The organism is Microbacterium sp. LMI1-1-1.1, assembly GCF_040815675.1.
Classification (GTDB): Bacteria; Actinomycetota; Actinomycetes; order Actinomycetales; family Microbacteriaceae; genus Microbacterium.
Window position 1 is genome coordinate 620,145 of sequence record NZ_JBFPNN010000001.1, and the last position, 113,192, is coordinate 733,336.

102 protein-coding genes and 5 tRNA genes (2 of these 107 cut by a window edge) are annotated in these 113,192 nt (G+C 72.2%); 68 read left to right on the forward strand and 39 right to left on the reverse strand.

The genetic code is table 11. The annotated features are described in order from the left end of the window. On the forward strand, positions 1-734 hold the 3' portion of the coding sequence (locus MRBLMI1_RS02910; protein ID WP_414685803.1) for a tetratricopeptide repeat protein. It extends 172 nt beyond the left edge of the window; only the last 734 of its 906 coding nucleotides appear in the window; its start codon lies beyond the left edge, outside the window; its stop codon occupies positions 732-734. Between the two features lie 56 nt (positions 735-790). Here the strand turns inward: MRBLMI1_RS02910 and glgB are convergent, their stop codons facing one another. The 3 genes from glgB to glgX form a co-directional block, all read right to left on the reverse strand. Beyond that, complete coding sequence (gene glgB, locus MRBLMI1_RS02915; RefSeq protein ID WP_367726648.1) at positions 791-2,932, reverse strand: 1,4-alpha-glucan branching protein GlgB; 2,142 nt, start codon at positions 2,930-2,932, stop codon at positions 791-793. Continuing rightward, positions 2,929-4,896 carry an alpha-1,4-glucan--maltose-1-phosphate maltosyltransferase gene (locus tag MRBLMI1_RS02920; RefSeq protein WP_367727555.1) on the reverse strand — a complete coding sequence of 656 codons (1,968 nt, stop codon included), beginning with the start codon at positions 4,894-4,896 and terminating at the stop codon, positions 2,929-2,931. Before MRBLMI1_RS02920 ends, glgB begins: the two co-directional genes overlap by 4 nt. Positions 4,897-5,155: 259 nt before the next feature. Then, the gene (gene glgX / locus MRBLMI1_RS02925) at positions 5,156-7,237 is read right to left on the reverse strand and encodes a glycogen debranching protein GlgX (RefSeq protein ID WP_367726649.1); all 2,082 of its coding nucleotides are present in this window, start codon (positions 7,235-7,237) and stop codon (positions 5,156-5,158) included. A gap of 49 nt (positions 7,238-7,286) precedes the next feature. On the opposite strand from glgX, the gene MRBLMI1_RS02930 reads away from it, so the two are divergent. The 3 genes from MRBLMI1_RS02930 (at position 7,287) to ligA (ending at position 12,253) form a co-directional block, all read left to right on the forward strand. Then, positions 7,287-8,459: a cysteine desulfurase family protein gene (locus tag MRBLMI1_RS02930; RefSeq protein ID WP_367727558.1), complete on the forward strand. Its 1,173-nt coding sequence runs from the start codon at positions 7,287-7,289 to the stop codon at positions 8,457-8,459. Between the two features lie 164 nt (positions 8,460-8,623). Next, positions 8,624-9,721 carry a tRNA 2-thiouridine(34) synthase MnmA gene (mnmA, locus tag MRBLMI1_RS02935; RefSeq protein WP_367726650.1) on the forward strand — a complete coding sequence of 366 codons (1,098 nt, stop codon included), beginning with the start codon at positions 8,624-8,626 and terminating at the stop codon, positions 9,719-9,721. Between the two features lie 96 nt (positions 9,722-9,817). After that, positions 9,818-12,253: an NAD-dependent DNA ligase LigA gene (gene ligA / locus MRBLMI1_RS02940; RefSeq protein ID WP_367726651.1), complete on the forward strand. Its 2,436-nt coding sequence runs from the start codon at positions 9,818-9,820 to the stop codon at positions 12,251-12,253. 50 nt (positions 12,254-12,303) lie between these two features. On the opposite strand, the gene MRBLMI1_RS02945 is transcribed toward ligA, so the two are convergent. Both MRBLMI1_RS02945 and MRBLMI1_RS02950 read right to left on the reverse strand, forming a co-directional pair. Continuing rightward, a complete protein-coding gene (locus MRBLMI1_RS02945) occupies positions 12,304-12,801 on the reverse strand; it encodes a hypothetical protein (protein ID WP_367726652.1) in 498 nt (165 codons plus the stop codon). An 87-nt stretch (positions 12,802-12,888) separates the two neighbouring features. After that, positions 12,889-14,577, reverse strand: coding sequence for a long-chain-fatty-acid--CoA ligase (locus MRBLMI1_RS02950; RefSeq protein ID WP_367726653.1), 1,689 nt, complete (start codon positions 14,575-14,577; stop codon positions 12,889-12,891). A 167-nt stretch (positions 14,578-14,744) separates the two neighbouring features. Here MRBLMI1_RS02950 and gatC point away from each other — a divergent pair, with 167 nt between their 5' ends. The 6 genes from gatC (at position 14,745) to MRBLMI1_RS02980 (ending at position 20,477) form a co-directional block, all read left to right on the forward strand. Then, complete coding sequence (gatC, locus tag MRBLMI1_RS02955; protein ID WP_367726654.1) at positions 14,745-15,044, forward strand: Asp-tRNA(Asn)/Glu-tRNA(Gln) amidotransferase subunit GatC; 300 nt, start codon at positions 14,745-14,747, stop codon at positions 15,042-15,044. After that, positions 15,041-16,561, forward strand: coding sequence for an Asp-tRNA(Asn)/Glu-tRNA(Gln) amidotransferase subunit GatA (gene gatA, locus MRBLMI1_RS02960; protein ID WP_367726655.1), 1,521 nt, complete (start codon positions 15,041-15,043; stop codon positions 16,559-16,561). The genes gatC and gatA overlap by 4 nt, the downstream gene beginning before the upstream one ends. Then, positions 16,561-18,078 (forward strand): Asp-tRNA(Asn)/Glu-tRNA(Gln) amidotransferase subunit GatB, encoded by a 1,518-nt coding sequence (gene gatB, locus MRBLMI1_RS02965; RefSeq protein WP_367726656.1) that lies wholly within the window; start codon positions 16,561-16,563, stop codon positions 18,076-18,078. The genes gatA and gatB overlap by 1 nt, the downstream gene beginning before the upstream one ends. 130 nt (positions 18,079-18,208) lie before the next feature. Further along, complete coding sequence (locus MRBLMI1_RS02970) at positions 18,209-19,465, forward strand: DNA polymerase IV (RefSeq protein WP_367726657.1); 1,257 nt, start codon at positions 18,209-18,211, stop codon at positions 19,463-19,465. A gap of 120 nt (positions 19,466-19,585) precedes the next feature. Further along, the gene (locus MRBLMI1_RS02975) at positions 19,586-19,906 is read left to right on the forward strand and encodes a hypothetical protein (protein WP_367726658.1); all 321 of its coding nucleotides are present in this window, start codon (positions 19,586-19,588) and stop codon (positions 19,904-19,906) included. Further along, positions 19,881-20,477 (forward strand): hypothetical protein, encoded by a 597-nt coding sequence (locus tag MRBLMI1_RS02980; RefSeq protein WP_367726659.1) that lies wholly within the window; start codon positions 19,881-19,883, stop codon positions 20,475-20,477. The genes MRBLMI1_RS02975 and MRBLMI1_RS02980 overlap by 26 nt, the downstream gene beginning before the upstream one ends. Before the next feature lie 405 nt (positions 20,478-20,882). Here MRBLMI1_RS02980 and MRBLMI1_RS02985 read toward each other — a convergent pair whose 3' ends face one another. The 6 genes from MRBLMI1_RS02985 to MRBLMI1_RS03010 all read right to left on the reverse strand — a co-directional run bounded on the left by MRBLMI1_RS02985 (position 20,883) and on the right by MRBLMI1_RS03010 (position 23,038). After that, positions 20,883-21,365, reverse strand: coding sequence for a DUF2017 family protein (locus MRBLMI1_RS02985; RefSeq protein ID WP_367726660.1), 483 nt, complete (start codon positions 21,363-21,365; stop codon positions 20,883-20,885). Then, a complete protein-coding gene (gene clpS, locus MRBLMI1_RS02990) occupies positions 21,362-21,661 on the reverse strand; it encodes an ATP-dependent Clp protease adapter ClpS (RefSeq protein ID WP_414685758.1) in 300 nt (99 codons plus the stop codon). The genes MRBLMI1_RS02985 and clpS overlap by 4 nt, the downstream gene beginning before the upstream one ends. After that, a complete protein-coding gene (locus MRBLMI1_RS02995; protein ID WP_367727564.1) occupies positions 21,661-22,038 on the reverse strand; it encodes a metallopeptidase family protein in 378 nt (125 codons plus the stop codon). Before MRBLMI1_RS02995 ends, clpS begins: the two co-directional genes overlap by 1 nt. A gap of 150 nt (positions 22,039-22,188) precedes the next feature. Next, positions 22,189-22,264, reverse strand: a tRNA-His gene (locus MRBLMI1_RS03000). Between the two features lie 36 nt (positions 22,265-22,300). Beyond that, positions 22,301-22,927: an oligoribonuclease gene (gene orn / locus MRBLMI1_RS03005; protein ID WP_367726662.1), complete on the reverse strand. Its 627-nt coding sequence runs from the start codon at positions 22,925-22,927 to the stop codon at positions 22,301-22,303. Between the two features lie 38 nt (positions 22,928-22,965). Further along, positions 22,966-23,038 (reverse strand) — tRNA-Arg (locus MRBLMI1_RS03010). A gap of 103 nt (positions 23,039-23,141) precedes the next feature. Between MRBLMI1_RS03010 and MRBLMI1_RS03015 the strand changes: the two genes are divergently transcribed. Continuing rightward, positions 23,142-23,351, forward strand: coding sequence for a methyltransferase (locus MRBLMI1_RS03015; RefSeq protein ID WP_367726663.1), 210 nt, complete (start codon positions 23,142-23,144; stop codon positions 23,349-23,351). A gap of 8 nt (positions 23,352-23,359) precedes the next feature. Here the strand turns inward: MRBLMI1_RS03015 and MRBLMI1_RS03020 are convergent, their stop codons facing one another. Then, positions 23,360-23,968 carry a YczE/YyaS/YitT family protein gene (locus tag MRBLMI1_RS03020; RefSeq protein ID WP_367726664.1) on the reverse strand — a complete coding sequence of 203 codons (609 nt, stop codon included), beginning with the start codon at positions 23,966-23,968 and terminating at the stop codon, positions 23,360-23,362. A 61-nt stretch (positions 23,969-24,029) separates the two neighbouring features. On the opposite strand from MRBLMI1_RS03020, the gene MRBLMI1_RS03025 reads away from it, so the two are divergent. Continuing rightward, entirely contained in the window at positions 24,030-25,454 is a 1,425-nt protein-coding gene (locus MRBLMI1_RS03025; RefSeq protein ID WP_367726665.1) for a PLP-dependent aminotransferase family protein, read from the forward strand. Between the two features lie 123 nt (positions 25,455-25,577). On the opposite strand, the gene MRBLMI1_RS03030 is transcribed toward MRBLMI1_RS03025, so the two are convergent. Beyond that, positions 25,578-25,835, reverse strand: a complete 258-nt coding sequence (locus MRBLMI1_RS03030; protein WP_367726666.1) for a hypothetical protein — start codon at positions 25,833-25,835, stop codon at positions 25,578-25,580. 204 nt (positions 25,836-26,039) lie between these two features. Here MRBLMI1_RS03030 and MRBLMI1_RS03035 point away from each other — a divergent pair, with 204 nt between their 5' ends. The 4 genes from MRBLMI1_RS03035 (at position 26,040) to MRBLMI1_RS03050 (ending at position 29,407) form a co-directional block, all read left to right on the forward strand. Beyond that, positions 26,040-26,603, forward strand: a complete 564-nt coding sequence (locus tag MRBLMI1_RS03035) for a single-stranded DNA-binding protein (RefSeq protein WP_367726667.1) — start codon at positions 26,040-26,042, stop codon at positions 26,601-26,603. 32 nt (positions 26,604-26,635) lie between these two features. Then, positions 26,636-27,121, forward strand: a complete 486-nt coding sequence (locus MRBLMI1_RS03040) for a DUF6993 domain-containing protein (protein WP_367726668.1) — start codon at positions 26,636-26,638, stop codon at positions 27,119-27,121. A 52-nt stretch (positions 27,122-27,173) separates the two neighbouring features. After that, a complete protein-coding gene (ettA, locus tag MRBLMI1_RS03045) occupies positions 27,174-28,853 on the forward strand; it encodes an energy-dependent translational throttle protein EttA (RefSeq protein WP_367726669.1) in 1,680 nt (559 codons plus the stop codon). Between the two features lie 92 nt (positions 28,854-28,945). Then, complete coding sequence (locus MRBLMI1_RS03050) at positions 28,946-29,407, forward strand: acyl-CoA thioesterase (protein ID WP_367727567.1); 462 nt, start codon at positions 28,946-28,948, stop codon at positions 29,405-29,407. Between the two features lie 49 nt (positions 29,408-29,456). On the opposite strand, the gene MRBLMI1_RS03055 is transcribed toward MRBLMI1_RS03050, so the two are convergent. After that, positions 29,457-30,296: an acyl-CoA thioesterase gene (locus MRBLMI1_RS03055; protein WP_367727574.1), complete on the reverse strand. Its 840-nt coding sequence runs from the start codon at positions 30,294-30,296 to the stop codon at positions 29,457-29,459. Between the two features lie 83 nt (positions 30,297-30,379). Between MRBLMI1_RS03055 and MRBLMI1_RS03060 the strand changes: the two genes are divergently transcribed. Beyond that, complete coding sequence (locus MRBLMI1_RS03060) at positions 30,380-31,051, forward strand: hypothetical protein (RefSeq protein ID WP_367726670.1); 672 nt, start codon at positions 30,380-30,382, stop codon at positions 31,049-31,051. A 183-nt stretch (positions 31,052-31,234) separates the two neighbouring features. Continuing rightward, complete coding sequence (locus tag MRBLMI1_RS03065) at positions 31,235-32,092, forward strand: cation-transporting ATPase (protein WP_367726671.1); 858 nt, start codon at positions 31,235-31,237, stop codon at positions 32,090-32,092. Between the two features lie 92 nt (positions 32,093-32,184). Here MRBLMI1_RS03065 and MRBLMI1_RS03070 read toward each other — a convergent pair whose 3' ends face one another. The 3 genes from MRBLMI1_RS03070 to pepN all read right to left on the reverse strand — a co-directional run bounded on the left by MRBLMI1_RS03070 (position 32,185) and on the right by pepN (position 36,515). Then, positions 32,185-32,634 carry a globin gene (locus MRBLMI1_RS03070; protein ID WP_387054099.1) on the reverse strand — a complete coding sequence of 150 codons (450 nt, stop codon included), beginning with the start codon at positions 32,632-32,634 and terminating at the stop codon, positions 32,185-32,187. Then, on the reverse strand, positions 32,631-33,866 hold the full coding sequence (locus MRBLMI1_RS03075; protein ID WP_367726672.1) for a mechanosensitive ion channel family protein: 1,236 nt from the start codon (positions 33,864-33,866) through the stop codon (positions 32,631-32,633). The genes MRBLMI1_RS03070 and MRBLMI1_RS03075 overlap by 4 nt, the downstream gene beginning before the upstream one ends. Positions 33,867-33,968: 102 nt before the next feature. Next, positions 33,969-36,515 (reverse strand): aminopeptidase N, encoded by a 2,547-nt coding sequence (gene pepN, locus MRBLMI1_RS03080; protein ID WP_367726673.1) that lies wholly within the window; start codon positions 36,513-36,515, stop codon positions 33,969-33,971. Positions 36,516-36,642: 127 nt separating this feature from the next. Between pepN and MRBLMI1_RS03085 the strand changes: the two genes are divergently transcribed. The 4 genes from MRBLMI1_RS03085 (at position 36,643) to MRBLMI1_RS03100 (ending at position 41,013) form a co-directional block, all read left to right on the forward strand. Further along, positions 36,643-37,830 carry a ferrochelatase gene (locus MRBLMI1_RS03085; RefSeq protein ID WP_367726674.1) on the forward strand — a complete coding sequence of 396 codons (1,188 nt, stop codon included), beginning with the start codon at positions 36,643-36,645 and terminating at the stop codon, positions 37,828-37,830. 152 nt (positions 37,831-37,982) lie between these two features. Next, positions 37,983-38,531: a ribose-5-phosphate isomerase gene (locus tag MRBLMI1_RS03090; protein ID WP_367726675.1), complete on the forward strand. Its 549-nt coding sequence runs from the start codon at positions 37,983-37,985 to the stop codon at positions 38,529-38,531. Beyond that, positions 38,531-39,520 (forward strand): Fpg/Nei family DNA glycosylase, encoded by a 990-nt coding sequence (locus MRBLMI1_RS03095; protein WP_367726676.1) that lies wholly within the window; start codon positions 38,531-38,533, stop codon positions 39,518-39,520. Before MRBLMI1_RS03090 ends, MRBLMI1_RS03095 begins: the two co-directional genes overlap by 1 nt. Beyond that, positions 39,508-41,013: an amidohydrolase gene (locus tag MRBLMI1_RS03100; protein ID WP_414685804.1), complete on the forward strand. Its 1,506-nt coding sequence runs from the start codon at positions 39,508-39,510 to the stop codon at positions 41,011-41,013. The genes MRBLMI1_RS03095 and MRBLMI1_RS03100 overlap by 13 nt, the downstream gene beginning before the upstream one ends. Positions 41,014-41,095: 82 nt before the next feature. On the opposite strand, the gene MRBLMI1_RS03105 is transcribed toward MRBLMI1_RS03100, so the two are convergent. The 5 genes from MRBLMI1_RS03105 to MRBLMI1_RS03125 form a co-directional block, all read right to left on the reverse strand. After that, positions 41,096-41,581 (reverse strand): Dps family protein, encoded by a 486-nt coding sequence (locus MRBLMI1_RS03105; protein WP_367726677.1) that lies wholly within the window; start codon positions 41,579-41,581, stop codon positions 41,096-41,098. Between the two features lie 110 nt (positions 41,582-41,691). Further along, complete coding sequence (locus tag MRBLMI1_RS03110) at positions 41,692-43,023, reverse strand: signal peptidase I (protein WP_367726678.1); 1,332 nt, start codon at positions 43,021-43,023, stop codon at positions 41,692-41,694. Continuing rightward, positions 43,020-43,511 carry a hypothetical protein gene (locus MRBLMI1_RS03115; protein ID WP_367726679.1) on the reverse strand — a complete coding sequence of 164 codons (492 nt, stop codon included), beginning with the start codon at positions 43,509-43,511 and terminating at the stop codon, positions 43,020-43,022. The genes MRBLMI1_RS03110 and MRBLMI1_RS03115 overlap by 4 nt, the downstream gene beginning before the upstream one ends. Further along, positions 43,508-44,038 (reverse strand): hypothetical protein, encoded by a 531-nt coding sequence (locus MRBLMI1_RS03120; protein ID WP_367726680.1) that lies wholly within the window; start codon positions 44,036-44,038, stop codon positions 43,508-43,510. The genes MRBLMI1_RS03115 and MRBLMI1_RS03120 overlap by 4 nt, the downstream gene beginning before the upstream one ends. Positions 44,039-44,050: 12 nt before the next feature. After that, a complete protein-coding gene (locus MRBLMI1_RS03125) occupies positions 44,051-44,671 on the reverse strand; it encodes an alternate-type signal peptide domain-containing protein (RefSeq protein ID WP_367726681.1) in 621 nt (206 codons plus the stop codon). Positions 44,672-44,850: 179 nt separating this feature from the next. Here MRBLMI1_RS03125 and MRBLMI1_RS03130 point away from each other — a divergent pair, with 179 nt between their 5' ends. From MRBLMI1_RS03130 to MRBLMI1_RS03145, 4 genes are all read left to right on the forward strand, one after another. Next, positions 44,851-45,420, forward strand: a complete 570-nt coding sequence (locus MRBLMI1_RS03130; RefSeq protein WP_367726682.1) for a gamma carbonic anhydrase family protein — start codon at positions 44,851-44,853, stop codon at positions 45,418-45,420. 58 nt (positions 45,421-45,478) lie between these two features. After that, positions 45,479-45,844 (forward strand): A1S_2505 family phage non-structural protein, encoded by a 366-nt coding sequence (locus tag MRBLMI1_RS03135; protein WP_367726683.1) that lies wholly within the window; start codon positions 45,479-45,481, stop codon positions 45,842-45,844. A gap of 42 nt (positions 45,845-45,886) precedes the next feature. Then, the gene (locus MRBLMI1_RS03140; RefSeq protein ID WP_367726684.1) at positions 45,887-46,519 is read left to right on the forward strand and encodes a hypothetical protein; all 633 of its coding nucleotides are present in this window, start codon (positions 45,887-45,889) and stop codon (positions 46,517-46,519) included. Between the two features lie 746 nt (positions 46,520-47,265). Next, positions 47,266-47,904, forward strand: coding sequence for a TIR domain-containing protein (locus MRBLMI1_RS03145; RefSeq protein WP_367726685.1), 639 nt, complete (start codon positions 47,266-47,268; stop codon positions 47,902-47,904). A 316-nt stretch (positions 47,905-48,220) separates the two neighbouring features. On the opposite strand, the gene MRBLMI1_RS03150 is transcribed toward MRBLMI1_RS03145, so the two are convergent. Then, a tRNA-Gly gene (locus MRBLMI1_RS03150) sits at positions 48,221-48,294 on the reverse strand. Between the two features lie 100 nt (positions 48,295-48,394). Then, the gene (locus MRBLMI1_RS03155; protein WP_367726686.1) at positions 48,395-49,858 is read right to left on the reverse strand and encodes an HNH endonuclease signature motif containing protein; all 1,464 of its coding nucleotides are present in this window, start codon (positions 49,856-49,858) and stop codon (positions 48,395-48,397) included. A 196-nt stretch (positions 49,859-50,054) separates the two neighbouring features. Here MRBLMI1_RS03155 and MRBLMI1_RS03160 point away from each other — a divergent pair, with 196 nt between their 5' ends. The 7 genes from MRBLMI1_RS03160 (at position 50,055) to clpX (ending at position 56,655) form a co-directional block, all read left to right on the forward strand. Then, positions 50,055-51,317 (forward strand): MFS transporter, encoded by a 1,263-nt coding sequence (locus MRBLMI1_RS03160; RefSeq protein WP_367726687.1) that lies wholly within the window; start codon positions 50,055-50,057, stop codon positions 51,315-51,317. Positions 51,318-51,535: 218 nt separating this feature from the next. Beyond that, positions 51,536-51,609, forward strand: a tRNA-Pro gene (locus MRBLMI1_RS03165). A gap of 73 nt (positions 51,610-51,682) precedes the next feature. Continuing rightward, positions 51,683-53,155, forward strand: a complete 1,473-nt coding sequence (gene tig / locus MRBLMI1_RS03170) for a trigger factor (RefSeq protein ID WP_367726688.1) — start codon at positions 51,683-51,685, stop codon at positions 53,153-53,155. A gap of 107 nt (positions 53,156-53,262) precedes the next feature. Further along, a complete protein-coding gene (locus MRBLMI1_RS03175) occupies positions 53,263-53,751 on the forward strand; it encodes a tetratricopeptide repeat protein (RefSeq protein ID WP_367726689.1) in 489 nt (162 codons plus the stop codon). 78 nt (positions 53,752-53,829) lie between these two features. Next, positions 53,830-54,417: an ATP-dependent Clp protease proteolytic subunit gene (locus tag MRBLMI1_RS03180; protein ID WP_367726690.1), complete on the forward strand. Its 588-nt coding sequence runs from the start codon at positions 53,830-53,832 to the stop codon at positions 54,415-54,417. A 23-nt stretch (positions 54,418-54,440) separates the two neighbouring features. Then, a complete protein-coding gene (locus tag MRBLMI1_RS03185) occupies positions 54,441-55,103 on the forward strand; it encodes an ATP-dependent Clp protease proteolytic subunit (protein WP_367726691.1) in 663 nt (220 codons plus the stop codon). A gap of 283 nt (positions 55,104-55,386) precedes the next feature. Next, positions 55,387-56,655 (forward strand): ATP-dependent Clp protease ATP-binding subunit ClpX, encoded by a 1,269-nt coding sequence (gene clpX / locus MRBLMI1_RS03190; protein ID WP_367726692.1) that lies wholly within the window; start codon positions 55,387-55,389, stop codon positions 56,653-56,655. 129 nt (positions 56,656-56,784) lie between these two features. On the opposite strand, the gene MRBLMI1_RS03195 is transcribed toward clpX, so the two are convergent. From MRBLMI1_RS03195 to valS, 3 genes are all read right to left on the reverse strand, one after another. Next, entirely contained in the window at positions 56,785-58,842 is a 2,058-nt protein-coding gene (locus MRBLMI1_RS03195; RefSeq protein WP_367726693.1) for a M3 family metallopeptidase, read from the reverse strand. A 126-nt stretch (positions 58,843-58,968) separates the two neighbouring features. Then, positions 58,969-59,217, reverse strand: coding sequence for a hypothetical protein (locus tag MRBLMI1_RS03200; protein WP_367726694.1), 249 nt, complete (start codon positions 59,215-59,217; stop codon positions 58,969-58,971). Further along, entirely contained in the window at positions 59,217-61,808 is a 2,592-nt protein-coding gene (valS, locus tag MRBLMI1_RS03205) for a valine--tRNA ligase (protein ID WP_367726695.1), read from the reverse strand. The genes MRBLMI1_RS03200 and valS overlap by 1 nt, the downstream gene beginning before the upstream one ends. Positions 61,809-61,966: 158 nt before the next feature. Here valS and MRBLMI1_RS03210 point away from each other — a divergent pair, with 158 nt between their 5' ends. From MRBLMI1_RS03210 to ndk, 8 genes are all read left to right on the forward strand, one after another. Beyond that, the gene (locus tag MRBLMI1_RS03210) at positions 61,967-63,580 is read left to right on the forward strand and encodes an ABC transporter substrate-binding protein (protein WP_367726696.1); all 1,614 of its coding nucleotides are present in this window, start codon (positions 61,967-61,969) and stop codon (positions 63,578-63,580) included. A gap of 13 nt (positions 63,581-63,593) precedes the next feature. Continuing rightward, positions 63,594-64,577 (forward strand): ABC transporter permease, encoded by a 984-nt coding sequence (locus MRBLMI1_RS03215; protein WP_367726697.1) that lies wholly within the window; start codon positions 63,594-63,596, stop codon positions 64,575-64,577. Between the two features lie 35 nt (positions 64,578-64,612). Then, a complete protein-coding gene (locus tag MRBLMI1_RS03220) occupies positions 64,613-65,443 on the forward strand; it encodes an ABC transporter permease (RefSeq protein WP_367726698.1) in 831 nt (276 codons plus the stop codon). Further along, complete coding sequence (locus MRBLMI1_RS03225; protein WP_367726699.1) at positions 65,440-67,077, forward strand: dipeptide ABC transporter ATP-binding protein; 1,638 nt, start codon at positions 65,440-65,442, stop codon at positions 67,075-67,077. The genes MRBLMI1_RS03220 and MRBLMI1_RS03225 overlap by 4 nt, the downstream gene beginning before the upstream one ends. A gap of 198 nt (positions 67,078-67,275) precedes the next feature. Next, positions 67,276-70,659 (forward strand): isoleucine--tRNA ligase, encoded by a 3,384-nt coding sequence (gene ileS / locus MRBLMI1_RS03230; protein ID WP_367726700.1) that lies wholly within the window; start codon positions 67,276-67,278, stop codon positions 70,657-70,659. Continuing rightward, a complete protein-coding gene (locus tag MRBLMI1_RS03235; protein WP_367726701.1) occupies positions 70,656-72,008 on the forward strand; it encodes a bifunctional folylpolyglutamate synthase/dihydrofolate synthase in 1,353 nt (450 codons plus the stop codon). The genes ileS and MRBLMI1_RS03235 overlap by 4 nt, the downstream gene beginning before the upstream one ends. Further along, the gene (locus MRBLMI1_RS03240) at positions 72,005-72,418 is read left to right on the forward strand and encodes a DUF4233 domain-containing protein (RefSeq protein WP_367726702.1); all 414 of its coding nucleotides are present in this window, start codon (positions 72,005-72,007) and stop codon (positions 72,416-72,418) included. The genes MRBLMI1_RS03235 and MRBLMI1_RS03240 overlap by 4 nt, the downstream gene beginning before the upstream one ends. 3 nt (positions 72,419-72,421) lie before the next feature. After that, positions 72,422-72,838 carry a nucleoside-diphosphate kinase gene (ndk, locus tag MRBLMI1_RS03245; protein ID WP_367726703.1) on the forward strand — a complete coding sequence of 139 codons (417 nt, stop codon included), beginning with the start codon at positions 72,422-72,424 and terminating at the stop codon, positions 72,836-72,838. A 96-nt stretch (positions 72,839-72,934) separates the two neighbouring features. On the opposite strand, the gene MRBLMI1_RS03250 is transcribed toward ndk, so the two are convergent. Next, on the reverse strand, positions 72,935-73,534 hold the full coding sequence (locus MRBLMI1_RS03250; RefSeq protein ID WP_367726704.1) for a vitamin K epoxide reductase family protein: 600 nt from the start codon (positions 73,532-73,534) through the stop codon (positions 72,935-72,937). Between the two features lie 291 nt (positions 73,535-73,825). Between MRBLMI1_RS03250 and MRBLMI1_RS03255 the strand changes: the two genes are divergently transcribed. Then, positions 73,826-76,399: an Rne/Rng family ribonuclease gene (locus MRBLMI1_RS03255; protein ID WP_367726705.1), complete on the forward strand. Its 2,574-nt coding sequence runs from the start codon at positions 73,826-73,828 to the stop codon at positions 76,397-76,399. Positions 76,400-76,451: 52 nt separating this feature from the next. Here MRBLMI1_RS03255 and MRBLMI1_RS03260 read toward each other — a convergent pair whose 3' ends face one another. Further along, the gene (locus MRBLMI1_RS03260) at positions 76,452-76,727 is read right to left on the reverse strand and encodes a DUF4031 domain-containing protein (protein WP_367726706.1); all 276 of its coding nucleotides are present in this window, start codon (positions 76,725-76,727) and stop codon (positions 76,452-76,454) included. 216 nt (positions 76,728-76,943) lie between these two features. Here MRBLMI1_RS03260 and rplU point away from each other — a divergent pair, with 216 nt between their 5' ends. The 9 genes from rplU (at position 76,944) to rsfS (ending at position 83,756) form a co-directional block, all read left to right on the forward strand. After that, positions 76,944-77,252 (forward strand): 50S ribosomal protein L21, encoded by a 309-nt coding sequence (gene rplU / locus MRBLMI1_RS03265; RefSeq protein ID WP_138172328.1) that lies wholly within the window; start codon positions 76,944-76,946, stop codon positions 77,250-77,252. A gap of 18 nt (positions 77,253-77,270) precedes the next feature. Continuing rightward, positions 77,271-77,531, forward strand: coding sequence for a 50S ribosomal protein L27 (rpmA, locus tag MRBLMI1_RS03270; protein WP_367726707.1), 261 nt, complete (start codon positions 77,271-77,273; stop codon positions 77,529-77,531). Positions 77,532-77,625: 94 nt separating this feature from the next. Continuing rightward, on the forward strand, positions 77,626-79,170 hold the full coding sequence (gene obgE / locus MRBLMI1_RS03275) for a GTPase ObgE (protein WP_367726708.1): 1,545 nt from the start codon (positions 77,626-77,628) through the stop codon (positions 79,168-79,170). After that, positions 79,167-80,003 carry a glutamate 5-kinase gene (proB, locus tag MRBLMI1_RS03280; protein WP_367726709.1) on the forward strand — a complete coding sequence of 279 codons (837 nt, stop codon included), beginning with the start codon at positions 79,167-79,169 and terminating at the stop codon, positions 80,001-80,003. The genes obgE and proB overlap by 4 nt, the downstream gene beginning before the upstream one ends. A gap of 4 nt (positions 80,004-80,007) precedes the next feature. Next, positions 80,008-81,267 (forward strand): glutamate-5-semialdehyde dehydrogenase, encoded by a 1,260-nt coding sequence (locus MRBLMI1_RS03285; RefSeq protein ID WP_367726710.1) that lies wholly within the window; start codon positions 80,008-80,010, stop codon positions 81,265-81,267. Positions 81,268-81,318: 51 nt separating this feature from the next. Further along, positions 81,319-81,543 (forward strand): hypothetical protein, encoded by a 225-nt coding sequence (locus tag MRBLMI1_RS03290; protein ID WP_367726711.1) that lies wholly within the window; start codon positions 81,319-81,321, stop codon positions 81,541-81,543. Positions 81,544-81,553: 10 nt separating this feature from the next. After that, positions 81,554-82,150, forward strand: coding sequence for a nicotinate-nucleotide adenylyltransferase (gene nadD / locus MRBLMI1_RS03295; RefSeq protein ID WP_367726712.1), 597 nt, complete (start codon positions 81,554-81,556; stop codon positions 82,148-82,150). Beyond that, positions 82,147-83,379: a hypothetical protein gene (locus MRBLMI1_RS03300; protein WP_367726713.1), complete on the forward strand. Its 1,233-nt coding sequence runs from the start codon at positions 82,147-82,149 to the stop codon at positions 83,377-83,379. The genes nadD and MRBLMI1_RS03300 overlap by 4 nt, the downstream gene beginning before the upstream one ends. Next, entirely contained in the window at positions 83,379-83,756 is a 378-nt protein-coding gene (rsfS, locus tag MRBLMI1_RS03305; RefSeq protein ID WP_367726714.1) for a ribosome silencing factor, read from the forward strand. Before MRBLMI1_RS03300 ends, rsfS begins: the two co-directional genes overlap by 1 nt. Positions 83,757-84,080: 324 nt before the next feature. Here the strand turns inward: rsfS and MRBLMI1_RS03310 are convergent, their stop codons facing one another. Genes MRBLMI1_RS03310 through MRBLMI1_RS03320 form a run of 3 tightly spaced genes read right to left on the reverse strand, consistent with a single transcriptional unit; the run spans position 84,081 to position 87,045 of the window. Next, complete coding sequence (locus tag MRBLMI1_RS03310) at positions 84,081-85,025, reverse strand: TAXI family TRAP transporter solute-binding subunit (protein WP_367726715.1); 945 nt, start codon at positions 85,023-85,025, stop codon at positions 84,081-84,083. Then, a complete protein-coding gene (locus tag MRBLMI1_RS03315; protein WP_367726716.1) occupies positions 85,022-86,392 on the reverse strand; it encodes a sensor histidine kinase in 1,371 nt (456 codons plus the stop codon). Before MRBLMI1_RS03315 ends, MRBLMI1_RS03310 begins: the two co-directional genes overlap by 4 nt. Further along, positions 86,389-87,045: a response regulator transcription factor gene (locus MRBLMI1_RS03320; protein ID WP_367726717.1), complete on the reverse strand. Its 657-nt coding sequence runs from the start codon at positions 87,043-87,045 to the stop codon at positions 86,389-86,391. Before MRBLMI1_RS03320 ends, MRBLMI1_RS03315 begins: the two co-directional genes overlap by 4 nt. Positions 87,046-87,392: 347 nt before the next feature. On the opposite strand from MRBLMI1_RS03320, the gene MRBLMI1_RS03325 reads away from it, so the two are divergent. After that, positions 87,393-88,751: an MFS transporter gene (locus MRBLMI1_RS03325; RefSeq protein ID WP_367726718.1), complete on the forward strand. Its 1,359-nt coding sequence runs from the start codon at positions 87,393-87,395 to the stop codon at positions 88,749-88,751. Between the two features lie 143 nt (positions 88,752-88,894). On the opposite strand, the gene MRBLMI1_RS03330 is transcribed toward MRBLMI1_RS03325, so the two are convergent. Further along, positions 88,895-88,967, reverse strand: a tRNA-Ala gene (locus tag MRBLMI1_RS03330). A 139-nt stretch (positions 88,968-89,106) separates the two neighbouring features. On the opposite strand from MRBLMI1_RS03330, the gene MRBLMI1_RS03335 reads away from it, so the two are divergent. Then, on the forward strand, positions 89,107-90,306 hold the full coding sequence (locus tag MRBLMI1_RS03335) for a glycoside hydrolase family 3 N-terminal domain-containing protein (RefSeq protein ID WP_367726719.1): 1,200 nt from the start codon (positions 89,107-89,109) through the stop codon (positions 90,304-90,306). Positions 90,307-90,362: 56 nt separating this feature from the next. Here the strand turns inward: MRBLMI1_RS03335 and MRBLMI1_RS03340 are convergent, their stop codons facing one another. From MRBLMI1_RS03340 to MRBLMI1_RS03355, 4 genes are all read right to left on the reverse strand, one after another. Next, complete coding sequence (locus tag MRBLMI1_RS03340; RefSeq protein ID WP_414685763.1) at positions 90,363-91,232, reverse strand: 3-methyladenine DNA glycosylase; 870 nt, start codon at positions 91,230-91,232, stop codon at positions 90,363-90,365. A gap of 14 nt (positions 91,233-91,246) precedes the next feature. Further along, positions 91,247-91,960, reverse strand: a complete 714-nt coding sequence (locus tag MRBLMI1_RS03345) for an SOS response-associated peptidase (RefSeq protein ID WP_367726720.1) — start codon at positions 91,958-91,960, stop codon at positions 91,247-91,249. A gap of 101 nt (positions 91,961-92,061) precedes the next feature. Further along, positions 92,062-93,093 (reverse strand): App1 family protein, encoded by a 1,032-nt coding sequence (locus MRBLMI1_RS03350; protein ID WP_367726721.1) that lies wholly within the window; start codon positions 93,091-93,093, stop codon positions 92,062-92,064. Between the two features lie 5 nt (positions 93,094-93,098). Beyond that, positions 93,099-93,779, reverse strand: a complete 681-nt coding sequence (locus tag MRBLMI1_RS03355; protein WP_367726722.1) for a DedA family protein — start codon at positions 93,777-93,779, stop codon at positions 93,099-93,101. Between the two features lie 42 nt (positions 93,780-93,821). Here MRBLMI1_RS03355 and pabB point away from each other — a divergent pair, with 42 nt between their 5' ends. The 5 genes from pabB (at position 93,822) to holA (ending at position 102,015) form a co-directional block, all read left to right on the forward strand. Beyond that, on the forward strand, positions 93,822-95,084 hold the full coding sequence (gene pabB, locus MRBLMI1_RS03360) for an aminodeoxychorismate synthase component I (protein WP_367726723.1): 1,263 nt from the start codon (positions 93,822-93,824) through the stop codon (positions 95,082-95,084). Positions 95,085-95,150: 66 nt separating this feature from the next. Beyond that, on the forward strand, positions 95,151-97,727 hold the full coding sequence (gene leuS / locus MRBLMI1_RS03365; RefSeq protein ID WP_367726724.1) for a leucine--tRNA ligase: 2,577 nt from the start codon (positions 95,151-95,153) through the stop codon (positions 97,725-97,727). A 162-nt stretch (positions 97,728-97,889) separates the two neighbouring features. Next, complete coding sequence (locus MRBLMI1_RS03370) at positions 97,890-98,534, forward strand: ComEA family DNA-binding protein (RefSeq protein WP_367726725.1); 645 nt, start codon at positions 97,890-97,892, stop codon at positions 98,532-98,534. Then, positions 98,531-100,981 (forward strand): ComEC/Rec2 family competence protein, encoded by a 2,451-nt coding sequence (locus tag MRBLMI1_RS03375; RefSeq protein ID WP_367726726.1) that lies wholly within the window; start codon positions 98,531-98,533, stop codon positions 100,979-100,981. Before MRBLMI1_RS03370 ends, MRBLMI1_RS03375 begins: the two co-directional genes overlap by 4 nt. After that, positions 100,978-102,015: a DNA polymerase III subunit delta gene (gene holA / locus MRBLMI1_RS03380; RefSeq protein ID WP_367726727.1), complete on the forward strand. Its 1,038-nt coding sequence runs from the start codon at positions 100,978-100,980 to the stop codon at positions 102,013-102,015. Before MRBLMI1_RS03375 ends, holA begins: the two co-directional genes overlap by 4 nt. A 198-nt stretch (positions 102,016-102,213) precedes the next feature. On the opposite strand, the gene rpsT is transcribed toward holA, so the two are convergent. Together rpsT and MRBLMI1_RS03390 are read right to left on the reverse strand one after the other, a co-directional pair. Next, a complete protein-coding gene (rpsT, locus tag MRBLMI1_RS03385; protein ID WP_367726728.1) occupies positions 102,214-102,474 on the reverse strand; it encodes a 30S ribosomal protein S20 in 261 nt (86 codons plus the stop codon). A gap of 115 nt (positions 102,475-102,589) precedes the next feature. Continuing rightward, positions 102,590-103,318, reverse strand: coding sequence for an alpha/beta fold hydrolase (locus MRBLMI1_RS03390; protein ID WP_367726729.1), 729 nt, complete (start codon positions 103,316-103,318; stop codon positions 102,590-102,592). A 214-nt stretch (positions 103,319-103,532) separates the two neighbouring features. On the opposite strand from MRBLMI1_RS03390, the gene lepA reads away from it, so the two are divergent. The 10 genes from lepA to MRBLMI1_RS03440 all read left to right on the forward strand — a co-directional run. After that, positions 103,533-105,377 carry a translation elongation factor 4 gene (gene lepA / locus MRBLMI1_RS03395; RefSeq protein WP_367726730.1) on the forward strand — a complete coding sequence of 615 codons (1,845 nt, stop codon included), beginning with the start codon at positions 103,533-103,535 and terminating at the stop codon, positions 105,375-105,377. A 53-nt stretch (positions 105,378-105,430) separates the two neighbouring features. Next, positions 105,431-106,075 (forward strand): DUF1990 family protein, encoded by a 645-nt coding sequence (locus MRBLMI1_RS03400; protein WP_367726731.1) that lies wholly within the window; start codon positions 105,431-105,433, stop codon positions 106,073-106,075. Next, positions 106,075-107,292, forward strand: a complete 1,218-nt coding sequence (gene hemW, locus MRBLMI1_RS03405; RefSeq protein ID WP_367726732.1) for a radical SAM family heme chaperone HemW — start codon at positions 106,075-106,077, stop codon at positions 107,290-107,292. The genes MRBLMI1_RS03400 and hemW overlap by 1 nt, the downstream gene beginning before the upstream one ends. Before the next feature lie 135 nt (positions 107,293-107,427). Next, a complete protein-coding gene (gene hrcA / locus MRBLMI1_RS03410) occupies positions 107,428-108,468 on the forward strand; it encodes a heat-inducible transcriptional repressor HrcA (protein ID WP_367726733.1) in 1,041 nt (346 codons plus the stop codon). A gap of 51 nt (positions 108,469-108,519) precedes the next feature. Next, positions 108,520-109,641 carry a molecular chaperone DnaJ gene (gene dnaJ / locus MRBLMI1_RS03415; RefSeq protein WP_367726734.1) on the forward strand — a complete coding sequence of 374 codons (1,122 nt, stop codon included), beginning with the start codon at positions 108,520-108,522 and terminating at the stop codon, positions 109,639-109,641. A gap of 2 nt (positions 109,642-109,643) precedes the next feature. Beyond that, positions 109,644-110,378, forward strand: coding sequence for a 16S rRNA (uracil(1498)-N(3))-methyltransferase (locus tag MRBLMI1_RS03420; RefSeq protein ID WP_367726735.1), 735 nt, complete (start codon positions 109,644-109,646; stop codon positions 110,376-110,378). Between the two features lie 69 nt (positions 110,379-110,447). Then, on the forward strand, positions 110,448-110,795 hold the full coding sequence (locus tag MRBLMI1_RS03425) for an HIT domain-containing protein (protein ID WP_367726736.1): 348 nt from the start codon (positions 110,448-110,450) through the stop codon (positions 110,793-110,795). A 49-nt stretch (positions 110,796-110,844) separates the two neighbouring features. After that, positions 110,845-111,870, forward strand: a complete 1,026-nt coding sequence (locus MRBLMI1_RS03430; protein WP_367727587.1) for a PhoH family protein — start codon at positions 110,845-110,847, stop codon at positions 111,868-111,870. Next, entirely contained in the window at positions 111,867-112,334 is a 468-nt protein-coding gene (gene ybeY, locus MRBLMI1_RS03435) for an rRNA maturation RNase YbeY (protein ID WP_367726737.1), read from the forward strand. The genes MRBLMI1_RS03430 and ybeY overlap by 4 nt, the downstream gene beginning before the upstream one ends. Next, a protein-coding gene (locus MRBLMI1_RS03440) for a hemolysin family protein (RefSeq protein WP_367726738.1) crosses the window boundary here: on the forward strand, positions 112,331-113,192 show its 5' portion. The gene runs 443 nt beyond the window's last position; 862 of the gene's 1,305 nt are visible here — the first part of the coding sequence; its start codon is at positions 112,331-112,333; the stop codon falls past the right edge of the window. The genes ybeY and MRBLMI1_RS03440 overlap by 4 nt, the downstream gene beginning before the upstream one ends.

The following is a 113,192-nucleotide window of genomic DNA, read 5'->3' on the forward strand; positions in this document are numbered from 1 at the left end:
GGGCCGAATGGTGCGAGCCCTGCAAGCAGCTGAGCCCCGTGCTCGAGAAGGTCGTCGTCGAGCTCGGCGGGCGCCTCGTCCTCGCCAAGGTGGACGTGGATGCCAATCCGCAGCTCGCCCAGGGCTTCCGCGCGCAGTCGATCCCCATGGTCGTCGCGCTCGTGGGCGGTCAGCCGGTGCCGCTGTTCACCGGCGTCGTCCCGGAGCAGCAGGTGCGCGACGTCTTCGCCCAGCTGCTCCAGGTCGCCGCGCAGAACGGCGTCACGGGCGTCGTCCCGGTCGAGGGTGCGCCCGTCGACGAGGACGCCGCCGAGGCTCCGCTGCCGCCGCTGCACGCCGAGGCGTTCGCGGCCATCGAGGAGGGCGACTACGCCCGCGCGGCCGACGCCTACGAGCGCGCCCTCGCGGAGAACCCCCGTGACGCCGATGCCCTAGCCGGCCTCGGACAGGTCCGGCTGCTCGCGCGCGTCCAGGGCGCGGACCTCACTGCCGCACGGGCGGCCGCGGCCGCCGCCCCCCTCGACCCGGAGGCGCAGTTCCTCGTCGCGGACCTCGACCTCAGCGGCGGCCACGTCGACGACGCCTTCGGCCGTCTGCTGGAGCTGTTCGCCGCCCTGCCCGCCGACGAGCGCGCGCCGGTGCGCGAGCGCCTGCTGGAGCTGTTCGGCCTCGTCGGAGACGAGGACGCCCGCGTCATCCGCGCCCGGTCGCGACTGGCCTCGCTGCTGTTCTGAGAACGCAGGACGAAGGCCCCGACCGGATGGTCGGGGCCTTCGTCATGCTCGGCGCGTCAGGCGCCGGCGCCGTGCTGCAGCCAGAGCACGCCCAGCGGCGGCAGGGTGAGGACCGCGCTGCCGCGGGCGTCGGTGGTGATGGACCCCAGGTTGCCCTGGCCCGAGCCGCCGAAGGCCTCGGCGTCGCTGTTGAGGACCTCGGTCCACGTCCCCGCCTCGGGCAGGTCGAGCGGGAAGTCGTTCAGCGGCGTGCCGGAGAAGTTGCAGACGGCCGCGACGGTGTTGCCGTGGTGGTCGCGTCGGGCGAAGGCCAGGACGTTGGGGTTCCAGGCCGGCGCGCCCAGTCGCGAGAACGCGGCGCCGTCGTGGTCGCGCGACCACAGCGGGGCCTGGGCCCGGTAGACGCGGTTGAGCTCGGCGACGAACGCCTGCAGCTGCGCGTGCGAGGGCTGCTCCAGCATCCACCAGTCGAGGCCGCGAGCCTCGGACCACTCGGACATCTGGCCGAACTCCTGGCCCATGAACAGCAGCTGCTTGCCCGGGTGCGCCCACATGTAGGCCAGGAACGCGCGCATGTTCGCGAGCTTCTGCCAGTGATCGCCCGGCATGCGGCCGAACAGGGAGCCCTTGCCGTGCACGACCTCGTCGTGACTGATCGGCAGGATGAAGTTCTCGCTGAACGCGTAGACGAACGAGAACGCCAGCTCGCCCTCGTGGTGCGAGCGGTACATCGGGTCCCGCCCGATGTACTGCAGCGAGTCGTTCATCCAGCCCATGTTCCACTTGAACCCGAAGCCGAGGCCGGCGTGCGAGGTGGGCGCGGTGACGCCGGGGAAACTCGTGGACTCCTCGGCGATCATCGCGATGCCGGGGTAGCGCTTGTAAGCGGTCGCGTTGACCTCCTGCAGGAACCGGATCGCCTCCAGGTTCTCCCGTCCGCCGAACTGGTTCGGCGCCCACTCCCCGTCGTTGCGGGAGTAATCGAGATAGAGCATGGATGCCACGGCATCCACTCTCAGTCCGTCGACGTGGAACTCCTCGAACCAGTAGAGCGCGTTCGCGACGAGGAAGTTGCGCACCTCGTTGCGGCCGTAGTCGAAGATGAGCGTGCCCCAGTCCTTGTGCTCGCCGCGCCGCGGGTCCGGGTGCTCGTACAGCGCCTCGCCGTCGAAACGGGCGAGGGCGAACTCGTCCTTGGGGAAGTGGCCGGGGACCCAGTCCATGATCACGCCGATGTCGGCCTGGTGCAGACGGTCGATGAGGTAGCGCAGCTCGTCGGGGGAGCCGAAGCGGCTGGTGGGCGCGTAGTAGCCGGAGACCTGGTAGCCCCAGGAGCCGCCGAACGGGTGCTCCGCGAGCGGCAGGAACTCGACGTGCGTGAAGCCCTGCGCGCCGACGTACTCGATGATCTCGTCCGCCGCGTCGCGGTAGGAGAGCCCCGGGCGCCACGAGCCCAGGTGCAGCTCGTAGATGGACATCGGGCGGTCCAGCGGCGCGGTCTGCGAGCGTCGCTGCACCCAGGCGTCGTCATCCCAGCGGTAGTCGGACGCGGTGACCACGGACGCGGTCGCCGGCGGCACCTCGGCCAGGCGCGCCATCGGGTCGGCCTTCTGGATCCAGGCACCTGCGCGGGTGAGGATCTCGAACTTGTACCGCGTTCCGACGCCGATGTCCGGGACGAACACCTCCCAGACGCCGCTGCCTCCCATGGAGCGCATCGCGGTGCCGGTGCCGTCCCAGCCGTTGAAGTCGCCGATCACGCGGACGGCGCGCGCGTTGGGCGCCCAGACCGTGAACGCGGTGCCGGTCGACCCGTCGAGCTCGCGCACGTGCGCGCCGAGGACGCGCCAAAGCTCCTCGTGGCGTCCCTCGACGATGAGGTGGAGGTCCAGCTCCCCGAGCGAGGGCGTGTGGCGGTAGGCGTCGTCGGCGGTGTGCTCCGCGCCGTCGTCGTACGCGGCGCGGACGACGTAGGCACCGGGAGCCTCGGCGGAGCGTCCCTCCCAGATCCCGGCACGAACGTGCTCCAGGGCGAGCGTCTCGCCGGATGCCGTCTCGACGACGACCGTGCGGGCGAGCGGACGGCGGGTGCGCACGACCCAGCCGTTCGCGGTCGGGTGGGCGCCCAGGACGCTGTGGGGGTCGTGGTGGGACCCGTGGGCGACGGCGTCGAGCAGGTCGGGGGAGAGGGTGGTCATCGGGCCTCCTTCACGTGCAGGATGTGCACGGGCTCGCTGTACGCGTCGAGGCGCACGAAGTTGTGGTCCGCCCAGGTCCAGACCTGTCCGGTGACGAGGTCCTCGACGTCGTACGGGGTGCCGGGTTCGACGCCCCACACCGTGGTGTCCAGGTGGACGGTCGTCTGCCGCGCGGAGTGCGGGTCGACGTTGACGACCACCAGGATGGTGTCGCTCTCACCGGTCGGCGAGAGGGCGGCATCCAGGTGCTTGGAGAAGACGAGGACCGCGTCGTCGTCGCTCCAGTGCACCGACAGGTTGCGCAGCTGACGCAGCGCCGGGTGATCGCGGCGAATGCGGTTGAGCAGGCGGAGGTACGGGGCGAGGGAGTCGCCGGCGGCCTCGGCGCCCTCCCAGTCGCGGAACTTGTACTCGTACTTCTCGTTGTCGATGTTCTCCTCGGACCCCGGCCGCGCGACGTTCTCGTACAGCTCGTAACCGGCGTAGACGCCGTAGGTAGGGGCCGCCGTCGCCGCGAGGGCCGCGCGGATCTTGTAGGCCGGGCGACCGCCGAACTGCAGGTACTCCGTGAGGATGTCCGGGGTGTTGACGAAGAGGTTCGGACGCAGGAAGTCGGCGGTGTCGTGGGCCAGGCCGGAGAGGAACTCCTCGAGCTCCTCCTTGGTGTTCCGCCACGTGAAGTACGTGTAGCTCTGCTGGAAGCCGGCCATCGCGAGCCCCTGCAGCGGCGCGGGGCGCGTGAACGCCTCGGCGAGGAACACGACGTCGGGGTCCTCGGCGCTGACGGTCGCGATCAGCCACTCCCAGAACTGCAGCGGCTTGGTGTGCGGGTTGTCGACGCGGAAGATGCGCACGCCCTGGGCGATCCAGTGGCGCACGATGCGCAGCACCTCGGCACGGATGCCCTCGGGGTCGTTGTCGAAGTTGACCGGGTAGATGTCCTGGTACTTCTTCGGCGGGTTCTCGGCGTAGGCGATGGAACCGTCGGGCAGGGTCGTGAACCACTCGGGGTGCTCCGTGACCCAGGGGTGGTCGGGGGAGGCCTGCAGCGCCAGGTCGAGGGCGACCTCGATGTCGTTGTCCCGCGCCGCCGCCACGAACGCGCGGAAGTCCTCGAGCGTCCCGAGATCCGGGTGGACGGTGTCGTGGCCGCCGGCCGGACCGCCGATCGCCCACGGGGAGCCGGGGTCGCCGGGCTCGACGACCAGCGTGTTGTTGGGGCCCTTGCGGTTGCTCTCGCCGATGGGGTGGATCGGCGGGAGGTACAGCACGTCGAAGCCCATGTCGGCGACGGCGGGCAGGCGGTCCACGGCCGTGCGGAACGACCCGCTCACCACGGAGCCGTCCTCGGCGCGGGTCGCGCCCTCGGAGCGCGGGAAGAACTCGTACCAGGCCCCGACGCCGGCGCGCTCGCGCTCGACCAGCATCTCGGCGTCGCGTCCGACCGTGACGAGCGTCGCGACCGGCCGCGCGGCGAAGAGGGCGGCGATCGCGTCGTCCTCGACGATGTGCAGAGCCTCGTCGTCGTGCACCTCCGGGTCCCGCAGGCGGCGTGCCGCGGCCTCGAGGATCTGCTTGTCCTCCGCCGGCCGGCGCCGGTCGGCGCGGGCGCGGTCGAAGAGCTGGGCGCCCATCTCGCGCATGAGCGGCGCGTCGACGCCCGCCGCGATCTTGACCTCGGCGGCGTGCTGCCAGGTGGCGAAGTCGTCGGCGAACGCCTCGAAGCGGAAGCGCCACACGCCCTGCTCGAGCGGGGCCACGAGGACCGACCAGCGGTCGAACCCGTCGTTCAGGGGCGACAGGCGGTGCAGCGACTCGTCGCCGGAGGGCGAGAAGAGCCGGACGTGCACGCCGATGCGGTCGTGTCCCTCCCGGAACGCGGTGACGGTGAACGGCACCGCCTCCCCGACGAACGCCGACGGCCGGAAGCGACCGCCGGGGACGCTCGGGTGCGGCTCCGCGATGGGGATCCGCGGTGTCGCGACGCCCTTCGCTGTCGGCGTCGCCCGCGCCGGACGGACGGGGATCGCGGCGGCGCTGCGCCAGGGACGGTCGGGCGTGGGTGTCGTCGTCGTGAGGGCCACGGTCCGAACCTACCGGCGCGGCCGGGGCCGGGAACGGACCTTGACACACGACGCGCGGAGACCGAAGCGACCGGCCGCGACGGACGGAGTCGCGAACGATCGACCCCGGCCGGCGCACCGGGGCGCGCCGCCGTCCCGCCTACTCGACGCGGAACAACCGCATGGAGGTGCCGGGCACCGCGACGACGTCGCCGGGCGCGAACCGCGGCGTGCGATCGTCCGGGCGCTCGTCGGCGCTGGACCACAGGGACACGTACGCGGTGGCATCCGGGATCCCGGGGAGGGTGACCTCCGTGGGGTTCTCGTCGCCGTGGACGATGAGAAGGATGCGGTTGGCCTCCTCGACCTCCGGCGTGGAGCTCGCCACCCACTGCACGGTGCGGTGGGAGGGGTCGGTCCAGCCGTCGCTCGACATAGTCGCGCCGTTCTCGTCGAACCACTCCATGACGGTGGCCGACGGGATGCGCTCGCCCTGCCGCGCGAAGCGCACGGGACGCAGGGCCGGGTTCTCGCGGCGCAGCCGCAGGAGCCGCTGCGTGTGCGCGAAGAGGTCCTGCTGCCACGGGGCGTGCTCCCACGACAGCCAGGTGAGCGCCGAGTCGTGGCAGTAGGCGTTGTTGTTGCCGCGCTGGGTCCGTCCGGACTCGTCGCCCGCGGTGATCATCGGCACGCCCGCGGACAGCAGCAGGGTCCCCATCAGGTTGCGCATCGCCTTGCGACGGGCGGCGAGGACGCGCTCGTCGTCCGTCGCGCCCTCCGCGCCGTGGTTGAAGGACCGGTTCGTGTCGGCGCCGTCGCGGTTCTGCTCGCCGTTGCCGAGGTTGTGCTTGACGTCGTAGGACACGAGGTCGCGGAGGGTGAACCCGTCGTGCGCGGTGACGAAGTTGACGCTGGCGAGCGGGCCGCGCTCGTCGGAGAAGGTGTTCGACGAGCCCGCCAGCCTCGTGGCGAAGCCGCCGACGCCGACGGGGGCGTGCTCGGCGCGGCGGGCGTAGTCGATGTCGCTCAGCCAGAAGTTGCGCACCCGGTCGCGGTAGCGGTCGTTCCACTCCAGCCAGCCGTCGCCGAAGTTCCCGGTCTGCCACCCGCCCATGCCGACGTCCCAGGGCTCGGCGATCTTCTTGACCCCGGCCAGCGCGGGATCCTCGCGGATCGCGGTCAGCAGCGGGTGATCGGGCTGGAACGAGTGCCGCTCGTCCCGGCCGAGCGTGACGGCCAGGTCGAAGCGGAAGCCGTCGATCTGCACCTCCTCGGACCAGTAGCGCAGGGAGTCGAGCACAAGACGGGCGGCGGCGTCCGTCGAGGTGTTCACCGCGTTGCCGCAGCCGGTCTCGTCGATGTAGGCGCCCTCGGCGGTCTGCCGGTAGTAGGACCGGTTGTCGATGCCCCGCAGGCTCGTGCGCGGACCGCCGATGCCCTCCTCCGCCGTGTGGTTGTACACGACGTCGAGGATCACCTCGAGTCCGGCCTCGTGCAGCAGCTTCACCATGCCCTTGAACTCCCGCAGCACGGCCTCGGGTCCCTCGGCGCGGCTCGCAGCCGTGGCGTACGGCGCGTGCGGCGTGAAGAAGTTCAGCGAGTTGTAGCCCCAGTAGTTGCTCAGGCCCAGGTGCAGCAGCCGCGGCTCGGTGGCGAAGGCGTGCACGGGCAGGAGCTCGATGCTGGTGACCCCGAGCGAGAGGAAGTGCTCGATCATCGCGGGGTGCGCGAGACCGGCGTAGGTGCCGTGGAGCGCCGGCGGCACGTGCGGGTGACGCTTCGTCATCCCCTTGACGTGCCCCTCGTAGAGGACGGTGCGGTCCAGCGGCACGGCCGGCTTCGTCGAGCCGCCCCAGTCGAACCCGCCGTCGACGACGACGGAGCGCCAGTCGCCGAACCCGCCCACGACGAGCCCGCGCGAGTAGGGCTCGATGAGCAGGGACTGCGGGTTGAAGGTGTTGCCCGGCCCGTGCGGCCCGGCGACGCGGACGGCGTAGCGCGCGCCGGGACGGAGGAGGGGACTGGATGCCGCGAACACCCCGCCGCCGACCGCGTCCATCGGCACGGTCTCGATCGCCCAGTCGAGGTCGACGTCGTCGAAGATCAGCAGCTGCATCGCCTCCGCGTGCGCCGACCAGACGCGCAGCGTGCCGCCGTCGGGACCGGGCCGGACGCCGAGGTCGTCGAACGCGGCGGAGAGCAGGCCGGAGCGCGGCGGGGACAGGAGCTCGGGGCGGACCATGCGCCTAGGGTAGTGAAGGCAGATGAGCGCGACGCACGGGAGGCCGGAGATGCGGGTCTACCTCGATCACGCCGCGACGACGCCTCTGCGGCCCGAGGCGCGGGACGCCTGGCTCGCCGCTCACGACGTGATCGGCAACCCGTCCTCCATCCACGGCGCCGGTCAGGAGGCGCGTCGCCTCCTCGAGGACGCCCGGGAACAGCTCGCCGGCGTGCTCGGCTGCCAGCCCATCGAGGTGGTGCTGACCTCCGGAGGCACGGAGGCGGCGAATCTGGGCCTGAAGGGGCTGTGGTGGGCGAGGGATGCCGCCGACGACGCGATCGTCCTCCCCGACGGCGAGCATCACGCGACGCTGGACGTCGTGTCGTGGCTCGCGGCGACGCAGGGCGCGCGGGTCCGCGACGTCCCCCTCGACGCCCGCGGGCGCATCGATGCCGCCGCGTTCGGCGCGGCGCTGCCCGGCGCGGCGATGGCGACGGCGCTGGTGGCGAACAACGAGGTCGGGACGCTGCAGGACGCCCCCGCCCTCTCGGCTGCGGCCGCCGCGGCCGGCGTGCCGCTCCACCTCGACGCGGTGTCGGCGCTCGGGCAGGTCCCCGTCGACTTCTCCGCCTGGCGCGGCCCGGGGTCGGATGCCGGTGGGCTCGCGGTGATGTCGGTGTCCGCCCACAAGGTCGGCGGCCCGGTCGGCGTGGGCGCGGCCGTCGTCTCCCGCCACGCGCGGATCACGGCGCTCGTGCACGGCGGCGGTCAGCAGCGCGCGCTGCGCGCCGGCACCCAGGACGTCGCCGGGGCGGCCGCCTTCGCCGCCGCCGCCGTCGCGACGGAACGCGAACGCGACACCGAGACGCAGCGGGTGCGGGCACTGCGGGACCGCCTGGTGAGCGGCATCCATTCGTCCGTTCCGGCCGCCCGTCTGCTCGGCGACCCGGACGACCGGCTGCCCGGAAACGCGCATCTGCTGTTCCCGGATGCCGCCGGCGAGACGCTGCTGTTCCTGCTCGACATGGAGCGCATCGCGGTGTCCACCGGCTCGGCCTGCCAGGCGGGCGTGGCGGAGCCCTCGCACGTCGTGCTCGCGCTCGGCCTGGACGAGCGCGCCGCGCGGTCCGTGCTGCGGTTCAGCCTCGGACGGACCACGACCGCGGCGGACGTCGACCGGCTCCTGGAGCGGCTGCCGTCGGCGTACGCGCGCGCGGTCGCCTCCGGCGCCCGGGCCTGACCCGCCGGGGCCCGGGCTGTTCCGGTGCGGGGCCCGACCCGCCGGGGACCGTGCCGTCCCGGTGCCGGGCCCGACCCGGCGGGGCCCGTGCCGTCCCGGTGCCCGGCCCGACCCGGCGCGCCGGTCCCGGCGCCCGGTCAGGGGAGGGTTCGTAGACTGGGACGATGCGAGTTCTGGCGGCGATGAGCGGAGGCGTGGACTCCGCGGTGGCGGCGGCGCGCGCGGTCGAGGCCGGGCACGACGTCGTCGGCGTGCACCTGGCTTTGTCGCGCGCGGGCGGGACGCTGCGTGCCGGCAGTCGCGGGTGCTGCACGATCGAGGACGCGATGGACGCCCGCCGGGCCGCCGACCGCCTCGGCATCCCCTTCTACGTGTGGGACTTCTCGGAGCGGTTCCGCGACGACGTCATCGAGGACTTCGTCGCCGAGTACCGTGCCGGACGCACCCCGAACCCCTGCATGCGGTGCAACGAGAAGATCAAGTTCGCCGCGCTGCTGGAGCGGGCGATCGAGCTCGGCTTCGACGCCGTGTGCACCGGCCACTACGCCACCCTCGTGGACGGTCCGGACGGGCGCGAGCTGCATCGCGCGTCCGACAACGCGAAGGACCAGTCCTACGTCCTCGGCGTGCTGACCGCCGACCAGCTGGCGCACACCTACTTCCCCCTGGGCATCACCCCGTCGAAGGCGCTGGTTCGCCAGGAGGCCGCCGCACGCGGTCTCACCGTCGCGCAGAAGCCCGACAGTCACGACATCTGCTTCATCCCGGACGGCGACACCCGCGGCTGGCTCGCCGACAAGGTGGGCGCGGAGCGCGGCGAGATCCTCGACCGCACCGGCGCCGTGATCGGCAGTCACGAGGGCGCGCACGCCTTCACGGTCGGTCAGCGGCGCGGACTGCAGCTGGGCGTCCCGGCCGCGGACGGGAAGCCGCGCTTCGTCCTGGAGGTGCGACCGGTGAGCAACACCGTGGTCGTCGGCCCGAAGGAGGCGCTCGCGTGCGCCGAGATCGCGGGGGAGCGGTTCACCTGGGCGGGGCGGGGGCCCGAAGCCGCGCGGTTCGCGTGCGACGTGCAGATCCGTGCGCACGCCGACCCCGTGCCGGCCGTCGCCGAGATCGCCGACGGCATCCTGACCGTCCGGCCGGAGACGCCGTTCGACGGCGTCGCCCCGGGACAGACCGCGGTGCTCTACGCGGGCACGCGCGTGCTCGGGCAGTTCACGATCGACCGGACCGTCTCGGCCGTGCCGGTCGACGCCTGAGACGGCGTTCCGCCTCGCGCCCCGCACGCCCCCGCGCGACAGCGGACGTCCGGCAACCCCCGCGGGCATGTCGGGACCCCTCCCTAAGCTTGACCCGTGAGTGAGCACGACCAGCTTCCCGACCTGAGCCTCGACCAGGCGCGCGACGAGGCGCGAGACCTGACCCGGCGGATCACCGACGCCCGCGAGGCGTACTACGGGCGCGACGCCGAGGTCGTCGACGACGCGACGTACGACGGCTGGATGCACCGGCTCGAGGCCATCGAGCGTCTCTACCCGGAGCTGCAGGGCCAGGACAGCCCGACCCAGTCCGTGGGCGCCGCCGAGACCACGGACCTCGCGACCATCGAGCACGCCGAGCGCATGCTCAGCCTCGACAACGTGTTCTCGCCCGACGAGCTGAGGGACTGGGCGGTCAAGGCGCAGAACGCGGCGGGCCGCCCGGTGTCATGGCTGAGCGAGCTGAAGATCGACGGACTGGCCATCAGCCTGCGCTACGAGGACGGCGTGCTCACGTCGGCGGCGACCCGCGGCGACGGGCGCGTGGGCGAGATCGTGACCGAGAACGCGCTGCGCGTGGCCGGGATCCCGCGCGAGCTCGCCGGAGAGGGGCACCCCGCCCTGGTGGAGGTGCGCGGCGAGGTGTTCATCCCCGTCGCGGCGTTCGAGAACCTCAACCGCCTGCAGGGCGAGTATCGCGAGCGCGCGGTCGCGGAGGCGCGGGAGCGCGCGTCCGGGCGTCGCGGCGGCCGGGGGTTCGACGAGGAGAAGGCGGAGCAGGCGGCGGCGCGGCGCTTCCCCGCGTTCGCCAACCCGCGCAACGCGGCCAGCGGCGGGCTGCGGCAGCAGATCGAGAAGAAGTCGGGGCTCGAGCTCGAGGCCGGCCGCGCGCGCATCGCCGCCCTCGCGCTGTACGTGCACGGCATCGGCGCCTGGCCCGACCCGCCGGTCGCCGCACAGAGCGAGGTGTACGAGCTGCTGGCATCCTGGGGGCTGCCCACCTCGCCCTACTACAAGGTCGAGCCGTCCGTCGACGGCGTGCTCGCCTACGTCGCCCACTACGGCGAGCACCGCCACGACGTCGAGCACGAGATCGACGGGGTGGTCGTCAAGATCGACGAGCTCGCGCTCCACGACGAGCTCGGCGCGACCAGCCGGGCGCCCCGCTGGGCCATCGCCTACAAGTACCCGCCCGAGCAGGTCAACACGCGGCTGCTCGACATCGTCGTGTCGGTCGGCCGGACCGGCCGCGCCACCCCGTTCGCCGTGATGGAGCCCGCCCGCGTGGCCGGCAGCGTCGTGCGTCAGGCGACCCTGCACAACCAGGACGTCGTGAAGGTCAAGGGTGTCCTCATCGGCGACACGGTCGTGCTCCGCAAGGCCGGCGACGTCATCCCCGAGGTACTGGGGCCCGTGGTGGAGCTGCGCGACGGCACCGAGCGGGCGTTCGTCATGCCCGCGGACTGCCCCGAGTGCGGCACCCCCCTCCGGCCCGCGAAGGAGGGCGACATCGACCTGCGCTGCCCGAACGCGCGGTCCTGCCCCGCGCAGGTGCGAGGCCGCGTCGAGCACATCGGCTCGCGCGGAGCGCTCGACGTCGAGGCCCTCGGCGAGGTCACCGCGGCCGCCCTCACGCAGCCCGAGGTCCCGGAGCGCCCGCCGCTGGACACCGAGGCGGGCCTGTTCGACCTCACCGTCGAGCAGCTCGTCCCGATCGAGGTCGTCGTCCGCGACGCCGAGACGGGGGAGCGCAAGGTCGACCCCGACACCGGTGAGCTCGTGCGTCGCACCCCCTTCCAGAAGCTCGGCCCGGCGACGTACCCGCCCGGCGCCGAGGACCTCGACGCGGCGGAGCGCCGTCGCCGCGGCATCCGCAAGGACTTCCGCGAGGTGCGGCCGTCCGAGCAGGCGACCAAGCTCGTCGCCGAGCTCGAGAAGGCGAAGACGAAGGACCTCTGGCGTCTGCTGGTGTCCCTGAACATCCGCCACGTCGGCCCCGTCGCCGCCCGCGCGCTGGCGCAGTGGTTCGGATCCCTGGATGCCATCCGGGCGGCCTCGCGCGACGAGCTCGCGTCCGTCGAGGGTGTGGGCGGGATCATCGCCGACGCGGTCATCGACTGGTTCGAGGTCGACTGGCACCGCGAGATCGTGGACCGGTGGCAGTCGGCGGGAGTGCGCTTCGCCATCCCGGGCCACCCCGGTCCCGGGGCGGCGGCCGCAGCGGGCGGCGTGCTCGCGGGTCTGACGGTCGTGGCGACCGGGTCGCTCGACGGGTACACCCGTGAGGGCGCGCAGGAGGCCATCATCGCCGCCGGCGGCAAGGCGGCCTCGAGCGTGTCCAAGAAGACGGACTTCGTCGCGGCCGGTCCCGGCGCCGGGTCGAAGCTCGCGAAGGCCGAGGAGCTGGGCCTGCGGATCCTGGATGCCGCCCAGTTCCGCGTCCTCGTCGAGAAGGGCCCCGCGGCGCTCGACGACGGCGCGGACGCGGACGCGTCCGAGGCGATCACGCCCGCGGACGACAGCGATAGCTGAGCGCACGAGAAAGGGCGGGGCATCGCCCCGCCCTTTCGTGGTCGTCCGGCTCAGCCCTCGCAGGCGGTCCCGGCCTGGGTGAAGCTGTCCTGCAGTGCGGTGATCTGGTCGCCCAGGCCGCTCGCGGTGTTCGGGTCGGCGAGGACGCCGTCGAGGAAGGTCACGTACTCCTGGAGCTGGGTGCTGGCCTCCTGGGCCAGCGGTGCGACCTCGGCGTTGGTGATCTGCGCGAAGTCGGTCTCGACCTTGTCGGCGAGCGTCTTGAACGTCGCGATCGCCGTCTCCGGGTCCGACGTGGCGATGTCGCTGCTGGCCTGCGAGACGTCGGTGAACGACGTGATGATGATCTGGCAGGCGTCGTCCTTGGACTGCCCGCCTTCCGGCGCGGTCGTCTCCGCGCTCTCGGTCTCGGCGACCGCGGTGGGCGTCGAGGAGGGTGCGTCGCTCGTCTCCGAGGCGGTCGACGGCGACCCGCCGCCGGTGCACCCGGTGAGCAGGAGCAGGGCCGAGGCGGCGATGAGAGCGAGCGGCGTGCGCATGGTGGTCATGTGAGTCCCCACTGGTGATGGCCGGGTCCCGAGGCGGCCCGGTGCCTCCACCGTAGCGAGGATGCGCCCGCCGGCCGTGCACCGCGCTCAGCTGCGCGCGAGGCTCTCCCGCACCTGGCGGCGCTGCACCTTGCCGATGAGCGACCGCGGCAGCTCGTCGACGAGCACGATGCGCCGCGGCACCTTGTACGGGGTCAGGATGCCGCGCGCGAACGTCCGCACCGCCTCGACGTCCAGCTCGCCGGGGGTCGAGGGCACGACCGCCGCGACGACCTCCTCGCCGGAGTGCTCGCTCGGGAGTCCGACGACCGCGACGTCCGCGACGCCGGGGTGCTGCCGCAGGACGTTCTCGACCTCGGTCGGGGCGACGTTGAAACCGCCCGTGATGATCAGCTCCTTGATGCGGTCGACGACGCGGACGAACCCGCCGTCGTCGATCGTCACGATGTCACCGGTCCGGAACCATCCGTCGACGAAGACGGCCTCGGTCTCGTCGGGCTTGCCGTAGTAACCCGAGAACACCTGCGGCCCGCGCACGAGCAGCTCGCCGCGGGCGCCGGGCTCGACGTCGATGCGCGGGTCCTCCGGGTCCACGACGCGGCATTCGGTGCCCGGCAGAGGCAGACCGACCGTGCCCGGGACGCGGTTGTCGGCGACGGGATTGGCCATGAGGACGGGCGAGCACTCGCTCAGGCCGTACCCCTCGACCAGGTACCCGCCGGTCGCGGCCTCGAACGGCACGACGACCTCGTGGGGCAGGGCCATGGCTCCCGAGATCGCCACCTGCGTGCCCTCGAGCGAGACGCCCTTCTCGCGCGCGGCGGCCAGGAGGCGTTCGGCGATGGGCGGGACCAGCGGCAGGAGGGTGGCCGGATGCCGCTTGGTCACGGCCAGCACGAGGTCCGGGTCGAACTTGGGGAAGAGCACGAGGCGCGCGCCCATCGACATCGCGAAGGTGAGGCACAGCGTCAGTCCGTACGCGTGGAACATCGGCAGCACGGCGTACACGACGCATCCCTGGCCGCGCACGATCGACGGCGTCCACGCGCGCGCCTGCGCGGCGTTCGCCAGCAGGTTCGCGTGCGTCAGCATCGCCCCCTTCGGCGCGCCCGTCGTCCCGCTCGTGTACTGGATGATCGCGAGGTCGGACGCGACGGGACGGGGGTGCGTCGCCGGGAGAGGATCGTGGCCCACCAGGTCCTCCCAGGCGACGGCTCCCGACGTCGGCTCCGTGAGTGCGGCGCGGGCCTCGCGCGCCTTCGCGACGGGCAGGCGGAGCGCAAGCCGCGTGCGCAGCGGCATGGCCCGGGTCACGTCGACGGAGACGAGCGTGCGCAGCCGGAGGTCGGCGGGGAAGTCCTGCACCGTCGCGACGACCTTGCTCCACACGACGGCGTGCTTCGCGCCGTGGTCCTCGAACTGCTTCCGCAGCTCGCGCGCGGTGTAGAGCGGGTTGTGCTCGACGACGACGGCGCCCAGGCGCAGGATCGCGTAGAAGGCGACGATGTGCTGCGGGCAGTTCGGCAGGACGAGGGCCACCGGGTCGCCGGCGCGGACGCCGTGCGCCGCGAGAGCCGCCGCGGCGCGCGCGATCTGCTCCGACAGGGCGGTGTAGCTGGTCTCCCGGCCGAAGAACTCCAGCGCGGGAGCGTCCGGGTAGTCCCGGGCGGAGGCGTCGACGATGTCGAGGAGCGAACCGGTCTGCTCGTCGAGGTCGACGGGGACGCCGTCGGCGTAGCTGTTGGTCCAGGGGCGCGGCGGATCGAAGCTCGTCACTCCGTCAGCCTAGGGCGGACCCTCCGCGGCCCGGCCGGGCCCCGCGCGTGTCGTCCCCACCTGTTCGCCGTCCGTTCGCCCGACCGCACGCCGACGGCCGGCGGCGTGCGCCGTCGCGTCCCGGGGCGCGTCCCGGCGCGCTGCCGCGCGCGAACTAGACTTGCCGGGTGTCTGAAATCACCCCTGATCTCGTGCGCCATCTCGGTGTGCTCGCCCGGATCCAGTTGAGCGACGAGGAGGTCCAGAGCCTCACCGGCCAGCTGGATGCCATCGTCGACAACATCGCCAAGGTGTCGGAGGTGGCCACCCCCGACGTCGTCGCGACGAGCCACCCGATCCCGCTCGAGAACGTCTTCCGCCCCGATGTCGTGGGCGACACGCTCACGCGCGAGCAGGCGCTGCAGAACGCGCCGGATCAGGCCGACGGCCGGTTCCGCGTGACCGCGATCCTGGGAGAAGAGCAGTGACCGACCTCACCCGCCTCACCGCCGCCGAGCTCGCGGCCGCCCTGACCGCGTCCGACGTGTCGAGCGTGGAGGCCACGCAGGCCCACCTCGACCGCATCGCCGCGGTCGACGGCGACGTCCACGCGTTCCTGCACGTCAGCGACCACGCCCTCGAGGTCGCCGCCGACATCGACCGTCGCCGTGCGGCGGGGGAGCAGCTCGGCGAACTCGCCGGCGTGCCCCTCGCGGTCAAGGACGTGCTCGTCACCACCGACATGCCCTCGACCAGCGGATCCAAGATCCTCGAGGGTTACATGTCGCCGTACGACGCGACCGTGGTGGCGCGCTCCCGCGCCGCCGGTCTCGTCCCGCTCGGCAAGACCAACATGGACGAGTTCGCCATGGGATCGTCGACCGAGTTCTCGGCGTACGGTCCCACCCGCAACCCGTGGGACCTCGACCGCATCCCGGGCGGCTCCGGCGGAGGCTCGGCCGCCGCCGTCGCCGCGTTCGAGGCGCCGCTGGCGCTCGGCTCGGACACGGGCGGGTCGATCCGTCAGCCGGCCCATGTCACCGGCACGGTCGGCGTCAAGCCCACCTACGGCGGCGTGAGCCGATACGGGGCGATCGCCCTGGCATCCAGCCTCGATCAGGTCGGACCGGTCACGCGCACCGTCCTCGACGCCGGGCTCCTCCACGACGTCATCGGCGGGCACGACCCGCACGACTCCACGTCGCTGTCGGACTCTTGGCCGTCGTTCGCCGCCGCCGCGCGCGAGGGCGCGACCGGCGCGGTGCTGAAGGGGCTGAAGGTCGGCGTCATCCGCGAGCTCGATGACCGCGGCTTCCAGAAGGGCGTCTCCGACTCGTTCCGCGCGTCGCTCGCGGCCATGGAGGCGCAGGGCGCGGAGATCGTCGACATCAGCGCTCCGCACTTCGAGTACGGCGTCGCCGCCTACTACCTGATCCTGCCGGCCGAGGCCTCGAGCAACCTGGCGAAGTTCGACTCCGTCCGCTTCGGCCTCCGTGTGACGCCGCAGGGCGCCCCGACGGTCGAGAACGTCATGGCCGCCACGCGCGACGCCGGATTCGGTCCCGAGGTCAAGCGCCGCATCATCCTCGGCACCTATGCGCTGTCGGCCGGGTACTACGACGCCTACTACGGCAGCGCGCAGAAGGTCCGGACGCTCATCCAGCAGGACTTCGACGCGGCCTTCGCGGAGGTCGACGTCATCGCGACGCCCTCCGCGCCGACCACGGCGTTCCGTCTCGGCGAGAAGATCGACGATCCGCTGCAGATGTACCTCAACGACGTCACCACCATCCCGGCGAACCTCGCCGGGGTGCCGGGCATCTCCATCCCCAGCGGCCTCGCCGAGGAGGACGGCCTGCCCGTCGGCATCCAGTTCCTCGCTCCCGCCCGGGAGGACGCGCGTCTCTACCGGGTCGGCGCGGCGCTCGAGGCCCTGCTGGTGGACCAGTGGGGCGGGCCCCTGCTGGACAAGGCCCCCTCTCTCACGAACGGAGCGACGCGCTGATGGCGAAAGACGCCCTGATGGACTTCGACGAGGCGCTCGAGATGTTCGAGCCCGTCCTCGGCTTCGAGGTGCACGTCGAGCTGAACACCGCGACCAAGATGTTCTCGGCCGCGCCCAACCCCGCGAACGAGGCGCACCACGGCGCCGAGCCGAACACCCTCGTCGCGCCGGTCGACATGGGACTCCCGGGCGCCCTGCCGGTCGTGAACCAGGAGGCGATCCGCTCCTCGATCAGCCTGGGCCTCGCGCTCGGCTGCTCGATCGCGCCGTCGAGCCGGTTCGCGCGGAAGAACTACTTCTACCCCGACCTCGGCAAGAACTACCAGATCTCGCAGTACGACGAGCCGATCGCCTTCGAGGGCTCCGTCGAGGTCGAGCTCGAGGACGGCACCATCGTCACCGTGCCGATCGAGCGCGCTCACATGGAGGAGGACGCCGGCAAGCTCACCCACATGGGGGGTTCGACGGGTCGCATCCAGGGCGCGGAGTACTCGCTCGTCGACTACAACCGCGCGGGCGTCCCGCTGGTCGAGATCGTCACCAAGCCGATCTTCGGCGCGGAGCACTCCGCACCGGCGCTGGCGAAGGCGTACGTCGCGACGATCCGCGACATCGTGCGCGCCCTCGGCATCTCGGAGGCCCGCCTGGAGCGCGGCAACCTGCGCTGCGACGCCAATGTCTCGCTCCGCCCCCGCGGCCAGGAGAAGCTGGGCACGCGCACCGAGACGAAGAACGTCAACTCGATGCGGTCGGTCGAGCGGGCGGTCCGGTACGAGATCCAGCGTCAGGCCGCCATCCTCGCCAAGGGCGGCACCATCACGCAGGAGACGCGCCACTGGCACGAGGACACCGGTCGCACCTCCCCGGGCCGCCCGAAGTCGGATGCCGACGACTACCGCTACTTCCCCGAGCCCGACCTGCTGCCGGTCGTCCCGGCGCCTTCGCTGATCGAGGAGCTGCGCGCCGCGCTCCCCGAGCCGCCGGCCGCGCGTCGTCGCCGTCTGAAGGGCGAGTGGGGCTTCACCGACCTGGAGTTCCAGGACGTCGCCAACGGCGGCCTGCTCGACGCGGTCGCCGACACCATCGCAGCCGGGGCCGCCCCCGCCGCCGCCCGGAAGTGGTGGACCGGCGAGATCACCCGCGTCGCGAACGCGCAGGAACGGGATGCCGCCGGCCTCGTCTCGCCCGAGAACGTCGCCGCGCTGCAGAAGCTCGTCGACGCGGGCACGCTGACCGACAAGCTCGCGCGCCAGGTGCTCGAGGGCGTCATCGCCGGCGAGGGCACCCCGCAGGAGGTCGTCGACGCGCGCGGTCTCGCCGTCGTGTCGGACGACGGGGCGCTCATCGCGGCCATCGACGAGGCCCTCGCGGCCCAGCCGGACGTCCTCGCGAAGATCCGGGACGGCAAGGTGCAGGCCGCCGGTGCCGTCATCGGCGCGGTCATGAAGGCCATGAAGGGCCAGGCCGACGCCGCGCGCGTACGCGAGCTCGTGCTGGAGCGCGCCGCCGCCCAGTAGCCGACCCCGGATGCCACGACCCCCGCCGTTACGCGGCCAGGGGCCGTGGCATCCGTCGTTCCCGCCCCTGTCGCCGGTGTCGGGGCCGGCGTCGGGGCCGATGTCGGAGGCCCGGGGGAGAATGGATGCCATGGGTCGGGGTGACGGGACAGGGCGGCTCGTGTCGCCGCCCGGCGCCGACGACACCGGCACCGGCATCCTGCACGTCGACATGGACGCCTTCTTCGCGTCCGTGGCCGTGCTGGACGATCCCTCCCTCGCGGGCAAGCCGCTCATCATCGGCGGGTCCGAGGGGCGCGGCGTCGTGTCGAGCGCGTCGTACGAGGCGCGGCGGTACGGGGTGAAGTCGGCGATGCCGGTGGCGATCGCGCTGCGGCTCTGCCCCACGGCGATCGTCGTGAACCCGCCGTACTCCCGCTACACGGAGATGTCGCGGCAGGTGATGGCGATCTTCGAGTCGGTGACCCCCCTGGTCGAGCCGCTCTCGATCGACGAGGCGTTCCTGGACGTGCGCGGCGCCCGTCGTCTCTGGGGCAGCCCGGGGACCATCGCGCGCGGCCTCCGCGCGCGCGTCCAGGCCGAGACCGGGCTGACGTGCAGCATCGGCGTGGCCGCGACCAAGCACGTCGCCAAGATGGCCTCCACCATCTCCAAGCCCGACGGTCTGCTCATCGTCTCGGCGGCGAACACCGACCGGTTCCTCCGCCCCCGCTCCGTACGCGCTCTCTGGGGCGTCGGGCCGAAGGCGGCCGAGGCGCTGGAGTCCCGCGGCATCCGGCTCATCTCCGACGTCATCGACACTCCGCGGCATGCGCTCGATCAGGTGCTGGGATCGGCGATGGGAGAGCGCATCTGGCACCTGGCGCGGGGGATCGACGCCCGCGAGGTCCACACGGGGCGGTCGGAGAAGAGCGTCGGACACGAGGAGACGTTCCACGCCGACATCTCCGACACGAGCACCCTTCACGTCGAGCTGCGCCGTCTCGCCGATCGCGTGGGCGCCCGCCTGCGCAAGCAGGACTACGAGGCCTCGACGATCTCCATCAAGGTCCGGTTCTCGGACTTCACGACGATCAGCCGGTCGCGGACGCTCCGCGAGCCGACGTCGGTGGGGCAGCGCATCGGCGATGCGGCGATCGAGCTGTTCGACGGCATCGACCGCCGGCAGGCGGTGCGCCTGGTCGGCGTGCGGGGCGAGAAGTTGCGGCCGGTGTCGGTGGCGGCGACCCTCTGGGACGACGACGCGGAATGGCGGCGGGTCGAGGGGGCGCTCGATGGCGCGACCGAGCGGTTCGGCCGGGGAGCCGTGACGCGGGGCTCGCTTCTCGGGCCGTCCCGGGGCGGCGGAGCCCTGCCGACCAACCCGCGACCGTCGTACGACCACTGACCGGCGCAGTCCGGCGGCGTACGGTGACCGGCGCGGAACCGCCTGGCGCGGCTCAGGGGTCGCCGGTGCGGGCGACGGAACCCCCTGTGCCGGGCGGGGACCGGCCGGTACGGTGAGTCCATGCCCAACATCGCATTGGAACTCGGCAAGCAGTCCACCAGCTTCGGCGTCACCGCCGCGTACGGCGAGCAGCAGGACGTCGACGGTGTGCGCATCGTCCCGGTCGCGCTGACCTGGGCGGGCTTCGGCGGCGGGTCCGACGAGCAGGGCAACGGCGGCGGCGGGGGCGGCGGCTACACCCTGCCGCTCGGCGCGTACGTCCGCCGCGGCGACGACCTGCGCTTCGAGCCCAACATCGTGTCGCTCCTGGCCGTCGGCGTCCCGTTCGTGTGGGTCGCCGGTCGCGCGCTCAGCCGTGTCATCCGCGCCCTCAAGAAGTAACGCCGCAGACCCCGTCGACACCGCGCTGACGCAGGCCGTCGGCGCGGTGCTCGCGCGTGTGCGGGCGGTGGGGGCCGCCAATCCCGTCGTCCTGGTCGACGGTCGGAGCGGGGCGGGCAAGTCCTCGCTGGCCCGCCGGATCGTCGCGGCCTGGCCGCGGCCGGGTCGTGTGCAGCTCGTCGCCCTCGACGACCTCTACCCCGGATGGGACGGCCTCGTCGACGGCGCCGAGTACGCGCGCGCCCAGGTCCTCGTCCCGCACGCGAAGGGGCTCATCGGGATCTGGGAGCGCTGGGACTGGGAGGCGGACGCGCGCGCCGAGGCCCACGCGGTCGATCCGGCGCTGCCGCTCATCGTCGAGGGGGCGGGGGTTCTCACCTCAGCCTCGGCGCCGCTGGGCGACGTCACCGTGTGGGTGGACGCGCCGACCGCCGTCCGCCGGCGACGGGGGCTGGACCGCGACGGGGACACGTACCGTCCGCACTGGGACCGCTGGGCCGCGCAGGAGGATGCCCACATCGCGGCGCACGCGCCGGCATCCCTCGCCTCCCTCGTCATCGAGGTGCCCTGACCCCTGGGCTCACGGGGTCGGGCGTCGGCCGGGGGAGGAGATGTCGCGGCGGGAGGATCCCCGGGGCCTGGATGCCGCCTCCTCAGGCCGCATCCCCTCCCTTCCCCGACGCGGGTCGGCGTCAGCCGGGGGAGGAGATATCGCGACGGGAGGATCCCAGGGCCTGGATGCCGCCTCCTCAGGCCGCATCCCCTCCCTTGCCCGACGCGGGTCGGCGTCGGCCGGGGGAGGAGATGTCGCGACGGGAGGATCCCCGGGGCCTGGATGCCACCTCCTCAGGCCGCATCCCCTCCCTTCCCCGACGCGGGTCGGCGTCGGCCGGGGGAGGAGATATCGCGACGGGAGGATCCCTGGGCCTGGATGCCGCCTCCTCAGGCCGCATCCCCTCCCTTCCCCGACGCGGGTTCAGCGCTCGTCGAGCACGCGGACGAGGCCGTCCAAGCGGTAGCCGACCCAGTCGTAGATCCCGAAGCGGGGATCGTCCGGACGGTGATCGTCCTCGTCCTGGATGCCGAGCCGCTCGGCCAGCACGAGGCGCACGGCCGAGAGGGTCCGCATCCAGGCCATGGCCTCCAGCTCGCTGAGGGCGACGGCGATCGTCGTATCCGCATCGCTGTCGGGGTCGACGGCGACCCCGTCCGTCGCGAGCGTGGACAGCAGGGTCCGCGCGTCCTCCGCCCGGCGCGCGAGCATGTCGTCTCCGGTGAGGCGGCGGAACTCGCGGCTCGCCTCCGGGTCGTCGGGGTAGGCGTCGGGGAGCAGGCGCGCGACCGCCGGGTCGTCGGTCTCGCGGGTCGAGCCCACGAGGTCGGCGAACTGGCCGACCAGGCCGGCGAGGTGGAGCGCCTCGAGATGACTGATCTCGAGGACGACGATGCGGTCGTTCATGCGGGGTCCTTCCGGACGGTGGCCCAGAGGCCGTAGTCGTGCATCGCGTGCACGTGCGCCTCCATGACCTCGCGCGGTCCGCGGGCGACGACGGCGTGCCCGTCGTGGTGCACGGCGAGCATCAGCCGCTCGGCCGTGGCGGCGTCGAACCCGAAGTAGGTGCGGAAGACGTGCGAGACGTAGCTCATGAGGTTGACGGGGTCGTTCCAGACGACGGTCTGCCACGAGGAGGGCGGGACGGATGCCAGCTCCTCGAGATCGTCGACCTCGATGTCCGGTGTGGCCAGGCCGGCCATCACGCCCACCCGAGCTCGTGCAGTCGGGCGTCGTCGATGCCGTAGAAGTGGGCGATCTCGTGCACGAGGGTGGTGTGCACCTCGTCGCGCAGCTCGTCCTCGTCGTCGCAGGCGGCGAGATGCGGCTCGCGGTACACGATGATGCGGTCCGGCAGCTCGCCGCCGCCGTAGCGCTCGCGCTCGGTGAGCGCCCACCCGTCGTACAGCCCGAGCAGGTCGAGCGAGCCGTCCTCGGGCCGGTCCTCGACGACGAAGACGACGTTGTCGAGACCGGCGACCATCTCCTCGGGCAGACGGTCCAGCTCGTCCGCGACGAGACGCTCGAACGCATCGGCATCCAGGTCCAGGCCCGGGCGCTCTGCGACCTCGTCGTCCATGCGAGCCCTTTCACGGCCGGTCTGCGGGAGGGATGCCACGGCCCCGACGCGGCGGAACACCCTCCTGATTCTACGGGGGTGGGAGGGGGTGGCATCCGGAGACGACGAAGGCCCGGCGAGACGGATCTCGACCGGGCCCTCGTACAAGGCTGGGGTGGCTAACGGGACTTGAACCCGCGACCCCCGCGACCACAACGCGGTGCTCTACCAACTGAGCTATAGCCACCATGTTCCCGCTCGCGCGGACAACTGAACGATTATGTCACACGTTCGAGGAGAACGACGACACGACGGCGCTGGCCGCGGCGCGCGCCTCGTCGCTCGTGGGGCCCGGCTGGGGCACGAACACGGCCTGTCGGTAGTAGGCCAGCTCGCGGATGGACTCGCGGATGTCGGCGAGCGCGCGATGGCCGCCGTTCTTGGCGGGGGCGTGGATGTAGGCGCGGGTGTACCAGCGGCGCGAGAGCTCCTTGATGCTCGACACGTCGATGCTCCGATAGTGCAGCCACCGGTCGATGCGGGGCATGTACTTGGCCAGGAACATCCGGTCGGTGCCGATCGTGTTGCCCGCCAGCGGCGCCTTGCCCTCGAGCGGGGCGAACCTCTGGATGTACTCCAGCGCCTGGAACTCGGCGTCCGCGAGGCTGACGCCGTGCGGGATCTCGTCGAGGAGTCCGGAGGACCGGTGCATCTCGGTGACGAACTCGCCCATGTTCGCCAGGGCGGAGTCGTCGGGCTTGATGACGATCTGGAAGCCGGGGTCGAGCACGTTCAGCTCGAAATCGGTGACGACGATCGCGATCTCGACGAGCTCGTCGACGTCGAGGTCGAGTCCCGTCATCTCGCAGTCGATCCAGACGAGCCGGTCGTTCTCGGAGGGTCCTACCATCCCGCCATCCTATCGACGGGGGTGCGGCGGGGGATCGGTCCCCCAGACACGATTCGAACGTGTGACCGGCGGATTAGAAGGCCGCTGCTCTATCCACTGAGCTACTGGGGGTCATCGACAGGATATCGCGACCGCGACGCCCGTCCGGGAACGCCCTGGCGGGAGCGCGATCGACGGCGTAGCCTCCGGCCATCACCGAAGGAAGGAGCAATCGATGTCGCAGACCGCCACCTCCCGCGTCTGGGTCGCCTACGGCCCGGCGGGCGTCGTCGGGAAGATCCAGAGGGATGCCGAGGGCTACGCCGTCCACATGGCGGGCAAGCCCGACCGGCTCGGGGTGTACCCGACGATCGAGATCGCGAAGAGCGCCCTGCACGCGCACCTCAAGCCGGGCAGCGACCGGCCGGAGTTCCGCGCGCACTGAGCGCCGCGTCAGACCCGGGCCGGACGGCGAGGACGCCGCGCCGGCTCGGGGATGGCGAGCAGCGGCAGGGCCACGTGCACGAGCGGGCCGATGCCGAGTGCGAACACCACGGTCCCGATCCCGACCGTGCCGCCCAGCAGCCAGCCCAGCGCGAGCACGGACCCCTCGACGACGAGGCGGCACGCCCAGATGGGCCAGCCGAACCGCCCGTGCAGTCCGGTCATCAGCCCGTCGCGCGGCCCCGGTCCGAAGCGTGCGCCGATGTAGAGACCGGATGCCGCCGCCACGAGCACGACCCCGGCGACGAGCATCGCGGCCTGCATCCACAGCTGGTCGGGTCTCGGCAGAACGCCGAGGGCGACCTGCATGCTCGTGCCCACGAGGAGGATGTTGGCGATCGTGCCGACGCCCGGCTTCTGCCGGAGCGGGATCCACAGCAGCAGCACCCCCAGGCCCACGATGTTCGTGATCCACCCCACCCCGACGCCCGTGACGCGCGACAGCCCCTCGGCGAAGACGGTCCAGGGGTCGACGCCGAGTCCGGCGGCGACGGTCAGGGCGCATCCGGTGCCGTAGAGGACGAGTCCGACGACGAGATGCAGGATGCGGCGGGTCATGAGAGAAGCCAATCAGAGGATTGGCTTTCCACATGGATGCCAATTCCCCTAGCGTGGCCGCATGGACTCCCGCATCTCGGCCCGATCGCTCGGCGCGCACCTCGGGGGGTGGCGGGGGAGCGGCCCCGCCTACGAGGCGCTCGCGGACGCGATCCGTCTGCTGTGCCTGGACAACCGCATCGCCCCGCGGACCGTGCTGCCCGCGGAGAGGGAGCTCGCCGCGGCCCTCGGCGTGAGCCGCACCACGGTCGCGGCGACCTACCGCAGCCTGCGCGACACGGGCCACATCGAGAGCCTGCGCGGCAGCGGGAGCGTCACGCTTCCCCTCCGGCGGTCCGGGCCGGTCCGCAACACGCCCGGACTGGATGCCACCGCGATCGACCTGCAGCAGGCGAGCCCGGCCGCCTGGCCCGGTCTGCCCGCGGTGATGACGGAGGTCGCGCAGCAGGCGGCGTCGCTGGTCTCGCGCAGCGGCTACGACGTCATCGGCGCCCCCGCCCTGCGGGACGCCGTCGCCGCGCGGTACAGCGCCCGTGGCATCCCGACCTCTCCGGACGAGGTCCTCATCACCACGGGTGCGCAGAGCGCGATCCATCTGCTCGCGTCGGTGCTCGTCGGGCGCGCCGACCGGGTGCTGATGGAGACGCCGACGTATCCCCACGCCGCGGAGGCGTTCCGACAGGGCGGGGCGCGCCTGGTCGGCGTACCCGTGGACGTCGACGCCGGGTGGGACCTGGACCGTGCGACGCAGGCCTTCGCCCGCACCCACCCGACGCTCGCCTACCTGATGCCCGACTTCCAGAACCCCACCGGACGGTCGATGTCGGCGGCGGAGGTCGATGCTTTCGTCGCCGGAGCCGAGGCGTCCGGGACGGTCCTCGTCCTCGATGAGACCACCGCCGATCTCGCGATCGACCGCCCGAGCGCCCCGGTGCCGTTCCCGACCGGGGTCCGGACGGTGCGGATCGGCTCGCTGGGGAAGACGGTGTGGGGCGGGCTCCGCGTCGGGTGGGTGCGCGCGGACGCCGACGTCGTCCGCCGCCTCGCGAGCGGCCGGCCCGTCCACGACCTGGGGACGCCGGAGTTCGAGCAAGCGGTCGCGACGGCGCTGCTGCCCCGCCTCGACGAGATCACCGCCCAGCGCGGGCAGGTGCTGCGCGAGGGCCGCGACGCCCTCCGCTCGGCCCTGCAGCGCCGGTTCCCCGAGTGGACCGTGCCGTCCGCGGCGGGCGGGGTGTCGCTGTGGGTGAACATCGGCGAGCCTGTCAGCGGCCCGCTCGTGATGAACGCCCGCAGCCGCGGCCTGTACCTCTCGGCGGGGTCGCGCTTCGCGATCGACGGCGGCCACGACCGGCGGCTGCGGGTGCCGTTCACCGCCCCCGCCGAGACGCTCGTGCGCGCGGTGGACCTGCTGCGGGACGCGTGGGACGACGTCCGTGCCGGCAGTCGCGCCGGCGCGCCGGACGATCTGGCGGCGGTGGTCTGACGAGCGCGGCGGTGGTCTGACGGGCGCGGCGGTGGTCTGACGGGCGCGGCGGTGGTCTGACGAGCGCGGCGGTGGTCTGACGGGCGCGGCGCTGCCGGGTGCCGCGGTCGGTCGTCGCGGCCGTCAGCGTGTGTAGCGCAGGCACTCCAGCGCGTCCGACGACGACCAGAACTCGCCGAGCGCACGGAACCGTCCGCTGGCCGAGTGGAAGCGCTCGGCGGCGTAGCGCCAGTCGCCGTCGGTCGCGATCGCGCGGATGTGACCGACGACCACTCCCCGCGGATCGGCGATGCGCCAGAGTCCTGCTGCCACGTGCGTCATCCGGCCCCACCCGGACAGGCGCGGAGCCGGTGCGGGGTCGTTCCAGAGTGCGGTGCTCATGCGGAGAACGTAGCGCCGACCTCCGACATCGCCGCGGGTGCGCCGGAGGCCACCTCTCCTCCTCAACCAGCCGATTCGGCGACGCGTCCCCGAAGCGGCCGATCCGGCCCTCTCCGCGGTTCCGCCCCCGCGCATCATGGACGCCACCCCGGCGCTCGGAGGGCACTCGAGCGCCGGGGCATCGACCCGCAGAGAGGACACATCATGAGCGACACCATCACCATCGTCGGCAACATCGTCAGCGACCTGGAGGAGCGGACGACCCGGGGCGGCGACGCGGTCGCGGCCTTCCGCGTCGCGTCGGGCGAGCGCAAGTACGACCGCGACCGCGGCGAGTGGATCGACGTCCACACGAACTTCTACTCGGTCTCGGTCTTCGGCGAGCTCGGCCGTCACGCGCTGGCTTCGCTGCGCAAGGGACAGCGTGTGCTCCTGACGGGGCGGCTCCGTCTGCGCGAGTGGGAGACGGATGCCAAGCGCGGCGTGAGCGCCGACATCACGGCATCCGCGATCGGACACGATCTGCGCTGGGGCGTGACGAGCTTCGACCGCCCGCGGACGGCCGCACCGACGACCTCGGACCCGTCCCCCGAGCGCCAGGAGGACGCATGGGCGGTGCCCGACATCGGCGCGGCCGAGGGGCTCGGCGACGGCGACCTCAGTGCGTCCGCCCCCGGACCGATCGACGGCGCCGTCGCGGACGCACCGTCGGAGACGCCGACGGCGGAGCCGGCCCTGGTCGGTCACGCGGACGCGCAGCCGTTCTGAGGAGCGCTCGGGTTGTTCGTAGACTCGAGCGCGTGACGACCACGACCGCTCGCCTCGCCGGCGCCCTGGCGATCGCGGCCACCCTCGCGCTCTCCGGCTGCGCCCCCGAGCCCGCACCGGTGCCCACGCCCACCTCCTCCTCGGAGGCGAGCACGGCACCGACGGAGTCGGCGGCGCCGGCAGCGCCGGCCCTCGTTCCCGGAGGGTCGGCCGCCGACAACCTGCCCTTCTTCACGCAGATCGTCGCAAGCGTCTGGGCGGGCGACGGCCGCAGCGCCGGCCGGTCCTACATCGACGCGCTCACGGCCGGCGGGTTCGACAAGGCCGCGATGCAGGTCACCGAGGACACCTCGACGGTGGGCAACGCGGCCGAGAGCATCCAGTTCTCGGTCCGCTGGGGCGAGGACTGCCTCATCGGCCAGGTCGGGCCGGCCACGGGGGACCCTGTCACGACGGTCGTCGGGGGGCTGCCCTCCGGCGGGTGCCTGATGGGGCAGACGCGCCCCATCGACTGGTGACCTGACCGGCGGAGGCGGACGACGGGGCGACCCGCCCTAGACTGGACAGGTTATGGCGGAATATATCTACTCCATGGTCCGCGCGCGCAAAGCCGTGGGCGACAAGGTCATCCTCGACGACGTCACGATGGCGTTCCTCCCCGGCGCCAAGATCGGCATGGTCGGGCCCAACGGTGCGGGCAAGTCCACGATCCTGAAGATCATGGCCGGCCTCGACACCCCCTCGAACGGCGAGGCGAAGCTCAGCCCCGGCTTCTCGGTCGGCATCCTCATGCAGGAGCCGGAGCTCGACGACAGCAAGACGGTCCTGGAGAACATCCAGGACGGTGTGGCGATCAAGCCGAAGCTCGACCGGTTCAACGAGATCTCGGCCCTCATGGCCGATCCCGACGCCGACTTCGATGCCCTGCTGGCCGAGATGGGGACGCTGCAGGAGGAGATCGACGCGGCCGACGGCTGGGACCTCGACTCCCAGCTCGAACAGGCGATGGACGCGCTGCGCACACCGCCGGCGGACGCCTCGGTCGTCCCGCTCTCGGGTGGTGAGCGCCGCCGCGTCGCACTGGCGAAGCTCCTGCTGCAGAAGCCCGACCTGCTCCTGCTCGACGAGCCGACCAACCACCTCGACGCCGAGAGCGTGCTCTGGCTCGAGCAGCACCTCAAGGCGTACAAGGGCGCGGTCATCGCGATCACGCACGACCGGTACTTCCTCGACAACGTCGCGGAGTGGATCGCCGAGGTCGACCGCGGCCACCTCTACCCGTACGAGGGCAACTACTCGACCTACCTCGAGAAGAAGGAGCAGCGCCTCGAGGTTCAGGGCAAGAAGGACGCCAAGCTCGCCAAGCGCCTCAAGGAGGAGCTGGAGTGGGTGCGGTCCAACGCCAAGGGCCGTCAGGTGAAGTCCAAGGCGCGTCTCGCGCGCTACGAGGAGATGGCGGCGGAGGCCGAGCGCACGCGCAAGCTGGACTTCGACGAGATCCAGATCCCCGCGGGTCCGCGCCTGGGCAGCATCGTCATCGACGCCAAGAAGCTCGAGAAGAGCTTCGGCGACCGCTCGCTCATCAGCAACCTCAGCTTCAACCTCCCGCCGAACGGCATCGTCGGCGTCATCGGCCCGAACGGCGTCGGCAAGACGACGCTCTTCAAGACGATCGTCGGCCTGGAGCCGCTCGACGGCGGCACGCTCAAGATCGGCGAGACGGTCAAGATCAGCTACGTCGACCAGTCGCGCGCCAACATCGACCCGAACAAGACGCTGTGGGAGGTCGTCTCCGACGGTCTCGACATCATCACGGTCGGCAAGACCGAGATCCCCTCGCGCGCCTACGTGTCCAAGTTCGGCTTCAAGGGACCCGACCAGCAGAAGAAGGCCGGCGTGCTCTCCGGTGGTGAGCGCAACCGCCTGAACCTGGCGCTGACGCTCAAGGAGGGCGGCAACCTGCTGCTCCTCGACGAGCCGACCAACGACCTCGACGTGGAGACCCTGAGCTCGCTCGAGAACGCGCTGCTGGAGTTCCCGGGCTGCGCCGTGGTCATCACGCACGACCGGTGGTTCCTGGACCGCATCGCGACCCACATCCTCGCCTACGAGGGCACGGAGGAGAACCCGGACCAGTGGCACTGGTTCGAGGGGAACTTCGAGGCCTACGAGGCGAACAAGATCGAGCGTCTCGGTCCCGACGCCGCCAACCCGTCGCGGTCGAGCTACCGCAAGCTGACGCGCGACTGACGACCGTGTCCGACGAGAACGTCCCGCCCGCCGGCGAGGCGACCCACCGGGAGGGTCCGGCCACCGCCGGGCCCTCCCGTCTCCACGTCCCCATCCCGTTGCGGTGGGGCGATCTCGACGCGCTGGGCCACGTCAACAACACCTCGATGCTCAAGCTCCTCGAGGAGGCCCGTCTGCGCGCGTTCTGGCGCGGCGACGACGACGCGGCGGCCCTGCCCACGGCGGTCTTCGACATGTCGGTGCTCGAGAGCGGCGGGGAGCGGGCGACGCTCATCGCGCGGCAGGAGATCGAGTACCTGCGCCCCGTCCCGTACAGCCAGCGTCCCCTCGACGTGCGCATGTGGATCGGTGCGATGGGCGGCTCCAGCGCCGACATCTGCTTCGAGGTGTTCAGCCCGGTCGGTGCCGGGGAGCCGGTGCTCTACGCGCGGGCGACGGCGGTCGTCGTCCTCGTCGACACGGCCAGCGGCCGCCCCATCCGGTGGAGCGCCGCCGAGCGGGACGCCTGGGCGCCCTACGTCGGCGACCCCATCCAGTACCGTCGTCGCGGCTGAGCCCGCGGGCGCTGGTCATCCCCGCGGGTACGGGGCCCGCGGACCCGGGTCAGTCCCGCGGGACGCGGACCATGACCTCCTGCGCGACGCTGGCGACGAGCTCACCGGCGCGCGTGTAGATCCGTCCGGTCGACAGGCCGCGGCCGCCGCGGGCGTTCGGCGACTCCTGCACGTACAGCAGCCAGTCGTCCACGCGGGCGGGGCGGTGCCACCACATCGCGTGGTCGAGGCTGGCCACCTTGAGCCCCGGGAGGCTCCAGGCGATGCCGTGGGCCCGCATGATGGGCTCCTGGATCGTCAGGTCGCTCAAGTACGCCAGTGCGGCGCGGTGGACCGCGGGGTCGTCGGGAAGCGCCCGCCGCGCGCGCATCCAGACCGCCTGCCGCGGCACGTGCGCCCCCTCGACCTCGGTGTAGATCGGCGACGGCACGTGCAGCACGTCCACCGGACGGTCGGAGAACATGCGCCGGCTGAGCGGGTGGACGGCGGACGCGTCGAACGGGGGGAGCTCCTCGGGCGTCGGGACGCCCTCCGGCATCGGCTCGTGGTGCTCGAGGCCGGGATCCTCGTCCTGGAACGACGCGATCATCGAGAAGATCGGCACCCCCGCCTGGAACGCCTGCGTCCGGCGCGTCGAGAACGACCGTCCGTCGTGGATGCGGTCGACCGAGAACGTCAGCGCGTCCCGGGGGTCGCCGGGGCGCAGGAAGTACCCGTGCATCGAGTGCACGGCGCGCTCCGGAGGGAGGGTCCGGGATGCCGCGACGATCGACTGGGCGAGCACCTGGCCGCCGTAGACGCGCCCGAACGGCATGGGCTGCGACACGCCCGTGAAGATGTCCTCGGTCGTGCGGGCCCCGGCGTCGCGCAGGTCGAGCACGGTGAGCATTGCAGCGACGGGATCGACGTCGTCCGTCACGTCCCCTCCGGTCCCGGCGGAGCGGGCGTCCACCGCTTGCTAGTTTAGGGCGGGTGTCCGCGCGCCTGTTGTTCCCCGACCCGCAGGCGGCAGCCGACCTGCTCACCTTCTCCTCCCGGGCCGTGCGTCTCGGCGACGGGACCGTCCGGGTCCGCGCCCAGGGCGGCGTCCTGGTGACGACATCCGCCCCGCTGGCCCCGCGCGGGCTGCTCGACGCGACGCCGACCGTCCTGGGTCTGCGCGTCTCCGCCATCGACCCGGAGCTCGAATGCGACCTCGTCGTCGAGGCATCCGCTCTCCTGCCCGCCCCCGACGACGCCTCGGCCGTGGTCCTGCCCGCCACCGCCACGTCGCCGGCCTGGGCGGGGGTGTCCCCGCCCCGTGCGGGCTGGGAGACGGTGGATGCCGTGGATGCCGCGGTCCTGGCGCAGCGCGCGCAGTACGGCGTCGCCGCGGTGGCGGACGCCCTCCCGGCCGATGCGGGCGAGGACGTCGTCCGTGCGGTGCGGGCTCGCGTCTGGGGCGAGGCGGACGAGGCGCTCGGCGGCCTGCCCCTCGGCACCGCGTTCGCGGCCTTCGCGCTCGGATTCATCGCGGGGGCCGAGGAGGCGGTCGTCCGCCGGAGCGGCGCGTGGACGCGGGTCACCCTCCAGCGCGGTCACGTCCTCGTCCGCGGACCGGTGCGCTCCGGTCTGACGGCGGTGCGCGCGACCGGCACGGCCTGACGCGCTCACCGCCCGCACGCAGGTCGCTCATAGGAGCGTCCCCTACTCTCGACGGAAGCAAGGGGAGTACTCCCGCGCGGTGCGCTCGTCATCACGGATCCACGGTTGGGTCCCGGGCGCCCGGCCCGCAGGGCGGAGGAGACCTTGACGTCGCGGCCTCGGCCGCCGTCGAGAGGTACCCCCATGGCTTCGATCTCCCGTCTGTTCGGCATGGCGTCCCGCGCCGTCGAGAAGATGACCTCCGAGCAGGGCGGACAGCGCTCCGCCTCCCGGTCCCACGCCGCCGGCGGAGCGTCCGGTTCCCGCGACTGGCGCGACATGGTCCGCCAGGCGGCGGACGCCGTGACCGGCGACGGTCGCACGCGTCCGGACACCGCACCTCCCGCGGACCGCTACGCACCTCCGGCGCCGGGCACCACGCCCGGACGGTACGCGCCGCCGAGCGCCGCGGGCTCGACCGCGCCCCTCAGCCCCCAGGACAAGGCCGCGATCGCGCGGTACGACTACCTGCTGCGGACGGCCGACCCCGAGCAGGTCGAGCGCATGCACCGCGAGGCCTTCGAGCGACTGACGCCCGAGCAGCGTGCGCACGTCCGGGCCCGCATGGACGCGGAGCTGAGCCCGCACGAGCGTCCCCGATCCGACGCAGCCGGCGACCTCGCACTCACGGCCGCACGCACCGAGGCGCGCCGGCCGGGGCGGATGTCGACGCTGCTCGCCCGCGCAGGACGCGGCGGGCTCATCGGCGCCGGTGTGGTCGGTGCGGGCGGTCTGCTCGCCGCCGTGGCCGGCGGCGCGATCGTCAGCGCGGTCGCCGCGCCGCTGCTCGCGCAGGCCGGGCAGATGGGCGTCGACTTCGCGGGGATGGCCGAGGGCGTCGACCTCGAGGCGCTCGCCTCCGGTGCGGACCTCGGTGCCGTCGGCGACTGGGCCGGCGGCGCGCAGGACGCCGTCTCCGGCGTCGGCGACCAGGTCAGCGGGTTCGGCGAGCAGCTGTCGAACTTCGAGATCCCCGGACTGGGCGACTTCTTCGGCCGGTGACTTGGGCGTGTCGGGCGCCTGTCAGACCCGGCGGTCGGAACCGAGACCGTGACCCGCGGGGGTGTCGCGACGACACCCCGCGGGTCGCTCTCTCAGTCCGCCCGGTGAACGGACAGGCCGGGACCCGGCCGTCCGGTCTGCTGCGGACCGCCGCCGCGCGGCTCGAACGTGTTGACCATCGCGAAGGCGGCGCGCTCGAGGTAGTCCCACAGCGTCGCCTCCAGCACCGGCGGCAGGGCGATCTCGTCGACGGCGGCGCGCATGTGCGCCAGCCACCGGTCGCGCGCGTCGGGATCGACGTGGAACGGCATGTGGCGCATCCGCAGACGCGGGTGGCCACGCGTCTCGCCGTACGTGGTCGGCCCGCCCCAGTACTGCGCGAGGAAGAGTGTCAGCCGCTCCGCAGCCGGACCGAGGTCCTCCTCGGGGTACATCGGCTTGAGGACCTCGTCCTCGGCGACGCCGCGGTAGAACGCGTCGACCAGCCGGCGGAAGGTGTCCATGCCGCCGACCTGCTCGTAGAAGGTCACGGGCTCGGTCACGGGGTTCCCTCGGGGTCGGTCTCGTCCGCGCGGACGGCGGGCGGGGTGGGCTTCGGCGTGCCGGCGCCCGGCGCCGGCGGGGTCGGGACGGCCGTCGCGCCGGGGACGTCACCGGTGGAGGACGGGGATGCCGCGGTCTCCGTGCCGTCGTCCGCGTCGGAGAGCTTCACCTTACGCCGCCGCGGACGCCACACCGGCCGCTCCGGCGGGGCGGGCACGGGGGTGGGCTTGGTCTTCGGCGGGTTGGCGCCGCGGACGCGCTGCGCCCCTTCGAGGCCGGTGAGGATGATCGAGTTCAGGTGGGGGAGCGTCAGCCCCATCTCGTCGATGGCGCGCTTGAGCCGGACGCGCAGCTCGCGCGCGACGTCGTCCTTCGCGTTGGCCCGCGTCTTCATGACGAGACGGATGACGAGCGCGTCGCCGCTGACCGACTCGAGCCCCCACACCTCGGGCTGCTCGATGATGCGGGTGCGCCACTTGGCATCCTTCGCCAGGCCTTTCGCCGCGGTGAGCATGGCCTTCTCGACCTCGTCGATGTCGGCGTCCACGGGGACCGCGAGGTCGATGATGACGCGGGACCAGCCCTGCGACATGTTGCCGATGCGGGTGATCTCGCCGTTGCGGACGTACCAGAGCGTGCCGTTGACGTCACGGACGTGCGTCACCCGGACGCTGACGTACTCGACGATGCCGGTCGCCAGACCCAGGTCCACGACGTCGCCGATGCCGATCTGGTCCTCGGCGACGATGAAGATGCCGTTGAGCACGTCCTTGACGATGTTCTGCGCGCCGAAGCCGAGTCCGGCGCCGACGGCCGCGGTCAGCAGCGTGAGGGATGCCAGGGCATTGGGCGCGACGATCCCGGCGATCCAGACGAGCGCCACGACGACGAGGACGACGTTGACGATGTTCTGCAGGATTGTGCCGAGCGTGCGCGTGCGCTGCACCAGCCGCACGGCGGCCAGGGGCGATCGGTCCAGCGCCTGGGTGTCGTCGACGTTGGCCTTGTTCTTGGCGCCGTTGACGACACGGTCGACGACGCGGCGGATGATGCCGCGCAGGATCCAGGCGACGATGACCGTCCCGAGGACGACGCCGAGCACCTGCAGGAGGACGCCGCCGGCGGCGAGGAGGCGGTCGAGCAGCCAGGACCAGGCGGCGGAGTCGGCGAAGTCGCCGATGTCCTCCGGCGCGGTCGGCGTGGGGGAGGGGATGGTGGCGAGGGAAAGCATCCCTTGAATGCTAGCCAGCGGATCTTCGGTGACCGCTGAACGGGCGCGGAACGACGATGGCGGGCACCCCCTCCGGGGCGCCCGCCATCGCACGGGGGACGACTACTGCGCGTCGCGCTCCTGGACCGCCAGGGCCCGCTCGACGCCGGCCAGGTTCTCGCCGACGAGGCGGCGGAGCGCCGGTGCCGCGTCGGTGTGGGCCGCCAGCCAGGCCCGCGTGGCGTCGCGCAGGGCGGTGTTGGCCAGCGCCGCCGGGTAGAGCCCGACGATGAGGTACTGCGCGATCTGGTAGCTGCGCGACTCCCAGACGGGCAGCAGCATCGCGAAGTAGGGCTCGACGAACTCGGCGAGCACGTCGACGGTCGCCGGGTGCGTGAAACCGAGGGCGGCGGAGCGCACGATGGTGTTCGGGGCGTCGGTGCGCTCCACGAGGGCGTCCCAGGACTCCTGCTTCGCCTCGCGGGAGGGGAGCGCCGCCTTCGCCTGCGCGGCGAACTCGCCGCCCTTCGCCGTGTTGTCGGCCGCGCGTGCGGCGTCGATGTCGGCGGCGGTCACCGCACCGGCCGCGGCGAGCGACACGAGCAGCTGCCAGCTGAGGTCGGTGTCGATCTGCAGGCCGTCGAGCGTCGTGTCGCCGTCGCGCAGCGCGCGCACCGTCTCGGCGTGGGCGGGGGTGGATGCCGCCGACGCGAAGGCCGTCACGAACTGCAGCTGGCTGTCGCTGCCGGCCTCCGCGTTCCGCGCCAGCTCCCACAGGCCGTCGGCGACGCGGGTCCGCGCCGCGTCCCGCGTCTCGGGGGTGACGTAGGCGTTGGCGGCCAGCTGCAGCTGGGCCAGCGTCGTCCGCACCGTGGTCGACTCGGTCTCGGAGCCGATGTTCCGCAGGACCAGGTCGATGTAATCGGTCGCCGAGGCCTCGGCATCCCGGGTCTGGTCCCAGGCAGCGCCCCAGACGAGGGAGCGGGCCAGCGGGTCGGAGATGTCCTTGAGGTGGGCGATGGCCGTCGCGAGCGACCGCTCGTCGAGACGGATCTTCGCGTAGGCGAGGTCGTCGTCGTTGAGCAGGACGAGGTCGGGACGACGGATGCCGCGGAGCTCGGCGACCTCGGTCCGGTCGCCGTCGACGTCGAGCTCGACCTGGTGCACGCGCTCCAGCGCGCCGGACTCGGTCAGCGTGTAGAAGCCGACCCCCAGGCGGTGGGGACGGATGGTGGGGTAGTCGGCCGGCGCGGTCTGCACGATCGCGAAGCGCGAGAGCGTGCCGTCCGCCGCCTCCTCGATCAGGGGGGACAGGGTGTTGACGCCCGCGGTCTCCAGCCACTTCTTCGACCAGTCCCCGAGGTCGCGGCCGCTGGTGGCCTCGAGCTCGGAGAGCAGGTCGGTCAGCTCGGTGTTGGACCACTCGTGCTTCTGGAAGTACGCGGCGACACCGGCGAAGAACTGCTCGATCCCGACCCACGCGGCGAGCTGCTTCAGCACCGACCCGCCCTTGGCGTAGGTGATGCCGTCGAAGTTGACCTGCACGTCCTCGAGGTCGTTGATCTCGGCGATGACGGGGTGCGTGGAGGGGAGCTGGTCCTGGCGGTAGGCCCAGGTCTTCTCCATGGCGTTGAACGTCGTCCACGCCTCGGTCCACTCGGTGGCCTCGGCGGTGGCGATCGTGGACGCCCACTCGGCGAAGGACTCGTTGAGCCACAGGCCGTTCCACCACTTCATGGTGACGAGGTCGCCGAACCACATGTGGGCCAGCTCGTGCAGGATCGTCACGACGCGGCGCTCCTTGACCGCGTCGGTGACCTTGCTGCGGAAGACGTACGTCTCGGTGAACGTGACCGCTCCCGCGTTCTCCATCGCGCCCGCGTTGAACTCCGGCACGAACAGCTGGTCGTACTTGGCGAACGGGTAGGGGTAGCCGAACTTCTCCTCGAAGTAGGCGAAGCCCTGCCGGGTCTTGTCGAAGACGTAGTCCGCGTCGAGGTACTGCCACAGGCTCTTGCGGGCGTACACGCCGAGCGGGATCGTGCGACCGTCGGCGCTGGTGAGCTCCGACGTGGTCGAGGCGTACGGGCCCGCCACGAGCGCGGTGATGTACGACGAGATGCGCGGGGTGGGCGCGAAGGTCCAGGTCGCGGCGCCGTCGCCGTGCACCTGCGGCTCGGGCGTCGGGGAGTTCGACACGACCGCCCACGCGGCGTCGGCGGTGACGGTGAACTGGAACGTCGCCTTCAGGTCGGGCTGCTCGAACACCGCGAAGACGCGGCGGGAGTCGGGCACCTCGAACTGCGTGTACAGGTACACCTCGCCGTCGACCGGGTCGACGAAGCGGTGCAGGCCCTCACCGGTGTTGGTGTACTCGCAGTCGGCGTCGACGACGAGCTCGTTCTCGGCCTCGAGGCCCTCGAGCGCGATGCGCGAGTCGGCGAAGGCGTCCACGGAGATGTCGCGGCCGTTCAGCCGGATCGAGCGGACCTCGCGGGCGATCAGGTCGATGAAGGTCGAGGCGCCGGGCGTCGCGGAGAAGCGCACGACCGCGCGGGACCCGAACACCTCGGCGCCGCGGCGCAGGTCGAGGGCGATCTCGTACGCGTGGGTGTCGACGATCGCGCGGCGCTCCTGCGCTTCGCTGCGGGTGAGGTTCTCTCCTGGCACTGGCGTTCTCCCGGGGATGTGGGTGGGATGGTCGCGGATGACGCTGCTGGCGCCGACGACAACCAGATAAGCCTAGTCACGAGACAACCCGGGTCCAGGCTCCCCCCGCAGGTGCGAAAATCATGACGTGACTTCGAGCGACACGGACACCAGCACCGACACCGTCCTCTTCGCGTCGCCCGCGGCGGCCTCCGGTCCCAAGTGGGTCGAGACGCCCGTGGCGTACGACGGCATCCTCCTGGCCGGCTTCGGCGGCCCCGAGGGGCAAGAGGACGTCATCCCCTTCCTGCGCAACGTCACGCGCGGACGCGGGATCCCCGACGAGCGCCTAGAGGAGGTCGCTCACCACTATCGTCACTTCGGCGGCGTGAGCCCCATCAACCAGCACAACCGCGAGCTCAAGGCCGCCCTGCAGGCGGAGATCGACAAGCGCGGCCTCGGCCTGCCGGTGTACTGGGGCAATCGCAACTGGGCCCCGTACCTGGAGGAGGCGGTCACCGAGGCCGCCGAGGCCGGGCACACGACGCTGCTGGCCATCGCGACGAGCGCGTACAGCTCGTTCTCCAGCTGCCGGCAGTACCGCGAGGACTACGCGCGGGTGCTCGAGGCCACGAACCTGGGCGACACGGTCACCATCGACAAGGTGCGGCAGTTCTTCGACCACCCCGGTTTCGTCTCGACGTTCGTCGAGGGCGTCCGGGATGCCGTCAAGGCCTTCGTCGCGGACGGGATCGCCCCCGAGAAGATCCGCGTGCTGTTCTCGACGCACTCCATCCCGACGGCGGACGCGCAGCGATCCGGCCCGCGTGACGTCGACTTCGGTGAGGGCGGCGCCTACGCGGCCCAGCACAAGGCCGTCGCGGCGTTCGTGATGGCCGAGGTCGCCGCGGCCGTCGCCGACGTCGAGTGGGAGCTCGTCTACCAGTCGCGGTCGGGTCCGCCCACGCAGCCCTGGCTCGAGCCCGACGTCAACGACGTCATCGCCGAGCTGCCCGGCCGCGGCGCCGAGGCGGTCGTCATCGTGCCGCTGGGCTTCGTCAGCGACCACATGGAGGTGCTCTGGGACCTCGACACCGAGGCCATGGAGGCGGCCGAGGAGGCCGGCATCCGCGCCGTCCGCACCCCGACGCCCGGGATCGACCCCGCCTACGTGTCGGGTCTGATCGACCTCGTCGAGGAGCGTCTGAAGGGCACGCCGAAGTCGGAGCGCCCTCACCTGACAGATCTCGGCCCCTGGTACGACGTCTGCCGTCCGGGGTGCTGCGAGAACGTCCGCGCGGGCTTCAAGCCCGTGGCCGCCGGCATCCTCCCCTGACGATCGCCTTCCGCCGCGCCGCCCGGACCCTGGTGCCCGGGCGGCGCGGTCGTGTCCGCGCCCCGACGCGGGACGAGCCCGTGTCCGGGCGGACGCGGCAGCGTCCCCGTCACGTCCGCCCGGGTCCGGACGCTTCTCAATAGGATTCCCGTATGCGCATTCACATCGGCACCGATCACGCCGGTCTCGAGTTCTCCACCCAGCTCCAGCACCACCTCGCCGGACAGGGCCACGACGTCGTGGACCACGGCCCGATCGAGTACGACCCGCTCGACGACTACCCCGCGTTCTGCATCCGTGCGGCGGAGGCGGTCGTCCGCGACCAGGCCGCGGGCGTCGAGGCGCTCGGCGTCGTGTTCGGCGGTTCCGGCAACGGCGAGCAGATCGCGGCGAACAAGGTCCTGGGCGTCCGTGCGGCGCTCGTGTGGAGCATCGCCACCGCCGAACTCGCCCGCGAGCACAATGACGCGAACGTCATCGCCATCGGCGCCCGCCAGCACACGTTCGACGAGGCCGTGTCGTTCATCGACCGGTTCCTCGCCACCCCGTTCTCGGGCGAGGAGCGTCACGCGCGCCGCATCGGCCAGCTCGCCGCCTACGAGCAGGACGGTAGCCTCCTGCCCGACCCGCGCGAGCAGGACGGCCCGGGCCGCCCCGACGTCCTCGACGCGAGCGACGCGTTCGACCCCGAGGCAGGCTGATGCCCGAAGGGCATTCCGTCCACCGCATCGCGCGCCAGTTCGACCGCAACATCGTGGGGCGTGTCGTCGCGGCATCCAGTCCCCAGGGACGCTTCGCCGAGGGCGCTGCCGTCCTCGACGGGCGCGAGGCGGTCGAGGTGCGCGCGGTCGCGAAGCAGATGTTCCTGCGCTTCGACGGCGACGTGTGGCTGCGGGTCCACCTCGGCATGTACGGGGCGTGGGACTTCGCCGGCGACGTCGTGGTCGACGCGACGATCGCGTCCTCCAACGGGCGCATGGGGCAGACCAACCAGCGCGGCACGGTCCTGGACGAGGAGATCCTGGATGCCGCCGGCGAGAACTCGCTGACCTCGATCGGCGCCCCGCGGCGCACGCGCGTCCGCATGTCGGAGCAGACGACCGGCCTCGACGAGCAGGTCGAGTGGCCGCCGCCGGTCGTCGGACAGGTCCGGCTCCGACTACTGACCGAGACGACCTGCGCGGACCTGCGCGGACCCACCGCCTGCGTGCTGCAGACCCCGGACGAGGTCGCCGCGACGATCGCCAAGCTCGGCCCCGACCCGCTCGTGGACGACGCGGCCGAGGGCGAGGAGCGGTTCACCGCCACCGTCCGGCGCAAGCCCACGCCCATCGGCCTCCTGCTGATGGACCAAGCGGTCGTGAGCGGCATCGGCAACGTGTACCGCGCGGAGCTGCTCTTCCGTGCCCGGCAGAACCCGCACACCCCGGGGCGCGACGTCCCGGAGGAGGTCGTACGCGGAATCTGGCGCGACTGGGTCCGGCTGCTCGCGATCGGCGTCGAGACCGGCCAGATGATGACGATGGACGACCTCGATCCCGAGGCCTATCGCCGCGCGATGGCGCACCGGGACGACCGGCACTGGGTCTACCACCGCGCCGGCCTGCCGTGCCGCGTCTGCGGGACGACGGTGCTGATGGAGGAGGCCGCCGGGCGCAAGCTCTACTGGTGCCCGCGGTGCCAGGCGTGATCGGCGATCAGGCGGCCTTCGTCCGGGCGGTGCGCGTCGCCGGACCCGGGCGCGAGCTGCTGCCCACGCCGGAGCCCGTCGACCTCGTCCTCGCGGACGGTCGCATCGTCGACATCGCCCCGACCGGCAACCTCCGTCCGCGCGGCGGCGCCGTGGTCGAGGGCGACGGCGCCTGGCTGCTGCCGGGCCTCTGGGACCACCACGTCCACGTCCTGCAGTGGGCCCTCGCGGCGGAGCGCGTCCCCCTCGGAGACGTCGCGACGGCGCACGACGCCGCGGTCATCATGGGGCTGGCCCCCGTGGTGGAGGGACGGCGCGTCGGCTCGGGCTTCCGCGACGGGCTCTGGCCCGACGTCCCGAGCCTGGAGATCCTGGATGCCGCCACCGACGAGGTCCCGACCTACCTGATCAACGCCGACGTGCACAGTGTGTGGCTGAACTCGGCGGCGTTCCGCCGGGAGGGGTTCGCACCCGTGGCATCCGGTCTCCTGAAGGAGGAGGACGCCTTCGAGATCTCGCGGCGCCTCAACGCGGTGGACCCGGCGCACGCCGACGCCGCCGTGGCGCGGATGGCCCGGGCGGCGGCGTCCCGGGGCGTGGTCGGCATCGTCGACCTGGACATGACGTGGAACGACGAGCCGTGGCAGCGGCGGGTGGCCGGGGGCTTCGACACGCTGCGCGTGTCGTACGGGACGTATCCGCAGCACCTCGACCGGGCGATCGCGGAAGGTCTGCGGACGGGCGATCCCGTGCGGGGGAGCTCTCACGGACTGGTGCGGGTCGGACCGCTGAAGGCCATCACCGACGGGTCGCTGGGCACGCGCACCGCGGCGTGCGGCCACCACTACCCCGGGGAGCCGGGCAACACGGGGCTGCTGACGATCGGGCCCGACGAGCTGCTCGACATGATGACGCGCGCCACGGCCGCCGGTCTCGACTGCGCCATTCACGCGATCGGCGACGTCGCCAACGCGCACGCGCTCGACGCCTACGCCCGGACGGGCGCGACGGGCACCATCGAGCACGCGCAGCTCGTCAACCACACCGACATCCCGCGGTTCGCCCGTCTCGGCGTGGCCGCGAGCGTGCAGCCCGAGCATGCGCTGGACGACCGGGACATGACCGACACGATCTGGGCGGAGCAGTCCGCCCAGCCGTACCCGCTGCGCGCGCTGGCCGACAGCGGCGTGAACCTCCGGTTCGGATCCGACGCCCCGGTGGCGCCGCTGGACCCGTGGGCCGCGATGGCCTCGGCCGTCTACCGCACGCGGGACGGGCGGGACGCCTGGCAGCCGCACCAGCGCGTGGACATCGACACCGCCATCGCGGCATCCACGGCGGGCGGCTCGACGACGCCGGCCGAGATCGCCCCCGGCGCGGTGGCCGACCTGGTGATCGTCGGCGCCGATCCGCGCATCGCGGACGAGCGCGGGCTGCGGGCGATGCCGGTGCTGACGACGCTGCTGGCGGGCCGGGTCACGCACTGCGCCTGAGCAGCGATCCCGCGAGGACGTTGGGGAGACGCGAAGAGGGGGCGACGCCGACGCGTCGCCCCCTCTTCTGAGGATGCCGTGATCAGGCGGCGAGGTGTGCGAAGAGGAACCAGCGGTCCTTGTCGAGGCCGCGCTTGATCTCGATCGCGACGTCCTGGCTGGACATGTCGATCTCGTCGAGGCCCTCGATGGCGGTCTCGATGTCGATCAGGACGGCGTCGATGTCGGCGATGACCGCACGGATCATGACGTCGGACTGGGCGAAGCCGGCGGGCACCTCGGTCGCCTTGGCCTTGGCGGTGACCGTCGACAGACGCGAGTCGATGGGCAGACCGAGGGCGACGATGCGCTCCGCGGCCAGGTCGGCCCACTCCTGCGCGTGGGCGACGACGGTGTCGAGGAGCTCGTGCACGCCGATGAAGTTCGAGCCGCGCACGTGCCAGTGGGCCTGCTTGCCGTTGACGACGAGGGCCTCGAGGCCGTGGACGACGGGGGAGAGGAACTGGGCGGTGCCGGCGGCCATCGTCGGGTCGACGGTGGTGGCGGCGGGGGTCTGGACGGTGCTCATGAGGTCTCCTGCAAAGTGGGCGTCTGTCGTGTTGGCTGCAACGCTACTCGGCTGAGATCATTCCGCAAGCAAGATGAGGCTGGGCTAAACCCCCGGTGGGAAGGGAATCCTCACCTTCCTCCGTCGGGGGTGCGCCGGTGCCGCCGCAGGGCCAGGCCGAGGGTCGTCAGCGCCGCGGCGACGAGGAGCAGCGCGGGAAGAGTCGCGAGGTCCGGGCCGGTGCGGGGCAGGGCGGTCGGGTCGGAAGCCGCCTCCGCTGGGGCGCTGCCCGTCAGACGTACCCACGGGACGACGTCGGCGCGGGAGCGCCGTGTGTCGTTGGCGGCCGCGGCATCCATCCGCATGCCCACCTCGACACGGACGGATTCACCCGGATCGAGCAGCCGGCTGCGCCATTCGTCCCCTGCGCCGAGGGCGGTGCCGTCGACGACGAGGGCGAGGGATGCCGCCAGTGCGCTGCCCGCGGAACCGGTGTCGAGGCGCAGGGCGGCGACGGCGGGGTCGGGTCCGGCGTTGCGGATCCACAGGTCGACAACGACGGTCCGCCCGGGGACGAACGCGCCGACGTCGGAGAAGACGGGGAACACCGGGCCGCTCGCGTAGGTCGCGCCGTCGGTGCTCAGCTGCAGGTACGCGGCTGCGGGGGCGGGGTCGGCGCGCGGCGCGGAGGTGGCTGCGAGCCCGGCGGGGGAGGCGCGTGCGGGGTCGGCGGCTGCGGGGTCGGCGGGGGAGGCGCTCGCGGGGTCCGCGGGGGAGGCGGCGGCCGCGGGCGGCGGCGGTGCGGCGAGGAGGGGGCCGGCGCCGAGCGCCAGGGCGACCAGGGCGGAGAGGGCGCGTCGACGTCCCCGCCCGCGGACGGCGTCGACGACGAGGAGGGCGACGCCGTACCCCACGATCGCTACCCCGGCCGCGACGATGAGCGTGCCGCGCTCCTGTCCGCCCAGGAGGACGCCCGGGTAGCCGAGCCACGGGACGGCGTAAACCACGATCCCCCGGATCTGCTCCGCCTGGACCGGGGGATCGTCGACGTCGTTCGCATCGCCGCGGGTGAGGAGGAGGCGGTCGCCGCCGGTGCTGCTGGTCGTGCCGACGACCCGGTGCGTCACGACGGTCGGCTCGCCCGACCGCAGCTGGAACGTGATGACGTCGCCGATGCGGATGTCGTCGACGGGGGTCTCGCGGACCGCGACGAGTGAGCCCGGCGGCATCCCGGGTCTCATGCTGCCGGTGAGCACCGTGTACGTGTGGGCGCCCAGGAGGAACGGCAGGACGATCGTCAGCAGGGCGAACGCGGACAGGGTGAGCAGAAGGGTCCAGCCGGCGATGCTGCGCGCCCGCGCCCAGCCGCGGCGGGCGGGACGTCGGCGACCGCTCCGTCGGGTCGCGCCCTCCGCCGCGGACCGGAGCGGGATGCCGCCGGGGGCGGTCCGAGGGGCGCTCATACGCACCGGACGCTTCCCACGACGGTGCCGACGACCCCGGTCAGGCCGATGGTCCGGGTGTCGCTCTCGGGTGAGCGCCATTCGCCCGTCCGCGCCACGACGGAGACGATGGGGGTCCCCGTCGACAGGAGGGTGCCGAGCAAGAGGGTCAGGAGCCCGCCGCGCACCTCGAAGGCCGTCCCCGTCGTCGTGCCGATCCGCTCGCGTGCCGCTCCGGACGTGCTGCCGACGAGCACGTCGTAGGAGGTCGCGTGGTCGACCGCCGGCCACGACACGTAGGCGTAGCTGACGCCGAGCAGGCCGTCCGCACGGGTCTCGCAGCCGATCGCCGGCGCGGTCAGCCGGCCCGCCGAGAGCGCGGCCGTCGGGGTGGGGACGCTCGCGCGCCAGGCGGCGTCGGCGGAGGAGGGGATGCCGCCGAGCACGAGCGCGAGGACGGCGGCGAGCACCGGGGCGGCGGCGCGGGGGCGCGGGGAGGTGGGGCTCATGAGGTGACCTGGTCGGCGACGACGTGGATGGTGGGCACCAGCGCCCGCCCCTGCAGGTCGCTGGGGGCGGTGGGGGCGAGCGTCATGCGCAGGCACAGGTCCACGGTGTCGGTCGGCCCGTACCCGCCCGCCGGGGCATAGCCGGCGGACGGGAGGGCGGTGCCGCCGCACGCGCCGCGGTACAGCTGCGTGGTGACGTGGCCGGCGAAGCCGTCGCCGAAGGTGACGGTGGCCGAGACCTTCCACCGCAGGGTGGCGCCGGCGCCGGTGCCGCTGACGCGCAGGAGCCCGGTGTCGCGGGTCTCGCCGGGGAAGATCGGGGTCCACGTCGGCGGCGTCCCGACCCAGGCCGTCGTGATCGCGAGCGAGCCTGCCGTCACGGGGGCGGCGTCGACGTCGACGCGGCGTTCCCACAGGCCGTGGGCGGCTGCGGTCCCCGTCGCGAGGACGAGGACCGCAGCCAGCGGTGCCGCCCACCGGAGGCGATGTCCGACGCCGCTGCCGCCGTCGGTGTCGCGGGCGGGCATGCGGGCGCGACCTCAGTCCGCGACCTGGGTCAGGGAGAAGACGAGGTTGCTGAGGTCCAGGGTGGTGTTCGCGCCGAGCTGGCCCGTGGTGGCGGGGTCGAAGGTGATGGTCACCTGTGCCGTGAGCTCCCCGTCGGTGTCCGGGGTGATGCGGTACGTGTCGTCGACGGCGGACCCGAGGCCGGTGACCGCGAGGTCCACGTCCACGTAGGGGGCGAGCGCTCCACCCACGACGTCGGTCGAGCTGAGCGAGAGGTCGGCGGCGAGGGTGTCGCCCTCCAGGACGACCTCGAGCGGCTGCGTGAGCGTCAGGACGTCGCCGGGCACGATGCGCACGGCGGAGATGGTGGCCGGGTCGAGGGTGAGCAGGCCGCCGACGAGACCCTGCAGGGTCCAGACGCCCTCGGTGGTGTCGAGCAGGAGGTCGAGGTTGCCCGACTCGATCGGGCCGGCGGTGAGGGCGGTCTGGGTCGACCAGACGGCGAGGGTGCCGGTGCCGCCCAGCAGGAGGGCCGTTCCGGCGGCGATGGCGGCGATCGCCGTGCCCTTCGTGCGGCGCCGGGTCTGCGGGCGGGCCTCCGGGCGGTCGCGGCGGCGGGAGGGGGCGGGTGTCGGGGCGAGATCGACGGACATGGATGCTCCTGGGTGTGTGTGCTGCGGGATTCCTGCCCGGAATCTATGAGCGGGCTGAGGAAACGCGAGTACTGATCCGGTGGCATCCCGTAATCCACCCGTGCGGGCCGGTAGCTCCCGGCGTTCCCGGACGACTACCGAGGGGGTCGACGGGCGGCCGGCTTCGGTAGTGTCGGCGCATGCCGATCGCTCCGGACGCCTCCGTGCTCGCCCTGCCCGACGCCGTTCCGGTCGTCGACGCGTCGGCGTTCGTCGCCGCCGGGGCGCGAATCATCGGGGCGGTCACCCTGCGGGAGGGGGCGAGCGTCTGGTACAACGCCGTGGTGCGCGGCGACAGCGCGTCCATCGAGCTCGGCGCGGGAAGCAACCTGCAGGACAACGTCGCCGTCCACGTCGACCAGGGGCGGCCGGTCGTCATCGGCGAGAACGTGTCGGTCGGGCACAACGCTGTCGTGCACGGGTGCACCATCGGCGACGGCTCGCTCATCGGCATGGGCAGCGTCGTCCTGTCGGGTGCGGAGATCGGACCCGGATGCCTCGTGGCCGGGGGTGCGGTCGTGCTCGAGGGCAGCGTCATCCCGGCAGGGTCGCTGGTGGCCGGCGTGCCCGCGAAGGTGCGGCGGGCCCTCACCGATGAGGAGCGCGTGAAGATCCTGCGGAACGCCGAGATCTACCGGGCCCATTCGGCGCGGCACGCGGGTGCCGTCGCCGTCGAGCCGGGTGTGCGTCTGGACCGTCCGATCGACTGACGCGTCCGCATTGTCAACGTCGGTGTCGCCGGAGCGATGCCGGTCCTACCGTCGAGTCATGCACATCGACTCTCTCGCGCCGCATGAGGTGTTCGTCTTCGGCTCCAACAGCGCCGGCGCCCACGGCGGGGGAGCGGCGAAGTTCGCCCTCGACCGCTTCGGCGCCGTCTGGGGGCAGGCGGAGGGGCTGCAGGGGGAGTCCTACGGCATCGACACGATGTCGGGTCTCGGCGTGTTCGAAGAGCAGGCAGGACGGTTCGTCGCGTTCGCCGCGGAGCACCCCGAGCTGCGGTTCCTGGTGACAGAGGTCGGCTGCGGGATCGCCGGGTACCGGCCGGCTCAGGTCGCCGGATTCTTCGCCGGGGCGGGCGAGAACGTCGTCCTGCCGGCGTCGTTCGCGCAGGAGCTGTCCGACCGGGGCTGAGGGCGACCACGCGTCGACTCCCCGCCCGCCATACTGAGTGCCGTGACGGGATCGTGGGCGGTGGGCGAGACGCCTGAGGAGCGCGCGTCCCGCCGCGAGCAGGTCGGGCGGCTGAAGTTCCTGCTTCAGAAGAACCCCCAGGATTCGAGGACGCGTCGGCTGCTTGTCGAGGCGTACCGCAAGGGTGGGCACCCCGAACAGGCGGCCCGATTCGCGATCGGGCTGGGCGAGCCGCTCGACCCGGGGGAGGAGCGGGCATACATCGACATGCTTCGCGGCCTCGGCGCTCACGAGGAGACCGCCCGTCGATTGAGCATCCTGCCGCCGTACATGGAGCTCCCGCCACGGATCCGCGTCAGCCTCGCCCCTCGGCGCCTGCCGGGCGAGTGGCGCGACTGGGGCTCCCTCCTGACAGCCGTGTGGGTCTGCGCCCTCGTACTCTGGACGGTGACGGTGGGCATCGCGTACGGTTTCACCGTCTTAGGCTCTCCCGATGCGCGCGTGGTCGCCCTTCGCTGGACGTTCGCGACCTGGGCGGCAATTTCGGTTGCGCTCGCCGCGACGACGTCGTGGGCGCTCGCGTCCCGCAAACGTGGGCCCGCGATCGTCTGGGGGATGCTCACCGCGGCCGTCGGGTCGGTCACCCTCGCGGCGTTCGTGCGCTTCTGGGGGTGAGCGCCGATGCGGCCCTCCAGGCGGCCGCGGGCGTCGGCGACGCGGGAGCGGTGCACGACGGGGAATGTCGACGCGCGGCCGTGCCGGGTGGCCGAAGACCGCCGACGCCGGCCGGTGGAGCGGTGCTTACGTCGACGACCGTGGACGCGTGGCCGCGCTTCGAGCGATGGGCCCGGAGGGACGTCTGGCCCTCGGTGCCGGGGGCGCTCACCGGTGGGAGGAAGTGGAGGGGATGACGGGAATCGAACCCGCGTAATCAGTTTGGAAGACTGATCACTGTCCCTCTAGCAGGTGCCTGGATTGCCGTTATCTCAGGAAACGAAGCGGAACCCCTGACCGTTACTGTTACCCGCTGCGGACGTGAGATTGTCCACGGATTGTCCACGGTCCGGTCCGGCGTGGGAGCCTCGCGCTATCGTCTTCGGGTGCCGTCAAAGACATTCCAGGTAAGCAACGTGACGTTGCGAGGCGACTTCGTCTCTCGTCTGGACCAGATCATGTCTGCACCTTCCGAAACGGTAGGCCTAGAGACCCTCGCGCGTATGCGTCGTGAGTACGCGGACGACAAGCGTGATTGGGCCACACATGAATGGCTACCGCGCATCGCGCGAGCCGAGTCTGTAGTGGGTCAGCTCGCTTGGCGAGGCTGGCACGTCACCGGAGCTGACGGGATCAAGGAGTCATCCACTGGTCTCAACGGGTCCGATCCGTCAGTGGACTCGCTGGAGGGTGCCCGAGATTGCTCCATGACCCGCATAGCAGCCACGGATATCGACGCTGTCAGCACGCATTTGCAAGTTGATCTGATGCTCACGCACGGCATTGGAAGAGTCGAAGTCACCGCACCCCGTGAGATCCTGACGGCTTTCGCATGGGAGGTGGGGTTACTCATGGAGTCCTACATGGAGACAGAGGCGGACGCCGACGACCCCTTGCCCACACCGATGGACACTCCACCGCCGTTGCAGGTATTCATTGCCTACGGAGGCGGTGACGACTGGGAGGTGGTGCGCGACTACCTCAGGCGAGACGGCATAAGCGTCACTGCCTTCACTGAGGAAGATCGAACCAGTCGGATCGCTCTCGACGTCGTCCGCGACATGATCCGAGGGTCCTCCGTCGCTATTGTTGTCTGGTCAGGCGCAGACACACTCATTGACGGAACTCGACAGGCACGACAGAACGTCATACATGAAGCCGGTTTCGCTCAGGGAGTCCTGGGTATCGACAATGTCATCAACCTGCGCGAGGAGGGTGTGACTCTCCCCTCCAATCTCGCGGGCTTGCAGTACGTCCCCTACGTCCGAGGCGCACTCCATCGGACGGAACAGCAGATCATCAGCCTGGTGCGGGCTGCCGAAAGGCGCAACGGCAGCTACTCCTAACCGCCGTGGCCTTCCTTCGGGTGAAGCTGTCGATTGAGCTGGGCCACCCTCTTCGTCGCGAGCCGCAAGACCTGGACGCGCGACCACCGACAGGGATGGACCATTTGAGTTGGAAACCGTCTCGATAGGCGGAGATCGTCCCTGTTCCATGAGCCCTCTTGGACATGTGGTGTTCGCTCTTGGCCGGCATGCTCGCGGTACGCCGGAGAGCGGGTGCAGGGAAAGCCTTTGCCCACAGATTGTCCATGGAGGCCTTCGAACTCCAGCGAGGGACCCGTGATGCTTCGAGAAACGATGCCTGACCAGGCATTAAATGTGGAGGGGATGACGGGAATCGAACCCGCGTAATCAGTTTGGAAGACTGAGGCTCTACCATTGAGCTACATCCCCGCAGCGGCGAACCGCAACGGCATCCACTCTACTTCACGCGCGACGCTGCGATGAACGCGGGTCGTCAAGCGGGCACGGCGGCGGTCGCCCCGCCGTGATCTCACGGACTCGAGCCGCGCGCTCGCCGCCGACGGTCGAGCTCGTCCCGCGTCCGCGTCGGGGAGGACGTCGTCGGTCGCCAGCGTCCGAGGGGGTCCCACCAGGACGGACCGCGCACCTCCGGGACGCCGTGCCGCATCCGGATCGCCCAGCCGTTCACGTCGATCGTCCGGTGATGGTGCCAGCACAGCAGCACCCCGTTGCCGGTGTGCGTCGCGCCGCCGCGCGCGTGCGGCGTCACGTGGTGGATCTCGCACCAGGCGGCCGGGACGTCGCAGCCCGGAATGACGCAGCCGCCGTCCCGCACCGTGATCGCCCTCCGCTGCGCGGGGGTGAACACGCGATCGGCGACCTCGATGCGCTCGATGCGACCATTGCCCCCGACGAAGACCCGATGGATGCCGCCGGCGCACGCGATCTGCCGAACCACCGCGAGCGGGACGACGGCGTCCGACCCGTCGATGTGCGCCACGCCCCGGTCCGACGCCAGATCCTCGGCCCGCACGGAGACCAGCAACGTCGGCGCGGCACCCCCGAGCGTCGGCAGCGCGCCGGATCTCGTCGCCGTCGTGACGATGGTCGCCAGAGCGTCGTGCATCTTCTGCGTGCGTGTGCGCTGGTCCACCACGGAGACGTCGTCGCCGAACGCGTACGCCCCGTCGCCGGACGGCCCCTCCGCGCCACCCCCGCCATCGGGGCGGAACGCCGGCCCCTCGACGCGGGGATTGAGAATGCTGTCCGTCGCCCTCTGCAGCGCGCCGGCGACATCGGGCAGCAGCATCCCGCGGATGGGGACGAGCCCGTCGCGCGCCCGGCCGAGCGAAAGTCCCCGCTTCCGCTGGGCCAGGTCGTCGCGCGGCTCCGCACCGTCGGGGTCGAGCCAGACGGCCCAGACCTGCGCCTGCAGCCGGAGCTCGTCCGCGGTGGGGAGACCCCCGCCCGTCGGGCCGTCGCCGCGCGCCGAGGCGGCCAGCTCCACATCCGCCGCCGACAACCGGTCCGGATCGACCGCTGCACGGTCCAGCTCGCGGGCGACGGCCGCGACGGCGTCCGCCCCGAGAACGCCCTCGGCCATGGCCGAGCGGAGCGCCGGATAGGCGGGCGGAAGCACGTCGCCGCTCAGGGCTCCATACCTCGGACCGACGGCGCCGGCCGCCCGAACGATCTCCGCGGCGCGCGCTCCGGACAGCCGCGTCGCCCGCTGCACCAGGTCGCGGACGTTCCGCGCCCCCAACGCGGTCGTCATCCGGTCGGCCACGACGGCGGTCTGCGACCGTTCCTGCGCGACCGCCGCACCCTCGACCAGAAGAGCCTCGGCATGACGCAGAAGAGCGGCGGCGGCATCCATCACCTGCATCACCGACGCATCGTCCATCGCTCCCAACCCGTCCGGAGCGAGAGCCACGGGTACGACCGCGGACAGGCGCGCGACGATGTCGTGCAGGGTGTCCAGGATCTCGGTCATGCGAGCAGACTGCCACGAACCTCCGACATCGAAAGTAACGTTGATCGGGGAAAACCTGTGGAGGAGAGGTTCATCCACAGGCTTATCGGCGCGATCGCGGGGCACGACTTCGCTCCAACGATTTTCCCGCGCCTGTGGAGGAGAGGTCGTCCACAGGCGAACACCTCGCAAGCAGCCACCGCCTACGCTGTCGACGATGTCTCTCGGCCGCCCCTTCTGCTTCCTCTGGGGGTCGAACGCGGCATCCAATCTGGCCGACGGCCTGGCCTTCGTCTCGATCCCACTGCTCGCGGCGACCCTCACCGACGACCCGCGGTGGATCGCCGGCATCTCCGTCGTCTACGCCGTCGTGCGTCTGCTCGTGGCCGTGCCGGTCGGCGCGTGGGTGGACCAGTGGGACCGCCGCAGCATCGTCGTCGGCGCGCACCTGCTGCGCGGGGTCGCCGTCCTCGCGCTCGCACTCGCGATCCAGACGGGCGTTGCCGGGCTCCTCTTCCTCTACGTCGTCGTCGCCGTCATCGGCACGTTCGAGACAGCCGCCGACAACGCGGCGGTGGCGCTCGTCCCGAGCCTGGTCGACACGCGACGGCTGGACACCGCCAACTCCCGCATCTCCGCGGCGCAGCTCGTCGCCGACGACTTCGCCGGTCCACCGCTCGGAGGGGTGCTCTTCGCCGTCGCCGCGTCGGCGCCCTTCTTCGCGATGGGCGGACTCTGGGCCGCCGCGGGCGCCCTGGCCCTGGCGCTTCCGCGCAGGCCGCGCGATCGGGCCGGCGCCCCGGCGCGCGGCCGTCCAGTCGACGCACCACCGGGCGCACGAGCCGTCGCGAGAGACCGCGGACCAGTCGACGTGCCGGCGCGACGTCCGCGAGCGTGGGCGGACGCCCTGGCCGGCGCCGCCTGGCTCCGCACCCACGGCCTGGTCGCGGGGCTGGCGGGCATCGGCGCCGTCGCCAGCGTCGGATACATGTTGGCGTTCTCGATCCTGGTCGTGTTCGCGCGCGACCGGCTCGACCTGGATGCCTCCGGGTACGGCGTCGTCCTGGCGATCTCCGCGGCGGGCGGCCTCGTCGCCTCCCTCGTCACGCCCGCGCTGCGCGCGCGTCTCGGCTACCGCTGGACCATCGCGGCCAGCCTGCTCGTCGGCGCCGTGTCGCTGGGGCTCCTCGCCGTGACCGATCACCCGGTCGTCGCGGCCGTCCTCCTCGCCGGCTACATCGCGCACGCCGTCGCCTGGGGGATCTGCGCGACCTCCCTCCGGCAGCGACTGGTCCCGTCGCGACTGCTGGGGCGGGTGAACGCCGCCGTCCGCTTCCTCAGCCTCCTGGGACTCGCCGTCGGGGCCGCGCTGGGCGGGCTGCTCGCAGACCTCGACGTCGCCCTCCCCGTCGGCGTCGGCGGCGGGGTGTTCCTGGGGGCGGCCGTCGCCGCACTCGCGCTCTTCCGCCCCCGGCGGTGACACCGTCGCTCCCGCAGGGGACCGCGGATGCCACCCCGCCCGTCCCTCCCCGCGGGAGACGAGGGGATGCCACCACCCCGACCGCCACCCTCACCCGCGCTGCACACCCCCGGCATCCGGACACTCCTCCACAATCCGCCCAGGGCGAACTCGGCGCGCACACCCCGATCGTCTAGACTTCACGAGGCCGTTTCGTCGATGCGCATCGCGCGTCGCCCCGGGGCGTAGCTCAGCTTGGTAGAGCGCCCGCTTTGGGAGCGGGAGGCCGCAGGTTCAAATCCTGTCGCCCCGACGTGACGGCCCCACAGACCACAGGCCTAGCCGGCCCCCGCGTGCGCGCGGGCCACAGGAGGAGAACGAACCGCATGGTCAACAGCACCGTCGAGCAGCTCAGCCCCACCCGGGTGAAGCTCCACATCACGGTCTCGCCGGAGGAGCTCAAGCCGAGCATCGCCCACGCCTACGAGCACATCGCCCGTGACGTCCAGATCCCCGGCTTCCGCAAGGGCAAGGTGCCCGCGCCGATCATCGACCAGCGCATGGGGCGCGGTGCCGTCATCGAGCACGCCGTCAACGAGGGCCTGGACGGGTTCTACCGCCAGGCCGTCGAGGCCCAGGAGCTCCGTGTCATCGGCCGCCCGAGCGCCGAGATCGTCGAGCTGCCCGAGCTCAAGGACTTCTCGGGCGACCTCGTCGTCGACGTCGAGGTGGACGTCCGCCCCGAGTTCGACCTCCCCGCCTACGACTCGATCACCGTGACCGTGGACGCGGTCGAGGTCGACGAGGCGGGCATCGACGCCGAGCTCGACCGCCTGCGCGCCCGCTTCGGCACGCTCGTGACCGTCGACCGTCCCGCCGCCACCGGCGACTTCGTGGAGCTCGACCTCGTCGCCACCATCGACGGCGCCGAGATCGACCGTGCCGAGGGCGTCTCGTACGAGGTCGGCTCCGGCGAGCTGCTCGAGGGCATCGACGAGGCCATCGACTCGCTCACCGCCGGTGAGGAGACCACCTTCCGCTCGAAGCTCGTCGGCGGCGACCACGCCGGCGAGGAGGCCGAGGTGGCCGTCAAGATCACCGCCGTCAAGGAGCGCGAGCTCCCCGAGGCCGACGACGACTTCGCGCAGATGGCGTCCGAGTTCGACACCATCGACGAGCTCCGCGCGTCGCTCTCGGAGCGCGTCTCGCAGCAGTCGGTGTTCACGCAGGGCTCCGCCGCGCGCGACAAGTTCATCGAGGCGCTGCTCGAGGCCGTCGAGATTCCCGTCCCGCCGCAGCTCATCGAGGACGAGGTGCACCAGCACCTCGAGGGCGAGAACCGTCTCGAGGACGACGAGCACCGCGCCGAGGTCACCGAGGCGAGCGAGAAGCAGTTCCGCACCCAGATGATCCTCGACAAGGTCGCCGAAGAGGCGAACGTCCAGGTCTCGCAGGACGAGCTGACCCAGTACCTCATCCAGTCGGCCGCGCAGTACAACATGGCGCCGCAGGACTTCGTCAACGCGCTGCAGCAGGGCAACCAGCTGCCGGCGCTCGTCGGTGAGGTCGCCCGCAACAAGGCCCTCGCGATCGCGCTCGGCAAGGTCACCGTCGTCGACACCGACGGCAAGCCCGTCGACCTGACCGGCTTCGTGGCCGTCGAGGGCGAGGAGCCCACCGACGCCGAGGACGAGACCGCCGAGGAGGCCACGGAGGAGGCCGCCGCCCAGGCCCCCGCCGCTGACGAGGCCCCCGCTGCCGAGGAGCCCGCCGCCGAGGAGGCCCCCAAGAAGGCCCCCGCCAAGAAGCGCGCCCCGGCCAAGAAGAAGACCGAGGACAAGGCCGCCGACAGCGAGTGACGCACCCCGCTGACAGCGACCGCGACACGGCCGCCGACAGCGACAGCACACGACGAGGGGGCGGATGCCACGGCATCCGCCCCCTTCGGCATCTACGGGAGGAAGACATGGACGACTGGCAGCACAGGATCGACGCCGTCTGGGCCGACGAGACGATCGACCCGCTCGAGGTCGTCGCGCGGATCGACGCCTTGGCGGGGGAGCGGCCCGCGGACGACCCCGTCGCCCTGTTCGAGTGCGCCGGCGCCCGCGACTCCGCCGGGCTGGAGGCGGAGGCCGAGGAGCTGTACCGCCGCGCGCTGGCGCTCGGCCTCGACGACGAGCGTCGGACACGCGCCACCATCCAGCTCGCGAGCACGATCCGCAACCTCGGCAAGAGCGACGATGCCCGACAGATGCTCCGCGCTGAATACGAGCGCGAGCCCCGCGGTCCGCTGCACGACGCCGCCGCGGCGTTCTACGCGCTGGCCCTGGTCTCGTCCGGGGAGCCCGAGCGGGCGGCATCCATCGCCCTCCAGGCGCTGGCCCCGCACCTTCCGCGCTATACCCGTTCCGTGACCGGATACGCGCGAGAAATCGCCGAACGACTCGACTGATCCGCCCGCGGCGAACACGGCGACCCCGCCCACAGCCCGCCGGTAGATTCGTTGCAGATCACCGGAAGAGGAGCACACATGCCCGAACCCCTTATGGCAACGAGCGTCTTCGACAGGCTGCTGAAGGACCGCATCATCTGGCTCGGTTCGGAGGTGCGCGACGAGAACGCCAACGAGATCTGCGCCAAGATCCTGCTGCTCGCCGCCGAGGATGCCGAGCGCGACATCTACCTGTACATCAACTCGCCCGGCGGCTCGATCACGGCCGGCATGGCGATCTACGACACGATGCAGTTCGTCCCGAACGACATCGTCACCGTCGGCATCGGCATGGCCGCATCGATGGGCCAGCTGCTGCTCACCAGCGGGACGAAGGGCAAGCGCTACATCACGCCCAACGCGCGCGTCCTCCTGCACCAGCCGCACGGCGGCTTCGGCGGCACCGCGAGCGACATCCAGACGCAGGCGCAGCTCATCCTCGACATGAAGAAGCGCCTCGCCGAGATCACCGCGTCGCAGACCGGCAAGAGCGTCGAGCAGATCAACGCCGATGGCGACCGCGACCGCTGGTTCTCCGCGCAGGAGGCGCTGGAGTACGGCTTCGTCGACCACATGCGCGAGCACGCCACCGACGTCACCGGCGGCGGCGGAACCGCAGCGGCCTGAGGCGAGAGGAAAAGGACACCCACATGAACATCCCCACCTTCGGCGGCGCCGCGGCGCACATGCCTTCGAGCCGCTACGTCCTTCCTCAGTTCGAGGAGCGCACCGCCTACGGCTACAAGCGCCAGGACCCGTACAACAAGCTGTTCGAGGACCGCGTCATCTTCCTCGGCGTCCAGGTCGACGACGCCTCGGCCGACGACGTGATGGCCCAGCTGCTCGTCCTCGAGTCGCAGGACCCCGACCGCGACATCATCATGTACATCAACTCGCCCGGTGGCTCGTTCACGGCCATGACGGCGATCTACGACACGATGCAGTACGTCTCGCCGCAGATCCAGACGGTCGTTCTCGGACAGGCCGCCTCGGCGGCATCCGTCCTGCTCGCCGCCGGCGCCCCCGGCAAGCGACTCGCCCTGCCGAACGCCCGCATCCTGATCCACCAGCCCGCCATGGGCGAGGCTGGACACGGGCAGGCGTCCGACATCGAGATCCAGGCGCAGGAGATCCTCCGCATGCGCACCTGGCTCGAGGAGACGATGGCCCGCCACACCGGCCAGGACGTCGCCAAGGTCAACAAGGACATCGACCGCGACAAGATCCTCTCGGCCCAGGAGGCCATGGACTACGGCATCGTCGACCAGGTTCTCACCACGCGCAAGCGCACCCCGGCGGCCCTCACCGCCTGACGCACTCGCGCCGCCCGACGCCCCGCAGACCCGCCCGGTCTGCGGGGCGTCGTCGTGCGCGCCCCGTCCCCCCGACGCTGACTTGTCGCAGATGTACATCCCCCGCCCGCCCCGGCGTGCATTCGCGCCATGTCAGCGCCCCCGGAAGAGGGGAGGAGGGATGCCGACTTCGCCGACGGCGATCATGGACAGGGCGCGGCCGCAAATGCCCGCCGATGTCGCGGGCACGGGTTAGGCTCGGGTAACGCCGGTGACGGACCGGTGTCGAGGGTGAGGACCGGACATGGCACGCATCGGTGAGAGCGCCGACTTGTTCAAGTGCTCCTTCTGCGGCAAGAGCCAGAAGCAGGTGCAGCAGCTCATCGCCGGTCCCGGCGTCTACATCTGCGACGAGTGCGTCGAGCTGTGCAATGAGATCATCGAAGAGCGCATGGCCGAGTCGAGCTCCGGCGAGGTCGCCGAGTTCGACCTGCCGAAGCCGCGCGAGATCTTCTCGTTCCTCGAGGAGTACGTCGTCGGCCAGGAGCCCGCCAAGCGCGCCCTCGCCGTCGCCGTCTACAACCACTACAAGCGCGTGCGCTCGCACGGCACCCTGCAGTCGGCGGAGCAGCGCGCCGAAGAGATCGACATCGCCAAGAGCAACATCCTGCTCCTCGGTCCGACCGGCTGTGGCAAGACCTACCTCGCGCAGACGCTCGCGAAGCGGCTCAACGTGCCGTTCGCCGTCGCGGACGCCACCGCCCTCACCGAGGCCGGCTACGTCGGCGAGGACGTCGAGAACATCCTCCTCAAGCTGCTGCAGGCCGCCGACTTCGACGTCAAGCGCGCCGAGACCGGCATCATCTACATCGACGAGGTCGACAAGATCGCCCGCAAAGCCGAGAACCCGTCGATCACGCGCGACGTGTCCGGTGAAGGCGTTCAGCAGGCCCTGCTGAAAATCTTGGAGGGCACGGTCGCCTCGGTCCCGCCGCAGGGCGGACGCAAGCACCCGCACCAGGAGTTCATCCAGATCGACACGACGAACGTCCTGTTCATCGTCGCCGGGGCCTTCGCGGGCCTCGAGGAGATCATCTCGTCGCGCGTCGGCAAGCACGGCGTCGGCTTCGGCGCCCCGCTGCACAACAAGGGCGACGACCTCAACCTCTTCAGCGACGTGCTGCCCGAAGACCTCCACAAGTTCGGGCTCATCCCCGAGTTCATCGGTCGCCTGCCGGTCGTGGCATCCGTCTCGCCCCTCGACCAGGACGCGCTGATGGAGATCCTCACGGCGCCGCGCAACGCGCTCGTCAAGCAATATCAGCGCATGTTCGAGATCGATGGCGTGCAGCTCGAGTTCGACGAGGACGCCCTCCGCGCGATCGCCGACCTCGCCGTCGCCCGCAAGACCGGCGCCCGCGGCCTGCGCGCGATCCTCGAGGACGTGCTCGGCCCCGTCATGTTCGACGTCCCGTCGGCCGATGACGTGGCGAAGGTCATCATCACGCGCGCCGCCGTCGAGGACCGCGCCGCGCCGACGATCGTGCTCGCGCAGAAGCGCCGCACCGCCTGACGCTGACAGTGCCCGCGGCGGGAGCGCCCGCGTCCGGTCGATCGGCGCGCGGGCGCAGCATCGCCTCTGGGCTTTCCTTCGGGAAGACGGGGGACGGCGCGCCGGCCGGCCCCGCCCCGCCGCCACACCTCAGCCGGTGAGGCCGCGACGCTCGAGGAGCGGCTGGATCTCGGCATCCCGGCCCCGGAAGTCGCGGTACGCCGCCAGCGGATCAGACGAGCCCCCCACGCCGAGCAGACGCTGACGGAACCGGTCGCCGTTCTCACGGACCAGTCCGCCGTTCTCGCCGAACCACTCGACGGTGTCCGCGTCGAGCACCTCGCTCCAGATGTACGAGTAGTAGCCCGCGCTGTACCCGCCCGAGAAGACATGCGCGAAGTACGTCGACGAGTACCGCGTCGGCACCGCCGGGTTGTCCAGTCCGATCTCGGCGAGGGCGGCCGCCTCGAAGGCGGCGACGTCGATCTCCGCCGACGCCTCCTCGACCGACAGCGCGTGCCACGCCTGATCGATCCAGGATGCCGCCAGGTACTCGCTCGTCGCGAAGCCCTGGTTGAACGCCTCCGAGGCGTGCAGCCGCTCGACGACGTCGGCGGGCAGGGGCTCGTCGGTGTCAATGTGCCGGGCGTAGTTGGCCAGGATCTCGGGCCAGAAGATCCACATCTCGTTGACCTGACTGGGGAACTCGACGAAGTCGCGGTGCACGGCGGTTCCCGCGAAGTGCGGGTACGTCACGGTGGCGAACAGCCCGTGCAGCGCGTGGCCGAACTCGTGGAACAGCGTCGTCACCTCGTCCAGCGTCAGCAGCGTCGGCTTGCCGCGCGCGGGCTTGGGCACGTTGAGGTTGTTCACCACGACGGGCGCCGTGCCCCGCAGACGCGACTGGGTGACGATGGAGTTCATCCACGCGCCGCCCCGCTTCGTGTCGCGCGTGTACAGGTCGAGGAGGAACAGCCCGAGCTCGGACCCGTCCTCGTTGTGCACCTCGAACACGCGCACCTCGGGGTGGTACCCCTGCAGGTCGTGGCGCTCGGAGATCCGGATGCCGTAGAGCTGCTCCGCCGCGAAGAAGACGCCGTCGCGCAGTACGCGCTCCGCCTCGAACCACGGCCGCAGCGCCGCCCGGTCGAGGTCGTACTTCTCCGCGCGCACCTTCTCGGTGAAGAACGCCCAGTCGTGCGCCTCGACGGCGAAGGGGTCCTGCTCCGCATCGACGATGCGCTGGAGGGCCTCCTGCTCCGCGCGGGCGTTGGCCGCCGCCGGCCCGGCGAGACGACGGAGGAGGTCCGTCGCGGCCTCGGGCGTCCCCGCCGTCTGATCGGCCAGCACCGCGGCGGCGTGCGAGGGATAGCCGAGGAGGGCCGCGCGCTCGGCGCGCAGGCGCACGATCTCGCGCAGCACCTCGCGGTTGTCGAACGCGTTGCCGCGCGAGCCGCGGGCACGGGAGGCCTCGAGCAGTCGCCGACGGCTGTCCCTGTTCGTCAGCGAGGCGAGGTAGGGGTGACCGGTGTAGAGGGTGAGGGTGACGACGTACTTGCCCTCCAGGCCGCGATCGGCGGCAGCCTGCGCCGCCGCGGAGAGCTCGCCCTCGCCCAGCCCGTCGAGCTCCGCGACGTCGTCGAAGACCACGGCGAGATCGTTCGTGTCGGCGAGGAGGTTCTTCTCGAACGTCGTGGTCAGGACCGAGAGGCGCTGATTCAGCCCGGTGAGCTGCTCTTTCTGCGCCTCGTCGAGGCCGGCGCCGGCGAGCGACATCTCGCGGTGGTGACGCTCCACGAGGTAGCGGCTCTCGGCATCCAGGTCCGTCTGCGCCAGCGTCGCGTGCACCGCGGAAATCCGCGCGAACAGCGCCGCGTCGAGCTGGATGGCGTCGCGGTGCGCGGCCATGAGCGGCGCGAGCTCCTCCTCGATCGTCTGGATCTCGGGCGTGCCGTCGGCGCCGGTCACGGTGTAGAACGTCCGTGCGACGCGATCGAGCAGCTCACCGCTCCGCTCCAGGGCGACCACCGTGTTCTCGAACGTGGCGGGCTCCGTCTGCGCGGTGATCGCGTCGATCTCGGCGCGCTGCTGTGCGAACGCCTCGTGGAAGGCGGGCAGGTAGTGCGCGGGCCGGATGCTGCCGTACGGCGGCAGACCGTAGGGGAGGGGCGTCGGAGCGAGGAGGGGGGAGGTCGAGGCTTCCGTCATCACCTCAGCCTATGCGCGACCCGTCCCGCGGACCGCGCCCCCTGCGCCTGTCACCGCCGACGACGCGCGCACGACGAGCCGGCCGCCCGCCCGTGACATCGGGGGACGGCCGGCTCGGTCGGCGGCTCAGGCGAACTCGTCGTCGTCGTCGTAGCGCACGACGACCTCGCCCGAGGGGTCCTGCGTGACGATCACACCGGTGTCGAGCTCGGCGACGGGGCGCCCCTCGAGCCAGGTGAGCGTCCAGCGGGGAGCCGGGGCGCTCAGCCCGTCGGGCGTGAGCGCGTTCTCGACGGCGGCGATCTGCGCGTGCAGCGCCTCGGGAACGGCCTTCGGCGGCTGCTCACGGGCGGTCCAGCGGGTTCCGAGCTGCATCAGTCCTCCTGGGGTGCGAACACGATGTCGGTGACGGCGGCGGTGTCGGCGTCGACGAACGTCAGGGTCTCGATGCGACCCACGGCGCGCAGGTCGCCCTCGGCGAGGCGGAGCGCCTCGACGCGGGGACCGGCGATCGTCAACGACGAGACGGGCGTCTTCTGCGAGGCCTTCGCCTCGGTCTTCGCGCGACGGATGCCGATGAGCGCCTCGCTCACGGCTGTGAGCACGGCGGGGTCGCCCTCGATGCCGAGGGGCTCGGGCCACGCGGCCGCGTGCACGGAGCCGGCCTCGAACCACGACCAGGTCTCCTCGGCCGCGAACGAGAGCACCGGCGCGAACAGGCGCACGAGCGTCGACAGCGCGGTCCGCAGCGCCAGCGCGGCCGAGGCCTGTCCGACGTCGGACCGGTCGTAGGCGCGCTCCTTGACCAGCTCGAGATAGTCGTCGCAGAACGTCCAGAAGAACGATTCGGTGATCTCCAGCGCCCGGGCGTGGTCGTAGGCCTCGAGCGCGGCGGTCGCGTCGGCGACGACGCGGTCGAGGGTCGCCAGCATCGACGCGTCCAGGGCGTGGGTCACCTCGGCGCCCTCGGGCACCGGGAACGACAGCACGAACTTCGCCGCGTTCAGCAGCTTGATCGCCAGTCGACGACCGATCTTGATCTGCGTCGGGTTCTGCGGGTCGAACGCGGCGTCGGTGCCGAGCCGGCTCGAGGCCGCCCAGTACCGCACCGCGTCGGAGCCGTGCTGCTTCAGGATGTCCGCGGGCGTGACGACGTTGCCCTTCGACTTCGACATCTTCTTGCGGTCGGGGTCGACGATGAAGCCGGAGATCGCGGCATCCGACCAGGGGCTGCGGTCGTCCTCGAGCGCGCTGCGCAGCATCGTCGAGAAGAGCCAGGTGCGGATGATGTCCTGCCCCTGCGGCCGCAGGTCGAACGGCGAGACGAGGTTCCACAGCTCCTCGTCGCGCTGCCAGCCGCCGGCCAGCTGCGGCGTGAGCGAGGAGGTCGCCCACGTGTCGAGGATGTCGCGCTCGGCGTCGAACCCGCCCGGCACGCCGCGCTGGTCCTCCGTGTAGCCCGGGGGCACGTCGGTGGTGGGGTCGACGGGCAGCGTCGCGAGGTCGGGGGTGAGCACGCGGCCGTAGTCCCGCTCGCCGTCCTCGTCGAGGCCGTACCAGACCGGGATGGGCACGCCGAAGAACCGCTGACGCGAGACCAGCCAGTCGCCGGTGAGACCGTTCGTCCAGTTCTCGAAGCGCACGCGCATGAAGTCCGGATGCCACGACATCTCGCGACCGAGGGCCACGAGGCGCTCGCGCAGGTCGGCGTCCCGCGCGCCGTTGCGGATGTACCACTGGCGCGTCGACACGATCTCGAGCGGGCGGTCGCCCTTCTCGAAGAACTTCACCGGGTGGGTGAAGGGCTTCGGCGCGCCCTCCATGTCGCCCGACTCCTGGAGCAGCTCGACGATGCGCTTCTTGGCGCTGAACACCGTCTTGCCCGCGAGCTCGGCGTACGCGCTCTTGGCGGCATCCGTCACGATCACGTCCGGGGCCTCGGCGACGATGCGGCCGTCCTTGCCGATGATCGTCCGGTTGGGGAGATCGAGCTCGCGCCACCAGATGATGTCGGTCACGTCGCCGAAGGTGCAGATCATGGCGATGCCCGATCCCTTGTCCTTCTGCGCGAGCGGGTGCGCCAGCACCGGCACCTCGACGTCGAACAGCGGGGTGCGGACCGTGGTGCCGAACAGCGGCTGATAGCGCTCGTCGTCGGGGTTGGCGACGAGGGCGACGCAGGCGGGCAGCAGCTCGGGACGGGTGGTCTCGATGAACACGTCGCCGGAGCCGTCGGTCTTGGCGAAGCCCACGCGGTGGTACGCCGCGGGCTGGTCGCGGTCTTCGAGCTCCGCCTGCGCGATCGCGGAGCGGAAGTCGACGTCCCACAGCGTCGGCGCGAGCGCCTGGTAGGCCTCGCCGCGCTCGACGTTGCGCAGGAACGCGAGCTGGCTCGTCCGCATCGCGTCGTCGGAGATGGTCCGGTAGGTCTGCGTCCAGTCCACGCTGAGCCCGAGGTCGCGCCAGAGCGCCTCGAACGCCTTCTCGTCCTCGACCGTCAGCTGCTCGCAGAGTTCGATGAAGTTGCGGCGGCTGATGGGCACCTGGTCGGCGGCCTTGCTGCTCTTGTTGTCGCCGCCCGCGAACGGGGGAGTGAAGTCGGGGTCGTAGGCCAGCGACGGGTCGCAGCGCACCCCGTAGTAGTTCTGCACGCGGCGCTCCGTCGGCAGGCCGTTGTCGTCCCAGCCCATCGGGTAGAAGACCGTCTTGCCGCGCATGCGCTCGAAGCGCACCTTGACGTCCGTGTGCGTGTAGCTGAACACGTGCCCGATGTGCAGGCTCCCGGATGCCGTGGGCGGCGGGGTGTCGATGGAGTACACCCCGGCCCGGCCGACCTCGGCGGCGCGCGCGCGGTCGAACACGTACGTCCCGTCCGCGGTCCAGGCGGCATCCCACTTCTGCTCGAGTCCCTCGAGGGCCGGCTTGTCCGGGATCTGGGCCCCGTCGGGGCGGCGGTCGTCGGCCATGGTTACTCCTCGAGCGATATGGGCGGCACTGTGTGAGCGTGCCTGATGGTGGGTGCACCCAGCCTAGCGACTGCGGCGGGCGCCCCGTCTTTCTCCACCCCGTCCAGGAACGGCGTAGGGTGGGAGCCATCCCCCTTCATCGACTCCGAGGTCGTTCCATGCCGTCTGCGCCCACCCGTCGCCTGCTCGCCGCCACCGCCCTGGCCGCCGTCTCCGCCCTCGCGCTGTCCTCCTGCGCGGCGTCGGACTCCTCCGCGTCCGGCGACGGCGAGATCGTCTGGGCGATCGAAGGGGCCAACCTCTCCGCCGGGCACATGGACCCGCAGACGAGCCAGCTCGACGTGTCGAGCATGGTGCAGCGCGCCGTGCTCGACTCGCTGGTCTTCCAGGAGGCCGACGGCTCCTTCTCGCCGTGGCTCGCCGAGTCCTGGGACGTCGAGGACGACGGCGCGACCTACGTCTTCCGCCTGCGCGACGACGTCACCTTCCACGACGGCACGCCGTTCGACGCCGCCGCCGTCAAGGCGAACTTCGATCGCATCGCCGACCCCGAGACGGCCTCGGCCCAGGCCGCCAGCATGCTCGGGGGCGACGCGTACACCGGCACGGAGGTCGTCGACGACCACACCGTGCGGGTGACCTTCAGCCGGCCCTACGTGCCGTTCCTCCAGGCCGCGAGCACCTCGCTGCTGGGGTTCTGGTCGCCCGCCGTCCTCGAGTCCTCGGCGGACCAGCTCAAGGCCGGCGGCCCCGACGTCAACGTCGGCACCGGTCCGTTCGAGCTCACCTCGTACACGCCCGACCAAGAGATCGTGTACACCCGCAACGAGGACTACACGTGGGGCCCGGACGGCGGCACCGCCCCGGCGTTCGAGACGCTTCGCGTCGAGATCCTGCCGGAGGCGTCCGTGCGCCTCGGGGTGATCTCCAGCGGCGAGGCCGACGTCGCCACCAACCTCCCGCCGAACCTCGTCAGCGAGGTGCCCGACGACGTGACCGTCGAGGCGCTCGAGTACCCGGGCCTGCCCTACTCGCTCTACCTCAACGAGAAGTACGGCGTCTTCGCCGACCAGCGGGTGCGCCAGGCGTTCTCGCGCGCGATCGACGTCGACACCGCCGTGCAGGAGATCTTCTTCGGTCAGTTCCCGCGCGCCTGGAGTATCCTCGGCGCGACGACCCCCGGCTACGACGCGAGCCTCGAGGACACCTGGGCGTTCGACCCGGATGCCGCGAACGCGCTGCTCGACGAGGCCGGATGGACCGGCCGCGACGCCGACGGGTTCCGCACGAAGGACGGCCAGCGCCTGACGGCGCGCTGGATCGCGTGGACGCCGGTGCCCGACGACCGCGCCGCCCTCGCGAACGCCATCCAGTCCGACCTCCGTGCGGTCGGCTTCGACCTGCAGCGCGAGGTGCTGGAGCCCGGCGCCTACAACGAGCAGTACGGACCGAAGACCTTCGACCTCACCGACTGGGGCTTCTCGGGCGTCGACCCCGACCTGCTCCGCAGCCACCTGCAGACCGACGGCTTCCAGAACGCGTCGCAGGTGAGCGATCCGGCCCTCGACGCGCTGCTCGACGAGGGCACCGCCACCACCGACACCGAGGCGCGCAACGAGGTGTACCGCGAGGTGCAGCAGTGGAACGCCGACCAGGTCGCGATCGTGCCGCTCTACAGCCCCGCTCTGATCAGCGCGGTCCGCTCCGACGTCACGGGCCTCACGTTCGACCTGTACGGGCGCCCGCTCTTCGCCACCGCCTCCGTCGGCTGACCCCGGACTCCGGATGCCACGCCCTCGCGGTTCCGCGCGCCGTCTGCTCGGGCGGCTCGGAGGGATCGCGGCATCCGTCGTCCTCGTCCTGTGGGGAGCGGCGACGCTCGCCTTCGTCGCGTTCCGCATCATCCCCGGCGACCCCGTCGAGGTGATGCTCGGGCCGCAGGCCCAGGTGAGCGACGCCGTCAAGGCGGGCATCCGCAGCGACCTCGGTCTGGACCGGCCGCTGCTCGAGCAGTACGGCGCGTTCCTCGGACAGCTCGTCCGCGGCGATCTCGGCGAGTCGTACCAGCTGCGCCTCCCGGTGGTCGAGGTCATCGGCCGGCAGCTCGGCTCCACGCTGCAGCTGACCGGCGCCGCCCTGGCCGTCGCGCTCGTCCTCGCCCTGGCATCCGTCCTCCTCGGGCGGCGCCGCACGGCCCGCACGGTGCTCGCCGGGATTGAGCTGGTCGTGCTGTCGTCACCGGTGTTCTGGACGGGGCTCGTCCTGCTGTCGGTGTTCTCGTTCCAGCTCGGCTGGTTCCCCGTCTCGGGCGCGCGCGACCCCGCCGCGATCGCGCTGCCGGCCGTGACGCTCGCTCTCCCGGTCGCCGCCCTGCTCGCGCAGGTCCTCCGCGACGGGGTGGAGGCCGCCGAGCGGGAGCCCTTCCTGACCACCGTCCGGGCACGCGGCGCCACGCCGCTGCGCGAGAGCGTGCACCACACGCTGCGGCACGCGAGCGTCGGCGGCCTGACCCTCGCGGCCTACCTCGTCGGCTCGCTGCTGGGCGGGGCGGTGCTCGTCGAGACGGTCTTCGCCCGGCCGGGGATCGGACGCGTCACCCTCGCGGCGATCAGCGACCGCGACCTGCCGGTCATCACGGGCGTCATCCTGTTCAGCGCCCTCGTCTTCGTGGTGGTCAACACCGTCGTGGACCTCGTCGTCCCGGTCCTGGATCCGCGTCTGCGACGCGCGCCCTCGGCGGTCGGCCGACGTGCGGCGGTGCCGGCATGACCGCGCCGACGCGCCCGCACCCACGGGGCACCTCTATGCCGCCGCGACGCCGCCGGATCACCGGACGCGCCGTCGCCCTGTCGCTGGCCGGGGCCGTCCTGGCAGTCCTCGCCGTCGCCGCGATCGCCCCGGGGCTGCTCGCCACCCACGACCCGCTCCTCACGGACGTCCGCGGCGCCCTCCAGGCGCCGTCGTCCGCCCACTGGTTCGGCACGGACCAGAGCGGGCGTGACGTCTACTCCCGCGTGGTCCACGGTGCGGGCCGGTCGATCGGCATCGGCCTGCTGGCGACCGGGCTCGCCCTCGTCGTCGGGCTGATCGCGGGTTCCGCCTCGGCCGTCGCCCCCCGCCCCGTCGACGCCGCCGCGATGCGCGTGGTCGACGTGCTGCTGGCCTTCCCCGAGTTCCTCGTCGCGCTCCTCGTGGTCGCGGTCCTCGGTCCCGGACCGGCCAACGTCGCCGTCGCCGTGACGATCGCCGCCGTGCCCGTGTACATCCGCCTGGCCCGCGCGCAGACGCGCGCCCTGGCCGCGGCCGAGCACGTGGAGGCGGCGCGCATCATCGGCATCCCGGGTCCCCTCGTGCACCTGCGCCACGTCCTGCCGGGCGTGCTCGGCGCGGTGAGCGTGCTCGCCACGATCGGGATCGGCACGAGCATCCTCGCCGCCGCCGGTCTCAGCTTCCTCGGTCTCGGACCCACCGAGCCGACCCCCGAGTGGGGGCTGATGCTGTCCGCGGGACGCAACCTCCTGCTGCAGGCGCCCTGGGTCGCGCTGTTCCCGGGACTGGCCATCACGGCGACCGTGGTGAGCGTGAGCGTCGTCGGGCGCGTCCTGCGCGCCCGGGCCGAGGAGCGCGGCGCATGAGCGACGTCAGGTCTCCGGCCGCCGCGGAGCGCCCGGACGGCGGCATCCGCGTGTCCGGTCTCCGCATCGACGGGCGGTCCGGGCCGCTGGTCCGCGGCGTCGACCTCGACGTGCGTCCGGGGGAGTGCGTCGCGATCGTGGGGGAGTCCGGCGTGGGCAAGTCGCTGACCGCGCGGGCGCTGCTCGGGCTGACGCCGCGCGGGCTGTCCACCCGCGCCGACGTGCTGGAGGTCGACGGGGTCGACGCCCGAGACCTCGGCGAGCCCGGATGGCGCCGGCTGCGCGGCGCGCGCATCGCCCTCGTCTCGCAGGACGCGCTCGTCTCCCTCGACCCGCTGCGCCGCGTCGGCGCCGAGGTGGCCGAGCCGGTGCGCATCCACGAGCCGTCCGTGCGCGGCACCGCCCTGAGGGAGCGCGTCCGGGCGACGCTCGCCCGGGTGGCGCTGCCCGACCCTGAGGTCCGCGCTCGCCAGTACCCGCACGAGCTGTCCGGCGGTCTGCGTCAGCGGGCCCTCATCGCCTCCGCGCTGGCCGCGCACCCCGCGGTGCTCGTCGCCGACGAGCCGACGACGGCCCTGGATGCCACCGTGCAGGCGCGCGTGCTCGACCTGCTCCGCCGCATCGCCGACGAGGGCGTGGCGGTCGTCTTCATCAGCCACGACCTCGGCGCCGTCAGCCGCGTCGCCGATCGCGTCGTCGTCATGCACGACGGACGCGTCATCGAGACGGGCGACACCGCCACGGTGCTCGCCGCACCGCGCGACCCGCAGACGCGCGCCCTCGTCGCGGCCGTCTCGCACGACCCGCTCGACCGCACGGCGCGCGGCGGACCCCCGTTGCTGGCGGCATCCGGTCTCTCGAAATCCTTCGGCGAGAGGGTCGCCGTCGACGACGTCTCCCTCACGCTGCACCGCGGCCGCACGCTCGCGGTCGTGGGGGAGTCCGGATCGGGGAAGACGACGCTCGCGCGAATGGTCGTCGGGGTGACCTCCCCGGACGCCGGGACTCTCCGCTTCGACGACGCGCCGTGGGACGCGGCCCGCGCCGCCGGCGCGGCCCGGCGGCGGGTGCAGCTGGTGCAGCAGAACCCGTGGGGCGCCCTCGATCCGCGCTGGACCGTCGGCCGCACCCTCGCCGAAGCGGTCGCGAGCGCCGGCGTGCCGCGGGCCGGTCGACGCGCCCGCGTGGCCGGACTCCTCGACGAGGTCGGCCTCGACGCCGGGTTCGCCGGACGGCGTCCCGCGCAGCTGTCCGGCGGGCAGCGTCAGCGGGTGGCCATCGCCCGCGCCCTCGCCGTCGCGCCGGCCCTCCTCGTGCTCGACGAGCCCGTGTCCGCCCTGGATGCCTCCGTCCGCGCGCGCATCCTCGACCGGCTCCGCCGTCTGCAGGCCGACCGGGACCTCGCGATGCTCTTCGTCACGCACGACCTCGACGTCGTCGCGCAGATCGCGGACGACGTCCTCGTCATGCAGGACGGACGCGTCGTCGAGTCCGGTGCCGTCCGCTGCGTCTTCACCGAGCCGCGGCATCCGTTCACCCGGGAGCTGCTCGCCGCCGCCGGGATCGCGGCGCACCCCGGCGGCGCGGTGGAGGACCCCCGTGACACGGCGGCGCACCCCGGTGACACCGCGTAGACTGGAGCGATCAGCATCGATCCGGCCATCACCGGGGAGCTCTCGGAAGAAACGGGTCCTGGACCCGCGGTAGAACCGAGCGGGGCAGGCCCGTCACAGCCGCGGTGAGAGAGGCTCTCGGCATCCGGGGGCAAGGCGGGGTGGTACCGCGGTCCGAACGGATCGTCCCTGCAGGCGGACCCTGACCTGCGGAGTGACATGACCTACCCACGCCCCTCATCCTTCGGCCCGGCGGCGGACGCGGCATCCGTCGTCCCCAGCCCCCGCTTCCCCCGGATCGAGGACGACACCCTCGCCTTCTGGGCGGAGGACGACACCTTCCGCGCCTCGATCGCGAACCGCGAGGGCGCCGAGGAGTGGGTGTTCTACGACGGCCCGCCGTTCGCCAACGGCCTGCCGCACTACGGGCACCTGCTGACCGGCTACGCCAAGGACGTCTTCCCGCGCTTCCAGACCATGCGCGGCAAGAAGGTCGACCGCGTCTTCGGCTGGGACACCCACGGCCTCCCGGCGGAGCTCGAGGCCATGAAGCAGCTCGGGATCACCGAGAAGGACGAGATCGAGCGCATGGGCGTGGCGACCTTCAACGCCAAGGCCCGGGAGTCGGTGCTCGAGTACACGCGCGAGTGGCAGGACTACGTCACCCGCCAGGCCCGCTGGGTCGACTTCGAGCGCGGCTACAAGACACTCGACACGACCTACATGGAGAGCGTCCTGTGGGCGTTCAAGACCCTGCACGACAAGGGTCTCGCGTACGAGGGCTACCGCGTCCTGCCGTACTGCTGGCGCGACGAGACCCCGCTCTCCACGCACGAGCTGCGCATGGACGACGACGTGTACAAGATGCGCCAGGACCCCTCGGTCACCGTCACCTTCCCGCTCGTCGGAGCGAAGGCCGAGGCGCTCGGCCTCACCGGCGTCCGTGCGCTCGCGTGGACGACGACGCCGTGGACGCTGCCGACCAACCTCGCGCTGGCCGTGGGTCCCGGCATCCGGTACGCCGTCGTCGAGGGCGGCCCGCACGGCGCCGCCGACGTCCACCGCGCCCCCGACGGCACCCCCGACGAGGCCATCGAGGCGACCGCGCACCGCTACCTCCTCGCCGAGGACCTCCTGCCGAACTACGCGAAGGACCTCGGGTACGAGACCCCGGATGCCGCCCGCCAGGCCGTCCAGACCACGATCCTGGGCTCCGAGCTGGAGGGCGTCTCCTACGACCGGCTCTTCGACTACTACGCCGACGCGTCGGTGTGGGGGACGCAGGACGCCTGGAAGATCCTCGTCGACGACTACGTCACCGTCTCGGACGGTACGGGCATCGTGCACCAGGCCCCCGCGTACGGTGAGGACGACAAGCGCCTCGCCGACGCCGCCGGCCTGCCGACGATCATCTCCCTCGACGACGGCGGCCGCTTCCTGTCGGCCGTCACCGACGTGGCGGGGGAGCTGTGGCTGGATGCCAACCGCCCCCTCATCCGCCTGCTGAAGCAGGGTGGGCGTCTGCTGCGCGAGGCCTCCTACGAGCACTCCTACCCGCACTGCTGGCGCTGCCGGAACCCCCTCATCTACAAGGCCGTGTCGAGCTGGTTCGTGCGCGTGACCGACATCAAGGACGACCTGCTGGCGAACAACCAGCAGATCACCTGGGTGCCCGAGAACGTCAAGGAGGGCCAGTTCGGCAAGTGGCTCGAGGGCGCGCGCGACTGGTCGATCAGCCGCAACCGCTACTGGGGCTCGCCGATCCCGGTGTGGAAGAGCGATGACCCGAACCACCCGCGCGTGGACGTGTACGGCTCGCTCGCCGAGATGGAGGCCGACTTCGGCCGTCTGCCGCGAAACGCCGACGGCGAGGTCGACCTGCACCGCCCGTACATCGACGACCTCACGCGCCCCAACCCCGACGACCCGACGGGGCAGTCGACGATGCGCCGCATCGAGGACGTGCTCGACGTGTGGTTCGACTCGGGCTCGATGCCGTTCGCGCAGGTGCACTACCCGTTCGAGAACCACGACTGGTTCGACGAGCACGCCCCGGCCGACTTCATCGTCGAGTACATCGGGCAGACCCGCGGCTGGTTCTACGTCATGCACGTGCTCTCCACCGCGCTGTTCGACCGCCCCGCCTTCACGGGCGCCTCGTGCCACGGCATCGTCCTCGGCAACGACGGGCAGAAGATGTCGAAGTCGCTCCGCAACTACCCCGACGTGCGCGAGGTGTTCGACCGCGACGGCTCGGATGCCATGCGCTGGTTCCTCATGTCTTCGAGCGTTCTGCGGGGTGGGAACCTCGTCGTCACCGAGGAGGGCATCCGCGCGGGCGTCCGCGAGTTCCTGCTGCCGCTGTGGAACGCGTGGTACTTCTTCGCCACGTACGCCAACGCCTCGGGCGACGGCTACACCGCCGAGTGGCGCACCGACTCCACGGACGTGCTCGACCGGTACATCCTCGCCCTGACCGGCGACCTCGTCCGGGACGTCGCCGCGGACCTCGAGGGCCTGGACTCCACGACCGCGGCCGAGCGCCTGCGCGACTTCGCCGAGGTGCTGACCAACTGGTACATCCGCCGTTCGCGCGACCGCTTCTGGGTGGGCGTGACCGACGACCCGTCCAGCCGCGAGGCCTTCGACACGCTCTACACGGTGCTCGAGACCCTCACCCGCGTCGCCGCGCCCCTGCTGCCGCTCGTCACCGAGCGCGTCTGGCAGGGCCTGACCGGCGGGCGCAGCGTCCACCTGGAGGACTGGCCGGATGCCGCGGCGTTCCCCGCGGCCGAAGACATCCGCACCGCGATGGACACCGTCCGCGAGGTCTCCAGCGTCGCCAACGCGCTGCGCAAGCGCGAGGGCAAGCGCGTGCGCCTGCCGCTGCCGCGTCTGACGGTGGTGACCCCGGATGCCGCCGGCCTGGCGCAGTTCGACGACATTCTCCGCGAGGAGCTCAACGTCAAGACTGTGGAGCAGATCGCCCTCCAGGAGGGGACGGCGGGCGAGTACGGCATCACGCACCGCCTGTCCGTCAACGCCCGCGCCGCGGGCCCGCGCCTCGGCAAGCAGGTGCAGCAGGCGATCAAGGCCGCCCGGGAGGGCGACTGGAGCGAGGTCGACGGCCGGGTGGTCGCCGGCGGCATCCCGCTGGAGCCCGCCGAGTACGACCTCGTCGTGGAGACCGCGGGACGCCCCGAGGGCGAGGCGCTGGCCGTCCTGTCCTCGGGCGGGTTCGTGCTGCTCGACACCGTCACCACGCCGGAGCTCGAGGCCGAAGGCCTGGCGCGCGACATGATCCGCGGCATCCAGGACACCCGCAAGGCTGCCGGGTTCGACGTGAGCGACCGGATCTTCCTGTCTCTGACATTCGTCGAGGACGCCGACGCCCGATCCGTCGCGCAGGCGTTCGACGTCGCCGGCGTCGCGTCGGAGACCCTCGCGGAGAGTGTCGTCCTCGCCGGACCGAGCGGACGCCTCGTCGAGCGCGGGGCCATCCTCGCCGCCGAGCACGAGACCGTCATCGCCGCGAAGACCTACGCGAACACCGGGGCCGTCACCGTGGCGGTCGCCCGCATCTCGACCGGAGGCAGCGCATGAGCGACCGCACGAGAGCCGACGCCGTCTACAGCGCCCTCCTGGAGCGCCAGGGCGAGCAGTGGGTGCAGCCGCGCGTGGAGCGCACCCGCCGCGTCCTGGAGCTGCTGGACGACCCGCAGCGGACGTACCGCGTGGTCCACGTGACCGGGACGAACGGCAAGACCTCCACCAGCCGCATCATCGAGAGCCTTCTGCGGGCCCTCGGACTGCGCACGGGACTCTTCACCAGCCCCCACCTGGAGCGCTTCACCGAGCGCATCCTCATCGACGGGGAGCCCGTGGCGGATGCCGCTGTCGCCGACGCGTGGGACGAGATCCAGCCGTTCGTCGAGATGGTGGATGCCGAGCTGACCGCCGCCGGCGACGCGCCGCTGACGTTCTTCGAGCTGCTCACGGTGCTGGCCTTCGTGGCCTGCGCCGACGCGCCGATCGACGTGCTGGTCCTCGAGGTCGGCATGGGCGGGGCGTGGGACTCCACGAACACCGCAGACGGCGACGTCGCGGTCTTCACCCCGATCGACCTCGACCACACCGACCGCCTGGGCTCGACGATCCGTGAGATCGCGACCGTCAAGGCCGGCATCATCAAGGACGGCGCCGCCGTCGTGTCGGCCGCGCAGGCGCCCGAGGCCGCCGCCGTGCTGCGCGAGGCCGCGGCCGCCCGCGGAGCCTCGATCGCCTTCGCGGGACACGAGTTCGGCCTCGAGGTGCAGACGCTCGCCGTCGGCGGCCAGCTCATCTCGGTCCAGGGCGTGGCGGGGACCTACCCCGAGCTCTACCTGCCCCTGTACGGCGCGCACCAGGGCGCCAACGCGGCGCTCGCGGTCGCCGCCGTCGAGTCGCTCATCGGGGGCGGCTCGCAGCCGCTGAACGCGGACGTCGTCGCGGACGGCCTCGGCAACGCCACCTCGCCCGGACGCCTGCAGCTCGTCGGCACCGCCCCGACGGTCCTCGTCGACGCCGCGCACAACCCCCACGGCGCCCGCGCGCTCGTGGCCGCGCTCGACGAGGCGTTCGACATCGACGAGTGGGGCGCCGTCGTCGGCATCCTCGACGGCAAGGACGCGGTGGGCATCGTCGACGCCCTCGCGGGCGGTGTGGCGCGCGTGTTCGCCACCGCGCCCGACAGCGATCGCGCGACCGACCCCGACGCGGTGGCCGACATCGCCGAGGAGCGGGACCTTCCCGTCACCGTCCACCCGAGCCTGGAGGACGCCGCCGACGCCGCACGGGAGTGGGCGTCCGCCTCCGATCGCCGGGCCGTCGTCATCGCCGGGTCGGTCGTCCTCGCGGGCGAGGCGCTGCGGCTGTCGGAGCTGGAGAACTGGAAGGCGGGGTGGCAGGCGTGAGCCCGCGCGAGCCCCGCGCTCCGCGGGCACGCCGTCAGCGGGGCGCTCAGGAGTCGCTGGGCGCCGTCGTCCTCGGCTTCGAGTCCGTCATCGTCTTCCTCGGCGGTCTCGTGGTGTTCGGCCTGCGGGCGCTGCCCGCCGCGATCGAGCCGTGGTGGGGCATCGTCGGCGGCGCGCTGCTCGCCCTCGCGATGGTCGCCGTCTCGGGCCTGCTGCGCCACCGTTGGGCGATCGTCGTCGGCTGGGCGCTGCAGGTGGTGCTCGCCCTCGGCGCCTTCCTCGTCCCCGCGCTCCTGTTCGTCGCCCTCGTTTTCGGCGGCATGTGGGCGTATGCCACCATCAAGGGAGCAGCACTGGACCGGCAGAACGCCCGCCGTGCCGCCGACCCCGACCTCTCGAACGGAGAATGACCCATGGCCACCGAAGAGACCCTCGTCCTGGTGAAGCCCGACGGCGTCGCCCGCGGCCTGACCGGCGCGATCCTGGCCCGCATCGAGGCGAAGGGGTACGCCCTCGTCGACATCCGCCTCGTGGAGCCCGACCGCGAGCTCCTCGCCCAGCACTACGCCGAGCACGAGGGCAAGCCGTTCTACGAGCCGCTGCTGGACTTCATGCTCTCCGGCCCGTCCGTCGCGATCCGTCTGGCCGGCAACCGCGTCATCGAGGGCTTCCGCTCCCTCGCCGGCACGACCGACCCGACGACGGCGGCGCCCGGCACGATCCGCGGCGACTTCGGCCGCGACTGGGGTCTGAAGGTGCAGCAGAACCTCGTCCACGGCAGCGACAGCCCCGAGTCCGCCGCGCGCGAGCTCGGCATCTGGTTCGACTGAGCCCGTCCCGCACGACGGCCGTCGCCCCTGGGGCGGCGGCCGTCGTCGTTCCCGGCGGGGGTCTTCGTCGTCCCGGCGACGGGGGAGCGGGGAGGGTCAGGCGAAGGATGCCAGGACGTCGAGCCGCACCTGGGCGAGGACGGCGATGACGACGTAGCTGGCCAGCGCCATGAGCGGGACCCACGCCATCAGGCGGTCCGCGATCTCGCGCCCGCGTTCCCCCACGGGGACGACGCCCGTACGCAGGAGGTGCAGCGTCACGGCGTAGAAGGACGGGATGACGACCGACCAGGTCACCATGCACCACGGGCAGAGCGTCCCCAGGACGAAGATGCTCTGCGAGATCAGCCAGCAGACGAAGCTGAACGCGAACAGCATCCCGGCCCAGAAGGCCACCCAGAACCAGCGTGCGAAGCGGGCCCCGGCGAGCAGCGCGAACCCCACCACGACGGGGGCGATCCATGCCGCCAGGCCGATGAGCGGGTTCGGGAAGCCGAAGACGCTACCCTGCGCCGACGTGAGGTTCGCCGAGCACTGCACGAGGATGTTGATGTCGCACGACGCCGACGCGGTCGGGTCCGCGAGCAGCGTGAAACGGTCCATCGTCAACGAGAACGCCGCGTACCACCCGATGATCCCGGCGATGATGAGCCAGACCGCGAGCACGGACGGACGACGGGGGGCGTTGTCGGTCATGGTCCGATTCTTTCACCGCCGCCCATGGGGGCGCTGTGTCCGCGCGGGCGGCCGACCGCGCCGTCGACGTGCCTTCCCGATCCGGGACCGGTCCGTGCGATACTGGAGTCTCGATGAGCCGCGGCCGCGCCGCAGGATCATCACCAGAAGACTTCGGGCGATGACCGCCCTCGCAGCACGAGCCACCGGGCCTGCTGCAGACCGAGTGAGTTCGCGGCCCCGCCGGGTGCGGCGCCGCACGAGATTTCGCCGGGCGACGCGCGGTGTCGCCGGCCGAGGAGTTTGCCAGAGATGGCCGATGCAACGGACGAACAGAACAGCACCGACGACACGACCGCGGTGACCGACGACACGCAGCTCGCCAACGCGCAGAGCGCGGAGGCCCCGAGCCCCGACGCCCCCGCGGCCGACGCGCAGGACGCGGAAGCGGCCGACGCCGTCGACGCGGCCCCCGCCGCCGACGCGCCCGCCGACGTCGTCGACGCCGAGGAGGAGGTCGCGGACGTGCAGGAGGCCGAGGAGGCCGCCGCGACCGACACCGCACCGCCCGCGGTGCTGGCCGACGACACCGTCGCGGAGACGACGCCGGCGGAGCCGCAGGACGCCCCCGCGGCCGCGGCCGCGGAGTCCGGGACCCCGGACGCCGACGCGGCCGCGACGCCGGCGGCATCCGCTCCCTCCGCCCCGGCGAAGCCGGAGCGCCCCACGGCCGTCTCGCTCGGCCTGCTGCCCGAGGTCTTCGTGTCGGCCGTGTCGACGCAGCTGCACTTCTACGCCCCCGAGCTCCCGCCGATGCCCGCGCGGGACGAGGAGGAAGAGGACGACGACCGCGGGGAGGACCGCGCCGAGCGCGGCTCCGCCAACGCCCGCCGCCGCAACCGTCGCCGTGGCGGACAGAGCACGACCGCCGACGAGCCCGACGAGAACGAGGCCCCGCCCGCGCGCCAGCGCGCCGTCGAGCTCATCACCGAGCCGCAGCGCATCAAGGGCTCCACCCGCCTCGAGGCGAAGAAGCAGCGCCGTCGCGACGGTCGCGAGGCCGGCCGCCGCCGCCCCGTCGTCACCGAGGCCGAGTTCCTCGCCCGCCGCGAGGCCGTCGACCGCGTCATGGTCGTGCGCTCGAAGGCCGGACGCATCCAGATCGGCGTGCTCGAGGACAACGTCCTCGTCGAGCACTACGTCGCGCGCAACCAGGACGCCTCGCTCATCGGCAACGTCTACCTCGGTCGCGTGCAGAACGTGCTGCCGAGCATGGAAGCGGCCTTCGTCGACATCGGGCGCGGACGCAACGCCGTGCTGTACTCCGGCGAGGTCGACTGGGATGCCGTGGAGACCGGCAACCAGCCGCGTCGCATCGAGCTGGCGCTGAAGTCCGGCGACCGCGTGCTCGTCCAGGTGACCAAGGATCCCGTGGGGCACAAGGGCGCGCGTCTGACGAGCCAGATCTCGCTCCCCGGCCGCTACCTCGTGTACGTCCCGGGCGGCGCCATGAACGGCATCTCCCGCAAGCTCCCCGACACCGAGCGCGCCCGCCTGAAGAAGATCCTCAAGGAGGTCCTCCCGGAGTCGTCCGGCGTCATCGTGCGTACGGCCGCCGAGGGCGCGACCGAGGACCAGCTGACCCGCGACGTGCAGCGCCTCACCTCGCAGTGGGAGCACATCAGCTCGCAGGTGCAGAGCATCCAGGCCCCTGCGCTCCTGCACTCCGAGCCCGACCTGCTCGTCAAGATCGTCCGCGACGTCTTCAACGAGGACTTCACGCGCATGCTCATCCAGGGCGACGAGGCGCTCACCACCATCTCGAACTACCTCGCCAGCGTCGCCCCCGACCTGCTGGACCGCGTCGAGAAGTACGAGGGCGACCACGACCCGTTCGACGAGTTCCGCATCACCGAGCAGATCGAGAAGGCCCTCGACCGCAAGGTGTGGCTGCCCTCCGGCGGCTCGCTGGTCATCGACCGCACCGAGGCCATGACCGTCGTCGACGTCAACACCGGCAAGTTCGTCGGCTCGGGCGGCAACCTCGAGGAGACGGTCACCAAGAACAACCTCGAGGCCGCCGAGGAGATCGTCCGTCAGCTGCGCCTACGCGACATCGGCGGCATCATCGTCGTCGACTTCATCGACATGGTGCTGGAGTCCAACCGCGACCTCGTGCTGCGCCGCCTCATCGAATGCCTGAGCCGCGACCGGACGAAGCACCAGGTCGCCGAGGTCACCTCGCTGGGTCTCGTGCAGATGACCCGCAAGAAGCTCGGCCTCGGTCTGCTCGAGACGTTCAGCGAGGCGTGCGAGGTGTGCGCCGGTCGCGGCGTCATCGTCCACCACGACCCGGTGGTGAAGCACCGCCCCGCCGGCGGCAACGGAAACGGCAACGGCAACCGCAACGGAGACGGGTCGAACAACCGCCGCGGGCGCGGCGGCAACGGCAACGGGAACGGCGGTTCCGGGAACGGCAACGCGAACGGCGGCAACGGCACCAACGGCGCCGGCAACGGCGGGGGAGCGGCGGCGCCCGCCGGCGGCACGCACGTCATCACCGAGGGCGTGAAGTCCGCGCTTGCGCAGATCGCGGCATCCACGATCCACCCGACCGTCGACGACCCCGCCGTTGTAGAGGCGGCCGTCGTGGCGTCGGTCGAGGCCGTGATGGAGGCGGCGCCCGAGGCGCCCGTCCGCGAGAAGCGCCCGCGCAAGAAGCGCGAGCCCAAGACGCCGCGTACGGAGAAGGACCTGCTGCTCGAGTCCGTCCTGGAGGCGCTGCCCGAGCCAAAGGCTCCCGGTCAGGGCCGCTCGCGCCGCCGCGTGACGACCGCGGCCCTCACGGGCACCCCGGTCAACGCGCAGCCGTCCGACGAGTCCTGACGACCTCCGCGGCCGGGTCCGCCGTCCCATCGGGGCGGCGGACCCGGCCGTCTCAGGAGCGTCCGCGTCGCTCCCGCGCCGTGATCCGCAATCCGGAGGCGCGCAGTCGGCGCACGAGCTCCTTGCCGCCGACGTGCTCCGCACCCGCGCGCACGAGATCGGCGTGCCGCTCGTCGGGCACGTCGTAGTGGTCGAGGTCGAAGGCCCGACGCGGGATCCCCGCGGCGGCGGCGAAGGCGTGCAGCTCGGCGAGATCGCTGTCGCTCACGAGGTGCGCCCACAGGCGACCGTGCGCGGGCCACTGCGGGTCGTCGATCAGGATCGCCATTCCGGAATCCTACGGTCGACACGCGGGTCGGATGCTTTTGCCGGATGCCGCCCGGTGAGCTAAACTCGACCCTTGGTGCGTCGCGTCCGCTTCTGATAGGAGCGAGACCCCCCGGGCTCCGCCCGCCGGATCGCACCGAGACTTGGGTCCGCAAGGGCCCTCCCAACGTCATCAGACAACCGGAGCTCCGCGCTCCCGAACGAAAACAGGTGTGAAGTGGTTTACGCAGTTGTGCGCGCCGGCGGCCGCCAGGAGAAGGTCCAGGTCGGCACCATCGTCGTGCTCGACCGCCAGAAGGCGAAGATCGGCGAGAGCATCCAGCTGCCCGCCGTCCTGTTCGTCGACGGCGACGCGGTCACGACCGACGCCGACAAGCTCGCGAAGGTCTCGGTCACGGCCGAGGTGCTCGGCGAGGAGCGCGGCCCCAAGATCGTGATCCAGAAGTTCAAGAACAAGACCGGCTACAAGAAGCGCCAGGGCCACCGCCAGGACCTCACGCGCGTCAAGATCACCGGCATCAAGTAAGAGCCAGGAGACGCAGAGATGGCACACAAAAAGGGCGCAAGCTCCACCCGTAACGGTCGTGACTCCAACGCACAGCGCCTCGGCGTGAAGCGCTTCGGCGGTCAGGTCGTCCTCGCCGGCGAGATCATCGTCCGCCAGCGCGGCACGCACTTCCACCCCGGCGCCAACGTCGGCCGCGGTGGCGACGACACCCTCTTCGCCCTCGCCCCCGGCGCGGTCGAGTTCGGCACCAAGGGCGGCCGCAAGGTCGTCAACATCGTCGCCGCAGCTGCGGAGTGATTCCCGCGCTTCGGCGCTCGAGGGGGTGGGCGCTGCCCACCCCCTCTTCGTTTTCCCGCGTCGGCTCCGCCGGCCCCATCCGGAAGGACCCGCCATGGTCACCTTCGTCGACCGCGTGACCCTGCACCTGCGTGCGGGAAAGGGCGGCAACGGCTGCGTCTCGGTGCGCCGTGAGAAGTTCAAGCCGCTGGCCGGTCCCGACGGGGGCAACGGCGGGAGCGGCGGCGACGTCGTCCTCGTCGCCGACCCGCAGACGACGACGCTGCTGTCGTACCACCACTCGCCGCACCGCGCGGCCGGCAACGGCGGGTTCGGCATGGGCGACCACCGTTCGGGCGCCCTGGGCGAGGACCTCGAGCTGCCCGTCCCGCTGGGCACCGTGGTCAAGGACGCCGACGGCACCGTGCTCGTCGACATGCTCACCCCGGGGATGCGCTTCGTCGCCGCTCCCGGTGGTCTCGGCGGCCTCGGGAACGCGGCACTGGCCTCGCCCAAGCGCAAGGCGCCGGGCTTCGCGCTTCTCGGCACCCCCGGCTACGAGGGCGACGTCGTCCTCGAGCTCAAGACCGTCGCGGACGTGGCCCTGGTGGGCTTCCCCTCCGCCGGCAAGTCGAGCCTGATCGCCGCGGTCTCGGCGGCGCGCCCGAAGATCGCCGACTACCCCTTCACGACCCTCCACCCGAACCTCGGCGTGGTCCAGGCGGGCGACGCGCGGTTCACGATCGCCGACGTCCCCGGGCTCATCGAGGGCGCGAGCGAGGGCAAGGGCCTGGGCCTGGAGTTCCTCCGTCACGTCGAGCGCTGCACGGCGCTCGTCCACGTGCTCGACTGCGCCACGCTCGACCCGGGCCGCGACCCGCTGAGCGACCTCGACGTCATCCTCGCCGAGCTCGCCGCCTACCCGGTCCCCGAGGGCCAGACCCCGCTCCTGGAGCGGCCGCAGATCGTCGCGCTGAACAAGGTGGACGTCCCCGAGGCGCACGAGCTGGCCGACTTCGTCCGGCCCGACCTCGAGGCCCGCGGGTTCCGCGTGTTCGAGATCTCCACCGTCAGCCGCGCCGGCCTGCGCGAGCTCACCTTCGCCCTCGGCGAGATCGTCGAGCAGCACCGCCTCGCGACCGTCGACCAGGCCCCGGCGGAGCGCGTCGTCATCCGTCCCCGCGGCTCCGAGAAGGACTTCACGATCAAGGTCGAGGGCGGCACCTACGGGCCCGTGTACCGGATCCTCGGCGACAAGCCGGTCAAGTGGGTGCAGCAGACCGACTTCCAGAACGAGGAGGCCGTCGGCTACCTCGCCGACCGTCTCGCGCGCCTCGGCGTCGAGGACGGCCTGTTCCGCGCGGGCGCGGTCGCCGGCGCCACGGTCGTCATCGGTCCCGGCGACGGCATCGTCTTCGACTGGGAGCCCACCCTCACCTCCGCGGCCGAGCTCATGACGGCCCCCCGCGGCACGGACCCGCGCCTCGTGCAGAACTCGCGCCGGACCTCCTCCGAGCGACGCGAGCAGTATCACGAGCGGATGGATGCCAAGGCCGACGCCCGCGCCGAGCTCGAGGCCGAACGCCGCGCGGCGCGGGCCGCGGGCATCTCGCCCGACGGCGACTCCTCGGCGCTCTCGTCCGAGGACGAGGAGCGGTGACCGCGACGACCCGCGCCGACATCCCGCGCTCCGCACGCGTCGTGGTGAAGGTCGGCTCGTCCTCGATCAGCGGCGACGGCGCGCACCGTATCGACACGATCGTCGCGGCGCTGTCGGACCTCGTCGCGACCGGGACGGAGGTCGTGCTGGTGTCGTCCGGCGCGATCGCCACGGCCCTCCCGCTCCTCGACCTGGGGGAGCGCCCCAACGACCTCGCGACCCAGCAGGCCGCGGCCGCGGTGGGCCAGAACGTCCTCATGTGGCGGTACCAGACGTCCCTCGACCGGTTCGGCCTCCTCGCCGGGCAGGTCCTCCTCACGGCCGGCGACCTTGAGAACGCGACCTCGCGGTCGAACGCGCGCCGCGCGATGGAGCGCCTACTGGGCCTCGGCATCCTGCCGATCGTCAACGAGAACGACACCGTCGCGACGCACGAGATCCGCTTCGGCGACAACGACCGCCTCGCCGCGCTGGTCGCCCGCCTCATCGGCGCCGATGCGCTGGTCCTGCTCAGTGACATCGCCTGCCTGTACACACGGCCGCCGAGCGAGCCCGGGGCGCAGCCCATCACCCACGTGGCGTGGGGCGACGACCTCGAGGAGTTCGAGTTCGGTGCGGGCGTGGTCAACGGCGTGGGCACCGGCGGAGCGGCGACCAAGGCCTCCGCGGCCAAGCTCGCCTCCACGGCCGGCGTCGGCGTCCTCGTCACGAGCGCCGACCTGGTGGCATCCGCCCTCTCCGGAGACGACGTCGGCACCTGGTTCGCGCCGAATCCCGACCCGGTGACCCTCGCGACCGGCCCGGTGGGGGCCGTCGCCCCGGCGGTAGACTGAGCCGATGACCACGATCGCCGCCTCCGTCGAGGACCGCCTGCGCCTGGCGAAGGACGCCGCCCGCGAGATCGGGCTCCTGGATGCCGCCGCGAAGACGGCTCTGCTGACGGCGATCGCCGACGGGCTCGAGGCCGCCACCGACGACATCGTCACGGCGAACGCGGAAGACCTGGAGCGCGGTCGCCGCGACGGCATCGGCGACGCCCTGCTCGACCGGCTGCGCCTGGACGCGGAGCGCGTCGCTTCGCTCGCGTCCGCCGTGCGCGCCGTCGCCGAGCTGCCGGACCCCGTCGGCCGCGTCCTCGACAGCCGCACCCTCCCGAACGGCCTCGCCCTCCAGAAGGTCGCCGTGCCGTTCGGCGTGGTGGGGTCCATCTACGAGGCGCGTCCCAACGTGACCGTCGACATCGCCGCTCTCGCGCTGCGCTCCGGCAACGCCGTGGTCCTCCGCGGCGGGTCGGCCGCCCAGAGCTCCAACGCCGCCCTCGTGGACGTCATGCGCGCCGCGCTGGAGACGCAGGGCGTCTCGCCCGAGGCCATCCAGACGGTCGACGACTTCGGCCGCGAGGGGGCGCGGGCCCTCATGAACGCGCGCGGCCTCGTCGACGTGCTCGTCCCGCGGGGCAGCGCCGGACTCATCGAGACGGTCGTGACCGAGTCGACGGTGCCGGTCATCGAGACCGGGGCCGGCGTCGTGCACATCTATCTCGACGCGACGGCCCGCGACGCCTGGGCCCGCGACATCGTCCTCAACGCCAAGACGCAGCGCCCGAGCGTGTGCAACGCGGTCGAGACCGTCCTGGTCCACCGCGCCGCCGCCGACCGTCTGGTCCCCGAGCTCGTCGCCGCGCTCTCCGACGCCGGCGTGCGCGTGCACGGCGACGAGACCGTCGCGGGCTTCGACGCGCGCGTCATCCCCGCGACCGAGGACGACTGGGCCGCCGAGTACCTCAGCCTCGATCTCGCCGTCCGCGTCGTGGACGACCTCGACGCCGCCCTCGACCACATCCGCCGCTACTCGACGCAGCACACCGAGTCGATCATCACCGAGGACGCGGCATCCGCCTCCCGCTTTCTCGCCGAGGTCGACTCCGCCGTGGTGCTCGTGAACGCCTCCACCCGTTTCACCGACGGCGGCGAGTTCGGCTTCGGCGCCGAGGTGGGCATCTCGACCCAGAAACTGCACGCCCGCGGCCCCATGGGCCTCGCCGAGCTGACGAGCACCAAGTGGCTCGGGCGCGGCGACGGGCAGATCCGCCCCTGACCGCCTAAAATGACTGTGGCTCACGCCGCAGACTTCCCGAACGGAGCACCGATGACTTTCGCCACGCTGACCGCCCTGGCCGCCGAAGGGGCCGAGCACCACGGCGGCAACGTCCAGGCCGAGACGTTCATCTTCGGCGTCATCGCCTTCGTGGCGTTCGTCGCGCTGAGCCTCGTGACCCTGTCGTACCGCAACGTCGCCAACCGTCACGCGAACAAGGCCGACGCCTGGACGCGCAAGAACGGCACGCCCACTCCCGAGGCGCACGGCCACTGAGGCCGACCATATGTCGGTGACGCGCGCCCCTCGCATCGGGGTCATGGGTGGGACGTTCGATCCCATCCATCATGGTCACCTGGTCGCCGCCAGCGAGGTCGCCCAGTCGTTCGACCTCGACGAGGTCGTCTTCGTCCCCACGGGCCGCCCGTGGCAGAAGGACCAGGTCACCTCGAGCGAGCACCGCTACCTCATGACGGTCATCGCGACCGCGGCGAACCCGCAGTTCACCGTGAGCCGCGTCGACATCGACCGCGAGGGCCCCACCTACACGATCGACACGCTGCGCGACCTGCAGCGCGAGCGCCCCGGCGCCGACCTGTTCTTCATCTCGGGCGCCGACGCGGTCGCGCAGATCCTCGGATGGCGCGACCACGAGGAGCTGTGGGAGCTGGCGCACTTCGTCGCCGTCTCCCGTCCCGGTCACGTCCTCTCGACGGAGGGGCTGCCGAGCGACGACGTCAGCCAGCTCGAGATCCCCGCGCTGTCGATCTCGTCCACCGACTGCCGCGCCCGCGTCCGTCGAGGCCACCCCGTGTGGTACCTCGTCCCGGACGGCGTCGTGCAGTACATCGCGAAGCACCACCTCTACCGGAGCAAGGCATGAGCACATCCGATTCCTCGACGCCCCCGCTGACGCGTCGCCAGTTGCGCGAGCTGCGCAACACCGGAGCGACGCCGGTCATCACCCCGGACATGACCCCGGCGGATGCCGCCCCCGCGGAGCCGTCCACTCCCGACGAGACCGTCATCGACGCGGTCCCCACCGCCGAGGACGAGGGCGCCGCGCCCGCCTCGACGGACGCCGACTCCTCCGCCTCGACGGACGCCGACTCTCCCGCCTCGACGGACGCCGGCGCTGGCGCGGACGGGGACGGCGACGCCCTCGCGGAGCAGCCCGCCACCGATGACGCCGCTCCCGCCGCGGAGGGTGACACCGTCGCCGCGGACCGCGACGACGGTGTCACCACGACGCCGGCCGGCCCGTCGGCCCCGCTGGCCCGCGCGGCCGCCCCCGTCTCCTTCGCCCCGCCCATGACCGATGCCGGTCTCGACCTGGGTGTCGGCGGTCTCGACATGGGCGTCGGCGGCCTGACCCGTCGTCAGGTGCGGGCGCAGGAGAAGATCCGCACCGCGTCCATCCCGGTCATCACGCCCGACTTCGACCCGGCCCCCGCCACCGCGGTGCAGCCGGTCGTGGCCGAGCGCGCCGAGACGACGCCCGCCTCCGCGGCATCCGAGACCCCCGCCATCTTCAAGCCCGCCGTCGCCGACGACACCGATGAGACGCCGGTCGCCGCGGACGCCGAGGCCCCGCGCGATGACGCCCCGGTCGCCGTGGTCAACCCGAGCCTCGGCTCCGAGCTGCTGGAGGGGGCGACGCCCGAGGTGTCGCTGCCGCCGTCCTTCGACCAGCTCATCGCGCGTAGCGCCTCCGCCACCGGGTCGATCTCCACCCCCAACGCGCTCATCCTCTCGCAGACCCCGACGGGCGCCCCGCTCGTGGCGCCGGTCACCGCGACCGGCGAGGTGCTCATCACGGGCACGTTCGACCTCCCCGAGGGACTCGGTTCCATCGGGCACGCCCCCGGGACGACCGACGGCCGCGACGCCGACGCCGTCCTCATCGACGGCGAGCTCCCGCCCGCCTCCTCGCCGACCCCCATCGCCGCCAGCGCGGCGATCAGCACCGTCAAGCAGCCGGGTGAGATCATCCGGCCGCCGGCGCCCGAGAAGGGCAGCCGACTGATGATCGGACTGATCATCACCACCGGAGCCCTGGCGATCGCCGTCGTCGGCGCGCTCGTGCTTGCTTTCACGACAGGAGTCTTCTGATGCCGGCTACCCAGAACGGCCGCGACATGATGCAGATCGCGGCAGCCGCCGCCGACGCGAAATCGGGGGAGGACCTCGTCGCGCTCGACGTCTCGGAGCCGCTGCCGCTCGTCGACATCTTCCTCCTCGTCACCGGCCGCAACGAGCGCAACGTCGCCGCGATCGCGGACGAGATCGAGGAGAGGCTGCTCGAGGCCGGCCACAAGCGCCTGCGCCGCGAGGGCCGGCAGGAGTCCCGCTGGGTCCTGCTGGACTTCGGCGACCTCGTCGTCCACGTCTTCCACGAGCAGGAGCGCGTCTACTACGGTCTCGAGCGGCTCTGGAAGGACTGCCCGGTCGTCCCGATCGACCTGCCGGCACCCACCACCGCCGACTGACCCGCAGGATCCCGGATGCCTCTCGACCTCGCGTCGGGGGGCATCGGCGTTTCCGGCGCCCTCCCCGGGCCGATGCGCCCCTCGGCCCTGAGTTGGCGCAGATGTACGCCGCAGGGCCCTCCCCGCGTACATTCACGCCAACTCACCGCCCCCGTGGGGCAGCTCCTCCGCTGAGTTGGCGCAGATGTACGCCGCAGGGCCCTCCCCGCGTACATTCGTGCCAACTCACCGCCCCCGGGGGAGCAGCTCCTCCGCTGAGTTGGCGCAGATGTACACTGCAGGACCCTCCCCGCGTACATTCGTGCCAACTCACCGGCCCGGGGGTCAGCCGTAGCGCTCGCGATACCGTCGGGCGGCGGCAGGATGCAGCGGCACGGGCACCGTGTCGATGAGGCTCGCCGGGGTCAGGTACTGCACGCCGGCGGCATCCGGGGGCACGAGGGCACGCGCGTCGTCGATGAGGATGTCGACGAGCGCAGCGACCGCGTCGTCGTTCAAGGACGACCGCGCGAGCAGCAGGTTCGCGATGCCGATCGTCGCCACCGGCTCCTCCCCGCCGTAGACCCCCGCAGGGATGGCCGTGGCGATGTACGCCTCCGGGTACTGCTCGCGCAGCCGCGGGAGCACGGTCGTGGTGTCCAGCACTCGCAGGGCCGTCGTGCCGGACAGCGCGGCGATCTGCGGCGTCGGCACCCCGCCCGACCAGAAGAGGGCGTCGATCGCGCCTGTGCGCAGCTGCGTCGCCGCCTCGCCCAGCAGGCGCTCCACGACCACCGGGCCGTCGGGGACGGCGAGGAGTCCCGCGGCCGCCAGCACCCGGCGCGCCGTCGCGGCGGCGCCCGATCCCGGCGCACCCAGCGAGACGACGCGACCCGACAGGTCGCCGAGGGTCCGGATGCCGCTGTCGGCGCGAACCACGCACTGGAGGTAGTTCTGGTACACCCTCCCCACGGCGACGAGGTCCGAGGTCGGGGAGCCGGCGGCGGAGTCCGCGAGCGACAACGCGAGCGCGACCCGGTCGGCGTCGAGGAGGGACAGGTTCTCGACGCTGCCCTCCGTCACGAGCGGCCGCAGGCGGAGCCGACCGGACCGCTGCGCCGCCTCGGCGAGCAGGCGACCGAACTCCAGATAGCTCCCGCCGTCCTCGCCGCACCCGACGTCCAGGGTCGCAGGGGGCGCGACGTCGCAGCCGGCCAGGGCGAGAAGCCCCGTGCCCGCGAGCCCGGTCAGCACGGCGCGGCGCGTCAGCCCGGCGGACGGAGCGCTCACGCGGCATCCCATCGCAAGGAGGCCCGCAGACCGCCCTCGGGCGACCGGGCGAGCTCCAGCCGGCCGCCGGATTCCGTCATGAGCTGATCCACGATGGCCAGGCCGAGGCCCGTGCCCGTCCGCCCCTGGTGCCGGCCGGCGCGCCAGAAGCGGGTGCCCATGCGGGCGAGGTCGTCGTCGCGGAGGTCCGTGCCGGTGTCGTCGACGCGGATCACGGGACCCGGCTCGACGGTCACGCGCACCTGCGCGCCCGGCCCGGCGTACTGGAGGGCGTTGTCGACGAGGACGTCGACGATCTCGTCGAGGTCCGCGCGGGGGAGGGGCGGCGAGAGCACGGGGGCGGCGTCGGCGACGAGCGTCAGCCCGGCGGCGGCGAGCCGGTCGCGATGCCGGTCGGCGAGGTCGGCGGCCGACAACGGACCCGAGCGGCCCCGGTCGTCCTCCGCCGGCCCTCGCCGACGCGTGGAGACGCGGTGTTCGGCGTTCGCGAGCACCAGCATGCGGTCGACGGTGTGCTCGAGCCGGTCGAGGTCCTGCTCCACTGCGGCGACGTCGGCGGCATCCTCCGCGGACCGCGGGAGGGCGTCCACGCGCAGCCGGATGGCGGCGAGCGGATTGCGCAGCTGGTGCGATGCGTCGGCGACGAACCCGCGCTGCTGCTCGAGCGCGTCCTCGACCTCCACCGCCATGCGTGAGAACGCCCGGCTCAGGCTCCGCAGTTCGGGCGGACCGCTCGCCGGCACGCTCTCCAGCGGCCGGTGCGCGGCGACGGCGGCCACCGCGGCGTCGAGCGCCTTGACGGGGCGGAGCACCCATCGCGTCCAGAGGAGGGATGCCGCCATCAGCGCGACCAGCAGCAGACCGCCGACCGCGGCCACGAGCAGCCACCCGAGGGTGACGTCCGTCCGCGCTTCGCGCAGGTCGACCCGGAGCACGACGACGCCGCGGGGCAGGTCCCCGGCCGCGATGACCGGCACGGCCACATCGGCGGTGTCCCCGCCCCACGGCAGCACCGTCGGCAGCGACCACTGGGGGAGCGTTCGCGACGCGGCGGTCACCAGGGCGTCGACGCGGTCGTCGCGCACGAGGTCGCCGGCGCGGGCGGCCACGTCGCCGCGCTCGTCGAGGACGAGCACCGCCTCGCCGTACGTCCGCTCGAAGCGCTCGAGGTACGCCTGGAGAGCGGCCGTGTCGCCCTGCGCGAGAGCGGTCCGGGCGCGTTGGACGATCTGCTCGGCCGCGGCGGTCCGCTGCAGCGCGAGCTGCGACGTCCGCGTCTGGGCGATCGCCTGCCCCACGGGGATGAGCACCGCGATCACGGCGATGAGCCCGAACACGAGCAGCGGCAGCAGCACGCGCCGCCTCACGAGTCGTCCTCGAGGCGGTAGCCGAAGCCGCGCACGGTCGTGATGCGGACGCCCGGCAGCTTCTGACGTACTTGCGCGAGATGCACGTCGAACGACCGCGACGACGCGGCGTAGGCGTCGCCCCACACCTCGTCGAGGACCTGCTGGCGGCTCACGATCTGTCCGCTCCGGCGCGCCAGGGCCACGAGCAGCCCGAACTCGGTCGGTGTCAGCGTGACGGCCTCGCCGGCGGAGTCCACCGTCCGCGCGACGACGTCGACGGCGAGGTCGCCCACCACGATCCGCTCGGCCTGGTGCGGGCGGGCGTACCGGCGGACGACCGCGCCCAGCCGCGCGAGCAGCTCGTGGAGCCGCACGGGCTTGACAAGATAGTCGTCCGCGCCGAGGCTCAGGGCGCGCACGGTGGAGCGCTCGTCGCCGCGGGCGGTCACGACGATCACCGGCACCTCGCTGACGGCCCGCAGCTGCGTGAGCGCGTCGAGGCCGTCCATGTCCTCCAGGCCGAGGTCGAGCAGCACGACGTCGGCGTCGCGGTGGCGCAGCAGCAGGTCGCTCCCGCGGGCGACGCGCGCGCAGGTGTGACCGGCGCGCGCGAGCACCGACGTCAGGGCGGCGGCGACCGACGCGTCGTCCTCGGCCACGAGCACACGCATGGCCCCATCGTAGGCACAGCCCCGCCGCACCCCCGGTCCGGACCACCTCGCCTGCATGTCGCACTTCGCGCAGCACACAGCACCCCAAGCTGCACAAAAGGGGGACACGCCCCCTCCGGCCCGCCGCACACCTGACAGGCATGTCCCACTTCGTGCAGCACACAGCACCCCAAGCTGCACAGAACGGGACACGGGCGCCTCCGCACCGGTGCAGCGCGCAATGTAAAGCGAACGTAAGGATTCCGCCCGCAGGGACCGGGATGCCGCGACGATGAGCGGACGTGTCCCACCGGTGTCGCTGTGCACGAGCTCGGCGACGCCATCGGTCCCCGAACGAACGGATTCCCATGTCGACGACGACGACGATCCCCACCAGCCTGCGGCGCTCCATATCGAACACGCTGAAAGGCTCCGCCGGCAATCTCGTGGAGTGGTACGACGTCTACGTCTACTCCGTGTTCGCCGTGTACTTCGAGTCGCAGTTCTTCGCCGCGGAGGACAAGAACTCGACCATCTACGTCTGGGCCATCTTCGCCGTGACGTTCCTCATGCGCCCGATCGGCTCCTGGTTCTTCGGACGCTTCGCCGACCGCCACGGCCGCCGCCTGTCGCTCACCGTGTCGGTCTCGCTCATGGCGCTGTGCTCCCTCGTCATCGCGTTCGCGCCCACCGCCGAGACGATCGGCGTCGGCGCCGTCGTCATCCTCGTCCTCGCACGTCTCGTGCAGGGCTTCGCCACCGGCGGCGAGTACGGCACGAGCGCGACGTACATGTCCGAGGCGGCGATGCCCGGCCGCCGCGGGTTCCTGTCGTCGTTCCACTACGTCACGCTCGTCGGCGGGCACGTGCTCGCGCAGACCACGCTGCTGATCATGGTGGTCACGCTCCCCGAGGAGGCCATCACCGCGTGGGGCTGGCGCGTCGCCTTCGCCATCGGCGGCATCGCGGCCGTGGCCGTGTTCTGGATGCGCCGCACGATGGACGAGTCGCTCGAGAAGCACGTCCTCGACGACACCAAGGCGGGCCGCTCGAAGGACTCCGGCTCGATGCGCGACCTGCTCGTGAACAACTGGCGTCCGCTGCTGCTGTGCTTCGCCGTCACCGCCGGCGGCACGGTCGCGTTCTACACGTACTCGGTCACGGGCCCGAACATCGTGAAGACCGCGTTCTCCGGCGGCGACGTCGTGGCCGGCACGATCATCAACCTCGTCGCCCTGACCGCGCTCATGCTCATGCAGCCGCTCGGAGGATGGCTGTCCGACAAGGTCGGGCGCAAGACGCTCCTGGTCTTCTTCGGCGTCGGGGGAGTGCTGTACACGTGGTTCCTCATCACGGTCCTGCCGCAGCAGACGAACGAGTTCGCGGCGTTCGCCATCCTCTTCGGCGGGTTCGTCATCCTCACCGGCTACACGTCGATCAACGCGCTCGTGAAGGCGCAGCTGTTCCCGACCCACGTCCGCGCCCTCGGCGTCGGGCTCGGCTACGCGCTGGCCAACTCCCTGTTCGGCGGGACGGCGCCCCTGCTCTACGCCGGCGCGCAGACGACCTCGCAGGTCCCGTTGTTCATCGTCTACGTGACGGCGATCATCGCGGCATCCCTGCTCGTGTACATCTTCTGCCTGCGCAACAAGGCACCGAACTGGCTGGACGACGAGGTCGCGATGCGCGAGGCGCAGGCTCCGGCCCGCGTCCCGGCGGCGCGCTGACCGCGGCCGGTCCTCGCGACCCCGGTATGGGGGGAGGGATGCCACGAGCCCTGGCATCCCTCCGGCGAGGACCGGCGCGGTGTCGTGCACACCGCCGGGGAACGCGAAAGGCCCCCGCTCTCGCGGGGGCCTTTCGGTGAGGGTGGACCTGAGGGGACTCGAACCCCTGACCCCCTGCATGCCATGCAGGTGCGCTACCAGCTGCGCCACAGGCCCTCAGCTGCCCCTCGCGGGGCAACTCATTCAGCTTACAACACGGAAAGCGCGGGCGAAAAACCGGCGTAGCACGGGCGTGTCGCGTCGGCTCCCGGCTTGCCATCTCCCGCCGCCCGGGGGACCCTGGACGCACCCCATGATGTCCCACCCCCGCTCACGCGCCCGTCGTCCCGGCCTCCCCGCCCTCGGCGTCGCCGCGCTCCTGTCCCTCACCGTCGCCTGCGCTCCGACGCCGGAGGCGCCTGCGGCATCCCCTGCGCCGACGACCGCCGCCGTCGATCCGTCGCCGACGCCCACCCCGTCGCCCACGCCCACGCCCGCCCGGACCAGCGCCGAGGCCCGCGTCGACGCGATGGACCTGCGCGAGCGCGCCGCCTCGGTCGTCATGGGGCACGTCGCGACCACCGATCCCGCGACCGCCGGAACGTACGTCCGCGAGAACGCGCTGGGCGGCTTCCTGCTGATGGGGGCGAGCATCGGCGCGGACGCCGCCGAGGTGCGGCGGCTGACCGGGGCCATGGTGACCGACCCCGCCTTCCCGCCGCTCGTCGCCGTCGACCAGGAGGGCGGCGACGTCTCCCGCCTGCGCTGGGACGACCTGCCGAGCGCACTCACCCTCAAGGACGCGAGCCCGGAGACCGTGCGCGACGCGTTCGCCGGGCGTGCCGCACTCGTGGCCGACGCCGGCGCGAACGTGAACTTCGGCCTCGTCGCCGACGTGACCGACGACCCCGGCATGTTCATCTACCGTCGCGCCCTGGGCACGACCCCGGAGGCCGCCGCCACCCGCATCGCCGCCGCGGTCGAGGGCGAGAAGGGCACCGTCGCGAGCACCCTGAAGCACTTCCCCGGACACGGCGCGGCGCCGGGCGACTCGCACGAGGGGATCCCCGGCAGCGACATGTCGATCGAGCAGTGGCGGCAGACCCAGGCGCCCCCGTTCGTCGCGGGCGTCGACGCCGGCGCGGAGATGCTGATGTTCGGACACCTCCGCTACACCGCCGTCGACGACGCCCCGGCCTCGCTGTCCCCGGAATGGCACCGCATCGCGCGCGAGGAGCTCGGCTTCGACGGCGTCATCGTCAGCGACGACCTGGGCATGCTCGAGTCCTCGGGCGAGGCGGCGTACACCGACCCGGTGGACAACGCCGTGCGGGCCCTCGCCGCAGGCACCGACCTCGTGTTGACGGTGGTGGGGACGGATGCCACGACCGCTCCGCGCATCGTCGACGGCATCGTCGTGGCGGTCGAGGACGGGCGCCTTCCCGCGGACCGTCTCGACGACGCCGCGACCCGGGTGGCCGCGCTGCGGCTGGACCTCGCGTCCGGCGCCGGCTGAGCGCGCAGGGTACGCCCGTCCACGCGCCGGGACGCGGGCCCGCCCGCGCCGCCGGCTCAGTCCTCGCGCGTCGCCGCGTCGACGACCGCGCGACGCAGCCGCTGGCCGCGGGCGCTGAGCTCGCGCTGGCGCGCGACATATTGGGCCTTGCCCTCCGCCGTCTCGATCCGCACCGGGGCGTAACCCCACGCGGCGAGGTCGTACGGCGACGCCTCCATGTCGAGCGTGCGGATGTCGCGGGCCAGTTCGAACGCCTCGAGCAGAAGCGCACCGGGCACGAGGGGCCCGAGCTTGAGGACCCACTTGTAGAGGTCCATCCCGGCGTGCAGGCAGCCGGGCTGCTCCCGGGCCGCCTGTCCGTCCCGGGTCAGCGGCTCGCGGTTGCGCGGTGCCGCCTCGGGCGTGAAGAACCGGAACGCGTCGAAGTGCGTGCACCGCAGGTCGTGCGCCTCGACCACCGCGTCGGTCCCGTCGCGCCCCAGCCGGAGCGGTACCGCGTGGCGCACCTCGTCGGCCCGGTACGCCATCGCCCACTCATGCAGCCCGAAGCACCCGAACTGGGCCGGCCGGTCCAGGGTCGCCCGCAGCAGGTTCACGGTGCCGCGGAACAGCGCGCCCTTCTCGGTGCGGAACGCCGCGGCATCCACTCTCGCCCCCGACCCGTCGGCGCGGTACCAGCGCCACCCGGCGCGGTCGTCGGCATCCTCGAGGACGACACCGATCCCCGGATGCCACCGCCGCAGGATCGCCGGCTTGTACGAGTAGTAGGTGAAGAGGAAGTCCTCGACCGGATGCCGCTCGGCCCGAGCCGCGCGTTCCCGATGCGCCGCCGTCAGGGCGTCGGCCCGTGCAGCGTGGTCGGCGGCCGTCGCCGACCACTCGTCGCGCGAGAGCACGACGGCAGCGTGGGCGGCGAGAGAGGGCACCGTCCGACGATACGTCAGTCGTCGACCGGCTCGATGAGCGCGGCGGAGTCGTTGCGGACGTTGCCCACCGCCGACGACACGACGTGGTCGTCGAGCGTCTCGGCGATGTCGGGGGCGGCGTCGATCGCCGCGTCGAGGATGTCTCCGACGTTCTCGGTCGTCGGGTCGAGCCAGGCGTCCGCGAAGTCGGGGTCCATGAACAGCGGCATGCGGTCGTGGATGGACCCGAGCCGGCCGATGGAGTCCCGTGTGAGGATCGTGCAGCTGAGGACCCAGCGCGCGGGGTCGTCGTCCGCGCGGGCCGGGTCCTTCCACCACTCGTACAGTCCCGCGAAGAAGAGCGGCGAGCCGTCGGCGGGGTGGATGTAGTGGGGCGTCTTGACTCCGTCGACGGTCTTCCACTCGTAGTAGCCCGAGGCGGGGATGACCGCGCGGCGCTTGATGAGCGCGTTGCGGAACATCGGCTTGTCCTCGATCTCCTCGGAGCGGGCGTTGAAGGCCCGCGCGCCGATCTTGACGTCCTTCGCCCAGCCGGGCACGAGACCCCAACGGGCGACCTCGAGGCGGCGCGTCGGCGGCTCGGTCTTCACCGAGTCCAGGACGATCGCGACCGGGGACGTCGGTGCGATGTTGTACGAGGGCGGGGGGAGCTCATCGGCCTCGACGTCGACGCGCAGCACGCCCACGAGCTCGGACCCGACATTGGCCACCACGAATCGACCGCACATGCCTCCACCGTACGCGCAGGCTCCGACATCGCGGCGCGGGCAGCCGCGCAGCCTTCCACGCCGCCGGTCAGGCGTCGCGGCGGCGGCGGCGACCCCGCCGGTCAGGCGTCGCTGCGGATGACCCCGACGCCCTCGAGGCGCTCCAGCAGGCCGGCGCCGTCGGACTCGCTCACCCACGGGACCTCCGCGGCCGAATGGTCGTCGACGACCGTGCGACCACCGGCCAGCACCGCCTCGGCGGGAGAGAGGCGCCGGATGGCGACGGCCGTGACGTTCGACGGGTGCTCGATCGCGAACCCGGTGTAGATGGCGTCGTCGTGCTGCCCGTCGTCGCCGACGAGGAGCCACTTCACGTCGGGGAACTCGGCGGCCAGACGGCGGAGGTTGACCTCCTTGTGGTCCCGTCCACTGCGGAACCACCGGTCGTGCGTGGGGCCCCAGTCCGTCAGCAGCAGCGATCCCGAGGGGAAGAGGTGACGCCGGAGGAAGCGCATGAGCGTCGGCGCGACGTTCCACGCGCCGGTGGAGAGGTAGATGACGGGCGTGCCCGGCTGCTCGCGCGACAGACGCTCGAGCAGGACCGCCATTCCGGGGACCGGCTGCCGGGCGTGCTCGTCGACGACGAACGAGTTCCACGCCGCCAGGAGCGGGCGGGGGAGCGCGGTCACCATGACGGTGTCGTCCACGTCGCTGACGACGCCGAACTTCACGTCGGAGCCGACGACGAAGACGCGGGTCTCGCTGGGCTCGCTGCCCTCGACGGTCATCGTGACGGTCTGCCAGCCCGGGGCGAGGGATGCCGGGAGCTTGGCGTCGATCACGCCGCCGCGGTCGGCGACGACCTCGTGCGACACGCCCTCGATGGTGACGCGGACCTGCGCGTAGCCGACGGGCACCGCCGCGAAGCTGCGCCAGCCGCGCAGGCTCGCGAACTCACCGGTGGAGGTGCGCTTGATCGGCGGGGCGATGAGCACGCGACCGAGGACGCGCACCCACTGCTCGGTCCCGTAGCCGGGGAAGCCGGTGACGGACGGGCGCAGACCGCGGGCACGCGCGCGACGTTCGCGCCAGGCGTGGAAGCGGTACTCGAGGCGGGCGAACCACAGCACTTTTTTGCGGGGCGAACGAGGCATCGGCCTCAGTCTTTCACGTCGCCGGTGCCCGCTCCGATCGTTTCCTTCTCGTCGGCCAGATGACGTCGCTCGACGCGCTCCAGCACCTTCTTGCCGATGAAGATCACCACGAGGAAGAGGACGATGGCGCCCACGAACCAGTAGCCCGCGGAGTGGATGCTGTCGCTCAGCTCGCGATACGTCCCGGCGGCGGTCGCCGCGACCGAGATGTAGAGCGACGTCCAGACGACGCAGGCCGGCGTCGTCCACGCGAGGAAGCGCCGGTAGCTGTAGCCGCTCATCCCGACGGTGAGGGGGACGAGGGAGTGGAGCACGGGCAGGAAGCGCGACAGGAAGATGGCGGGCCCGCCGCGACGGGTCAGGTACTTCTCCGCCCGCACCCAGTTGCGCTCGCCCAGGCGGCGTCCGAGTCGCGAGGCGCGGATGCGCGGACCGAACCAGCGACCGAGCCAGAAGCCGAGACTCTCGCCGATCAGCGCGCCGACCACGACGGCGGCACCCAGGACGACGGCCTCGAGGGGCGAGGCGACGGCCGTGCCGGCGACGATGACGATGGTGTCGCCCGGGACGACGAGCCCGACGAGGACGCTCGTCTCGAGCATGATCGCCACACCGGCGAGAAGAGTGCGCACCACGGGGTCGACGTTCTGGACGACGTCGAGGAGCCACGTGAGGATCTCGTTCACCTCCGTCAGCCTATGGCGCGCAGCTAGCCCTAGCCTGGGAGCGTGCCGCGTCCTGTCTCCACGATCGCCCTGCCGGCGTGGATCGACCCGGAGGACGTCTTCGTCCACTTGTTCGCCGACGCCGCGCACGCGTTCTGGCTCGACGCCGGCCCGGGGAGCGCCACCGGGTTCTCCTGGATGGGCACGGGCGCGCCGGACCCGTCGTCCGCGCCGCTGACCCGGGATGCCGCCTCCCCGAGCGCCGCCCCGGCCTCCGGCCGCTTCACGGGCGGCTGGGTGGGGTGGATCCCCTACGACGAGGGCCCGTCCGGGGCGCAGTGGCTGCGGGTGAACAGCTGGCTCGCCTTCGACCACGGCAGCCGCCGCGTCTGGGCGTCGTCCCTCGACGGAGACGACGTGGCCGCGGACCTCGCCGCGCGCGCCGCCGCCGCGCCGACGGCCGTCGCACCGCCGCAGGCGGCGGCATCCGGAACCACCCTCTCCCGGCACACGCCCGAGGAGTACGCCGATCTCATCGCCGCGTGCCGTTCGCACATCCGCGAGGGCGACGCGTACCAGCTGTGCCTGACGACGCGGTTCACCGTCCCGGGTCGCGCCGACCCCGCCGCCGTGTTCCGCCGGCTGCGGGCGGCCGCACCGTCCCACCACGGCGGCTACGTCCGCCTCGGCGGCACGGCGCTGGCGAGCGCGTCGCCCGAGCGCTTCCTCGACGTGCGGGACGGGCGCGTGCACACGCACCCCATCAAGGGAACGCGCCGCCGCGACCCCGATCCGGAGAGGGATGCCGCCCTCGCCCATGACCTGCGCACGGACGAGAAGGAGCGCGCCGAGAACGTCATGATCGTCGACCTCATGCGCAACGACCTGTCGCGGGTCTGCGTGCCGGGGTCGGTCGGCGTGGACCGGCTGCTGGAGGTCGAGACGTATCCGACCGTCCACCAGCTGGTGAGCGAGATCTCCGGACGGCTGCGTCCGGGGTCGACGATCGGCGACCTGCTGACGGCCACGTTCCCGGCCGGCAGCATGACCGGCGCCCCGAAGGAGTCCGCGATGTCGATCCTCGCCCGACTGGAGGGGGCGCCGCGCGGCGTCTACGCGGGGGCGTTCGGCTGGATCGGCGACGACGGCGCCGCGGATCTGGCGATGGTCATCCGCAGCGTCGTGACGACTCCGGATGCCGCCCACGTGGGCGCCGGGGGAGGGATCACGTGGCGCTCGGTCGCAGCCTCCGAGGTCGCCGAGGTGGGCATCAAGGCCCGTGCGCCGCTGGCCGCGCTGGGTGCCGCCGTCCCGCCCGGGTGGTGACCGGAGGGTCCGCTAACCTGGAAGACGGCCCTCCGGGGTCTCCCGACTTACACGATTGGCTTCTCCGTGTCCCAGAACAGCACGACCGCGACCGCGTCCGAGGGCGGCTTCGACCCCCACGAGATCCAGGCGAAGTGGCAGCGCGCGTGGGCCGACAAGGACCCCTTCCGCGCCGGCGGCGACGACGACACCCGCCCCCGCAAGTACGTGCTCGCGATGTTCCCGTACCCGTCCGGCGACCTCCACATGGGCCACGCCGAGAACTACCTGTACTCCGACATCGTGGCGCGCTTCTGGCGCCACCGCGGCTACAACGTCCTCAATCCGATCGGCTGGGACTCGTTCGGCCTCCCCGCCGAGAACGCCGCCATCAAGCGCGGCGCCGACCCGGTGCAGTGGACCTACGCCAACATCGACCAGCAGAAGGCGAGCCTCAAGGACTACGGCGTCTCCTTCGACTGGAGCCGCGTGCTGCACACCAGCGACCCGGAGTACTACCGCTGGAACCAGTGGCTGTTCCAGAAGCTGTACGAGAAGGGCCTCGCGTACCGCAAGGACGCGCTCGTCAACTGGGACCCGGTGGACCAGACGGTCCTGGCCAACGAGCAGGTCCTGCCCGACGGCACGAGCGAGCGCAGCGGCGCCGTGGTCGTCAAGAAGAAGCTGACCCAGTGGTTCCTGCGGATCACCGACTACGCCGACCGCCTGCTCGACGACCTGAACCAGCTCGAGGGGTTCTGGCCGTCGAAGGTCATCCAGATGCAGCGCAACTGGATCGGCCGCTCCGTCGGCGCCGACATCACCTTCGAGATCGAGGGCCGCGACGAGAAGATCACGGTCTTCTCCACCCGTCCCGACACCCTCCACGGCGCGACGTTCTTCGTCGTGGCGCCGGAGTCCGACCTGGCCGCCGAGCTGGCGGCATCCGCGGATCAGGGCGTGCGGGAGAGCTTCGAGGCGTACCTCACGCAGGTGCAGCGCGCCACGGACATCGAGCGCCAGGCGACCGATCGCCCCAAGACGGGCGTGTTCCTCGGGCACTACGCGATCAACCCCGTGAACGGCGAGAAGCTGCCGATCTGGGCCGCGGACTACGTGCTGGCCGACTACGGCCACGGCGCGGTGATGGCCGTGCCCGCGCACGACCAGCGCGACCTGGACTTCGCCCGCGCCTTCGACCTGCCGGTGAAGGTGGTCGTCGACACGACCGCGCCCATCACGGGGGCCATCCCGGTCATCGAGCTCGACGACGACGGCGTGCCGATCGACCCGCTCGGCGACGAGGACGACCTGGACCCGGTCAAGACCGGGGTCGCCCTGACCGGCGACGGGCGCATGATGAACTCCGGGTCGCTGAACGGACTGTCCAAGCGCAACGCGATCGCCCGCATGATCGAGGAGCTCGAGGCATCCGGGACGGGCAAGGCCGCCAAGACCTATCGCCTGCGCGACTGGCTCATCTCGCGTCAGCGCTACTGGGGCACCCCGATCCCGATGCTGCACGACGAGGACGGCGCGATCGTGCCGGTCCCCGAGGACCAGCTGCCCGTCGTCCTCCCGTCCGTGGAGGGCCTCGACCTCAAGCCCAAGGGCACGTCGCCCCTCGGCGCGGCGACGGACTGGGTCGAGGTGACCGATCCCGAGACGGGGCGGACGCTGCGGCGCGACCCCGACACGATGGACACGTTCGTCGACAGCTCCTGGTACTACCTGCGCTTCCTGTCGCCGCACAGCGACAGCGAGCCGTTCCCGGCGCGCGAGGCGTCCAAGTGGGGCCCGGTCGACTTCTACATCGGCGGCGTCGAGCACGCGATCCTCCACCTCCTGTACGCGCGCTTCATCACGAAGGCCCTCTTCGACATGGGCCTGGTGGAGTTCACCGAGCCGTTCTCGAGCCTCATCAACCAGGGCATGGTCATCCTCGACGGCGCGAAGATGTCCAAGAGCAAGGGCAACCTCGTGCTCTTCCAGGAGGAGCTCGACGCCCACGGCGCCGACGCGCTGCGCGTGGCGCTCGCGTTCGCCGGGCCGGTGGAGGACGACAAGGACTGGAACGACGTCTCGACGACGGGCGCGGCGAAGTTCCTCGCCCGGGCGCTGCGCATCGCGCACGACGTCGACAGCGAGACCGACGTCGTCTGGGCCGAGGGCGACCAGGGGCTGCGTCGCGTGACGCACCGCCTGCTGGCCGACGCCCCCGGGCTGATCGAGCAGACGAAGTTCAACGTCGTCGTCGCGCGCCTGATGGAGCTGGTCAACGCCACCCGCAAGGCGATCGACGGCTCCGCCGGCACGAGCGACCCCGCCGTCCGCGAGGCGGCCGAGGTCATCGCGATGACCCTCGATTTGTTCGCGCCGCACACCGCCGAGGAGATGTGGCAGACGCTCGGCTACACCGGCTTCGTCGGCCTCGCCACCTGGCGTCAGCCCGACCCGACGCTGCTCGTCGAGGAGTCCGTGACCGCCGTCGTCCAGATCGATGGCAAGGTGCGCGGCACCCTCCAGGTGTCGGCCAAGGTCGGCGCCGACGAGCTCGAGGCGCTCGCCCGTCAGGACGAGAAGGTCCGCCGTGCGCTCGGCGACCGTGAGACCGTCCGCGCGGTCGTCCGCCCGCCGAAGGTCGTCAGCTTCTCCACGAAGTAGCGCTTCGTCCGTCCGCCCCCGTCGTTCCCCGGAACGGCGGGGGCGTCGTACGTTCCGGGGTGCGAGCGATCTCGTCTCCCCACCCCGCGGATCGTCGAACGCGTCCCCATTCGAGGGTCACCGGACCTCGCGGGGGGAGCGCCGCTGCCTACTCTCGCTCGCGTGACGACTTCCGAGGACGCTGCCGAGCCCCCTGCCGCCCGGAGACGCCTGGGCGTCGGCGCCGTCATCGTGCTCGTGCTCGCGGCCTTCGCGGTCGTCGTCGTCATCGGCATGGTGAGGGGCGCCACGGGGGCCGAGGTCGTCACGTCCGTCCCGTCGCCCTCGGGCTCCGCCGCCCACGCCCCGACGGTCGGGCTCTACGTCCACGTCACGGGTGCGGTCGGCGCGGCCGGACTCTACCGACTGCCCGCGGGGAGTCGGGTGATGGATGCCGTCGCGGCGGCGGGCGGGTTCGCCGACGACGCCGACCGGGCCGGGGTCAACCTGGCGCGTGCGGTGTCCGACGGCGAGCAGATCGTGGTGCCCGTCCTCGGCGCCGCGGCGGAAGCACACCCCGGCGGCGGCGCTCCCGACGGCGCGGCGGCAGCGGCCGGCGGAGGGGCTGCGGCCACCGGGACCATCGACCTCAACACGGCGACCGCCGATCAGCTCGACACCCTTCCGCGGATCGGGCCCGCCATCGCAGAGCGGATCATCTCCTGGCGGGAGGAGAACGGCCGTTTCAGGAGCGTCGACGACCTGCTCTCGGTCCCGGGCATCGGCGAGAAGATGCTCGCGGGGCTGCGCGACAAGGTGCGGGTGTGAGCGTCCGCGCCGCGCTGGTCCGGCGCAGTCTGCGCCCGGTGGTCGTCGCCCTGACAACGTGGGCAGCCGCCGCCGTCGCGGTCTCCGTCCCCGCTGCGGCGGCGGTCTGCGGTGGTCTGGCGGCCGTCTCCCTGATCGCGGGGGCGGTCTTCCTCCGCGGGCGGCGGGCCGTGCTGGGCGTGGTCGTCGTCGCCGCCGCGTGCGGGGCGGCCGCGGCGGGCACCGTCACGACGGTCGCGCCGCTCCGCGCGACGGTCGCGGCCCTGCAGGTCGACGGCGGTCGGCACCTCGTCGTCGAGGCCACGGCCGTCGGGAGGCTCGCCGTCGCCGACAGCGGCGACGTCTGGTTCGACGCCGTCGCCACGGACATCGCGGCCGGACGGGAGCATGCCCGCGGCCGCTTTCCGGCCCGCATCGGCGTCCCGGCGGCTCAGCGACCGGCGCTCGCGGACGTCGGACCGGGCAGTCCCCTCGTCGTCGCGGGGACGGCGTTCGTCCCCGACGGTCCCGAACGCGCCGTCCTCGTGCTCCGCGTCGCCGACGTTTCGCGCGCGACGGCCCCGACGGGCCTGTGGGGCTGGTTCGAGGACCTGCGCGACGGACTCGTGGCATCCGCCCGGGGGCTCCCGGAACCGGGAGCAGGTCTCGTCCCGGGGCTCGCGGTCGGCGACACCTCCGGCCTCGACCCGGCCACGGAGCGGGCCATGACCGCCACGTCGCTGTCGCACCTCACCGCCGTCTCCGGCGCGAACTGTGCCATCGTGGTGGGCGCAGTGTTCGCGCTCCTCGCCCTCTGCGGGGCGCCGAGAGGCGTCCGGGTGGTCGGGGCGGCGACGGCCCTCGCCGCCTTCGTCATCCTCGTGACCCCGGAGCCGAGCGTCGTCCGCGCGGCGACGATGGCCGTCGTCGCGATGATCGCCGTGGCCCTCGGGCGACCGGCGGTCGGCGTCGCGGTGCTGTCGGCGGCGGTGACGATCGTCCTGATCGTCGACCCGTGGACGTCCCTGTCCCTCGGCTTCGCCCTGTCCGCCGCGGCCACCGGCGCCCTTCTGACGCTGGCGCGCCCCCTCGCGGCGGGCCTGGAGAGATGGATGCCACGATCCCTGGCGCTCGCCCTGGCGGTGCCGACCTCCGCACAGCTGGCGTGCGGGCCGCTCATCATCCTCATCGACCCGCACGTGCCGCTGCTCGGCATCGGCGCGAACCTCCTCGCCGACGTCGCCGCGGCGCCCGCCACCATCGCCGGCGCGTTGGCGTGCATCGCACCGTTCCCGTGGCTGCGCGACGGCCTCGTGGCCGTCGCGTGGGTCCCCGCCGCCTGGATCGCGGCCGTCGCCCACACGGGTGCCGGAGCCGCGGAGCAGGAGCTGCCATGGCTGGAGGGGGTTCCCGGGGCCGTCGCCCTCGCGGGTGTGGGCGCAGCGACCGCTCTGCTGCTGCTCCGTCCCGGGCGGCGGGTGCGGCGATGGCGCCCGGTCGCCGCGCTCGTCGTCGCCCTCACGGTCGGCGTCTCGGCCGGGCATACCGCGGTCCGGACGGTGGCGGGACCGCTGACGCTGCCGACCGCGTGGAGCGCCGCCATGTGCGACGTCGGGCAGGGCGACGCGACCCTCTGGCGGAGCGGGAACGCCGTCGCGCTCGTCGACACCGGGCCGGACGCGGAGCTCCTCACGAGCTGCCTCGGTCGTTTCGGCGTGGACCGCCTCGACCTGCTCGTCCTGACCCATTTCGACCTCGACCACGTGGGCGGAAGCGCCGCTGTGGTGGGGCGGGTCGACCGCGTCCTGCACGGTCCGCCCGCCGACGGAAGGGACGAGAGCCTGCTACGACGTCTTGCGGACGGGGGAGCGGCGATGCACCGGGCCGCGATCGGCGACGCGGGCGTCGTCGGCGACACCCGCTGGACCGTCCTCTGGCCGGTCGAAGCCCAAGAGCCCGGGAACGACGCCAGCGTCGTCGTCGAGGTCACCGGACCGGGCTTTCCGCGCATGGTGCTCCTCGGCGACCTCGGGAAGCGGCCGCAGGCCGCGCTCGGCCGCCGCGTGGACGTCCCGCATGTCCGCATCGTCAAGGTGTCCCACCACGGCAGCGCCGATCAGGACCCCGATCTGTACCGCCGACTCGCCCCCGAGGTCGCCTTCATCGGCGTCGGCGCGGACAACACCTACGGCCATCCCACGGCCACGCTCCTGTCGACCCTCGCGTCCCTGGGGACGACGACCGGCCGGACCGACGTCGACGGCCACCTCGCGGCCTGGCTCGACGAGCAGGACCGCCTCGTCCTGTGGCGCGACCGCGCTCCCGGCGACACCCCGCCCGAGCCGCGTCGGAGAGCACCCCACGCCCCGGTCGCGTCGGAACGACGCCGCCACGCCCGCGGCGAGCACGAGTCCTCCCTCCGCCGGACGAGGACGGTGTCGGAGGGCGTCGGTAGGCTGGGGGAGTGACTCCGGCCCCTCGACGCTCCGCCCCCGCGAAGACGAAGTCGGCCATCCCGCAGCTTCCGTGGCGCAACCCGCAGCCCGCGCCGATCGTCCTCGTGTCCGGCCCCGAGGAGGTCTGCGCGGAGCGGGCCATCGCGGGCGTCCGCGACTTCCTCAAGAGCGAGGACCCCAGCCTCGAGGTCACCGACGTCCGCGCCGACGACTACGCCGCCGGCACCCTGCTCGCGGTCACGTCGCCGTCCCTCTTCGGCGAACCGCGCCTCGTGCGGGTCGCCGGCGTCGAGAAGTGCTCCGACACGTTCCTCGCCGAGGCCGTCTCGTACCTGTCGCAGCCGCAGGAGGGAGCGACCGTCGTCCTCCGTCACACCGGCGCCAGCGTCCGCGGCAAGAAGCTGCTCGACGCGATCCGCGCCGGCCAGGGCAGCGGCGTCGAGATCGCGTGCCCCGCGATCAAGCGCGACTCCGACCGGTTCGACTTCGCCGCGGGCGAGTTCCAGGCCGCCAAGAAGCGCATCGCCCCGGTCGCGCTCCGCGCCCTCGTCTCCGCCTTCGCAGACGACCTCACCGAGCTCGCGGCCGCGTGCCAGCAGCTCATCAACGACGTCCCCGGCGACGTGACCGAACAGGTCGTCGAGCGCTACTACGGCGGCCGCGTCGAGATCTCGGCGTTCACGGTGGCGGACACGGCCATCGCCGGCCGCTACGGGGAGGCTCTGCTGGCGCTCCGTCACGCCTTGGCATCCGGAGCCGACCCCGTCCCGCTCGTCGCCGCCGTCGCCATGAAGCTCCGGACGATGGCCCGTGTCGCCGGCACCCGCGAGTCGTCCTCGGCGCTGGCCGCGCGCCTCGGGATGAAGGACTGGCAGGTGGACCGCGCCCGCCGCGACCTCGTCGGCTGGACCCAGGCGACGCTCGGCATGGCCATCCACGCCACCGCGCGCGCCGACGCCGAGGTCAAGGGCGCGTCACGCGACTCCGTGTTCGCGCTCGAGCGCATGATCACGGTCATCGCCACGCGCGCGCCCTTCGCCGGCTGACCCGACCCTCCCGATCGTCGCCCCTCCCGACCGGGGCACATGAAGTGCACCGGGGTGATCCTCGACCCCCCCCTGCACAAACGGCGCCCCGAAGCCCGGCGCGTGAGGCTCAGCCGCCGCACGCACGCGCGAACGCCCGGCAAAAGGCGGAAGGCCCGCCCCGCGCGATGCGGGACGGGCCTTCCGGAGATCTGCGGCTCAGAGAGCGGCGACCGACTTCGCGATGGCCGACTTGCGGTTCGCGGCCTGGTTGGTGTGGATGACACCCTTGCTCACGGCCTTGTCGAGCTTCTTGGTCGCGGTGGCGAGGGCCTTCTCGGCGGCCTCCTTGTCACCGGCCAGGACGGCCTCACGGGTGCGGCGCACGTGGGTCTTGAGCTCGCTCTTGACGGCCTTGTTGCGCTCGCGCGCCTTCTCGTTGGTCTTGTTGCGCTTGATCTGCGACTTGATGTTCGCCACGTCGACGGTCTTTCGTTTGAGTGAGTGTTGGAAGTGCCGGGCGAGCGGTAGAGGGACGCCGCACCGGCGGTCGTGGAGGTCGGGAAAAACCCCACACGCAAGCCAAGAGTCGAGTCTAACAGGTCGAGGCCTCGACCGTGGTGAGCGCCACGTCCAGCAGCGCGTTGAAGACGCGCGGCCGCATGGCGGTCACGAGGTGGGTCGTCCGCGGCACGACGATCAGCTCGGCGTCGCGGGCCACACGGAGGAACAGGCGCTCGTTGACGCGCAGCTGGTCCCACTGGCCGTTGACGAACCACAGCGGCACGTCGATGCGCGCGAGCGCTGCGAGCAGGTCCAGCACGGACAGGCTCCGCAGCGCCGTGTCCTGCGCGTCGAACGCGTAACCGCCCGCGCCGAAGTCCTCGCGCGTCTCGGGCGGCAGCGTGCGATCGAGCACCCGGTTGGTCAGCGCGAGCCCCCGATCCGGCAGGCTGTCGAACCGCCGCGCGAAGAAGCGGTACGCGGCCAGCCCGACCCCGCGCGGGATCGACGTGCACGAGGCGGCGACGAAGGCGGCCACCGGCGGTCGGTCCTCCCGCCCCAGGTACTCGATGCAGAGCAGTCCGCCCATCGAGTGCCCGACGAGCAGGACGGGGCCGCGGGCCGCGGCATCCCGGACCGCCCGATCGATCGTGGCGAACGCCTCCTCGAGCGTGAAGGTCTCGTCGCGTCGCGTGCCGTGCCCGGGCAGGTCGACCGCCGTGGCGGCCGTGCCGCGCTGCGCGAGGTGCGCGACCTGCGCGCGCCACATGGTGGCCGACGTCCGGATGCCGTGCACGAACACGACCTGGACCCCACCCATGGCATCCACTGTAAGAGCCCGCCCGGCAGACGCCGAGATTGCACGATCGGGCCGAGAGCACACGCTCGTGCGCCCTCGGACCGTGGGTGCTCGCGCGGGACGTGCGATCTCGACCGGGGAGCCGGACGTGCGCGACGAAACAGGAGCCGGGATGCCGCCGGCCCCGACGCCCGCGGACGGCGACGTCGCCGCGCCACCGTAGAATCGACGGAACATGTCACCGCGCGCCCTGAAGCCCCTCGAGCCGTCTGCCACCCCGCCGGAGCAGATCCGCAACTTCTGCATCATCGCCCACATCGACCACGGCAAGTCGACGCTGGCCGATCGCATGCTGCAGATCACCGGCGTCGTCAGCGACCGCGACATGCGGGCGCAGTACCTCGACCGCATGGACATCGAGCGCGAGCGCGGCATCACCATCAAGTCGCAGGCCGTCCGGATGCCGTGGGCCACGAGCGACGGCACCTTCGCGCTGAACATGATCGACACCCCCGGGCACGTCGACTTCACGTACGAGGTCAGCCGCTCGCTCGCCGCGTGCGAGGGTGCGATCCTCCTCGTCGACGCCGCGCAGGGCATCGAGGCGCAGACGCTCGCCAACCTCTACCTCGCGCTCGAGAACGATCTGACGATCATCCCGGTCCTCAACAAGATCGACCTGCCCGCGGCCGACCCCGAGAAGTACGCGGCAGAGCTCGCCGGCCTCATCGGCGGCGACCCCGCGGACGTGCTGCGCGTCAGCGGCAAGACGGGAATGGGCGTCGAGGAGCTGCTGGACCTCATCGTCGAGAAGATCCCCGCCCCGGTCGGCCAGGCCGACGCCCCGGCGCGCGCGATGATCTTCGACTCCGTTTACGACGCCTACCGCGGTGTCGTCACCTACGTCCGCATGATCGACGGCTCGCTGCAACCGCGCGAGCGCATTCAGATGATGTCGACCGGCGCGACGCACGAGGCCCTCGAGATCGGCGTGTCCAGCCCCGAGCCGGTGCCCACCAAGGGGCTCGGCGTCGGCGAGGTCGGCTACCTCATCACCGGCGTGAAGGACGTCCGCCAGTCCAAGGTCGGCGACACCATCACGACGCACCGCAAGCCCGCCACCGAGGCCCTGGCCGGCTACACGGACCCGAAGCCCATGGTCTTCTCGGGTATCTACCCGATCGACGGCAGCGACTACGCGGAGCTCCGCGAGGCGCTCGACAAGCTCAAGCTGTCGGACGCGTCGCTGCAGTACGAGCCGGAGACCTCCGTCGCCCTCGGCTTCGGCTTCCGCTGCGGCTTCCTGGGCCTCCTCCACCTCGAGATCATCACCGAGCGCCTCTCCCGCGAGTTCGGCCTCGACCTCATCACCACCGCGCCGTCGGTGACGTACGAGGTCACCACCGACACCGGCGAGACCGTGTCGGTCACGAACCCCAGCGAGTACCCCGACGGGCGCGTCGCCTCGGTGTCGGAGCCGATCGTCAAGGTCGGCATCCTGCTTCCGAAGGACTACGTCGGAACCGTGATGGAGCTCTGCCAGACCCGTCGCGGCACCCTCCTCGGCATGGAGTACCTCAGCGAGGACCGCGTCGAGCTGCGCTATCACATGCCCCTCGGCGAGATCGTGTTCGACTTCTTCGACCACCTCAAGAGCCGCACCCAGGGCTACGCGAGCCTCGACTACGAGCCCGCCGGCTCGCAGACCGCGGACCTCGTCAAGGTCGACATCCTCCTGCAGGGCGAGAAGGTGGATGCCTTCAGCTCCATCGTCCACCGCGAGAAGGCGTACAGCTACGGCACGATGATGACCGAGCGGCTGCGCAAGCTCATCCCGCGCCAGCAGTTCGAGGTGCCGATCCAGGCCGCCATCGGCGCGCGGATCATCGCGCGCGAGAACATCCGTGCCATCCGCAAGGACGTCCTCGCCAAGTGCTACGGCGGTGACATCACCCGCAAGCGCAAGCTCCTCGAGAAGCAGAAGGAGGGCAAGAAGCGCATGAAGATGGTCGGCCGCGTCGAGGTGCCCCAGGAGGCGTTCATCGCCGCGCTCTCCGGCGACGTCGACGGCAAGAAGTAGCCCCGGCTCCGCCCCTCCACCCTCCCCCCAGCCCCGACACGTACCCTGGAACCATGCGCCGGCAGAGCTTCACCGACGACACCGTCGACTACGCGGCGGTCGGCGCCACTCAGGCGCACGACCTCATGCAGTACCCGCCCGAGAAGTCCCTCCCCGCCGAGGACGCCTGGCGGATCGGCAGCGGCGAGGAGCGCTTCACCGCCGCGAGCGAGCAGCTGCTGGCCTGGGGTCCGCTCCGCGGCGGCGACCTCCGCATCAGCGACGTGCGCCCGGCGGGCGGCCCCGGCTACACCGGCGTCGCGTTCGACGCCGAGGGCGCACCCGTCGCTCCCAGCCGCCTCGACGCCGACCAGCGCTTCGACGCGGACGGCACGCCGTTCGTGAGCGCCGGCGCGGGCGTCCGCCTGCACGGCCGGGTCGACGGCCACCGGGCCGACGCCGAGCTGAGGGTCATCTCGGTGATCGAGGAGCCCCGCCGCGTCGGGTACATCCTCGGCACGGTCGGGCACTCGCTCGTCAGCGGCGAGGAGCTGTTCGTCCTGGAGTGGCGCGACAACGACGAGGTCTGGTTCATCGTCCGCGCGTTCGACCGCCCCACGGCCCCCACCTACCGCCTGTTCAAGAGCCGGGTACGCCGACGCCGCCGCGCGCTGTTCACGCGCTACCTGCGGGCGATCTCGCCGCTGTACGCGTCCTGATGGGCGGACCCCTCCCGCTCGGCGACCCGGCCCCGGCCGACGGCCTGCTGCCGGCCGACGTCACGGCCGATCCCTCGACGGACTTCGGCGTCTACCTGCACGTGCCGTTCTGCCGCGTCCGCTGCGGCTACTGCGACTTCAACACCTACACCTCCGGAGAGCTCCGCGGCGCCCGTCAGAACGAGTTCGCCGACACGCTCGCGCACGAGGTTCGCCTCGCGGGACGGGTGATGGATGCCGCGGGCCCGAGACGCATGGCATCCACCGTCTTCTTCGGGGGCGGCACGCCCACGCTCCTGCCCCCGGGCGACCTCGCGCGCATGCTGGACGCGGTGCGGGCGGAGTTCGGGGTCGTCGAGGGGGCCGAGGTCACCGTGGAGGCGAACCCGGACACGCTGGACGACGCGGTGGCCGCCACGCTGGCCGCCGCCGGGGTGACGCGCGTGTCGATCGGGATGCAGTCCGCCCGTCCGCACGTCCTGGCGGTGCTCGACCGCACCCACGACCCCGCCAACGTCGCGACCGCGGTGGCCGCCGCGCGCGGCGCCGGGCTCGACGTGTCGCTCGACCTCATCTACGGCGCACCGGGGGAGTCGCTGGAGGACTGGCGCGCCTCGCTGGAGACGGCGGTGGCGCTGCAGCCCGACCACATCTCCGCGTACGCCCTCATCATCGAGGACGGCACCAAACTGGCCCGCCAGATCCGCTCGGGGCTCGTGCCGATGCCGGACGACGACCTCCAGGCCGACATGTACGAGCTGGCCGACGACCTCCTCGCCGCGGCCGGATACGACTGGTACGAGGTCTCGAACTGGTCGCGCGGGGTCGATCACCGCTCACGCCACAACCTCGCCTACTGGCGCGGGACGGACTGGTGGGGCTTCGGTCCCGGCGCGCACAGCCACGTCGGCGGTCTGCGCTGGTGGAACGTCAAGCACCCCGCCGCCTACGCCCAGCGGCTCGCGGCGGGGGAGTCACCGGCCGCCGCGCGCGAGCGGCCCGACGAGGAGGCCCGGCGCCTGGAGTCGGTGCTGCTGCGCAGCCGCATCCGCGAGGGTCTCGCCGTCTCGGAGGTGCAGGGGGAGGGCCGCCGCGCCGTCGCCGCCCTCATCGCGGACGGGCTCATCGAGGGCGGCGACGCCGTGCGGGGGCGGATCGTGCTCACCCGGCGCGGTCGCCTGCTGGCCGATGCCGTCGTCCGCGCGCTGACGGTCTGAGCCGGTCGCGCTCCCACGCCAGGCGCGCGGAATGGGACACGTCGCCGCGTCTGCGCGCGTCCGAGGCGCCGGGGCGGGGGCATCGATTAGAATTGGCACTCCCGTCAGCGGAGTGCCAGCAGGAAGGAGCGGAGCGTGGTATCTGAACGCGGCCTGCAGGTGCTCCGTGCGATCGTGCAGGACTACGTCGACACGCGCGAGCCGGTCGGCAGCAAGGCGATCGTCGAACGGCACGCGTTCGGCGTCTCGGCGGCCACCATCCGCAACGACATGGCCCTGCTCGAGGACGAGGAGCTCATCGCCGCCCCGCACACCTCGTCGGGACGCGTGCCGACGGACAAGGGCTACCGGGTGTTCGTCGACCACCTCGCCGAGCTCCGCCCGCTCTCGGGCGCGCAGCGCAGCGCCATCACCTCGTTCCTCGACGGCGCCGGCGACCTCGACGACCTGCTCGCGCGCACGGTCCGGGCGCTCACCCAGTTGACCGGCCAGGTCGCGATCGTGCAGTACCCGTCGTTCGCCCGGGCCAACGTCAGCCACGTCGAGCTCGTCGCCCTGGGCGGACCGCGGGTGCTCGTCATCATCGTCACCGACACCGGCCGGGTCTCGCAGCGCATCGCGCTCGTGGGGCACGAGCCCGACGAGAACGACGTCATCCAGCTGCGCTCCCGCATCGGCGCCCTGCTCGTCGGGCACAGTGTCGGAACGGCCGTGCAGCGGGTCGCCGCACACCTCGCCGAGCCGACCCGGGCGGGCATGCCGCTCGACCAGATCGTCGACGCCGTGCTCCGGGTCGTCGCCGAGGAGCTCGAGGGCTTCCGACAGGACCGGCTCGTCATGGCCGGTGCGGCCACCCTCGCCAAGCGCGAGCAGGACTTCCGCGGCAGCATCTACCCGCTGCTGGAGGCCATCGAGGAGCAGGTGACGCTGCTGCGCCTCATGAGCGAGATGGTCGCGGACGACCAGGGCCTCTCGGCCAGCATCGGCCGCGAGAACGAGCCCTTCGGCCTCGTCGAGGCCTCCGTCCTCGCGAGCCGCTACGACGGCGCCGCGGGCGGCGCCCGGGTGGGCCTGCTCGGCCCGACCCGGATGGACTACTCCTCCAACCTCGCGGCGGTCCGCGCCGTCGCGCACTATCTCACCCGGTTGCTCGAAGACGACGACAGCGCGCGCTGACGAGCATCCCGACCGACGACGACACCCGCACCCGCGGACAGGAAGGCGACTGTGGCTGACCATTACGAGGTCCTCGGCGTCGCGCGCGACGCCAGCCCCGACGACATCAAGCGCGCGTACCGCCGTCTGGCACGCGAGCTGCACCCCGACGTGAACCCCGGCGAGGACGCGTCCGAGCGCTTCAAGCTCGTCACCCATGCCTACGACGTGCTGAGCGACCCCGACCAGCGCCGCCGCTACGACATGGGCGGCGATCAAAGCCCGTTCGGCGGTGGGGGAGCGGCCGGGTTCGGCGGCTTCAGCGACATCTTCGAGACGTTCTTCGGCGGCGCCCAGGGCGGCGGCGGGCGCGGCGCGCGTCCCCGGTCCCGCCGGGAGCGCGGCCAGGACGCGCTCGTGCGCGTCACCCTCGACCTCGGCGACGTCGTGTTCGGCGTCCATCGCGACCTCGAGGTCGACACGGCCGTGCTGTGCGAGACCTGCCAGGGCTCGTGCACCCAGCCCGGCACCAGCGAGGTCACCTGCGACATCTGCCATGGCAGCGGCCACGTGCAGCGCACCGTGCGGAGCCTGCTCGGCAACGTCGTCACCAGCCAGCCCTGCACCGTGTGCCACGGTCACGGCACGACGATCCCCTACCCCTGCGGCACGTGCCAGGGGCAGGGCCGGGTCCGCGCCCGCCGCACGGTGTCGGTCGACATCCCCGCCGGTGTCGAGTCAGGCCTGCGCCTTCAGCTCCCGGGCTCCGGCGAGGTCGGCCCCGCCGGCGGCCCGAACGGCGACCTCTACATCGAGATCACCGTGGCCGCCCACGACGCCTTCAGCCGCGAGGGCGACGACCTCGTCGCCACGCTCGAGGTCTCGATGCCCGACGCGATCCTCGGCACGACCACGTCGATCGAGTCGCTGGACGGCTCCGTCGACCTAGAGGTGCGCGCCGGCGTGCAGTCCGGCGACGTCCTGACCATCAAGGGACGCGGCATCACCCCGCTGCGCGGCTCCCAGCGCGGCGACCTCAAGGTCGGCGTGCACGTGGTGACGCCCACGCGTCTCGATCACAAGGAGCGCGCCCTCATCGAGGAGTTCGCCAAGCGCACCAAGGCCCCGAAGCCGCGCCTGGCCGAGCACCAGCAGGGCATGTTCTCGAAGTTCCGCGACCGCTTCCGGCACTGAGCATGGCGCTGCACTTCGTCACCGACGACGCCGCCGCGGCGCGACCGGGCGACGACATCGCCCTCACGGGCGCGGAGGCGCACCACGCCGCCGCGGTCCGGCGCGTCCGCGTCGACGAGGCGGTGACCCTCGGCGACGGCCGCGGCGTGTGGCTCGAGGGAGTCGTCACGGCGGCCACGCCGAAGCAGGTCGACGTGCGTGTGACCGGCCGCACCGAGGTGCCGGCCTCAGCGCCGCGCATCGTGCTCGTGCAGGCGCTGGCCAAGGGCGACCGCGACGAGCTCGCCGTGCAGGCCGCGACCGAGCTGGGCGTGGACGCCATCGTGCCGTGGCAGGCCGCGCGCAGCGTGTCCCGGTGGGACGCCAAGGCCGAGAAGGGCCTCGCCCGCTGGCGGACGATCGTCCGCGAGGCGGCGAAGCAGGCCCACCGCGCCTGGATCCCCCCGGTTGAGGGCGTCGCCCGTACGGCCGACCTCGTCGCGCGGGCGGGCACGTCCCAGGTCCTGGTGCTCGAGCCGTTGGCATCCGATCGCCTGTCCGCCGTCGCCGCGGAGCCCTCCGACGGACGCGACGTCGTGCTCGTCGTCGGCCCCGAGGGCGGGATCGCCCCGGAGGAGCTCGCCGCGCTGGCCGATGCCGGCGCCCGTCTCGTCCGTCTCGGCGACACCGTGCTGCGGACCTCCACCGCGGGAGCGGCGGCGATCTCAGTGCTCTCCGCCGCGTCCGGCCGGTGGTGATGGTTCCCCTCGGAGGCGCCCGCGCCCGTCCCGCCCTGGGCGTCGGACCCCGTCGATAGACTGGATGCCATGACCGAGCCGTCGATCTTCACGAGAATCCTGCGCGGCGAGATCCCGGCCGAGATCGTCGCCGAGACCGAGAACGCCTTCGCCATCCGTGACATCGCCCCGCAGGCGCCCGTGCACCTGCTGGTCATCCCCAAGACCGAGCAGTACCGCAACGTCGTGGAGCTCGCCGCGGGCGACCCCGACCTGCTGACCGAGATCATCGGTCTGGCCAACTCCGTCGCCGCCGAACACGCGGACGGCGACTTCCGACTCGTCTTCAACACCGGCGCCGGTGCCGGTCAGACGGTCTTCCACGTGCACGCCCACGTCCTCGCGGGCGGCCTGAACGAAAAGAGCCTGGGTGGCTGACTCCTCCGAAGGACCCGTCGTCGAGCGCATCTACGCCGACGGCGTCGCGATGGTGCAACTCCTCGGACCGCAGGACCGACTCCTGCGCGTCGTCGAGAAGGAGCACCCCGGTGTCGACGTGCACGTGCGCGGCAACGAGATCACGCTCTCCGGAGAGGCGGACGCGGTCGCCGCGGCGAAGTCCCTCGTCGACGAGCTGATGACGATGACGCGCAACGGCCAGGGCCTGGACCCGTCCGACGTGTCGAGCTCCAGCCGCATCCTGCGCAACGACGGCGGACCGCGTCCCTCCGAGGTGCTCGGCGAGGCGATCCTGTCGTCGCGCGGCAAGGTCATCCGCCCCAAGACGCTCGGGCAGAAAGCGTACGTGGATGCCATCGAGGAGAGCACGATCGTGTTCGGCATCGGCCCGGCCGGTACCGGCAAGACCTACCTCGCCATGGCGAAGGCCGTGCAGGCGCTGCAGCGCAAAGAGGTCAGCCGCATCATCCTGACGCGTCCGGCGGTCGAGGCGGGGGAGCGGCTCGGCTTCCTGCCCGGCACCCTCACCGACAAGATCGACCCGTACCTGCGGCCGCTGTACGACGCGCTCAACGAGATGATGGACCCCGACATCGTCCCCAAGCTCATGGCGACGGGCACGATCGAGGTCGCCCCGCTGGCGTACATGCGCGGGCGCACGCTCAACGACTCGTTCGTCGTGCTCGACGAGGCGCAGAACACCACGCCCGAGCAGATGAAGATGTTCCTCACGCGCCTGGGCTTCGGCACGCGCATGGTCGTCACCGGCGACATCACGCAGATCGACCTCCCCCAGGGGGCCTCCGGCCTCCGCCTGGTCACCCGCGTGCTGGGCGACATCGACGACATCCACTTCTCGTACCTCACCAGCGACGACGTCGTGCGGCACACCCTCGTCGGGCGGATCGTGGACGCGTACAGCGAGTACGACGAGAAGAAGCTGGCCGCGCGGCGCGAGCGCGACGAGGCCAGCGAACTCGCCACCCGTGCGGAGCGACGCGGCCCCCGGGCCGCGGGTCCCCGCGATCACCTCCCGAGACGAAACCGTTCATGACGATCGACATCAACAACGAATCCGGCCACGAGATCGACGAGCAGGTCCTGCTCCGTCTCATGGAGCACAACCTCGCCGAGCTCCACGTGAGTCCCGACGCCGACGTCGCCATCGTGCTCGTCGACGAGGGCGCCATGGAGTCCCTCCACGTGCAGTGGATGGACGAGCCGGGTCCGACCGACGTCCTCAGCTTCCCCATGGACGAGCTGCGCCCGGGCTCCGAGGACGCGCCGACCCCGGCCGGCCTCCTCGGCGACATCGTCCTCTGCCCCGCCGTCGCGGAGACCCAGGCGGTCGCGGCCAAGCACTCCACGCAGGACGAGCTGATCCTGCTGACCACGCACGGCCTGCTCCACCTCCTCGGCTTCGACCACGCCGAGCCCGAGGAGGAGCGCGAGATGTTCGGCCTGCAGCGGGAGCTGATCACCGGGTTCCAGGCCGTCGAGCGCCGCCGGCGCGCATGACCGCGACCCTCCTCCTCGTCGCCGCCCTCCTCCTCGTCGCCTTCGGCGGGTTCATGGCGGCGTCGGAGGCGGCGCTGGGCGTGACGTCCCGCGCCGATCTGGCGGAGCTGGGGGCGAGCGGGCGCAACGCCCGTGCGCTCCAGCGCATCGCCGCCGACCCGAGCGCGCACGTCACCGCGGTCGTGTTCATCCGCGTCCTCGCCGAGACCACCGCGGCGGTGCTCGTCACCGCCGCGTTCATGCTGCTGTTCGAGAACATCTGGCTGGCCCTGCTGGCTGCGGCCGTCCTCATGAGCGGCATCTCCTTCGTCGCGGTCGGGGCCTCGCCGCGTACCGTCGGCCGCCAGCACGCCCGCGGGCTCCTCCGCGGCGGCGCCCCCGTCATCCGCGGCATGCGCCTGCTGCTCGGACCGCTGGCGCACGGCCTGGTCGCGGTCGGCAGCCGCATCACGCCCGGGGTGTCGCACTCGACGTCGTTCGCCTCCGAGGAGCAGCTGCTCAGCATCATCGACGAGGCCGCCGAGAACGAGCTCATCGAAGAGGACGACCGCGAGCTCATCCACTCGGTCTTCGACTTCACGGACCGCTACGTCCGCGAGGTGATGGTGCCCCGCACCGACATGGTGACCGTGGATGCCACCGCCACCTCGCGCGCCGCCCTCGCGCTGTTCCTCGACAAGGGCGTCTCCCGCGTGCCGCTCGTCGACGACGAGGCGGACGACGTGGTCGGCATGCTCTACCTGAAGGACCTGGTCCAGTTCGGGTTCCGCGACGAGGCCGGCTGGCGCGACGCGCCGATCCGCCGCATCGCGCGACCCGCCGTGTTCGTGCCCGAGTCGATGAAGGCCGAGACGCTGC

Coding starts and splice junctions, on each gene's coding strand:
- glgB (WP_367726648.1), bottom strand. CDS start 2,932: ATGACCACCCTCTCCCCCGACCTGCTCGACGCCGTCGCCCACGGGTCC.
- glgX (WP_367726649.1), bottom strand. CDS start 7,237: ATGGTCCGCCCCGAGCTCCTGTCCCCGCCGCGCTCCGGCCTGCTCTCC.
- MRBLMI1_RS02930 (WP_367727558.1), top strand. CDS start 7,287: ATGCGGGTCTACCTCGATCACGCCGCGACGACGCCTCTGCGGCCCGAG.
- mnmA (WP_367726650.1), top strand. CDS start 8,624: ATGCGAGTTCTGGCGGCGATGAGCGGAGGCGTGGACTCCGCGGTGGCG.
- MRBLMI1_RS02945 (WP_367726652.1), bottom strand. CDS start 12,801: ATGACCACCATGCGCACGCCGCTCGCTCTCATCGCCGCCTCGGCCCTG.
- gatB (WP_367726656.1), top strand. CDS start 16,561: ATGGCGAAAGACGCCCTGATGGACTTCGACGAGGCGCTCGAGATGTTC.
- MRBLMI1_RS02970 (WP_367726657.1), top strand. CDS start 18,209: ATGGGTCGGGGTGACGGGACAGGGCGGCTCGTGTCGCCGCCCGGCGCC.
- MRBLMI1_RS02975 (WP_367726658.1), top strand. CDS start 19,586: ATGCCCAACATCGCATTGGAACTCGGCAAGCAGTCCACCAGCTTCGGC.
- MRBLMI1_RS02985 (WP_367726660.1), bottom strand. CDS start 21,365: ATGAACGACCGCATCGTCGTCCTCGAGATCAGTCATCTCGAGGCGCTC.
- clpS (WP_414685758.1), bottom strand. CDS start 21,661: ATGGCCGGCCTGGCCACACCGGACATCGAGGTCGACGATCTCGAGGAG.
- MRBLMI1_RS02995 (WP_367727564.1), bottom strand. CDS start 22,038: ATGGACGACGAGGTCGCAGAGCGCCCGGGCCTGGACCTGGATGCCGAT.
- orn (WP_367726662.1), bottom strand. CDS start 22,927: ATGGTAGGACCCTCCGAGAACGACCGGCTCGTCTGGATCGACTGCGAG.
- MRBLMI1_RS03015 (WP_367726663.1), top strand. CDS start 23,142: ATGTCGCAGACCGCCACCTCCCGCGTCTGGGTCGCCTACGGCCCGGCG.
- MRBLMI1_RS03020 (WP_367726664.1), bottom strand. CDS start 23,968: ATGACCCGCCGCATCCTGCATCTCGTCGTCGGACTCGTCCTCTACGGC.
- MRBLMI1_RS03025 (WP_367726665.1), top strand. CDS start 24,030: ATGGACTCCCGCATCTCGGCCCGATCGCTCGGCGCGCACCTCGGGGGG.
- MRBLMI1_RS03030 (WP_367726666.1), bottom strand. CDS start 25,835: ATGAGCACCGCACTCTGGAACGACCCCGCACCGGCTCCGCGCCTGTCC.
- MRBLMI1_RS03035 (WP_367726667.1), top strand. CDS start 26,040: ATGAGCGACACCATCACCATCGTCGGCAACATCGTCAGCGACCTGGAG.
- ettA (WP_367726669.1), top strand. CDS start 27,174: ATGGCGGAATATATCTACTCCATGGTCCGCGCGCGCAAAGCCGTGGGC.
- MRBLMI1_RS03055 (WP_367727574.1), bottom strand. CDS start 30,296: ATGCTCACCGTGCTCGACCTGCGCGACGCCGGGGCCCGCACGACCGAG.
- MRBLMI1_RS03065 (WP_367726671.1), top strand. CDS start 31,235: ATGGCTTCGATCTCCCGTCTGTTCGGCATGGCGTCCCGCGCCGTCGAG.
- MRBLMI1_RS03075 (WP_367726672.1), bottom strand. CDS start 33,866: ATGCTTTCCCTCGCCACCATCCCCTCCCCCACGCCGACCGCGCCGGAG.
- MRBLMI1_RS03090 (WP_367726675.1), top strand. CDS start 37,983: ATGCGCATTCACATCGGCACCGATCACGCCGGTCTCGAGTTCTCCACC.
- MRBLMI1_RS03095 (WP_367726676.1), top strand. CDS start 38,531: ATGCCCGAAGGGCATTCCGTCCACCGCATCGCGCGCCAGTTCGACCGC.
- MRBLMI1_RS03105 (WP_367726677.1), bottom strand. CDS start 41,581: ATGAGCACCGTCCAGACCCCCGCCGCCACCACCGTCGACCCGACGATG.
- MRBLMI1_RS03110 (WP_367726678.1), bottom strand. CDS start 43,023: ATGAGCGCCCCTCGGACCGCCCCCGGCGGCATCCCGCTCCGGTCCGCG.
- MRBLMI1_RS03115 (WP_367726679.1), bottom strand. CDS start 43,511: ATGAGCCCCACCTCCCCGCGCCCCCGCGCCGCCGCCCCGGTGCTCGCC.
- MRBLMI1_RS03120 (WP_367726680.1), bottom strand. CDS start 44,038: ATGCCCGCCCGCGACACCGACGGCGGCAGCGGCGTCGGACATCGCCTC.
- MRBLMI1_RS03125 (WP_367726681.1), bottom strand. CDS start 44,671: ATGTCCGTCGATCTCGCCCCGACACCCGCCCCCTCCCGCCGCCGCGAC.
- MRBLMI1_RS03130 (WP_367726682.1), top strand. CDS start 44,851: ATGCCGATCGCTCCGGACGCCTCCGTGCTCGCCCTGCCCGACGCCGTT.
- MRBLMI1_RS03135 (WP_367726683.1), top strand. CDS start 45,479: ATGCACATCGACTCTCTCGCGCCGCATGAGGTGTTCGTCTTCGGCTCC.
- MRBLMI1_RS03145 (WP_367726685.1), top strand. CDS start 47,266: ATGACCCGCATAGCAGCCACGGATATCGACGCTGTCAGCACGCATTTG.
- MRBLMI1_RS03155 (WP_367726686.1), bottom strand. CDS start 49,858: ATGACCGAGATCCTGGACACCCTGCACGACATCGTCGCGCGCCTGTCC.
- MRBLMI1_RS03160 (WP_367726687.1), top strand. CDS start 50,055: ATGTCTCTCGGCCGCCCCTTCTGCTTCCTCTGGGGGTCGAACGCGGCA.
- tig (WP_367726688.1), top strand. CDS start 51,683: ATGGTCAACAGCACCGTCGAGCAGCTCAGCCCCACCCGGGTGAAGCTC.
- MRBLMI1_RS03175 (WP_367726689.1), top strand. CDS start 53,263: ATGGACGACTGGCAGCACAGGATCGACGCCGTCTGGGCCGACGAGACG.
- MRBLMI1_RS03180 (WP_367726690.1), top strand. CDS start 53,830: ATGCCCGAACCCCTTATGGCAACGAGCGTCTTCGACAGGCTGCTGAAG.
- MRBLMI1_RS03185 (WP_367726691.1), top strand. CDS start 54,441: ATGAACATCCCCACCTTCGGCGGCGCCGCGGCGCACATGCCTTCGAGC.
- clpX (WP_367726692.1), top strand. CDS start 55,387: ATGGCACGCATCGGTGAGAGCGCCGACTTGTTCAAGTGCTCCTTCTGC.
- MRBLMI1_RS03195 (WP_367726693.1), bottom strand. CDS start 58,842: ATGACGGAAGCCTCGACCTCCCCCCTCCTCGCTCCGACGCCCCTCCCC.
- MRBLMI1_RS03200 (WP_367726694.1), bottom strand. CDS start 59,217: ATGCAGCTCGGAACCCGCTGGACCGCCCGTGAGCAGCCGCCGAAGGCC.
- valS (WP_367726695.1), bottom strand. CDS start 61,808: ATGGCCGACGACCGCCGCCCCGACGGGGCCCAGATCCCGGACAAGCCG.
- MRBLMI1_RS03210 (WP_367726696.1), top strand. CDS start 61,967: ATGCCGTCTGCGCCCACCCGTCGCCTGCTCGCCGCCACCGCCCTGGCC.
- MRBLMI1_RS03215 (WP_367726697.1), top strand. CDS start 63,594: ATGCCACGCCCTCGCGGTTCCGCGCGCCGTCTGCTCGGGCGGCTCGGA.
- MRBLMI1_RS03220 (WP_367726698.1), top strand. CDS start 64,613: ATGCCGCCGCGACGCCGCCGGATCACCGGACGCGCCGTCGCCCTGTCG.
- MRBLMI1_RS03225 (WP_367726699.1), top strand. CDS start 65,440: ATGAGCGACGTCAGGTCTCCGGCCGCCGCGGAGCGCCCGGACGGCGGC.
- ileS (WP_367726700.1), top strand. CDS start 67,276: ATGACCTACCCACGCCCCTCATCCTTCGGCCCGGCGGCGGACGCGGCA.
- MRBLMI1_RS03235 (WP_367726701.1), top strand. CDS start 70,656: ATGAGCGACCGCACGAGAGCCGACGCCGTCTACAGCGCCCTCCTGGAG.
- ndk (WP_367726703.1), top strand. CDS start 72,422: ATGGCCACCGAAGAGACCCTCGTCCTGGTGAAGCCCGACGGCGTCGCC.
- MRBLMI1_RS03250 (WP_367726704.1), bottom strand. CDS start 73,534: ATGACCGACAACGCCCCCCGTCGTCCGTCCGTGCTCGCGGTCTGGCTC.
- MRBLMI1_RS03255 (WP_367726705.1), top strand. CDS start 73,826: ATGGCCGATGCAACGGACGAACAGAACAGCACCGACGACACGACCGCG.
- MRBLMI1_RS03260 (WP_367726706.1), bottom strand. CDS start 76,727: ATGGCGATCCTGATCGACGACCCGCAGTGGCCCGCGCACGGTCGCCTG.
- rpmA (WP_367726707.1), top strand. CDS start 77,271: ATGGCACACAAAAAGGGCGCAAGCTCCACCCGTAACGGTCGTGACTCC.
- obgE (WP_367726708.1), top strand. CDS start 77,626: ATGGTCACCTTCGTCGACCGCGTGACCCTGCACCTGCGTGCGGGAAAG.
- MRBLMI1_RS03285 (WP_367726710.1), top strand. CDS start 80,008: ATGACCACGATCGCCGCCTCCGTCGAGGACCGCCTGCGCCTGGCGAAG.
- MRBLMI1_RS03290 (WP_367726711.1), top strand. CDS start 81,319: ATGACTTTCGCCACGCTGACCGCCCTGGCCGCCGAAGGGGCCGAGCAC.
- nadD (WP_367726712.1), top strand. CDS start 81,554: ATGTCGGTGACGCGCGCCCCTCGCATCGGGGTCATGGGTGGGACGTTC.
- MRBLMI1_RS03300 (WP_367726713.1), top strand. CDS start 82,147: ATGAGCACATCCGATTCCTCGACGCCCCCGCTGACGCGTCGCCAGTTG.
- rsfS (WP_367726714.1), top strand. CDS start 83,379: ATGCCGGCTACCCAGAACGGCCGCGACATGATGCAGATCGCGGCAGCC.
- MRBLMI1_RS03320 (WP_367726717.1), bottom strand. CDS start 87,045: ATGCGTGTGCTCGTGGCCGAGGACGACGCGTCGGTCGCCGCCGCCCTG.
- MRBLMI1_RS03325 (WP_367726718.1), top strand. CDS start 87,393: ATGTCGACGACGACGACGATCCCCACCAGCCTGCGGCGCTCCATATCG.
- MRBLMI1_RS03335 (WP_367726719.1), top strand. CDS start 89,107: ATGTCCCACCCCCGCTCACGCGCCCGTCGTCCCGGCCTCCCCGCCCTC.
- MRBLMI1_RS03345 (WP_367726720.1), bottom strand. CDS start 91,960: ATGTGCGGTCGATTCGTGGTGGCCAATGTCGGGTCCGAGCTCGTGGGC.
- MRBLMI1_RS03350 (WP_367726721.1), bottom strand. CDS start 93,093: ATGCCTCGTTCGCCCCGCAAAAAAGTGCTGTGGTTCGCCCGCCTCGAG.
- MRBLMI1_RS03390 (WP_367726729.1), bottom strand. CDS start 103,318: ATGGGTGGGGTCCAGGTCGTGTTCGTGCACGGCATCCGGACGTCGGCC.
- lepA (WP_367726730.1), top strand. CDS start 103,533: ATGTCACCGCGCGCCCTGAAGCCCCTCGAGCCGTCTGCCACCCCGCCG.
- MRBLMI1_RS03400 (WP_367726731.1), top strand. CDS start 105,431: ATGCGCCGGCAGAGCTTCACCGACGACACCGTCGACTACGCGGCGGTC.
- hemW (WP_367726732.1), top strand. CDS start 106,075: ATGGGCGGACCCCTCCCGCTCGGCGACCCGGCCCCGGCCGACGGCCTG.
- MRBLMI1_RS03420 (WP_367726735.1), top strand. CDS start 109,644: ATGGCGCTGCACTTCGTCACCGACGACGCCGCCGCGGCGCGACCGGGC.
- MRBLMI1_RS03425 (WP_367726736.1), top strand. CDS start 110,448: ATGACCGAGCCGTCGATCTTCACGAGAATCCTGCGCGGCGAGATCCCG.
- MRBLMI1_RS03430 (WP_367727587.1), top strand. CDS start 110,845: ATGGTGCAACTCCTCGGACCGCAGGACCGACTCCTGCGCGTCGTCGAG.
- ybeY (WP_367726737.1), top strand. CDS start 111,867: ATGACGATCGACATCAACAACGAATCCGGCCACGAGATCGACGAGCAG.